The following is a 110,980-nucleotide window of genomic DNA, read 5'->3' on the forward strand; positions in this document are numbered from 1 at the left end:
CTTGATGTCGGCAGGCTTCACGCCGATCTGCTCGAGCTGCGCGGCGAGAGTCTTGGGCCGCTTCCAGGTCACGGCTTTGGGATCGGCCGGCACAAGCCCATTGGGCATTGCGGCCACGGCGTCGGGAATGCCGGTGTCCCACAGGAACCAGCCTTGGCTATGCCTGAAGAGGTAGCAGGTATCGACGAAGTCCATGGACTTGCCTTCGTTCACCCCGGGCGACCAGCGCCCGATATCGCCGGCGACGCCCTCTCCACAATTCATGATGTAAAGTCGTTCGACACCGGGCTTCTGCGCGGATGCAGACCCGGCGGACAGCGCGAATGCCGCGATGGCGAGACCGAGCGTGATCTTGCGTATCATCCTTAGTCCCTCCTGGCGGCGCCTTCTGCGGTGACCGAGGATCAACCCCGATCCCGCCGAAGAATTCCACTTTCAGGCACTATGGGCCGCGGCCGCAGATCTCTCTCACCTGCGATGCCGACGTATCAGGCGATTGACAGGCCGGTCTCGTTTCGCTGTAATCGGCGCCATGGGGATTTGAGCGATCTCCCCACGAGGCGACATGCCCAAGTATCGCGTCCCGTTACGTCTATGCGAGGACGCATCATGCCTACGTTCACAACCATATCATCCGACAAACTGGCGCGCCTGATCGGCACAGCCAATGCTCCTGCCCTGATCGACGTCCGAACAGCGGAGGATTTTGCCGCCGACCGGCGGCTCATCCCGGGCTCCATCAAGCTCAGCCACGAGACCGTGGCGGAATGGGGCGGCGACTTCGCCGGTCGCCGCGCCGTCATCGCGTGCTTCCGTGGCGAGAAACTCGCGCAGGGCACCGCGGCCTGGCTCCGCCAGCTCGGCGCCGAGGCCGAAACACTGGAAGGCGGCTTCGAAGCCTGGAAGGCGGCCAAGCTGCCCCTGGTCGACGCGAGCAAGCTGCCGCCGCGGGATGCCAAGGGGCGCACGGTTTGGGTGACGCGGGCGCGGCCGAAGGTCGACCGCATCGCGTGCCCCTGGCTGATCCGCCGCTTCGTCGATCCCGCTGCGGTGTTCCTGTTTGTCGCGCCCTCCGAGGTGGTCGCCGTCGGCGAGCGTTTCCGCGCCGCTCCCTTCGATATCGAGAACGTGTTCTGGAGCCACCGCGGCGAGCTCTGCACCTTCGACGTCATGATCGAGGAGTTCGGCATCGCCACGCCGGCGCTGCTCCGGCTCGCAACGCTGGTCCGCGGCGCCGACACCGCGCGGCCTGATCTCGCCCCGGAGGCGGCCGGCCTGCTCGCGTCTTCGCTTGGGCTGTCGCGGATGTACGATGACGACCTCGAACAGCTCGAGGCCGGCATGCTGCTCTACGATGCCTTCTACCGCTGGTGCCGCGATGCCACGGGCGAGACCCACAACTGGCCGACCAACAAGGCAAAGGCGTGATGGATATCCGCAGCGCCCCAGCAGGAGCCGGGTTCCCAATGGCTTCTTGCTCGTCGAACGGCGCGACGATTGGAACGGCGCTTGTTTGCCCCGGTTGCCCTGACGACACCGGGACCGGCTTCTGCGGGATGAGAGCATGACTGATCTGTCCATCGATGCGCGACTGCTTGCGCCTGACAATGATCGGCACAGCGCCAATTTCACGATCGTTGCCATCGCAGCGGTGATTCTCGTGGCCGGAGCCGCGGCCTTGTCGGCCGCGGTGTCCTGGCGGCAGGGATTGTTGCTCCTGCTTGGTGGCGCCCTGGGGCTGACGCTCTATCATGCGCTGTTTGGATTCACCTCGGCCTGGCGTGTGTTCATCGTCGCGCGCAGAGGCGCCGGGCTGCGCGCGCAAATGGTCATGCTGGCGCTGGCGACGACGCTGTTTTTTCCGGTATTGGCGCAAGGCAGGCTGTTCGGCCAAGCCGTTCACGGCGAACTCGGCGCCGTCGGAATTGGTATGTTGACCGGAGCCTTCCTGTTCGGACTTGGCATGCAGCTCGGCGGCGGCTGCGCCTCGGGAACGCTATACACCGCCGGCGGCGGCAATACCCGGATGCTGGTGACGCTCGCGGCCTTCATCGCGGGATCGACACTCGGCGCATTGCATCTGCCGTGGTGGAGCGCACTGCCGAATATCGGGGCAGTTTCGTTGATTGAACGGCTCGGATGGGTTCCGGCACTCCTGCTCTGCTGGCTGGTGATGGCCGCCATTTACGTCGCGACGATCAGGGCCGAAATCCGGCGGCACGGCGAACTCGAGCCCGGAGCGCGGACCAAGCTGCGCGGCGCGCGACGGTTCATGCAGGGGCCTTGGCCGCTTCTCGCGGGCGCGATCCTGCTCGCGATCGGCAATTTCGCCACGCTCTACCTGGCAGGGCGGCCGTGGGGCATCACCTCCGCTTTCGCGCTCTGGGGATCGAAAATCCTGATGGCCCTGGGCGTCGACGTCGCATCATGGTCCTATTGGCAGGGTGCCCGCGCGGCCTCGCTCCATCAAAGCATTTTCGCTGACATCACCTCGGTCATGGATTTCGGCATCATCCTGGGAGCCTTGCTGGCAGCGGGTCTCGCCGGCAAGTTCAATCCGACCTTGCGCATTTCCGCACAATCGCTGGTCGCTGCCGTTATCGGCGGCCTGCTGCTCGGCTATGGCGCGCGCCTCGCCTATGGCTGCAACATCGGCGCCTATTTCAGCGGGATCGCTTCGGGCAGTCTGCACGGCTGGTGCTGGCTCGTCGCGGCCTTCGTCGGCAACATTCTGGGAACATACCTTCGACCGCTGTTCGGCCTGGCCGTCGAAAAATAGATTTCATCATCGCTGCGTCGGAGCGAGTTCTATCGCATCATCATCCGCGCAATCGCTTCCCCGATCACCACGGTCGTGAAGTGGGTGTTGGCGCGGCAATCGGAGGGCATGATCGAAGCGTCGGCGACGCGCAGGCCCGAGATGCCCTTCACCGTGCCGTCAGGATTGACCACGCCGTCGGGATCGTTGAGGCCGCTCATGCGGCAGCTGCCGGCGGCATGCTGGATATCGCCCGTTTCGCGCCGAAGCAGCGCATCGAGCTCGTGATCCGGCAGGTCAGCTGCCTGCGGCAATGTGAGGTTGGTGTCGGCAAGTCTGATCCAGTCCGCGATGCCCGCAAGGGCCGGCTGCGAGGCAATCACCGCGAGCCGCTTCACCGCATCCATCATCCGCAGCATGTCGCGGGGATCGGCGAGCATGTTCTCCTCGACGATGGGATCTATCGACGGATCGGTCGAAGCCAGCGTGAGCGTGCCACGCGAATAGGCGTTGAACAGGCCGGCGCCGATCGCCCCGGGCATGCCGATGCCGCGATGATTGAACGCGATCAGGATCATGTCGCGCTTGCCGCCATTGGCGAGGCCGGAAGAATAGGTCACGCAGCAATTGGTGTGGCGCGTGTCGGGATCGGTCGGCCGCAGATTTTCGTGGAGCTGGATCGTGGCGCGAAACAGCGGGTGGTCGAAGAAATGGCGGCCGACCGGCAAATCGCGCTCGACCGCAATCCCCATCGCCTGCAGCTCATCCGCAGGCCCAATGCCCGAGCGCAGCAGAATCGCCGGACTGTGGATCGCGCCGGCGCAGAGTACGATCTGGCGTGCGCTGATCTCGTGGGTGCCCTGCCCCTCGCTGTGAACGCGGACGCCGGTCGCCCTTCCCTCGCTGATCAGCACGCGGTCGACCAGCGTCCGGCCCCGGATCTCCAGATTGGCGCGGCCGCGCGCGGGCTCGAGGTAGCCCTCGTTCGTGGTGATGCGGCGGCTGTCGCGGCTGTTGATGGGATAGCAGGCGACGCCCTCACCGTCGGGTCCATTGAGGTCGGCGCACCAGGCATAGCCGCTCGCGAGTGCCGCATCCCGCAGGGCGCGATCGATCGGGCCCCATTTTTCCGGCGGCGCGCGATAGACCGGCAAAGGTCCGCCGCGTCCGTGACCTGCGACGTCGCCGAATTCCAGATCATCCTCGATCACCGAGAACAGCGGCATCACATCCCGAGCCGACCAGCCGGTGCAGCCATGGGCCGCCCATTCGTCGAAGGCATCGGCGACGCCGCGGATCGCGATCTGGCCGTTCATCATCGATGAGCCGCCAAGTCCCTTGCCGCGCCAGTAGAAGCGTGGCTCCTGCCCTGCGACGCGGCGCGTCAAGAGATCAGGCCACTGCCATTTCTCCTGGTACTCGCGCTGATGGATGATCGGGATCGGGTTCGGCGTCCTGACTTCCCAGGGCGCTTCATCGGCGCGCCAGTCGAGCCCGGCTTCAAGCAGCAGGATGCGCCGTGCAGGATCCTCGGACAGCCGTGCCGCAACCGCGGCACCGGCAGAGCCGCCGCCGACAACAATGACCTCGTACATCGCGTGAGTTCTCAACAATCCGGAACACCGGCAGGGCGGACGGTATCAGACCGCGCGGAGCCGTGGAACGTGAATCGGCGAGCGGCGCCGCCGCAGCTCGTCATTGGCGAGTTAGCACCGGCCGAAGGCCGACCCGCAGCGAAGCAATCCAGACTGTGGGCGCGGAAAGATTCTGGATTGCTTCGCTGCCTCGCAATGACCATGTGGCGACAGATGTGCAGCACACTCTCACTGCCATCGCCCGGCTCGACCGGGCGATCCAGCGTTTCAGAGACGGCATGATCGAATGGAGAAGCCGCGGCGTACTGGATGCCCCCGTCGAGCCGAGGCATGACAGCTGTGTTATGGCAGCGGCACAGAACGACTACCCGATCACCTTGCCGAACTTGTTCGACTTCGGGAAGCCCTTTGGCGGCAGCCGGCCGGCGTCGGCACGGGTGCCCTGCCACTCTGCAAGCTCCTTCATGGTCGCGGAGAATTCGCGCCCCGCCGAGTCCTTCCAGGTCAGGCCTGCCTTGGCGTCGAAGACAGCGATGTCGGACAGTCCGCCGTCCTTGTACTTCTGCAGGCGAACGCCGCGGCCACGCGCCATCTCCGGCACCTGGTCGAGCGGGAAGATCAGCATTTTGCGGTTCTCGCCGATGACCGCGACGGTGTCGCCGATCACCTCGGTGACGGCGCGCGCCTCGTTCGGCATGTCGACGTTCAGAACCTGCTTGCCCTTCTTGGTGGTGCCGACGCAGTCGTCCTCGTTGACGACGAAGCCCTGGCCCTCATGGCTCGCAACAAGGAATTTGCGGCCGCCCTTGTTGACGAACAGCGCAACGGGAGCCGCCTCCTGCTCGAGGTCGATGAACAGGCGGATCGGCTCGCCGTGGCCGCGGCCACCGGGCAGCCTGGCGACATCGAGCGAGTAGAACTTGCCGTTGGTCGCGAACAGCAGCAGCTTCGAGGTGGTCTCCGCGAAGAACGCGATGCCGAGCTTGTCGTCCTGCTTGAAGGCGAGGCCCGAGAGGTCCTCGACATGGCCCTTCATGGTGCGGATCCAGCCCTTGTCGGAGACGACGACCGTCACCGGCTCGCGTTCGACGAGGGCTTCCTCCATGGCGGCGAGGTCGTGCTCGGGCGCATCGGCAAAGGTGGTGCGGCGCTTGCCGAGCGGCGTCTTCGGTCCGAACATGTCGCGGACCTTGCCGACCTGCTCGCCGACCTTCTTCCACTGCTCGGCTTCGGACGCGAGCAGGCCTTCGATGCCTTTCAGCTCCTTGCGGAGATCCCTGTCCTCGTTGCGGATCTCCATTTCCTCGAGCCTGCGCAGATTGCGCAAGCGCATGTTGAGGATGGCTTCCGCCTGGATCTCGGTCAGCTTGAACGCCTTGATAAGGGCCGGCTTCGGCTCGTCCTCGGTGCGGATGATCTTGATCACCTTGTCGAGGTTCAGATAGGCGACCAGATGGCCGCCAAGGACCTCGAGGCGATGCTCGATCTGGCCTTTGCGGAAGTTGGAGCGGCGCAGGAGCACGTCGCGCAAATGGTCGAGCCATTCGCGCAGGCATTCCGCCAGCCCGACGACCTTGGGGATGCGGCCCTTGATCAGCACGTTGAGGTTAAGCGGAATCTTGTTCTCGAGCTCGGTCAGCCGGAACAGCGATTCCATCATCAGCGCTGGATCGACGTTCTTCGACTTCGGCTCGATCACGATGCGGACGTCTTCGGCCGACTCGTCCCTGATGTCGCCGACCAATGGCAGCTTCTTCTGGTCGAGCAGCTCAGCGATCTTCTCGATCAGCCGCGACTTCTGCACCAAGAAAGGAATCTCGGTGACCACGACCACCCAGGTGCCACGGGCACCCTCCTCCTGCTGCCACCTCGCGCGAACGCGGAACGAGCCGCGGCCGGTCGTGTAGGCCTCAGCAATGGCCTGCTTGGAATCGACGCAGATGCCGCCGGTGGGGAAGTCCGGGCCCTTGACCCATTTCATCAGCGCCTTGGACTTGGCGTCGGGTTTCTCGATCAGATGCAGCGCGGCGTCGCAGAGTTCGGCGGCGTTGTGCGGCGGAATCGAGGTGGCCATGCCGACCGCGATGCCTTGCGCGCCGTTGGCGAGCAGGTTCGGGAAGCCGCCGGGCAGCACGACCGGCTCTTTCGACTGGCCGTCGTAATTGGCGCGAAACTCGACGCCGTCCTCGTCGATGCCCTCGAGCAGAAGCCGCGCGACGTCGGTCATGCGCGCTTCGGTGTAGCGGTAGGCGGCGGGATTATCGCCGTCGATATTGCCGAAATTGCCCTGGCCGTCGACCAGCGGATAGCGCGAGGAAAAATCCTGTGCGAGGCGCACCATGGCGTCGTAGATCGCCTGGTCGCCATGCGGATGGAACGAGCCCATCACGTCGCCGACGATCTTGGCGGATTTTTTGAAAGCCGTGCCTGGGTCAAGCCTGAGCAGGCGCATGCCATAGAGGATGCGCCGGTGGACCGGCTTGAGGCCGTCGCGCGCGTCGGGCAGTGCGCGGTGCATGATGGTGGAGAGCGCATAAGCGAGATAGCGCTCTTCCAGCGCGTCACGCAGCGGCACCTCGTGAATTTCGGCCGGTTCTTCCGGCGGAACGATTCGTTTTCCCATGCCGCCCGGTTAAACCGTGGAAGCGAATCGGGCAAGGATCGATTGGTTCCCTGTGAGCTTCTACTGCCCGGCCCAACCGGCGGTCACGGTCGGCTGGACCTTGGCTTGCGCCGTCACCGGCGTGTTGGTCAGGCAATGGCGGGCCGCCTCGATTTCGGCCTCCGTGGCGCCCTTGGACCTCGCCCATGCCTCTGCCGCAGCAGCCGAATATTTCGCCACATAGTACCGGACAACGGCGCAGGATGCCCGGCGAAACACGCCGGATTGCGGCTCCCCGGCCATTGCATCAGGCGCAAAAGCAAGCAGCGCCGCTGTCAGCGCGAAACCCCTGATCAACATTTGGGCTGTCCCCGTTGTGGAACCAGCCCGGCAAACGCAGTCAGGGCCATTTCGTTCCGTTGGGAACCCGACATTTTTGAGCGGTGCAGCAGAAGAGCTCATGGCGCGGGAAACGCTGCCTTGGCCTGCTGCCGCGTCAAGGCGTTAATGAACCCGGCGCGCGCATCGGAATGGGCCTGCCCGCGCGGCTCCAGCACATGGCGTAGCAGAAACAGGCCGGTCAGGCGAAACCCATCCTGGAGATCCTCGTCGGTGAGCTCGTTGTGCACCTCGCCGTGGCGCAGGAACGGCGGCAGCCGCAGCAGCCGGTCGCGCCACGGCTCGCCCGCGCCGCGCGACACCGCGCCGCCGGATTTTGGCGAGACATAGATCAAATCGGTGGTCTCCCCGGTGACCGCGCAATTCTCCAGTGCGAGCCCGAAGCCGAGCTCGGAGAGCATGGCCAGCTCGAAATGGATCAGGTGAACGGCCGCGCTGCCGATATCGTCGAAATCGTCGAGCGAATGCTCCAGCAGCGCAAAGATGTCCTGGTGCGGATCGCGCTCGGGAAGCAGCCGCGCAATCGAAGCCAGATGGGTGATGCCATAAACGCCGTGGGACGATCCCAGCAGCGTCGCTGCGCGCAGCTTCAATCCCTCGATCGCGTAGGTGCCGAGATGCTCGTCGAGCCGCGCCCGCCACACTGCGCTGACGCTATTGCCCGGCTGCAGCAGGGGCCGCAGCCGCGAGCTGGCACCGCCGCGCACCAGACCGAGATGCCGGCCATGCTGGCGCGTCAAGAGCTCGACAATGGCGCTGCTCTCGCCATGCCGCCGCACGCCCAGCACGATGCCTTCGTCGGTCCATTCCATGGGGCGGATTGTAGCGGATTCCGCCCTGCGACGTCACGCGTTGAACCAGCCCTGTGCATCGCCGGTGAAGGAGAAATACAGCCCGAACGTCGTCAGCACACAGGAGACGACCTCGATGGCGCTGTCGAGCTCGAGGCCCCGCTCGCCCAGGATCTGCGCGAGCGAGATCACGGACAGCACAAGTGCTGCCGCCAGCACCCAGCGCGGCCAATTCTTGCGCCAATGCGCAGCCAGCCAGACGAAATAGACCAGCAGCAGGATCATCCCGCCGGCGAGCAGCGTCGCCGTCATGATCATCTGCTCGGTCATCTCGACGCTGGGCGTGCGGTCCTGCACCGCCACCGAGAGCGCATCCAGCATCAGCGAGGCATAGAGCAGCGCTTCGAAACGCTGGACGTTGCGGGGCACCATCATCGGCGACTGATCTTTTCTTGGCTATTCCCTGGGAAATTCCAGGCCCATCTCGCGGTAGCGATCGGGATCGTCGCCCCAGTTCTCTCGCACCTTCACGAACAGGAACAGATGCACCGGCACGTCCAGGATCTGCATCAGCTCCTTCCGCGAGTCCGCACCGATCGACTTGATGGTGGCGCCGCCCTTGCCGAGCACGATCTTGCGCTGACTTTCCCGCTCCACGAAAATCGTCTGCTCGATGCGCACCGACTTGTCCTTGCGCTCCTCCCACTTGTCGGTCTCGACCGTGGACTGGTAGGGCAATTCCTGGTGCAGCTTCTGATAGATCTTTTCGCGCGTGATTTCGGCCGCCAGCTGCCGCATCGGCGCATCCGACATCTGGTCCTCGGGATAGAGGTATGGCCCCGCCGGCACCATCTCGGCGAGCGTCGTGCGGATATCGTCGACACCGTCGCCCGAAATCGCGGCGATCATGAAGGTTCGCGCGAACTTCATACGCTCGTTGGCGGCCTGTGCCAGCGCCAGCAGCTTCTCGCGCTGGACCAGATCGACCTTGTTGATGACCAGGATCTTGTCGTGATCGACGCTCGCGGCCTTGGTCAGGATCGCCTCGGCCTCTTCGTCAATCCCGGTCTTGGCGTCCAGCAACACGCAGACGAGATCGGCGTCATGCGCCCCGCTCCAGGCGGTCGAGACCATTGCGCGGTCGAGCCGGCGCTTGGGCAGGAAGATGCCGGGGGTGTCGACCAGAATGATCTGGGCGTTGTTCTCGATCACGATGCCGCGGATCAGCGCGCGCGTGGTCTGCACCTTGCGCGAGACGATCGTGACCTTGGCCCCGACCAACGCATTGACCAGCGTGGACTTGCCGACATTCGGCGCGCCGATCAGCGCGACAAATCCGCAGCGTGTGGCAGGGGGCACCTCGCCGCTTGTTTCAGCCGTCATTGCCGCCGCCAACACCTTCACGTTCAATCATCACGGATGCCGCCACCTTCTCCCGCCGCCCGCTTGCTGCCGCCAATCCCTTCGGCCGGCGCGAGCCCCGGCAGTTCCACCGCGACACGGAATTGCGGATCGTGATGCGGGCCGGTGCGCTCGACCTCGCGATAGACGGGCGTCGGCAATCCCTTCCCCTGCGCCCATTCCTGGAGCACGGTCTTGGGATCGCGTAAGGGCCGCCGCGGCTTGTGCATGCGCTCGGTCCAGTTGCGCTTGACGAACTCGTCCGCCGCAGCATGACCGCCGTCGAGGAAGATCGCACCGATCACGGCTTCGCAGATGTCGCCCAGAATGGATCTGCGCAGGCGGGCATCAGCGCTGGAGCCGACCGAGCCGAGCTTGATGTCGTCGAGCAGACCAAGCGACTTGGCGACGTCGGCGCAGCTTTCCTTGCGCACGAGCTCGGCAAGCCGCTTGGACAACTCGCCCTCATCGGCGTTCGGGAAGGCATGGTAGAGCATGTCGGAGACGACGAGCCCGAGCACGTGGTCGCCGAGGAATTCCAGCCGCTGATAGCTGTCGCCGCGCTTGCGACCCGACTTCAGCGCCGAGACGTGCGTGATCGCCTGCATCAGCAGGTTCGGGTCAGCGAAGCTGTGGCCGATGCGCGCCTCGAGTGCCGCGTTGGCGTCGGCCGCCGCTTTCGCCTTGCTGCTGCGTGTCCGCTTTTTCTTCGCAGGAGCCTTCGTTTCTGCAGCTTTGACTCCGGGAGCCCTGGTTTCGGAAGCCCTGCTCGCAAGCGTCTTGGTTGCAGCTTCGCCCTCGGGAGCGGCTTGCGCGTCGATCGATGGGGTCGCGATGTCCTTGGCTTCGTCTTTCATCGGACGATTTTGAAGAACCGGTTCCAGCGCACCGACCATGGCCAGCGCCAGAACATCCAGGCCTGCTCGCCCTCGCCGATGGAGAAGAAGATCATCTGCGCGCGGCCGATCAGGTTTTCCGCCGGCACGTAGCCGACCTGACCGAGGAAGCGGCTGTCGGTGGAATTGTCGCGGTTGTCGCCCATCATGAAGAAATGGCCTGATGGCACGGTGTAGACGTTGGTGTTGTCCATGTAGCCGTTGTCGGCGCAGTCGAGCGTCTCGTAGGAGACGCCGTTCGGCAGTGTTTCCTTCCAGCGCTTCACGCGCGAGATGCCGCCGCCTTCGGAGCCGCACGGATCCTCGCCGACGAATTCGCTCATGCGCTGGCGTTCGACCGGGGTGTCGTTGATGTAGAGCAGACCGTCCTTCATCTGGATGCGGTCGCCGGGAAGGCCGATCACGCGCTTGATGTAGTCCGTGGTGTCGTCCTTCGGCAGGCGGAACACGACGATGTCACCGCGCTTCGGATCCGAGCCCCAGATTCGTCCCGAGAACAGCGGCGGCGAGAACGGGATCGAGTAGTGGCTGTAGCCGTAGGAATATTTCGACACGAACAGATAGTCGCCGACCAGCAGCGTCGCCTTCATCGACCCGGACGGGATGTTGAACGGCTGGAACAGGAAGGTGCGGATCACCAGCGCGATCAGGAGCGCATGGATCACGACCCGGATCGTTTCGCCGACGCCGCTCTCAGTTTTCGTTCCTGACGTCACGCTCATTGCTCTCTCGATTCCGGCCGGCGATCACAGAACGCCCCCCTCCCGCGAACGCCCACCGGTTCGCGGCCCAGGGAGATTGTCCTGATTCTGATAATGAGGGCCAATTCTGGCGTAAAGCCGAATTCGCCCAGCGTGATTTGCATTGGCGGACTTTTAGACGGTTGTCGCGGGCCACGCAATCAAGGATCGCATCAAAAACAAATAACACATTGAAATTCAACACGAATTATAAATCGACCGACAACCCCTCAGGACTTGGCCAGCGGGACGGCGGAAATGATCACGAAGGCCTGTGCCAACGGCCAATCATCGGTGATCGACAGATCGATCTGAGCCTCGAAGCCATCAGGCGTCAGGGCCTGGAGCCTGGCCAGCGCCCCCCCGGTCAGCCGCATGGAAGGTCGTCCCCCCGGCAGATTGACCACCCCCATGTCGCGCCACCAGACGCCCTGCCGGATGCCGGTGCCGAGCGCCTTGGAGCAGGCCTCCTTGGCGGCAAAGCGCTTGGCATAGGTCGCCACCACCATCTTCTCGTTCTTGGCCCGCCGCTCCGCCTTGGCCCGCTCGGCCGCCGTGAAGATGCGGTCGAGGAAACGCTCGCCATGACGCTCGATCACCTTGGCCACCCGCGTGATATCGATGAGGTCGGAGCCGATGCCGATGATCATGCCCGGCTCCGGCCGCGATCCATCGCTGCGCGCATTTTGCGCACCGTCTCGGCAAGCCCGACGAACAGGGCTTCGCCGATCATGTAGTAGCCGATGTTGAGCTCCTTGATCTCGGGCAGCGAGGCGATCTTCTCCGCCGTCGCGTAGTCGAGCCCGTGACCGGCGTGGACCTCCAATCCCGCATCCTTCGCGGCCTTCGCGCCCGCCACGATCCGCTGCCACTCGGCTTCGGCCTTGTCGGCACGGCCGTCGACCACGGCGTCACACCAGGCGCCGGTATGGATCTCGATGACGGGCGCGCGCAACTGCGCCGCCATCGCGATCTGCGCGGGGTCCGCCGCGATGAACAGCGAGACGCGGATGCCGGCATCGGTGAGCCGCGCGATATAGGGCGCGAGCGCATTGTGCTGACCGACCACGTCGAGCCCGCCCTCGGTCGTCACCTCCTGGCGCCGTTCAGGCACCAGGCACACCGCATGCGGTTTGGTCGCGAGCGAGATGCGCATCATGTCATCCGTCGCCGCCATCTCGAAATTCAGCGGCTTGGAAATCTCGGCCTTCAGCCGCGCCATGTCCTCGTCACGAATGTGCCGGCGGTCCTCGCGCAAATGCGCGGTGATGCCGTCGGCGCCGGCCTCGATCGCAAGCAGCGCAGCACGGACAGGATCGGGGTGGCCGCCGCCGCGTGCATTACGGACGGTCGCGACATGGTCGATATTGACGCCGAGGCGGAGCGGGGATGCAGGCATTTCAGGACTCACGAGATCGGAGAAACAGGCAAACGCAACGGGCGCCTATCCATTAACACGTTCGACCTTGGCGACGACCGCTTTTGCGCGAAGCTGCGCCAGGATCGCGCTCAGATGCTTGAGATCGTAGACTTCGAGATCAATCGTCGTCTCCGTGAAGTCGGGTGAGCGGCGCTGCATGCTGATGTTGTCGATGTTGCCGTCATGCTCGGCGATCACGGTCGCGATCTGCGCCAGCGCGCCGGGCTCGTTGACGTTCTCGACCTTGATGCGCGCCGGGAAACGCTGCGGCGCGGAGTCCTCGATATCCCAGCGGACGTCGAGCCAACGCTCCGGCTCCTCCTCGAAATCCTTCAAGGCCGGCGACTGGATCGGATAGATCGTAATCCCCTCACCCGGCGTGACGATGCCGACGATGCGGTCGCCTGGCACGGCGCCGCCGTTCGGCGCGAACTTCACCGGCAGATCGGAGTTGTTGCCGCCGATCGGGATCGCAACCGGGCTACGCGACCGCTCGAGCACCTTCTCCTTGAGCTTGGCGGCGAACCCCTTCTTGATGCCATAACGCGCGACGCGCTCCTCCTTGTAGTCGGGATACATCGCGCGCGCGACGTGGGAGGCCTTGATCTCGCCGCGGCCGACGGCCGCCATGACGTCCTCGATCGATGTGCGCGCAAGCCGCGGAAGCGCGCCCTTGAGCTTGTCGTCGGCGTATTCGATCTTGGCGCGCTCGAACAGGCGCTCGACGATACGTCGGCCAAGGCCGGCATATTGATCGCGCACCGCGGTGCGCGTTGCGCGCCGGATTGCGGCGCGCGCCTTGCCGGTGACCGCCAGCGTTTCCCAGGCCGAGGGCGGCGCCGACTGCGCTTCCGAGGTCAGCACCTCGACCTCGTCTCCATTCTGAAGCTCCGAGGACAGCGGGGCGAACTGGCCGTTGATCTTGCAGCCCACCGCGCTGTTGCCGACGTCGGTATGCACGGCATAGGCGAAGTCGATCACATTGGCATGGCGCGGCAGCGCGATGAGCTTGCCCTTCGGGGTGAAGCAGAACACCTGGTCGTGGAACAGCTCGAGCTTGGTGTGCTCGAGGAATTCCTCGGGGTTGGCGCTCTCCGAGAGAATGCCGATAGTGTGGCGCAGCCAGGCGAATGCGTTCGATTCGCGCTTGAGGAATTCGGTCGGGGAGCCCACACCTTCCTTGTAGAAGACGTGCGCTGCGATGCCGCGTTCGGCGATCTGGTCCATCGCCTCGGTGCGGATCTGGAGCTCGACGCGCTGGTTGCCGGGACCGATCACCGTGGTGTGGATCGATCGATAATCGTTCTGCTTCGGCGTCGAAATATAATCCTTGAAGCGTCCGGGCACGACCGGCCAGGTGGTGTGGACGATGCCGAGCGCGCGATAGCAGGCCTCGATGTCGTTGACGACGACGCGGAAGCCGAAAATGTCGGACAATTGCTCGAAGCCCACCGACTTGCGCTCCATCTTGGTCCAGATGGAGAACGGCTTCTTGCGGCGGCCATAGACCCGTGCGCCGAGACCCCGGTGGCGCAGATTGTTGGAGAGCTGGTCCTCGATCTCGCCGATCAGGTTGCGGTTGCGCTCGGCGAGCGCATCGAGCCGCTGCATCACCACCGAATAGGCGTCCGGATCAAGGGTGCGGAAGGACAAATCCTCCAGTTCCTCGCGCATTTCCTGCATGCCCATGCGACCGGCCAGCGGCGCATAGATGTCGAGCGTCTCCTCGGCGATGCGCCGCCGCGATTCGGTGGGCACGAAATCGAGCGTGCGCATGTTGTGCAGGCGGTCGGCGAGCTTGACCAGGAGCACGCGGACGTCGTCGGCAATCGCCAGCAGCAATTTGCGCAGGTTCTCGGCCTGCTTGGCTTCGCGCGACACCAGCTCTAACCGTTTCAACTTGGTCAGGCCTTCCACCAGCGCGCCGATCTCGGGACCAAAGAGCTGGTCGATCTCGGCACGCGTCGCCTCGGTGTCCTCGATGGTGTCGTGCAGCAGCGCGGCGACGATCGTCGCATCGTCGAGCTTCAGGTCGGTGAGAATCGCCGCCACTTCCAGCGGGTGCGAGAAATACGGATCGCCGGAGGCGCGGGTCTGCGAACCGTGCGCCTTCATGGCGTAGACATAGGCGCGGTTCAGCAGGTCTTCGTTGGTGTTCGGATTGTAGGACCGGACGCGCTCGACGAGGTCGTACTGACGCATCATCCGCGCGCGCGGCTTCGCTGGCCGTGCCACCGGCGCAGTCGGGGCCACGGCAACCGATTCGGTCGCGGCCTGCATCTGCGTGGATCTGCGGCGTCGATACACCATGCCGTCCTACCTTCAAACGGACCACGAAACAGCCCGTTGCATACATCCTAAGCTGCGATCGCAGGCACGGCCGATCAATTCGGTGACAGGCGCGCGGCGCGAACCGGCAACGTTATGGTAACCACGAAAACGTCAACAAAAGCAAAGGCCCGAACGCGGGTTCGGGCCTTTGATAAGATCACAAGAAGTCGACGATCGCGAGTAAGACGATTACTCGTCCTCCTCGGGCTGCTCTTCCGGCGGCGCGAGGCCCTCGAGGCCCTTCAGGAGCTCCTCTTCGGTCATGCGCTCCACGGCAACTTCGGTATCGTCCGCATCGACGCTGGCGCCGGCGGAGCCGATCAGCGGAACCGTATCCGGCTCGGGCTCGTCGACCTCGACGAACTTCTGGAGGGAGTGCACCAGTTCCTCCCGGAGATCCTCCGGCGAGATGGTCTGGTCGGCAATTTCACGCAACGATACAACAGGGTTCTTGTCGTTATCGCGGTCAACCGTTAGCTGTGAACCGGACGAAATCATGCGGGCGCGGTGGGCGGCCAGCAGGACCAGGTCAAAGCGGTTGTCGACCTTGTCGATACAATCTTCTACGGTGACGCGAGCCATAGACTGTCGCTCCGTTGTGGGTGGGACGAAATATGTGGATGATTGGCGCTAGTTATAGGGGCCGGGCAGGTTTCGCAAGGCCAAATTGTGATTTGGCCTCGCCAAACGGCTCTGCTACCCCCACATTAGGGCTAGGACTGGTGGCTTCCCGGGCCGCTGTCGAGGGCGGCGCCGGTGTACAAGAGTCCGCCATAACTATACCTTGATTGCCCTGACTTCTCCGGATTTGCGGCTTCGACGGGTTTCGGCAGGGCTTTGAACTGCGCGGCTTGCTGCCGCTGCGCCAACAATAACGACATGATCACGAACACTACGCGAGCAAACTGAATGTCACCTTCCTCTACCGACAAGATCGCGCTCTTCATCGACGGGGCCAATCTTTACGCGACAGCGAAGACTCTCGGCTTCGACATCGATTACAAGCGCCTTCTGAAGGAATTTCAGAGCCGCGGAACGCTGCTGCGGGCGTTCTACTACACAGCCATCATCGAGGATCAGGAATATTCCTCGATCCGTCCCCTGATCGACTGGCTCGACTACAACGGCTACACCGTCGTCACCAAGGCGACCAAGGAGTTCATCGACGCGTCCGGCCGCCGCAAGGTCAAGGGCAACATGGACATCGAGCTCGCCGTCGACGCGATGGAGCTCGCCGAGCACATTGACCAGATGGTGCTGTTCTCGGGCGACGGTGACTTCCGCTCCCTGGTCGAGGCCGTGCAGCGCCGCGGCGTGCGGGTCACGGTGATCTCCACCATCGCCAGCCAGCCGCCCATGATCGCCGACGAGCTGCGCCGCCAGGCCGACGTCTTTACCGACCTCGTGGAGTTGCAGTCCAAGCTTGGCCGCGATCCGTCCGAGCGTCCCGCCCCGCGCGACCGCGGCGAGCGCGAGGCGCGCCATCACGCCCCCCAGTTCCTCCAGCGCGCGACCACGATGGCGCCGAGGGGCGATGACGACTTCGAGGAGTGAGGCGGCCCGGTCAAGCCTCCAGGCCCCTAGCCTCGTCCCCGACCGTGATTGTCCGCTCTGCCCGCGCCTGGTCGCCTTTCGCGAGGCGAACCGCGCGCGCGAGCCGTTGTGGCACAATGCCCCGGTCCCACCTTTCGGCGACATCAGGGCGCGCCTGCTGATCGTCGGCCTCGCGCCGGGGATGCAGGGCGCCAACCGCACGGGCCGGCCGTTCACTGGCGATTATGCCGGCGACCTGCTCTACGCCACGCTGCTCGAATACGGCTTCGCCAAGGGCACTTATCAGGCCCGGCCCGACGACGGCCTCAAACTGGTCGACTGCCGGATCGCCAATGCCGTGCATTGCGTTCCGCCGCAGAACAAGCCGCTGCCGGTGGAGATCAACACCTGCCGGCAGTTTCTCGTCGCCAATCTCGACACGATGCCGAAGCTGCGCGCGATCATCGCGCTCGGGCGGATTGCGCACGACAGCGTGCTCAAGCCGCTGAAGCTGAAGGCCTCGCAGGCGCCCTTCGGCCACGGCGCGGTGCACCAGGCGGGCCCGTTCAAGCTCTACGACAGCTATCACTGCTCCCGCTACAACACCAACACGGGCGTGCTGACGCCGGACATGTTCCGCAGCGTGTTCGCTAGGGTGAAGGCCGACCTCGACTAGGCTTTGGCGGGATTGGCTTTCAGCCAATCCAGCACGTCGCCGGCGTTCCGGTCGGGCGGGAACACCGGATAGAACACGTGAGTGATCTTTGCGTCGTCCACGATCAGGGCGAGGCGCTTGATCAGTGTCAGGCCCGCAACCTCCATGGTCGGCAGATTGAGCGCGCGCGTGAAGGCCAGCTTCTCGTCCGAGAGCACCGGGAACGGCAGATGCAGCCGCGACGCCATCTCGGTCTGGTATTCGTTGCTCTGGGTCGAGAGACCAAACACCTGCGACGCACCGGCGGCCTTCAGCTCGGCGAACAGGTCGCGAAACGCGCAGGTCTGCGGCGTGCAACCGCGCGCACCCGGGATCATGTCCCAATCGTCGACCAGAGAGATCTTGCCGGGCTCGCCGGTGCGGGGATAAGCGAACACCACGGTACGACCCGGGAGCACCGACAGATCGACCGAGGTGTCATCGGTTGCGAGCAGGCTGATCGCGGGCACCATCAACCCCTTCAGATGCGCCGCACCGCCATCGTCGGTGGGGGCTGGAATCTGGCTCCAGTCCACCTCGAGCAGGTTCTTCTGGTTCATCTCGCTATCCCCTCGCCCGCATCAGGCGGCCCTTCTCCCGGCTCCAGTCGCGCTTCTTCTCGCTCTCGCGCTTGTCGTGCAGCTTCTTGCCCTTTGCAACCGCGAGCTGCAGCTTGGCCCGCCCCCGCTCGTTGAAATAGAGCTTGAGCGGGATCAACGTCATGCCCTCGCGGTCGACCGCGCCCATCAGCTTGTTGATCTGGCGGCGGTGCAGCAGCAGCTTTCGCGGGCGCTTGGGCTCGTGGTTGAAGCGGTTGCCCTGGAGATATTCGGGAATGGTGGCGTTGATCAGCCAGATCTCGCCATCCTTCGAATCCGCATAGGACTCCGCAATCGTGCTCTTGCCGTTGCGGATCGACTTCACCTCGGTGCCGGTCAGCGCAATGCCCGCCTCGACCGTATCCTCGATCGCGTAGTTGAAGCGGGCCTTGCGATTTTCCGCCATGACCTTGATAGGACGTTCGTTCTTATCAGCCATGGACAACAAACCTGAGAAAGATACGCCGCGACGCTAACGAATTGGATGAAGCGCGCGCGTCACTTCTTGAGGAGATCGCGGATCTCGGTGAGCAGAACGACCTCCTCCGACGGCTTCGGCGGCTCGGCGGGCTTGGTCTCTTCCTTGCGCTTCAACGTATTCATGGCGCGAATGACCAGGAAAAGCACGAAGGCGATGATGATGAAGTTGATCGTCAGCGTCAGGAAGTTGCCGTAAGCGAGCACGGCGCCTTGCTTTTTCGCATCCGCTAAGTTGGTGGCGGTGACCGCCTTCGACAAGGGGACGTAGTAGTTCGAAAAGTCGAGGCCGCCGGTCGCGGCGCCGATGACCGGCATGATGATGTCACCGACCAGCGAGGTGACGATCGCGCCGAAGGCCGCGCCGATGATCACGCCGACTGCGAGGTCGACGACGTTGCCTTTCATGGCAAACTCACGGAACTCCGTGAGCATCTTCCTGCCCTTCTCGTCGACGCTCATGAACGACTCCCCCGGTTGGCTGGAATCAGTTGATCAGGCCGGCGTGCACCATGGCGCTGCGCACCGCAGCGCGGGTCGGCTCGGAGACCGGAACCATCGGCAACCGGAGCGTCTCGTCGAACTTGCCGAGCAGCGACATCGCGTACTTGACGGGCGCCGGATTGCTCTCGACGAAGAGGTTGTTATGCAGCGGCATCAGCTTGTCGTGGATCGCGAGCGCAGCCTTGGCGTCGCCCTTGGCCCAGGCGGCATGGAACTCGGCGCACAGGCGCGGCGCAACGTTCGAGGTCACCGAGATGCAGCCATGGCCACCATGCGCCATGTAGCCGATGATGGTGGCATCCTCGCCGGAGAGCTGGTTGAAGTCCTCGCCGAGTGCCGCGCGCTGCTGCGATACGCGCACCATGCTGGCGGTGGCGTCCTTGACGCCGGCAATGTTCTTCAGCTCCCATAGCCGCTTCATGGTGTCGACCGACATGTCGATCACCGAGCGCGGCGGGATGTTGTAGATGATGATCGGAATCCCGATCGCATCGTTGATCGCCTTGAAGTGCTGGTACATGCCTTCCTGGGTCGGCTTGTTGTAGTAGGGCGTCACCACGAGGACGGCATTGGCGCCCGCCTTTTCGGCATGCTGGGCAAGCTCAACCGCTTCCTTGGTCGAATTGGAGCCGGCGCCGGCGATGACGGGCACGCGGCCCTTGGCCTCCTCGATGCACCATTCGACGACCTTCTTGTGCTCATCGTGGGAGAGCGTCGGGCTCTCGCCGGTGGTGCCGACCGGGACCAGGCCGTTGGTGCCTTCGGAGATCTGCCAGTTGACCAGGGAGCGGAACGCAGCCTCGTCCAGCGAGCCATTTTTGAACGGCGTGACCAAGGCAGTGAACGACCCCCGGAATTTCGTCTTGGCTGCCATGGACTTCCTCCGTACGCGGCGAGAATTAGAGCAAGCCTCTTTCATATCGGGTCTCCCCCGCCGGTAAAAGGGCCGCATCCGCGTGACGCACCGTTTAAGCCGCGATTTTGCCGCGGTGGTGGTACAAACCGGGCGACGGTAAGCGGCTGTTGGTATTTTGTCCGCATATTCAATCAAATACAGCCAGATCTTGTACAGCCCAGATGTACAGATGGGGCTTGAGCCAATTGACTGATTCGGGGCGACGAACCGCCGTGACCTCCTTTCCTCGTGCTGCATGGCGATCTGCCGGTCTGGCCATGTGCCTGATGGCCGGCCTGTCGATCGGGTGTGTCGCCCTGGCGAAGTCCAGTCAGGCGATCGAGGACGCCGCGAAGGAACCGGCCAAGCAACCGGCCAAGCAACCGGCTAAGCAACCCGCGAAGCCGGCGGCCAAAGGAACCGCGAAACCGGCGGCCAAGCAGGCCGCGAAGGATACGACCAAGGGATCGGCCAAAGAGACAGCCAAGGGCGCAAGCACGCCAGCAGCTTCCGCTGCCGCGAAGAAGCCTGCCAGCAAGGACGCGAAGGACAAGCCGAAACCCGCCCCTACCGCTGCGGCGCCGAAATCACGACCGGCCGCGAACGCGCCGGCGGTGACAGCCACCGTCAGACCTTCCGCGCCGGGCCCAGCCTCCGCCAGACCTGTCGCGACGCCCGTGCTGGCGCCTGCGACCCGCCAACACGCCGCGCCCCGCAAGCCGGTTACGCCAGCCGCGGTCGCTGCGACCTCATCGACGTCGCAAGCCGACAAGGAGACGCTGGAGAACGTCATCGAGCTGGTGCGCAAGCGCAAGCCGGGCGAAGCCAGCAGTTACGCAGATTCGATTTCCGATCCGGTCGCGCGAAAGCTAGCGGAATGGATCATCCTGCGCAGCGAGGACAATGGTGCCAGCGTTGAGCGCTACCGCGCCTTCCTCTCCGCCAATCCGAGCTGGCCGTCGCAGACCTTCCTGCGCCGTCGGCTCGAAGCCGCGATGTGGGATGACAAGCGCGACGATTCCGTCGGCTGGTCGTGGTTTGAGAACGAATCCCCCGTTTCGGCCAAAGGCCGCTTCGTGCTTGCCAAGGCCATGCTGGCGCGCGGTGACCGAGCCAATGCCGAACGGCTGGTGCGCGAGGCCTGGCGCAGCGATCCGATGTCGGAGGAGACCGAGAACAACGCGCTCGATCAGTTCGGCGCCCTGCTGACGCCGGGCGACCAGAAGGCGCGGATGGACACGCTGCTCTACGGAAGTGAGCACGAGGCGGCGCTGCGCGCGGCAAAACGGCTTGGCGCCGGCTATGTCGCCCTCGCCAAGGCCCGTATCGCCTCCTTCAAGAAGGCGCCGAACACGCGCGCGCTGCTCGAAGAGGTGCCGCGTGAGCTGCACAGCGATCCCGGCTTCATCTTCAGCAAAATCCAGCTGCTGCGCCGGGAGGAGAAGTTTGCCGAAGCGGCTCAACTGATGCTGTCGGCGCCGAAGGATCCGAACCGGCTCTACAATCTCGATGAATGGTGGATCGAGCGGCGCCTCCTGGCTCGCAAGATGATCGACACCGAGGACTTCCGCAGCGCCTACCTGATTGCGCGCGACGGGGCCCTGCCCTCGCGCGATATCTACAAGACCGAGCAGGAATTCACGGCGGGCTGGATCGCACTTCGCTTCCTCAACGATCCCGCAGCGGCCAGCCAGCACTTTGCCCGCATCGGCGTCGGCAGCGTCAATCCGACCACGCTGGCGCGTGCCGGTTACTGGCAGGGGCGCGCGGCGGAGGCCGCCGGACGTCAGCAGGAGGCGCGCAACGCCTATGCCCGCGCCGCCGAGCAATCGACCAGCTATTACGGCCAGCTGGCACGCGCCAAGCTCGGCCTGCCGCAGATCGAGCTCAACAGCCAGCCTCGCAGCCGCGGCGCCGGGCGGCTCGAGATCGTGCGGGCCGCGCAATTGCTCTACGAACTCGATGAACGCGAGCTGACAGTGCCGCTGCTCGCCGACATGGGCGAGAACGGCGATCCCGAGGCTCTGGCCGGCCTCGGCGAGCTGGCCCAGCGCTATGGCGACGCGCGCGGCATGCTGCTGGTCGGGAAAGCCGCACTCAATCGCGGCCTGCCGTTCGATTTCTATGCCTACCCCGTCAACGGCATTCCGCAGTTTTCACAGATCGGCCCCGAGGTCGAACGCAGCATCGTCTACGCGATCGCGCGGCAGGAGAGCGCGTTCAACCCCGCCGTGGTCTCACCTGCCCAGGCCTACGGTTTGATGCAGGTGACGCCGGACGCGGCGCGCTATGTCTGCAAGCGGCACGGCGCGACTTACGACCTGTCGCGGCTGAAGAACGATTCCTCGTACAATGCCACGCTCGGTGCGGCCGAACTCGGCGGCCTGCTTGAGGACTATCGCGGCTCTTACATCATGACGTTTGCCGCCTACAACGCCGGGCGCGGCAGCGTGAAGAAGTGGATCGACCGCTACGGTGATCCGCGTGACGCCAAGGTCGACGCGGTCGACTGGGTCGAGCTGATTCCCTTCTCTGAAACCCGCAACTACGTGCAGCGGATCATGGAGAATCTCCAGGTCTACCGCGCCCGCTTCGGCGGCGGCACGCGGTTGCAGATCGAGGCCGATTTGCACCGTGGCGCCGGCAGCGTGGAATAGCGGCGCTCCACGACAGCGTCGCTCCCGTCCGAGGGCGTATCAGCTTACGCGAAAGCCGCAACGCCGGTCCCGATTTCACCACGTCCTGCCCGGAGCGGCCCGGCCACGAGGGGCGCGGACGGGGCCGGCTGAACCCGGCTGGGACCAATATGGGTTGACCATGCACATTGCGGGCAAGCCGAGCGCAGCCTCTTTACACGCTTCCCAAGAAGCATAGCTGCAGTAGATCGTGCTGCTGCCGCCCCACTCCCATCTTTGCAGGCATACAGGGTAATTGGGATCGTACCGTTGGGCCGATGCTGGCCCGATAGCAAGGATTGTAGCGCCAGCGACGAGGCTTGCACGAATCGCGTCCATCGTGGCCCGCCTCCGAAATATCCGACTGTTCACGATTGAATACTCCCGCACCGCTTCCTCCGAGAAGCGCAGCCAATTCTTCCAGGACAGCATACGTCGGATCACCAACAAAGAAAAACCCCGGCAGTTTCCTGCCGGGGCTCTCCAATCAATCGGATGATTGATCTTAGAAGTTGCGCTGAGCGCGGAGCATCATGGTCAGCGAGTTCTGATCCTTCAGCTCGTAGGTCGCAGCCGGCTTCGCGAAGGCGGCAACTGCAGTGGCCGGGCCAGTGACGGCGCCCGAGTACTTCTGGTCGAGCATCGTGTAGCTCAGGTCAGCCGTGAACGCCAGGTTCTTGACCGGAGTCCAGACGGTGTTGACACCGATCACGCCGATGTTGAAGTCCGGGTTGCAGGTCGAACCAGCCACGGCAATCGTGGCGAAGTTCGCGCAGATCAGGCCCTTGCTCGTGTTGCCGTAGCCCATATGAGCATAGCCACCGTAGATGGCGCTCGCCCAGTTCGGGGTCCAGTTGTGGGTGTAACCACCGCGGAAGCCCCAAGCCTTGGTCGTCTCGATGCCAGTGCCGGCGCCGAAGACGCCGTCGGTAATGCCAGCGAAACCAACGCTCTGGTAAGCGCCGATGCCGCTGCCGCTGTACATCGAGAAGTTCTGCGGCCACGAGATGTTGCCGAAGACGTAGTGAGCCGCACCGTCGGCGTAGACGGCCTGCATGTTGATCGAGTCACCCGCACCGGTCGGGATGTTCTTGATCGACAAGGCGCCCTGCACAGCCCAGCCCCACTTATCGGCGGGGTGATCGCTGGTCTCAAACGTACCGTAGTACGCACTGTGGATCTCATGTGCGACAGCCGCGATTTGGAACAGGCCCCAAGCCTGGTCAACACGAACCTGACCGACGATGTCGGGAGAACGGTTCGCACCCCAATCGTACGTGCCGTAGTTGCCCTGGATGAGGGCAGTACCAGCCGCTGCGGCCGTTGCAAAGCCGGTCGCATTCCACAGGTTCGATTGACCGCCGCCATTGCCCGTCGTCTGATCCTGGATCGACACTGCGGCGGTGATGCCCTGGCCGAAGTCAGCCGTGTAGGTGGCCTGGTTCACACCGGTGACGAAGTTCGAGCCGCCCGGAATGGTATCGGGACCACCAGCCGGATAGCCTGTCCACGGCGCATCGAAGATCGAGACGGTGCGACCGAAGGTGAAGCCAGCGAACTGGATGAAGGCGTGGTAGAGGCCGAGACCAGCAGTGCCGCCCGCGGCGGCTGACGGGTTGCTCGCGGAGACCGTTTGGGAGTCAACGCTGAACACCATGTCGGCGAAGGTGCGGACCACGCCGTACTCGGTTGCGGTGCGGGTATCGACCGTGAGGTCCATACGAGCGCGGCTGTAATAGTAGTTCGTCAGACGGTTGTTCGAGCCGCCGTTGAAGGTGCCCGAGCTAAACCGGAAGCCATAGTCGTTAGCGCCGCCGAGGATCATGTCCGCGCGGACGTAACCACCCAGCTTGATGCAGGTGTCGGTGCCGGGGATGTAGTAGAAACCCGCACCGTACAGCGAGCAGATCTTCACGTATTCGACGGCCTTTGCCTTCAACGGAAGGTCGGCTGCCTGGGCTCCGCCAACGGCGAGCAGACCCGCCACTGAGCCGAGCAAAAGGCTCTTAAAGTTCATGTTAAACCTCCAAGTTGCTCTTCAGGGAAGGTCACTGACCCGGACGGCCAATTCCCCAACCCCCTCTAAATCACCGCCCTGGCCACCTTCGCGTCTTCGGACACACCCGCAGGAACACGAGGGACTTAAGCGAAAGACCTAAACGGGACGACCTCGGGATGCCCCCCTCCGTCGCCGGATCACAACAACTGAACGTCGTTGCACACACAACAAAAGATCGCTCCGGAACGGGCCTATCAAGCGTGTTTTTCGACGGGTGTTGCACAATTAACACGCAGATGTGATCGCGCGGCATCGCTAATCAATTGTTTTTACTTGTCTTTTTTGACAAGTTCGTTTGCGGTCGAAATTCGCGTTTGGTCGTGCCCGGGCCAGCTTACGCACAGCTCCAGGTCTGAGCACCCGAATCGGGGAATGCGGGGACTGGAGCGGGATGTGTAATCCCGTAAGGCTCGGCGAGCCGGAAACAGCTGCCCCCGGCGCCACCGCGTGCGTGTGTCACGGACACTCTATATGTCTGGGAACCCCCCGAAGGTCAGGGAATCCCGCATCGGCGGAAATCGTTGGGAATATTCGAGCGAAAACACACGCTTCCAAATTGACCGGCCCAAGCAATTAGATGCATAAGGCTCGCACCGGAGAGGTGGCCGAGTGGCTGAAGGCAACGCTTTGCTAAAGCGTCATACGGTCTCAAGCTGTATCGAGGGTTCGAATCCCTCCCTCTCCGCCACCCAGCTGCGGGCCGCCTGCGAGGCGATGCTGCAACGAGGATTTGGGACCGTGGCTGGCTTGAACCGCAGGAGAGGCGCTCGCAGCCCAAGCCCGCCAGTCGAAGTCGAGTTTCCCGGGGGTCGGGGCGCTGAACCGCTCAGTGCGCGGACGCCCACGCCCTCGCCTCTCGCTGCGCGGTCGCGATCTCGGCCTCCGACATCTGCCCCGCCACTTCCTGGCGCAGCGCAACGGCGTCCCGGCGGCCCTTCAGGGCAGCAAGATTGAACCATTTGTGCGCGGCGACGAGGTCGATCAGACCCGAGCGGCCGCTCGCCCAATAGAGTCCGCGCTCGAACAGAACGTCTGACAGCGCGGTCCCATCGATCGGCGTCGCCGTATCGAGATCGAAAGTACCCTGAAACATAACGCATCCCCTTTTCTTATGCCGCCTCTAATCCCCGGAGCGCGGCTCCCGTCCAACTCTGATGTGCAAAATCCCTTCTGGGATCGTGCGCTGTTCAACTCATCCCCAAGGGCCTCTTGCCCGATGCCGTTTGCCGGCTTGTTGAAGGCGATGATGGCGGGCAAATTTGAATGGCAGTTTAAGTATCGCGATGAAGCAGACGTAAACGGGAAGCCGCGCCGCGCGCGCGAGAATTTCAAGAAGTCCCTGATTTGCAGGTACTTCTGCGTTTCCTCAGGATGCGTTTACCCTGTGATTTTCGGACATCGATAACCATCGCGCACAGTGCCACGCCTCGTGCGGTCACATGTCCTGGGAGGTGGCGCGCGCGACAATCATGCCGGCGCGCCTAGCCTCGACAGCCCGGCCACGCACAGCGGCGGCGCAGTCAGATCAACAATGTCGGGAAAGGGATTGCCGGCAATACCCCGGCCTCAGGGAACGAGGGCGTCGGCGAACACGTCAGGACCAGATTCCAAATGAGCCCGAAGGCCGCGTGTGGAATTGCGGAGCCCTTGTTCAGGGAGACCGCACCGAACGAAGAAAACTCGTTTCTTCTGCCGGACCGGACTTTGGCGGGCAGGCCCGCGAAGCTGACGATCCGACCGTTGACCTGATGTCTCGCCGACACCCTCTGTCGTCGACCAGAACCTCTGGGAGGCGCTGATGACGTGCCGGCTGCTAGGAGCCGGCAACTTCAGAAGTCGAAGTTACTTCTTCTTCGCGACCTTGCGGGTCTTCTTCGCAGTCTTCTTCACTGCGCTCTTCGCCTTCTTCGCCTTCTTCGCCTTCTTCGCTTTCTTGGCCATGTTGCCCTCCGATGTGTGAGATGGCTTTAATCGCTGCGCGCATTCGGGGATCGAATGTGCGCTCACCCCAAATACACCAACACGACGAAAAAAACATCTTCTCACTTAAGGAAGTGTTGACGACGCAGCGCGCGTGCGCCAGCCGCGCTTGATTTGCCAGTCGGCAGCCACTCGCGTCCACGATTGCAAATGCTTCTCTCGGCATCGACGTCGGCAAGCGCCGCGACTGCCGGAATATCCTATGCAGCAAGCATTATTCTGCTCACGCACATCTCGCGCGATCAGCGCGACGATGAACGCTGCGAAGCACGCGATCGCGCAGCGGAGGCGAGTCGCGGACTCTGAGTCGCGAATTTTGGCAACGAAATTATTTTCATGCTTAACGGCGGGAGCGCTCGTCGGAGCGTGTGCAAGTCGCCGTTTTGCGCGAATCGCGCGGTGGCGATTCGGCGGCGCTGCGCGCCTTTGAGCAGCTGATGATTGCCGCAGATGACGCGCGCGAGCGTCGCATCACGGGGTCAAGCGAGGTGACGATGCGCGTCCGTCACCTCGTCCGAACGCGTGACGTCAGATGCCGAGCTTGGACCTGAGCAGGTCGTTGACGCTCTGCGGGTTGGCCTTGCCGCCTGACGACTTCATCACCTGGCCCACGAACCAGCCAAGCGACTGCGGCTTGTCCTTCACCTGCGCAGCCTTGTCGGGATTGGCCGCGATGATGTCGTCGACAACCTTTTCGATCGCCGAAAGATCCGTGACCTGCTTCATGCCGCGGCTTTCGACCAGCGCGCGCGGGTCGCCGCCCTCCTGCCAGACGATCTCGAACAGATCCTTGGCGATCTTGCCCGAGATCGTGCCCTCGCCGATCAGGTCGATGATCGCCGCCAGCTGCTCGGACGTCACAGGAGAGTCGGTAATATCACGGCCCTCCTTGTTGAGACGGCCGAACAGTTCGTTGATCACCCAATTCGTCGCCATCTTGCCGTCGCGGGCGCGGTTGGCGAGCCTGTCGAGCACCGTCTCGTAGAACACGGCGCTCTCGCGCTCGGCCACCAGCACGCCCGCATCATAACCCGAGAGGCCGAAGTCGGCGACAAAACGCGCCTTCTTCTGGTCCGGCAGCTCGGGAAGCGCTGCCTTCAGCTCGTCCACGAAGCTCTGCGAGAACTCCAGCGGCAGCAGATCCGGATCGGGGAAGTAGCGGTAGTCATGCGCCTCTTCCTTCGACCGCAGTGAGCGCGTCTCGCCCTTGTTGGGGTCGTAGAGCCGTGTTTCCTGATCGATCTTGCCGCCGTCCTCCAAAATCTCGATCTGGCGGCGCGCCTCGTACTCGATGGCCTGGCCGATGAAGGTGATGGAGTTCAGGTTCTTGATCTCGCAGCGGGTGCCGAGCGGCGCGCCCGGCTTGCGCACGGAGACGTTGACGTCGGCGCGCAAGGATCCCTTCTCCATGTCGCCGTCGCAGGTGCCGAGATAGCGCATGATCGAGCGCAGCTTGGTCACATAGGCCTTGGCCTGCTCGGCGTCGCGGATATCGGGCTTGGAAACGATCTCCATCAGCGCCACGCCGCAGCGGTTGAGATCGATCAGGGATTGCGACGGCAGCTTGTCGTGCTGCATCTTTGCCGGATCCTGCTCCAGATGCAGCCGCTCGATGCCGATGGAGACGCTGCGGCCACCGTCGAGCTCGACCAGCACGTCGCCCTCGCCCACGATCGGCGACTTGTACTGGCTGATCTGGTAGCCCTGCGGCAGGTCCGGATAGAAATAGTTCTTCCTGTCGAACACCGAACGCAGATTGATCTTTGCGTTGAGACCGAGCCCGGTCCGGACAGCCTGCCTGACGCATTCCTCGTTGATCACAGGCAGCATGCCCGGCATGGCCGCATCGACCAGCGACACTTGGGTGTTTGGATCACCACCGAACGCAGTCGAGGCGCCCGAGAACAATTTTGATTTGGATGTCACCTGGGCGTGGATCTCCATGCCGATGACCGTCTCCCAGTCGCCGGTGGCGCCCTTGAGAAGCTTGTGCGTAGCCGTGCTCATGTCCTGCTCCCGAGCAGCGTGGCAGCGATCCGCTCCCACTCCGCTGCCAATGAATCCTTTGCCGCGACCTGGCCGGCCTGGCGATACCAGTACCCGGCATTGCCGAGATCGCCTTCGATGCGGTGCAGATACGCGTGCACCCAGGCCGCCTCGCGGCTGCTCTCGTCCTGGACGATCCTGTGCGCCTGGTCCCAGTCGCCCTTCGCAGCCCACCAGAGACCCGCGAGCGGCGCGCTCAACTCCGGCGCGGGTGCCGCACCATCGAGGCTTGCGATGAAGCCGGCGACATTCACCACCACCTCGCGGGCGTGAAGCGGCCGGCCGCCTGCTCGATCACTTCGCCGAGCGAGAACAACGTCTCCTCCTCGAATGGACGGCCGATCAGTTGCAGGCCGAGAGGCAGGCCCTGGCCGTCCTTGCCTGATGGCACGGCAATGCCCGGCAGGCCCGCCATATTCACGGTGACCGTGAAGATGTCGTTGAGATACATCTCGACGGGATCGGCCCCGCCTTTCTCACCGATGCCGAAGGCCGCCGACGGCGTCGCCGGGGTGAGGATCGCGTCCACACCCCTCTCGAAGCAATCCTCAAAATCCCTCTTGATCAGCGTGCGCACCTTCTGGGCGCGCAGATAATAGGCGTCGTAGTAGCCGGCCGAGAGCACATAGGTGCCGATCATGACGCGGCGGCGCACCTCGGCGCCAAAACCTTTGGCGCGGGTGTTCTCGTACAGCTCGGTGATGGTCTTGCCGTGCTCGCGCAGGCCATAGCGGACGCCGTCGTAACGCGCGAGGTTGGAGGAGGCCTCCGCCGGCGCCACGATGTAATAGGCCGGCAGCGCGTATTTGGTGTGCGGCAGCGATACCTCGACCAGCTCGGCGCCGGCCGCCTTCAGCCACGCCGCGCCCTCACTCCAGAGCTTCTCGATCTCGCCCGGCATGCCGTCGAGACGATACTCCTTGGGAATGCCGATCTTCATGCCCTTCACGGATTTGCCGATCGCGGCTTCATAATCAGGCACGGCAATATCGACCGAAGTCGTGTCCTTCGGATCGTGGCCGGCCATCGAGCGCAGCAGCATCGCGCTGTCGCGCACGCTGCGCGCAATTGGACCGGCCTGGTCGAGCGAAGAGGCAAACGCGACGATGCCCCAGCGCGAGCAGCGGCCATAAGTCGGCTTGATGCCCACGGTTGCGGTGAACGCCGCCGGCTGGCGGATCGAGCCGCCGGTGTCGGTCGCGGTCGCGCCCATGCACAGCAGCGCAGCCACCGCCGAGGCCGAGCCGCCGGACGAGCCACCCGGCACCAGGGTGGTGTTGGAGCCCTCGCGCCGCCAGGGATTGCCGACGGGACCGAAGCACGAGGTCTCGTTCGCCGAGCCCATCGCGAACTCGTCATTGTTGAGCTTGCCGAGCATGACGGCGCCGTCGCGCCAGAGCTGCGAGGTGACGGTCGACTCATAGGTCGGCACGAAATTGCCGAGGATCTTCGAGCACGCCGTGGTGCGCACCCCCTTGGTCGCGAACAGATCCTTGATGCCGAGCGGGATGCCGGCGAGCGGACCGGCGTCGCCCTTGACGATCCTGCCGTCCGCCTCGCGCGCCATGGCCCGCGCCTGGTCCGGCGTCTCCATCACGAAGGCATTGAGCACGCGCGCTTTCTCGATCGCGCTCAGATGCGCGTCGGTCAGCTCCAGCGACGTGAAAGTCTTGTCGGCGAGACCCTTACGGGCCTCGGCGAGCGTCAGCGATGTCAAATCGGTCATTTATTGATCGGGCTACAGAAGAAAGGAGACAGGGTCTTGTCGTTGGCCGGGTCGTCTTTTTTGGCGGCCGCATCCGCGGCGGCCTGCATTTCGTCGAGCACGGCATTGACGGCGACGTTGGGATCGGCAGCCTTACCCTGCCGTTCCATCTTGTCGAGGTAGTTCATGTAGGCCTGATAGGCCTTCTCATCGTCGCAAAGCATGCACATCGCACGGCGTCCTAAGAGTCTTTAGTTGACGCGTTTCTTGACGCGAACCGGATTCCACTTCGCTCGAAAACGCTATGCTACTCGACGACCTTCGGCACCAGGAAGAAGTGACCTTCGGTCTCAGGCGCGTTGGCAACGATATCGTCGGCGATCTCGCCGTCGTTCACCACGTCTTGCCGCTTCTTCATCTGCATCGGGGTGACCGAGGTCATGGGCTCCACGCCCTCGACATTGACCTCCGAAAGCTGCTCGACGAAAGCGAGCATGGCGTTGAGCTCGCCTTGCAGATGCGGAACCTCGTCCTCGGAAACCGCAATGCGCGCCAGATGCGCGATGCGGCGGACGGTAGCGGCGTCGACGGACATTATATAAGGCCTCTCACGGCAAAACCTATGTGCCGTATAGCAGAGGCCGGTTTTCCGCCGCAACCGGGGCTGGAACCTACCCAGCCAGCGCTTTCAGGCGAGCCAGCGCCGATCTGGCGAAATCCCGGGTCAATTCGGCCGCGGGGACCTCACGGCCAAGGGCCACAGCCTGGCCGGCCCAGAGATTGGTGAAATCCACCCTGCCCTGCTTTTCGGCAGCCGCCTTCAGCGGTCCCAGCGCGGTCGCCGCATGGGGAAACGGCGGCGCATCCGGCGAGATCGGCCCGAGCTCGCGCATCAGGCGATTCTGGACACCGCGCGCCGGACGTCCGGTCATGACATTGGTGATGACGGTGGAATCGTCGCCCGCCTCAGCGAGCGCCTTGCGGCCGCCTGCGCTCACCTTGGACTCCGGACAGCGCAGATACGCACTGCCGATCTGCACGCCAGAGGCACCAAGTGCGAAGGCCGCGGCAATGCCGCGCCCATCGGCGATGCCTCCGCAAGCGATCACCGGCACCTTCACGGCATCGACGACCTGCGGCACCAGCGCGAAGGTCCCGGGCTGTTCGGAGATCTTGTCGGTCAGGAACATGCCGCGATGGCCTCCGGCTTCGGCGCCCTGCGCAATGACCGCATCGACGCCGCGCTGTTCGAGCCAGACCGCTTCCTTCACCGTCGTGGCGGATGAGATGACGAGACAGCCCGCCGCCTTGACGCGCTTGAGCAGCGTCGGCTCTGGCAGGCCGAAATGAAAGCTGACGATTTCAGGCTTCAGCTCCTCGACCACCTCGCAGAACGCGGCATCGAACGGCGCGCGGTTCGCGGCGTTGATCGGCGCCGCCGGATCGAGGCCATGCTCGGCGTAATAACCAGCGAGCCGTTGCTTCCAGCGCGCTTCGGCCCCGGCCGTCAGATCGACCGGCGTGTGACAGAAGAAGTTCATGTTCACCGGCGCCTTCACACGCTGGCGGATGATGTTGACCTGCTCGCGCGCCTTCTCCGGCGACAGCATCGCGCTCGGCAACGAGCCAAGTCCGCCGCCCTGAGCCACGGCGATCACCAGTTCGGCATCCATCACACCGGCCATCGGCGCCAGCACGATCGGAAATTCGGTCTTGAAGAGGTCGATCAGTCGACGGTCAGGCCACATGGTGTGTCTCTCTTGGTTGTCTGTTCTTACCCTCTCCCTCCAGGGAGGGTGAAGAGTCCTGTGCCGCTGCGATCGAATTGCGTTGGCCGGCCAGCAACTGCTCGGCCTCAGCAGCAATCCGTCCGACGATCTCGGCCGCTGGGGGAATATCGTGGATCAGGCCGACCGCTTCTCCGGCAAAGACGGCCGCGATTTCGAAATCGCCCGCCATTTTTGCCGCGGCATAGTCCTTGGCAATCTCGTCCGCGCGTTGCAGCAGCTCGATCTCACGGCCGGTCCAGGTCTTGATATGGCTGTTGACCAGCGCGCGCGCGGTAAACGGCGCCGGCCAGAACAGTTTTCGCGACCAGTCGGGGACGACCCCGCGCACGGTCCCATTGCCGTCAGCCGTGCGAATGCGCTGCTTCGCGCCCTCTGCGCCATTGGCCTCGACGCTCGCATAGAAGCGCGTGCCGATCAGCACGCCGGACGCACCCAGCATCATCATCGCCGCAAGACCACGGCCGTCGGCGATCCCGCCAGCCGCCACGACCGGCACACGTCCGGCCGCGAGGTCGACGATATCAGGCACGATACCGACCGTGGTGCGCGATGCGCCATGGCCACCCGCCTCCGTCCCCTGTGCGATCAAAATCTCTGCGCCGGCATCGAGCGCCTGCTTTGCCATCGCCTCGGTTTGCACCTGGCAGATCAATCGCGCGCCGCTCGCCTTGATGCGCGGCGCGAACGGCGCAGGATCGCCGAACGACAGCATGACTGCCTGCGGGCGCGCATCGAGCGCGATGTCGAGAAGGTCCGGCTGCTTGGCCAGGCTCCAGGTAATGAATCCGATCCCGAACGGTGCAAATCCCCTAAGCTCCGCCGTCTCGGCCTGTAGCCGCCCCCGATCGCCGTAGCCACCGCCCAGAATGCCGAACCCTCCCGCCTCGCTGACGGCGCGGGTTAGCCGGCTGCCGGCAACCGTGTCCATGGGCGCCGAAAGGATCGGATGCCTTATCCCGAGAAGCTCCGTCAGCGGCGTAGTGATCGACATGAGGTCTCCCGCACTGGACAGGAAGATTAAGCCCAACTAGCATTCTCGAAAAATGAATTGTAGCGAACGCTGTCATCGCAAAAGCGAAACGATGCCATGGAACTGAGCGACATCCAGACCTTCGCCGCTGTCGCCCGCACCGGCGGCATCACCCGCGCCGCCGAAGAGCTCAACACGGTGCAATCCAATGTCACCCAGCGCATCAAGGCCCTGGAGGCCGAGATCGGCACGCCGCTGTTCGAACGCCATAGCCGCGGCATGGCGCTGACAGGCGCCGGCAAGCGCCTCCTCCCTTATGCGCAACGAATGGCCGCCTTGTCGCGAGAAGCCGTCCTCGCCGCCCGCGACGACGGCGAGCCGAAGGGGCCACTTTCGATCGGCTCGATGGAGACGACGGCCGCCGTGCGGCTGCCGCCGCTGCTTGCCGATTTCCACCGTCGCTTTCCGGCCGTGCGCCTCAGCCTTCGCACGTCGCCGACCGCCGCTCTTGTCGCGAGTGTGCTCGAAGGCACGCTCGACGGTGCGTTCGTCGCTGGGCCTATCGCGCACGATGATCTTACCGCCACCAGCGCGTTCCGCGAGGAGCTGGTGCTGGTCAGCGCGCGGCGCTGGGGCTCGCTCGCCGAGCTGCGCGCCGGCACGCCTGAGTCAGGCCCGACGGCGCTGGTGTTCCGCACCGGCTGCACCTACCGTCAGCGCCTCGAGCAGATCTTCGTCGAGTTCGGCTGGCCGTCAGCAGCGCGCTTCGAGCTCGGCACGCTCGACGGCATGATTGGCTGCGTCGCCGCCGACATGGGCGTCACGCTGCTGCCCCGTGCGGTCATCGAGCGCAGCGCGATGAACGGCAGCGTAACGATGCATACGCTGAGCCCGTCACATGGGCGCGTCGAGACGCTGTTCGTCCAGCGCCGCGCCGGTCATCAAACCAGTGCGCTTCAAGGCTTCCTGTCCTGCCTGGCCAAGGACGACGACATCATCGCGGCCTGATCCGCCACCGCCGCAGCGCGACAACGGCCCAGATCGCCTCGACCAGGCCGAACGGCCAAGCCCCTTGCAGGAATCCGTAGGCCGATCCCAGCGCACAGGACATTGCGAATAGCAGCACGAACCAATGGCTGCGGTCTTCGAAGGCATAAGTGATCAGCATCGCCATCACGGCAAACAGCCCGAATAGTGTCAGTGCATCCATCGTTGTGGGTTCACTCCACGGCGTGACGCATGATATGCGCTAGTGCCATGCCCGCTCTTATCCTGCCCCTCGTCGATGCTGCAACCCACTGGCCCGAACACGGCGGGTTGATCGGGCTCGACCTCGGTACCAAGACCATCGGCGTTGCCGTATCCAATCCGGACCGGCGGCTCGCGACCGGCGTCGAGACCATCCAGCGCAAGCAGTTCAAGCAGGATGCGGCCCGCCTGCTCGCCATCGCCACCGAACGCAAGGTGGTCGGCTTCGTGCTCGGCCTGCCCATCAACATGGACGGCAGCGAGGGCGCGCGCGCGCAATCGACCCGGGCCTTCGCCCGCAATCTGGCCAATCTGACCACGCTCCCGATCGGCCTCTGGGACGAGCGCCTCTCGACCGCCGCCGTCGAGCGCGAGCTGATCGGCATGGATGTCAGCCGCGCCAAGCGCGCCGAGGTGATCGACGAGCACGCCGCCATCTTCATCCTGCAAGGCGCGCTGGACCGGCTCGCCCATCTGCGCGCCAGCCGGGGGACGGGCTGATCCATGGCCGCCGTGATCGCGGCGCTGCTGCCGGTCTTCATCCTCATCGTGCTCGGCGTCGTGCTCCGGCACAGCCTGATGCGGCTCGATACGCAATGGCACGGGCTGGAGCGGCTGACCTATTTTGTCTTGTTTCCCATGCTGCTGATCCAGACGCTGGTGAAGGCTGATCTCTCAAGAGTGCCGGTCGCCGGCGTCGGCGGTGCGCTGCTGCTGTCGGCGCTGGCGATGTCGCTGCTCTGCCTCGCGCTCCGCCCTGCCCTGGCCCGCCTCGACATTGACGGCCCTGCCTTCACCTCGATCTTCCAGGGCGCGACGCGCTGGCAGACCTACGTGGCGCTATCCGTCTCCGCTAACTTATACGGCGACGTCGGGCTGGCGCTGGCCTCGGTCGCGATGATCGCGATCATCCCGCTGGTCAACGTGTTCAGCGTCGCCGTACTGGCGCATTACGCTTCGCCCAAGAAGCAATCCGCGCGGGCGATCGTGATGACCGTGATCCGCAATCCCCTGATCTGGGCCTGCGCCATCGGCCTGGTCATCAACGTCGTGCATTTGCCGCTACCAAAGATCTGGCACGAGGTCGCCGACGCGCTCGGCCGCTCCTCGCTCGCCATCGGCCTGCTCGTCACCGGCGCCGGTCTCCAGCTCAAGGGCCTGCTGCGCCCCAGCCTCGGCGCAACGCTCGGCGTGGCGCTCAAGCTGGTCGTGATGCCGCTGCTCGCACTAACGCTCGCCAACTGCTTTGGGCTCACGGGCACCAACCTCGCGATCATCGCGATCTGCGGGGCGGTGCCGACGTCCCCGAGTGCCTATGTGCTGGCCCGCCAGATGGGCGGCGACGCGCCGCTGCTGGCGCAGATCATCACGCTGCAGACCATCCTGGCGGCGATCACGATGCCGATCGCGATCGCGCTGGTGGCGTAGAACTCCAAGTTGAGAGCGCCACCGCTCCTCTCACCTGTCATTGCGAGGAGCTCCTGCGACGAAGCAATCCAGACTGCCGCGACGGAAGGACTCTGGATTGCTTCGCTGCGCTCGCAACGACGGAGTCCGAGACAGCTATTGCCCCAGCCACATCGTCAGCACCACCGCGGTCATGTTGTTCAGCGCATGCAGCACGATGGTGAGCCAGAGCGAGTTGGCGCGGTGGCGCATGTAGCCGAACCAGAGGCCGATCGAGAAGACTTCGGCGAGGAAGTACAGATCGTATTGCAGATGCACCGCCGTCCACACCAGCGACGACAGGATGATCGCACCGGGCACGCGCAGGAAGCTTGCCGACCAGCCGCGGAACAGGAAGCCGCGCGCGAGCACCTCCTCCGACATCGGCGCCGCCACGCTGAAGGCGAACAGGAGCAACAGCGCCGCGCCGTTGTCGCGGCCCGATTTGAGGAGATCGGTCATGAAGCCCGGCGTGGCCTCCCGGCCCAGGGATCGCGACACCACCTCCCATCCCATCACGACCAGGATGAGCCCGGCTGTGCCAAGCAACAGCTGCCGCCAGGACGGCCAGCGCAGCGCGAGGTAGTCAACGAAAGATGCCCGCTTGATCCGGATGGCAAGCCACACCGCTGCGAGTGTCGCAGGCAGGCCCATCGTGACCGACAGCGCCAGCGCCTGCGGCTCGCGGCCGACCGACTGGATCGAGGCCATGTCGAGCGGCAGCCCGCGCATCATTATCAACAGCAGGATCGCCGCGAGCTGGCCGACGAACATGGCCACGAAGATGAGCAAGCCCCACAGCGCCGTGCCCCAGAACTGCCAGACCCGCAGCGGTGCGGCCGCCTCTGTCAGCGGCGGATGATCGGGATTGAGGGAATCCATCGGGAGGCTTTCTGTTGGCAGGCTCACGGCAGCGCCCGCTCGAGCAGCGCACGCACGTCGCCGCTCCCGAGATCGACCGCGCCGTACATGCTGGCGTGATTGGCGGCGAGACGCGTTGCTGCGAACAGTTCAGCGTTGCTCGGCGACACATCTTTGAGCGCGGCGGCCGCGGCCAGCAGAGCCAGCTTCTCGACCGCGAGCCGCGCAACGCTCTCGCCGTCGGCGCGGCGGAAGGTATTGGCGATGAATGTAACAGCATCGCCTGCCCCGCGCAGCCCTTTCGTCTCGGCTGCCAGCGATTGCAGCACCGCCATTGCAGCCTCCGGCTCGCGCGCGAGCGCGCGCAGCACGTCGAGGCACATCACGTTGCCCGAGCCTTCCCAGATCGCGTTGACCGGCGCCTCCCGATAGTGGCGCGCCAGAATGCCGTCCTCGACATAGCCGTTGCCGCCGAGGCACTCCATCGCTTCATAGAGGAATGACGGCGCGCTCTTGCAGGTCCAATATTTGATCGCGGGCGTCAGCAACCGCATATAGGCAGCCTCCGCCGCATCGTGCGCCGTGCGGTCGAAGGCGCGGCAGAGCCGCATCACCAGCGCCGTGCTCGCCTCGACATGCAGTGCCATGTCCGACAGCACGGCCTGCATCAAGGGCTGATCGGCCAGATGCTTCTGGAACACGCTGCGGTGACGGGCGTGATGCAGCGCATGCGCAAGCCCCGAGCGCATCAGGCCGCTAGAGGCAATCGCGCAATCCTGCCGCGTCAGCTGCACCATCTGGATGATGGTACGGATGCCCTTGCCTTCCTCGCCGACGCGTTCCGCATGGGCGCCGACGAACTCGACCTCGGACGACGCGTTGGAGCGATTGCCGAGCTTGTCCTTGAGCCGCTGAAACTGGATCGCGTTGACCGATCCGTCAGGCGCAAAGCGCGGCATGAAGAAACAGGTCAGCCCGCTGTCTGCCTGCGCCAGCACCAGGAACGCATCGCACATCGGCGCCGACATGAACCATTTGTGGCCGGTGATGCGATAAGCGGTGCCGTCGCGCACAGCGCGCGTCATGTTGGCGCGCACGTCGGTGCCGCCCTGCTTCTCGGTCATACCCATGCCGAGCGTCATGCCGCGCTTCTCCCACCACGGCGAAAAGCTCGGGTCGTAGCTCCTGGTCGACAGCACCGGCATCACGCGCGCGAGCAGATCCGGCTGCACCGCAAGCGCAGCGACGGAGGCGCGCGTCATCGTGATCGGGCAGAGATGGCCGGTTTCGACTTGCGAGGCCATGTAGAACTTGGCCGCGCGGACGACTTCGGCCGCACCGCCGGCAGGCTTGCCATCCGCAGTCCATGTCGAATTATGCACGCCGGCATGCGCGCTGTGCGCCATCAGCTCGTGATAGGCTGGGTGAAACTCGACCTGGTCGCGGCGATTGCCCTTGGCGTCGAAGCTGCGCAGCTTCGGCGTGTTCTCGTTCGCCGCGCGCCCGCGATCGGCCATCGCAGCCGAGCCCCAGTGCTTGCCGAACTCGGACAGCTCCCGCTCCGCCCCCGCTCCGCCGTTCGCCTTCACGGCGTCGACCAATGACTGGTCCACAGCAAATAAATTCACATCCTCGAAAGGTGGCGACTGGTTGAAAACCTCGTGGGTCGCGAAGCTGGGCTGGGTCATCTGGTTTCCTTGGCGGATTCAGTTCCGCCGCGGCTGGATCGGGAAATCATAGGCTGCCCCGCCCGCAGCAGGCAGGGAAAAATGCCACCACTCCTTTGAATAGTTCACAAAGCCTTGCTTCGCCATGGCAGCCACCAGCCGCTTGCGCCAGGCCCGCTGATCCGGTGTGATCGACGGTGCTGCGGTATGCCCTTTCATATCAGTGCAGTCATAGCCGGTGCCCATGTCGACGCTGCCCTCCGGCAGCCGCGCCGCCACCGGCGCCGTACAATCGGCGTAGGATTTTGCGGGATCGATCCTGGCGGAATTGTCGGCGTTCAAATCGACCAAAGTGAGGTCGAGCGCAGCGCCGGTCGAGTGCTGCGAGCGGCTCGCGATATAGCCGAGGCGAAACAGCTCCGTCTTGGCGATGCGCGGATTGTAGCGCCGATCGGCCGCGGTCTCGCGGCCGTTCTGCGACCATCTCACCATGTCGAGCGAGGCGCGCGCCGGCCGGTAACAATCGAACATCTTGAGTGAGAGATTTTGCGCCGCCAGTTCCTGCTGCGCCGCCTTCAGCCGTAATCCGACCTCTCGCTTCACCACGCATTCGCCGGCGCCGTAGCCTGCGAGCGGACGGCCGACGAAGTTGTTCGCGGTGGCGTAGCGGATGTCCTGGATGATGCTGGGATCGACATCGCGCAGATAGACGAAGCCGCCGGGGAGCGTTTGGGCGTGGGCGGCTGAGACAGCGCTGATTGCCACGACCGCAGCGGCTAGTGCTTTCACGTGATATCTCCCGATCGTCATGGCCGGTTTATCCCGGCCATCCACGCTCTTTTTGCGTCAAATGCGATAGAAGACCGTGGATGCCCGGGACATCAAGCGCGAAGACGCGCTTCGCGCTTCTGCCCGGGCATGACGCGGAGGCCACACCACAGCGCCCAAACCGACAGATCAGGGGATAACTCCCGGCCTCGGCTTTGGCCCTTGCTCCCCCCGCCATCCGCGCCTATAGCTCTCGGTTTAATGACATCGAAATCGACCTTTGTCCTCGGCCACCGGCATTTGCTGGGCATCGAGGGCCTTTCCGCGGCCGACATTACCGGCCTCCTCGACCTGTCGGAAGAATATGTCGAGCTCAACCGCCAGGTTGACAAGAAGCGCACCGTCCTGCGTGGACGGACGCAGGTGAACCTCTTCTTCGAGGCCTCGACCCGGACACAGTCCTCGTTCGAGCTTGCGGGCAAGCGCCTCGGCGCCGACGTCATGAACATGTCGGTGTCCTCCTCGTCCATCAAGAAGGGCGAGACACTGGTCGACACCGCGATGACGCTCAATGCCATGCACCCCGACATCCTCGTGGTGCGCCATCACGCCTCGGGCGCGGTGGAACTGCTGGCCCGCAAGGTCGACGGTTCCGTGATCAATGCCGGCGACGGCGCGCATGAGCATCCGACCCAGGCGCTGCTCGACGCGCTCACCATCCGCCGCAACAAGGGCCGGATCGAGGGTCTCGTGGTCGCGATCTGCGGCGACGTACTGCATTCTCGCGTCGCCCGCTCCAACATCATCCTGCTCAACACCATGGGGGCCCGCGTTCGTGTCGTCGGCCCCTCCACGCTGTTGCCGCCCGGCATCGAGCGGATGGGCGTCGAGGTCGCGCGCGACATGCGCGAGGGCCTCAACGGCGCCGACATCGTCATGATGCTGCGGCTCCAGCGCGAGCGCATGAACGGCTCCTTCGTGCCCTCGACCTCCGAATATTTCCACTATTTCGGGCTCGATCAGAAGAAGCTCGGCTACGCCAAGCCCGACGCGCTCGTGATGCATCCCGGCCCGATGAACCGCGGCGTCGAGATCGACACCGCGGTGGCCGACGGCGCGCAGTCCCTGATCCGCGAACAGGTCGAGATGGGCGTGGCCGTGCGCATGGCCGTGCTCGAAGCGCTCGCCCGCAACCTGCCGAACGCGTGATGCCCATGCTGACCGACCGCCGCCCGATCCTGCTCGCCAACGCCCGCGTCGTCGATCCCTCCCGGGATTTCGACGGTCCCGGCGACGTCCTGATTGCCGACGGCATCATCCGCGAGACCCGCCGCGGCATCGGTGCGGCCGGCGTCCCCGAGGGCACCGACGTCGTCAACTGCTCCGGCAAGATCGTGGCTCCCGGCCTGATCGACATGCGCGCCTTCGTCGGCGAGCCCGGCTTCAGCCACCGCGAGACCTTTGCCTCCGCGAGCCAGGCGGCTGCGACCGGCGGCATCACCACCATCATCTGCCAGCCCGACACGTTGCCGGTGATCGATAATTCCGCGACCGTCGACTTCGTGATGCGCCGCGCCCGCGACACCGCGATCGTCAACATCCAGCCGATGGCGGCGCTGACCAAGGGCATGCGCGGCGAGGAGATGACCGAGTTCGGCCTGCTCAAGGCCGCCGGCGCAGTGGCCTTCAGCGACGGCGACCGCAGCGTCACCAATTCGCAGGTGATGCGCCGCGCGCTGACCTACGCCCGCGATTTCGACGCGCTGATCGTGCACCACACCGAGGACCCCGACCTCGTCGGCGAGGGCGTAATGAACGAAGGCGAGTTCGCCTCGCGGCTCGGCCTGATGGGCATCCCGAAGGCCGCCGAGGCCGTGATGCTGGAGCGCGACATGCGCCTCGTCGCGCTCACCGGCGGCCGCTATCACGCAGCCGCGCTGTCATGCATCGAGTCACTGGAGATCCTGAAGCGCGCCCGCGACGACGGCCTCGCCGTCAGCGCCTCGGTCTCGATCAACCATCTCGCGCTGAACGAGAACGACATCGGCCCCTATCGGTCGTTCCTGAAGCTCTCGCCGCCCCTGCGCACCGAAGACGACCGCCGCGCGCTGGTGGAGGCGACGGCCTCCGGCCTCGTCGACGTCATCATGTCCGACCACAATCCGCAGGACGTCGAGGTCAAGCGCCTGCCGTTCGCGGAAGCCGCGCCGGGCGCCATCGGCCTGGAGACCATGCTGCCGGCGGGCCTGCGGCTGGTTCATAATGACGAGCTCGACCTCAAGACGCTGATCCGGGCGATGTCGACCCGGCCGGCAGAACTGCTCGGCTTGCCCGGCGGAACCCTGCGCGTCGGCAGCCCGGCCGACGTCGTCGTGATCGACCTTGATGTTCCCTGGGTGGTCGATCCCGCCGACCTGAAATCGCCTTGCAAGAACACCCCGTTCGACGAAGCGCGCTTTACAGGGCGCGCTATCAGGACCATCGTCGGCGGACGAACCGTGTTCGAGCATGTCTGAGGTGCGGAGATACAGACATGGCGCTTGATGCATTCCTGCCGGTGGCCTTGGTCATCGGGTATCTGCTGGGCTCGATTCCGTTCGGGCTGGTGCTGACCCGGCTCGCCGGCACGCAGGACCTGCGTTCGATCGGCTCCGGCAATATCGGCGCCACCAACGTGCTGCGCACGGGCCGCAAGGGCCTGGCGGCGGCGACCCTCTTGCTCGACGCGCTCAAGGGCACCGCGGCCGTGGTGATCTCGGGCTATCTCGCCGGGCCCAACGCCGCGATGCTGGCCGGCCTCGGCGCGTTCCTCGGCCATCTCTTCCCGGTCTGGCTCAAGTTCAAAGGGGGCAAGGGCGTCGCGGTCTATATCGGCATCCTGCTGGGCCTGTTCTGGCCCGGCGCCCTCGTGTTCTGCCTGCTCTGGCTGGCGACCGCCTTCACCACCCGCTACTCCTCGCTTTCGGCGCTGGTGGCGGCTTTCATCACGCCGCTCTTCCTGTGGTGGTTCGGCCACCTCGCCCTCGCCTCGCTGTTTGCGGTGCTGACCCTGCTGCTGTTCTACATGCATCGCGAGAACATCAAGCGCCTGCAATCAGGAAAAGAAGGCCGCATCGGCGAGAAGGCCTGAAGCCGGAAAAAGTACGGATACCGCCGCGGGGTCTCCGCATTATATGCCAAATTCTGTTCGCAACTTCCGTCCGACTCCCGGGCGGGAGTGGCGAACCGGTTCCATGCCTGTCATCCTGACAGAGCAAATGGCGTTACGCGGTTGCTCAGAATGAGCGAGAAGATGGACGGCACGCATGACGACGGTGGCTCGCAGGGCACTGCGGCAAGCCGCTTGCTCTTGATGACCAACATCTGGTCGGATGCGCCCTCGCCGCCTCCCGCGCCCAAGCCTATTCCCGTTCCGCCGCGGCCTGAGCCCATCGCGCAGGCACCTGACACGCCCGTTGTTGTTGCTGCGCCGGCGCGCGCCGGGAAATGGCCGCCGCGAAAGCTGTCGCTGGCGCTCCAGGGCGGCGGCACGTTTGCCGCCTTCACCTGGGGTGTCCTCGAGCGGCTGCTGGAAGAGCCCTCCATCGAACTCGACACCATCAGCGGCGCCAGCGCCGGCGCGATCAACGCGCTGCTGCTCGCCTGCGGCCTCGCTGAGGGCGGCCGCGAAGCGGCGCGCAACCGGCTGAACCGGTTCTGGATCCGGTTGATGCACGAGGCCTCGTTCCGCTCGCTGATGCTGATCGGCGGCTTCTCGCCGGCGGGAAGCTCGGTCGCCTTCGGGCCGACGCTGCGCTCGGGCCATTTCGATCCGTTCGATCTCGATCCACTGCGCCAGGCGTTGTCGCGCGACATCAATTTTGCGGCGCTCCGCGATGCGAAATGTCCAAAGCTCCTGATAGCAGCGACGCGGATCCGCGACGGCGAGCTGCAGATTTTCGGCAATGACACCGTGACCGCCGACGTCGCTCTCGCCTCGACCTGCCCGCCGCTGGTTCACTGCGCCGTCGAGATCGACGGTGAGGCCTATTGGGACGGCGGCTATGGCGGCAATCCGCCGCTGATCAAGCTCGCGCAGGAATCGACGACCCCCGACCTGCTGCTCGTCCAGGTCACGCCCACGCGCGACAGCTACGTGCCGATCACGCTCGCCGCGATCGATCGTCGCCTGGACCAGATCGCGGCGAACGCCGCGCTCAACGCCGAGATGGCGGCGATCACATGGGCGCGATCACACGCAGCGCCAACGCTGCGGCTCACGAGGATTGCAGCAGAAGACTCGGTCGAAGGCCTCGCGCAGCGATCATCCACCGATCTCGGCCGCGGCTTCATCCGCGCGCTGCACCGAAGCGGCCGCGAAGCTGCCCAGCGCTGGCTCGGCACAACCGGCGCCGGGGCCGAAGCCGCGCTGTCCGCAGCCGAGCTCGCGCTAGCCTGATTTCGCCAGCGCATTCTCCAGAAACCACGCCGCCGCCAACGCGCCGGGATCGTTGCCGAAGCGCGCGATCACCTGCACGCCGACAGGCAGGCCACCGACCTTCATCACCGGGACGTTGACGCAAGGATTGCCCATCAGCGTCCACAGCCTGTTGTAGCGGGGCGAACCGGTCGAGGCGAGCTCCTTGGCCGGCGCCGTACCGGGCGCGGAATAAGTGAGCAGCACGTCGAAACCTTCGAACAGCTCGCCAAGCTCGCGACGGCCGCGGCGAGCGATGCGGCGTGCATCGTCAATATTCCCTAGGCGTCAGTCCAACGGTCTCGTCGAGGCTGGCGCGCAGCATCGGTGCGATCTCGTCGTGATGCCGGTCAAACTCCCAGGCGAGCGCGCGATGCGCCTCGAAATCCTGGATGATCGGGTGGATGCGCCAGGCCTCCTTAACCGCCGCAGGCAGATCGATCGACCGCACGCTGGCGCCGGCCTTCTCGGCGGCCTTGATCGCGACCAGCAAGCCCTCTTCCGCCGCCGGCTCGACGGGCTCGGCAAATTCCTGCCTGACAACGCCGATGCGCGGGGCCTTCGCCGGAGCGATGCCCGCGAATTCGGTGCGGCCGGTCATTCCGAGCAGCCCACGCGCGAGATCTTCCGCGCGCGATCCGAACAGGCCGACCGTATCGAGCGCCCACGAATAACACTTCACACCGACCGTCGGCAGCATGCGGAACGACGGCTTGATCGCGGCAGCGCCGCAATAGGCGGCGGGCCGGATCACCGAGCCGCCGGTCTGGGTGCCGAGCGCCAGCGGGATCATGCCGGCGCCGACAGCCGCGGCCGACCCCGACGACGAGCCCCCGGGCGTATGGCCCAAATTGTGCGGGTTCAGCGTCGGCGTCGGATCGCGCGAGGCGAAGGCCGTCGTCGTGGTCTTGCCGATGATGGTGGCGCCTGCCCGCTTCAGCATCATCACCACTGGCGCGTCGCTACGCGGCTGCCAGCCGCGATAGATCTCCGAGCCCATCTCGGTCGGCATATTGGCGGTGTCGATGATGTCCTTGATGCCGACCGCGATCCCGCGCAGCGGACCGGACGCTTGCGCTTTCGCCGACTTGTCGTGCCGGACAAAGGCACGAACATCCCCGTCTTTGGCCTCGATCGCCGCGTGCGATTGCGCAATGGCGTCATCGGGCGAAAGCTCCTCCGCTTCAATGCGGCGCTGGAGATCGGCGAGTGAGATCATGGCAAAATCCTTCTTATTGGCATCGCTTTTAGCATTGCGACAAGGCCACGCAAGCGCACGCCGCTGTTGCCCACGCCCTCAGGTTGTTCCATGCTGCGCCCACAAGGAGACGCCGTGGACGCCATCAATCCCCGTGTGGAACTAACCGAGGCTGACAGGATCGACCGCCTGCGGCTGATCCGCTCCGACAATGTGGGACCACGCACGTTCCGTTCGCTGGTCGATCACTTTGGCAGCGCGCGCGCTGCGTTGGAGCGGCTGCCCGATCTGGCACGGCGTGGCGGTGCGTCGCGTTCGGGACGCATCTGTACCGTGGGCGAGGCGGAGGCCGAGCTCGCCGCGAGCCGCGCATTCGGCATCGCCTGGCTCGCGCCCGGCGAGGACGGTTATCCGGATCGGCTGGCGACGCTCGACGATGCGCCACCGCTGCTCGCGGTGCGCGGCGACGTCGCGACCTCGATGCGGCCCATGATCGCGATCGTCGGCTCTCGCAATGCGTCGGGCGCGGGCTTGAAGTTCGCCGGCCAGCTCGCCCGAGAACTCGGCGAAGCCGGCTTCGTCATCATCTCGGGACTCGCCCGCGGCGTCGACCAGGCCGCGCATCGCACGAGCGTCGATCGCGGCACGATCGCGGTGCTCGCCGGCGGACATGATTGCATCTATCCGCCCGAGCATGGCGATCTGGTCACTGCGATCCTCGATCATCAGGGGGCGGCAATCTCCGAGATGCCGCTCGGCCACGAGCCGCGCGCCCGTGATTTCCCTCGGCGCAACCGGCTGATCTCCGGCGCTGCGCTTGGCGTGGTCGTGGTGGAGGCCGCGCACCGCTCGGGCTCGCTGATCACCGCGCGCATGGCCGCCGAACAGGGCCGTGAGGTGTTCGCCGTCCCCGGCTCGCCGCTCGATCCGCGCGCAGCCGGCACCAACGATCTGATCAAGCAGGGCGCAACGCTGGTCACCGAAGCGTCCGACATCGTCAACGCGGTTGCGCCGATCATGGAGCGGCCGCTGATGCATCCGGTAGGCGAGCCCGACGGCGAGCCGTTCGAGAGCGATCCGCAAAGCCATGATCGGGACCAGATCACCGGGCTGCTCGGCCCGACTCCGATCTCGATCGACGATCTCGTGCGAATGTCCGGCGCTTCGCCTGCGATCGTGCGCACGGTGCTGCTGGAGCTCGAGCTTGCCGGCCGGCTCGAACGCCACGGCGGCGGATTGCTGTCGCTGCTTTAGGGGCTGCTGCGCTCGTCGAAGCGCGCGCGCGCCGCCGCGATCTGCTCCTGATGGGTCTTCGCCCACTCGCCGAGTGCCATCACCGGCTGCTGCAGCCCGCGGCCGAGATCGGTCAGCTCGTAATCGACGCGTGGCGGAATGGTCGGAAAGATCGTGCGCGTGACGAGACCGTCGCGCTCCAGCCCGCGCAAGGTCAGGGTCAGCATCCGCTGCGAGATGCCGTTGATCATGCGCTTCAGCTCATTGAAGCGCTTGGGGCCGTCGCTGAGCATCATGATGACCAACACGCTCCATTTGTCGCCGACACGCGCGAGGATCGAAGCGACGCTGCGGCAATCGGCATGATCCTGATCAGGCAGCTCGGGACGTGGCGGCAAGGCAGGCAAACGGCTGTGTGTCGGTCTCAAGGATGTGCCCATGGCTCAAAAAAGTGCGTTCTTGCGGAGAATTTGGCAGTCACTCATGTAGTGCGGGTTACAAACCTATACCATGGGTGAACTCTAATGAAACTCCTCCATATCGACTCCAGCGTGCTCGGCCCCCACTCCGTGTCCAGGCAGGTTTCCGCGGCCATCGTTGACCGGCTGCGGCAGGCAACGCCATCGCTGGACCTGATCTATCGCGACCTGACGCAAACTCCGCTCGCCCATCTCTCCGGATCGCATCTTGCAGCCGCCCAGGGTGCGCCCGCGCCGGCTGAACTCGGCCCCGACCTTGCGGCGAGCGCAGCGGTGCTGAACGAGTTCCTCGACGCCGACATCGTCGTGATCGGCGCGCCCATGTACAATTTCACGATTCCGAGCCAGCTCAAGGCCTGGATCGATCGCGTTCTGGTGGCCGGGAAAACCTTCAAATACGGCGCTGCCGGGCCCGAGGGACTCGCCGGCGGCAAGCGCGTGATCGTTGCGGTCTCGCGCGGCGGCCATTACGGCGCCGAGACGCCGTACGCTGCCGGCGAGCATCTCGAAACCTATTTGCGCTGGGTGTTCGGCTTCATGGGTATCACCGGTCTCGAATTCATCTCCGCCGATGGCATTCAGATCGGTCCGGAGCATCGCGAGAAGGCGCTCGCCGGCGCGCTTCAGGCGGCAACGAGCCTGCGTGCGGCCTGAGGCCACGACATCATCAGCCGCCAAAGGCCCTGCGGCGGCTGATGGACCTGCGGATGATCCGCGAAGCTAATACCAGGCGCCCTGCACGCCCAGGATCACGGCGACAAGTGACATGAGCAGGCCGATGCCGCAGAAGATGGCAACCCCGATGAACTCGGACAGATCGGAATGCTTGGCGGAAACTGCAGAACGCTCAGCGAAAATACGCGGTGCTGAAATCGGAGAAAGAATGGGTGCGGCTGCTTTCGGCATAATGGATTCCTTTTAAAACGAGTCTTTTGCCCCCTGCCGTAGAAAGGTCTTTGCAACGCGCCCGAAGGTTCAACGCGACGTGCAAGGTTCAGGAAATACAGCTCGCAGGCGTGGGAACCGACCAGCGCAACCGTACTTAGCGCGCCGGCCGATTCAATTTTCATATCGTTTGATCAACCGCGATAGATCGGCGCGCCGCTGGGCGAGGCCACCGCGCCGCCATCGACGAAGATCTCCTGTCCCTGAATATGCGCGGCATCGTCAGACGCGAGGAACAGCACCGTCTTCGAAATGTGATCGGGTTCACCGATACGACCGAGCGGCGTCGTCAGCGAGATCCGCTTCTCGAATGCCCTCTCCGCTTCGGGCGTTGCAACCGCGGCGCCCCAAATCGGCGTGCGAATCGCACCCGGAGCCACGACATTCACGCGGATGCCGCGCGGCGACAGTTCCGAGGCCATGATTCGCGCCATCGCCCGCACACCGGCCTTCGCTGCACCATAGGCCGAGTAGCCGGGATTGCCGAGCACCGAGATCACCGAGCCGTTGAGAATGATCGCGGCGTTGTCGTTGATGTAAGGCAGCGCCGATTGCACCGTGAAGAACACGCCGGTGAGATTGGTGCTGATCACTTTCTCGAACATTTCGAGCGTCGCCGAGCCGAGCGGCGTGGCGCCGGGGATCCCGGCATTGGCGAACAGGACGTCGAGCTTGCCGAACTTTTCAGTGCCCTGCTTGATCGCAGCCTCGGTGGCGGCGATGTCGGTGGCGTCAGCGGCGAGCGCGATTGCATTCGGCCCGAGTTCCTTCGCGGCCGCCTGCAGCGTCTCCTTGTTGCGACCGGTGATGATCACCTTCGCGCCCTCGGCCACGAACAGCTTGGCGGTTGCCAGTCCAATGCCGCTGTTGCCGCCGGTGATCAGTGCCGTCTTGCCTTGAAGTCTCATGCTCGCCTCTCTGGTTGCATAATGAAACTAGATTGCCATCTAGGCCATATGGTTTTATGATGCAACTACACATCCGCGTGACCGGTGCCGAGATCGGGCAAACGCGACAGGACCAAGACGATGGTGAAACGGACGAGCTTTGAGGGCGATGCCTGCCCGATCGCACGATCGCTTGAGGCGATCGGCGATTGGTGGTCGCTGCTGATCATCCGCGAGGCGCTGTTCGGCCTGCGCCGCTTCGGCGAGTTTCAGAGCAAGCTCGGCATGGCCAAGAACATCCTGTCGGCGCGGCTGCGCTCCATGGTCGATCACGGCATCCTGGAAACGGCCCCCGCCTCCGACGGCAGCGCCTATTCTGAATATCTGCTGACGCCGAAGGGCCGCGGCACCTTCCCGATCCTGGTCGCACTCCGGCAATGGAGCGAGGAGTTCGACGATCATCCCGAGCAGATCGCGACGATCCTGATTGATCGCGCAAAAGGCCGCCCGGTGAAGAAGCTCGAACTGCGCGCCGAGGACGGCCGATTGCTCAGCCCCGACGACACCCTGCTCAAGCCGCGGCCCGCACCGCGACGACGGTCGGCGGGATGAACGCATGCCGCCATATCGTCAATGCGAGCGCAGCGAAGCAATTCAGATTGCGACCCGCCGACAGAGTCTGGATTGCTTTGCTGCGCTCGCATTGACGGAGGTTGGAGCGGCGCGCTCCTCTCTCTCCTCGTCACCTGTGAGGTGCTCGCCCCTTCGGCGAGCCTCGAAGGGCGGCGGCCCGCGCGCGCCTCACGACAGCTTGCGCTTGCTTCGCAGGCGTAAATGCTCGTCGGCCTCGAGCTTGGTCATCCCGAGAAGGTAATGCAGCATATCGAGTTCGTGGCGCTCGGTGAGCTTGCGCAAGGCACCGACCTGCTCGGAAATGAAGGTGACGGCTTCATCGACGCCGCCCTCCCCCGGTTCCTCGTTGCGCCAGCCTTTTTGCGCACCTGATGCGGGGCGCGCCCGTCTCTTCCCTGGCTTTGCCACCTGCGCCACCTGAATCCATGCCCGGAACGAACACTACGCCGACACCCGGCACAACTCCAAGGTGGTATTTCACAACTTTCCCGATATGAAACTTTTTCCATTGCGGGGGCGTTCAAGACCCCTCGATTTGACAGGACCCGCCTCACCACCCATGTTCGGGTCGAAACGGCCGACCCGAATCTTGTCGATTTCGGCCCCATGCTTCCCCGTAAGTTACTGGAACTACATGAATATCGTCATTGTGGAGTCGCCGGCGAAAGCCAAGACGATCAACAAATATTTGGGCTCGTCCTACGAGGTACTGGCCTCTTTCGGCCATGTCCGCGACCTCCCCGCAAAGAACGGTTCCGTCGATCCCGACGCCAATTTCAAGATGATCTGGGAGGTCGACCCCAAGGCGGCCGGCCGGCTCAACGATATCGCCAAATCCCTGAAGAGCGCCGACCGCCTGATTCTGGCGACCGACCCTGATCGCGAGGGCGAGGCCATCTCCTGGCACGTGCTGGAGGTGATGAAAGAGAAGCGCGCGCTGAAGGATCAGAAGATCGAGCGCGTGGTGTTCAACGCCATCACCAAGCAGGCGGTCACTGACGCGATGAAGCATCCGCGCCAGATCGACGGTGCGCTGGTCGACGCTTACATGGCGCGCCGCGCGCTGGACTATCTGGTCGGCTTCACCCTCTCCCCCGTGCTGTGGCGCAAGCTGCCGGGCGCCCGGTCGGCCGGCCGCGTGCAGTCGGTGGCGCTGCGCCTCGTCTGCGACCGCGAACTCGAGATCGAGAAGTTCGTGCCGCGCGAATATTGGTCGCTGATCGCGACCCTGCTGACGCCGCGCGGCGATGCCTTCGAGGCGCGCCTGGTCGGTGCCGACGGCAAGAAGATCCAGCGGCTCGACATCGGAACCGGTGCCGAAGCGGAAGACTTCAAGAAAGCGCTGGAGCTCGCGACCTACGCGGTGACGGCGGTCGACGCCAAGCCGGCGCGCCGCAATCCGCAGGCGCCCTTCACCACCTCGACCTTGCAGCAGGAGGCCAGCCGCAAATACGGCTTTGCGCCGGCGCACACGATGCGCATCGCCCAACGCCTTTATGAAGGCATCGACATCGGCGGCGAGACCACCGGACTCATTACTTATATGCGTACGGACGGCGTGCAGATTGCCCCGGAGGCGATCACGCAGGCACGCAAGGTGATCGGCGAGGATTACGGCAATGCCTACGTGCCGGATGCGCCGCGCCAATACCAGGCCAAGGCCAAGAACGCCCAGGAAGCGCACGAAGCGATCCGCCCGACCGACCTCTCCCGACGTCCGGACAGAATGAGCCGCAAGCTCGATGCCGACCAGGCCAAGCTGTATGAATTGATCTGGAAGCGCACCATCGCGAGCCAGATGGAATCGGCCGAGCTCGAGCGCACCACCGTCGACATCACGGCGAAGGCAGGCGGGCGCACGCTGGAGCTGCGCGCCACCGGCCAGGTCATCAAGTTCGACGGTTTCCTGACGCTCTATCAGGAAGGTCGCGACGACGAGGAGGACGAGGACTCCCGCCGCCTGCCCGCGATGAGCCAGGGCGAGGCGATCAAGCGGCAGTCGCTCGCCGTCACCCAGCATTTCACCGAACCGCCGCCGCGCTTCTCCGAGGCCTCGTTGGTCAAGCGCATGGAAGAGCTCGGCATCGGCCGGCCCTCGACCTATGCCTCGATCCTCCAGGTGCTGAAGGACCGCGGCTACGTCAAGCTGGAGAAGAAGCGTCTGCATGGCGAGGACAAGGGCCGCGTCGTGGTCGCGTTCCTGGAAAGCTTCTTCAACCGCTACGTCGAGTACGATTTTACGGCCAATCTGGAAGAGCAGCTCGACCGCATCTCCAACAACGAGATCTCCTGGCAGCAGGTTCTGAAGGATTTCTGGACCGGCTTCATCGGGGCCGTCGACGAGATCAAGGATCTGCGCGTCGCGCAGGTGCTCGACGTGCTCGACGACATGCTGGGGCAGCACATCTATCCGCCGCGCGCGGATGGCGGCGACATCAGGCAGTGCCCGAACTGCGGTACCGGCCGGCTCAACCTGAAGGCCGGCAAGTTCGGCGCCTTCGTCGGCTGCTCGAACTATCCGGAATGCCGCTACACGCGTCAGCTCGCCGCCGACGGCGAGACCACCGCCGACCGTTCGCTCGGCCAGGATCCCGAGACCGGCCGCGATGTCTGGGTCAAGGCCGGTCGCTTCGGCCCTTACATCCAGCTCGGTGAGCAGAAGGATTATGAGGAGGGCGAGAAGCCGAAGCGCGCAGGTATCCCGAAGGGCACCTCGCCCGGCGATGTCGATCTCGAGCTTGCGCTCAAGCTGTTGTCGCTGCCGCGCGAGATCGGCAAGCATCCCGAGACAGGCCAGCCCATCACGGCAGGCCTCGGCCGCTTCGGGCCGTTCGTGAAGCATGAGAAGACCTATGCCAGCCTCGAGGCCGGCGACGAAGTCTTCGACATCGGCCTCAACCGCGCCGTCACGCTGATCGCGGAAAAGGTCGCCAAGGGCCCGAGCCGCCGCTTTGGGTCTGATCCCGGCAAGGCGCTCGGCGATCACCCCTCGCTCGGCACCGTCACCGTGAAGAGCGGCCGTTACGGCGCCTATGTCACGGCGGGCGGCGTCAACGCGACCATCCCCGCCGAGTTCGAAAAGGACACGGTGACGCTGGCGCAGGCGATCGCACTGATCGACGAGCGCGCGGCCAAGGGCGGCGGCAACGCGAAAGCGAAGAAGGCGCCGAAGCCGGCCAAGGCCAAGAAGGCTGTCGCAAAGACTGCCGACGACCCCGCACCGAAGACAAAACCGGCCGCGAAGAAAGCGGCCAAGACCAAAAAAACTGAATCCACCAGCAAGGCGCGCGCAGGCGTGGCGTCGACGGCCAAGACTTCAGCAGTCAAGACGTCGCCGACCAAGGCAGGCGCTACCAGAGCTCCGGCCAAGAAGAGTGCCGGCACCAATTAGAGGTTAAGTGAAACGCAAGAATGACCGTGGCTTTCCCGACCGGCAAGCCATCGTCGCCTTCATCAAGGCACATCCAGGAAAGGTCGGAACCCGCGACATCGCGCGCGAGTTCGGCCTGAAGAACGCCGATCGCATCGAGCTCAAGCGCCTGCTGCGCGAGCTCGCCGACGACGGCACCATCAAGAGAAAGCGCCATACGGTCTCGGAGCCGGACGCACTGCCGTCGACGCTGGTCGCCGACATCATCGGCCGCGACGCTGACGGCGAGCTGATCGCCTCCCCCACCGAATGGGACGAGGTCGAGGGCGGCGAACCACCAAAAATCCTCATCGTCATGCCGCGCCGGCCGAAGCCCGGCACGACGGCCGGCGTTGGCGACCGTGCGCTGCTGCGGGTCGAACCGACCAGCGAGAGCGAAGGCCCGGCCTATCGCGGCCACATCATCAAGGTCTTCGACAAGACCAGGAGCCGTATCCTCGGCGTATTCCGCAGCCTGCCCGAAGGCGGCGGGCGACTGGTCCCGGTCGACAAGAAGTCTGCCGACCGCGAGCTGAACATCGCCGCAGCCGATACCAAGGGCGCGCAGGACGGCGATCTCGTCAGCGTCGACATCGTCCGCACCCGCAGCTTTGGGCTGGCGTCCGGCCGCGTCAAGGAGAGGCTCGGTTCGGTCAAGTCCGAGAAAGCGATCAGCCTGATCGCGATCTACGCCCACGATATCCCCCTGCAATTCTCCTCTGCCGCCGAGCGCGAGGCGGAGGCCGCGGAGCCCGCGAACCTGAAGGGCCGCGAGGACTGGCGCGACGTTCCGCTCGTCACCATCGATCCGCCTGACGCCAAGGATCACGACGACGCGGTGCATGCGCAAGCGGATCCCGATCCGAACAACAAGGGCGGCTTCATCGTCGACGTCGCCATCGCGGATGTCAGCTTTTACGTCCGGCCCGGCACGGCGCTCGACCGCGCAGCGCTCGACCGCGGCAACTCGGTTTATTTCCCCGACCGCGTCGTGCCGATGCTGCCGGAGCGCATCTCCAACAATCTCTGCTCGCTGGTGCCGGGCGAGCCGCGCGGCGCGCTCGCCGTGCGGATGATCATTGCGCCCGACGGACGCAAGCGCTCGCACAGCTTTCACCGCATCCTGATGCGCTCGGCCGCCAAGCTGAGCTACGCACAGGCACAGGCCGCGATCGATGGACGGCCCGACGACACCACGGGTCCCCTTGTCGATCCGATCCTCAAGCCGCTTTATGCGGCTTACGCCTGCGTCAAGCGCGCGCGCGACGAGCGCGATCCGCTCAATCTCGATCTGCCCGAGCGCAAGATCCTGCTGAGGAGCGACGGCACCGTCGACCGCGTCGTCGTGCCCGACAGGCTCGATGCGCACAGGCTGATCGAGGAGTTCATGATCCTCGCCAACGTCGCGGCCGCCGAGATGCTGGAGAAGAAATCGCTCCCGCTGATCTACCGCGTGCATGACGAGCCGACGCTGGAAAAAGTCCACGCGCTCGCGGAATTCCTGCAAACGCTGGACGTCCCCTTCGCAAAGGGCGGCGCGCTGCGCCCGGCTCTGTTCAATCGCGTGCTGGCGCAGCTCGAGGGCCACGACCACTTCCCGCTGGTGAGCGAGGTGGTGCTGCGCGCCCAGGCGCAGGCGGAATACTCGTCGGAGAATTACGGGCATTTCGGCCTGAATTTGCGCCGCTACGCGCATTTCACCTCGCCGATCCGGCGCTATGCCGACCTCGTCGTGCACCGCGCGCTGGTCCGCGCGCTCGGGCTTGGCGAAGGCGCCCTGCCCGACAGCGAGACGGCGGAAACCCTCGCCGAAGTCGCCGCGCACATCTCGCTGACCGAGCGGCGCGCGATGAAGGCGGAGCGCGAGACCGTCGATCGCCTGATCGCGCATCACCTCGCCGACCGCATCGGCGCGAGCTTCGAGGGCCGCGTCTCCGGCGTCACCCGCGCGGGGCTCTTCGTCAAACTCGCTGAAACCGGCGCCGACGGATTGATCCCGATCCGGTCCCTCGGCACGGAATATTTCAACTATGACGAGGGCCGCCACGCGCTGGTCGGCACGCGCAGCCGGACCATGTACCAGCTCGGCGATGTCGTCGAGGTCCGACTGATCGAAGCGGCACCGATCGCAGGCGCGCTGCGCTTCGAGCTGCTGTCGTCGTCCAGCGAGACGAGCCCGCGCGATCGCAGGCAAGCAGGCCCGCAACGCCGCCCCTCGCTCAAGGCGCATCCCGGCCGCAGCCCGGATAGAAAACGCAAGCCGCCAAAGCCCGGCAATGCGAAGAAGGGCAAGGACAAGAACAAGGGCAGGAACAAGAACAAGGGCAAAGGCAAGAAGGGCAAGGCATGGTGACCATGAGCACGGCCCCGAAGATCTGGACACGCGAGACCGGCCTCGTCGAGAAGCGTGACGTCTGGACGGCCATGAAACGCGGTTTTCGCGGCCGCTGCCCGCGTTGCGGCCAAGGCAAGCTGTTCCGCGCCTTCCTGAAGACGGCGGACAATTGCTCGTGCTGCGGACTCGACTTCACGCCGCACCGCGCCGACGATTTGCCCGCCTATCTCGTGATCGTCATCGTCGGCCACATCACCGTGCCGACGATCCTCTGGATCGAGACCAATTACACGACGCCGGCCTGGCTGACATACGTCGCCTATCTGCCATTCACCTTGTTTGCGTCGCTTGGGCTGTTGCAGCCGGTGAAAGGAGCCGTGGTCGGCTTGCAATGGGCTCTGCGCATGCACGGGTTTGACGAGAACCCGCCGGATGGTATTCCGCCCGTGTAAGCACAAAAAGCAAGAACAGTTTGGGTGAGGATATGAGCGATACGGCGCAGACCGCCGAAAAGGCAAAGGTCCACGAGGAAAAGGAAGCCGATCACCATCCCTATTTCCGCCCGAAGGATGCGGCGACGCTGATCCTGGTCGACCGCAGCGGCACTGTTCCGAAGGTGCTGGTCGGCAAGCGCCACGACAAGGTGGTGTTCATGCCCGGAAAATTCGTCTTCCCGGGCGGCCGCGTCGACAAGGACGATTATCGCGTGCCCTGTGCGGCCCCCATCACCGCCGAGCTGGAAGCCAATCTCGCCAAGGGCAGCCCCAGGACGCCGGCCTCGCGCGCAAAATCGCTGGCAGTTGCCGCCATCCGCGAAGCCTGCGAGGAGACTGGTCTCTGTCTTGGACGCAAGAGCGAGGGGAAAGCAAAACTCGAAGGCCCCTGGAAACCGTTCGCGGATGCGGGCCTGCTGCCCGATCCATCCAGCCTGTTCCTGATCGCCCGCGCGATCACCCCGCCCGGCCGCGTCAAGCGCTTCGATACGCGCTTCTTCACCGCGGATGCCTCCGCGATCACCCATCACGTCGAGGGCGTGATCCACGCGGATGCGGAACTGGTCGAACTGGTCTGGGTCGAGCTCGGCTCAAAGCCACTCGCGGATCTGCATCCCATGACACGGAATGTGCTCAACGAGCTCCACACGCGCCTTGCCACCGGCCCCTTGCGCCACGACGCACCGGTGCCGTTCTTCCATTTCTACGGCGGCAAGATGCAGAAGGATATTTTGAGCTAGTTAGTCGTCGTCCGCCTCGCTGTCAGCGCGCCCCTCCGGAATGACGCAATTGTGCTGAGGGGCCAGCGAAAAACGAAAAATTCTTCCCGCCGCCGCCGATGGCGGAGTTCCCGCGCATGCCTATGTCTTTCCCCAACGACAGCGGAACGGGATTTTGGGCGCGATGGCACAACGGCAACTCAGGCTCGGCGCGTTCATGCGCCCGATCAGCATCCACACCGGCGCATGGCGCTACCCCGGGGCCTGGCCGGACGCCAATTTCAATTTCGGCCACATCAAGACGCTGATCCAGAAGCTCGAGGCCGGCAAGTTCGACGCCTTCTTCATGGCCGATCACCTCGCCGTGCTGAACATGCCGATCAACGCGCTCAAGCGCAGCCACACCGTCACCTCGTTCGAGCCATTCACGCTGCTCTCGGCGCTGTCGGCCGTCACCGAGCGCATCGGCCTGATCGCGACGGGCTCGACCACGTTCGACGAGCCCTATCACGTCGCCCGCCGCTTCGCTTCCCTCGACCATCTCAGCGGTGGACGTGCGGGCTGGAATATCGTCACCACATCGAACCCGGACGCAGCGCTGAATTTCGGCCTCGACGATCACATGGAGCACGCCGAGCGCTACAAGCGCGCCCGCGAGTTCTATGACGTCGTCACCGGCCTCTGGGACTCCTTCGCCGACGATGCCTTCGTGCGCGACGTGGAATCGGGCCTGTTCTTCGATCCCGCGAAGATGCATGTGCTCGACCATCACGGCAAATATCTGAAGGTCCGCGGCCCGCTCAACATCGCCCGCCCGGTGCAGGGCTGGCCCGTGATCGTGCAGGCCGGCGCCTCCGAGGATGGCAGGCAGCTCGCCGCCGAAACGGCGGAAGCCGTGTTCACCGGCGGCGGCAGCCTCGCCGACGGACAAAAGCTCTATGGCGACATCAAGGGGCGCATGGAAAAGATCGGCCGCGATCCCGAGCATCTGAAGATCCTGCCCGGCGCCTTCGTCGTGGTCGGCGATAGCGTCGACGAGGCCAGGGAGAAGCGTGCCCTGCTCGACAGCCGCGTGCATTACGACAGCGCCATCGCCTCGCTCTCGGTGATACTCGGCACCGACGCCTCCGGCTTCGACCCGGATGGACAGCTGCCTGACATCCCCGAGACCAACGCCAGCAGAAGCGGCCGGCAGCGCATGGTCGACCTCGCCAGGCGCGACAAGCTCACCGTGCGCCAGCTCGCCCAGCGCGTCGGCGGCTATGGCGGGCTCTCCTTCGTCGGCACGGCCAAAACCATCGCCGACCAGATGGAGGAATGGCTGGTCGGGCGCGGCTCCGACGGATTCAACATCATGTTCCCGTTCCTGCCCGCGGGCCTCGACGATTTCGTCGACAAGGTGGTCCCGGAGCTGCAGCGCCGCGGGATTTTCCGGAAAGAGTATGAAGGGGCCACTCTGCGGGAGAATCTGGGCCTTCCCCGGCCGAAAAACCGATTCTTCGAGGGGTGAAAGGCCCGATTTGGGTGGTTTTCGGGGTGTAAAACCTTGACATCAGGCGGTTTCTGGCTAGGTTGCCGGCCAACGCGGGCCGTTTGGCCGGCTCCAGATTCCCTTCATTTCTGAGGTTCAGAACATGGCCAAAGCGGTCACCATCAAGGTCAAGCTCGTGTCCTCGGCCGACACCGGCTTCTACTACGTCGCCAAGAAGAATTCGCGCACCATGACCGACAAGCTGGTCAAGAAGAAGTACGACCCGGTCGCGCGCAAGCACGTCGAATTCAAGGAAGCCAAGATCAAGTAGGATCGGCGAAAACGTCGAAGAGTTTTGCGGGGTCCTCGGGGCCCCGTTTTCGTTTCCGCCCTGGTGTGCCGCGCGCGGTGCCCCCTGGGCGATGCGCAGCATCGTCCGCTGAGCCGGCCCCGGTTCCGAACGTCAATCCAGCGGAACGTTCAGGCTGGTGCCTTTGGTGATGATGCCGCCGCGATTGCCGATCTCGATCGAACCGTAGCGCTCCCTGAAGCAATCGGGCAGCGGCCGGTCGCCTTCCATGCTGAGCCAAAGGCGCAACAGATGACGCTTCCGGCTTGCATCGGGCCAATCGCGGAAACCCGTCCGATCATGCAGCAAGGCATGATTGTAGACGAACTGCATATCCCCCGGCTGAAGCCGCATGCCAAAATGCAGATCGGGATCATTTGCCAGCGCGTCAAAGAGATCGAGCGCCTCGACGTGAGCCGGCGTCAGTCTCGGCGCATCGGGGAAGCGCTGCGCACTATCGATATACTGACGCTGATAGAACCCGGTCAGGAACCCCGCATGCCAATTCAGCACCGGGATTTGCAGATATGGCTTTTCGTTCTCCGGCACCTCGCCGCGCCGGTCCGTCGCGATTGGATCAAACAACAGGGCGGCAAGGTCGGGACGCCTGTCGAACATCTCGTTGTAGATTGTGGATGTACTGACGAGAAGGGAATCGCCGCCCTCCATCGCCTCGCGAATGCATAACAATCCGACGACGTCGGACGAATCCGTGTGGAACGTTTGCCTTTCCGACGTCTGATAGATCCGCGTGTTCGGATCCCTCGCATCCGCACCTGTGTCGCGCACGTGACCGAGAATGTGCCCTGCCGCATTCTGGGACCGTGCCGATCCGAGATGGGCGCCCACCCCGCAAAAGATCGTCGCGGCAAACTCCTGGCTGTATTTTGCGACCGGAAGGCCGCGTATGACTTCAAAGCCCAGGCCAACCAGCAGCGTCTTCTTGAGATCGTCCAGATGCGCGCCGAAACGAGGGAGCGGAAAACTGTCCTTCGTGATGTCGGCGATCTTCTTGCTCCGACCGAGATATGATTCAGCCGCGGTCTCGAGCTCCGCGATATCGCCGGCATCAAGCGAGATCAACCATCGATCGGGATTGGCCTTCATCTCGGCGCCGAGCCATGCGGACGCGACCTCAACCCGCCCTGGAGGACGATTGACCCGACTGGGCGCTGAGACCGCATTCATGTTGCTGGCTCCCGAAGCTCGGCCGTAAACGAATTCATCGGACGCCAACGATATGGTTCGGATCGCTCGTTGGCAACGCTGGCGGGCGAAATGCGCGCAACGATGGTTGCGCCGCGGAGTGCACCTCATTGCACGTCCTTTGTTCCGCGAGCGCGCCGAAGTATGATTGCCGTGGTGGGAGGACTCTCTGTGTCCGCAGTTCCAAGGCAGGATCTGCAAATCGTCGGAGTCACATCATGCGCGCCCGTCCCTTTCTGCTCGTCATATGGGTCATAATGTCCGCGCCCACGCCAGCTGGAGCTCAACGCTTCGGTGGCAATGATCCGGTTTGCCTTCAGCAGTGGAAAAGGGGCGGCGTCAGCTGGATTTCGTGCCGATATAGTTCGTGGGAACAGTGCAAAGCGGAGACTGTGGGTCTTCCCGCCATGTGCCTGCTGAACCCCTATGCGCAACGGCCGCCTCGTCCGGACCGCGGTCCGCGTCCCCGATAGGTGCGATTGGAGCGGCTGCTGTCCACTCGCAGCTACGCCGTTCGCAGCACCGGCGCCGGTGGCTGTGCGGGCCGCATCAGTGCGAACGCGACCTGCATGATGCCGCCGGCCAAACCCAGCGCCACGCCGATGCGCCAGGCCATGCTGTACGAGCCGAGGGCGTCGTAGATCAGCCCTCCTCCGTACGCGCCGAGGAAGCTGCCGATCTGGTGGCTCATGAAGGCAAGGCCCTGGATCATGGCTTGCCAGCGCAAGCCGAACATCTCGGCGACGGCGCCGGCGACCAGCGGGCCGACGCCCATCCAGAGAAAGCCCATGATGGCGCCGAACAGCAGCGTCGAGAACGATGACGCCGGCAGCATGAAATACCAGGCGAGCGCGAGCGAGCGCAGGATGTAGATGCCCCCGAGCAGGGCCAGCTTGTTCCAGCGCTGGCCGGCCCAGCCGAAGAACAGCGAGCCCAGCACGTTGAAGCCGCCGATCATGCCGAGCGTCTGCGCGCTGAGCATCGGATCGAGCCCGCAGATCGCCAGATATGACGGCAGATGCGTGGTCAGGAACACGAGCTGCATGCCGCAGACGAGATAGGCGCAGGTCATCACCACGAAAGAAACATTGCCGAAGGCGGCCCTCGCGACGGACGCGGCCGTGGCGTCGCCGATGTCGTCGGCGGCGGGCTTGGGCAGCGGGATGGCGTCGACGCGGCCGGCGTACCAGGCGGCGGGGATCATCAGCACCGACATGACGACGAAGCCGGCGAGCCCAATGCGCCAGCCAAAGCCCTCGTTGAGCATCTGCCCGATCGGCGCCGACAACAGCGCACCGAGCGAGCCCGCGCCGGAGACGATGCCGAGCACCGTCGAGCGCACCGCCGCGGGCACCGCGCGCGCCGCCACCGACATCGCGATTGCGGCCGCGGTGCAGGCAAGCGAGGTGCCGATCAGCACGCCTGCGCCGATCATGATGCTGACGAGACCGCCCGCGGTCGCCATCAGGATGAGGCCGGCGATATACATCAGCGCGCCCACGATCATGATCGGGCGGAAGCCGAAGCGCACCGTCATCGCGCCGGCCGGCGGCTGGAGAAAGCCCCAGGCGAGGTTTTGCACGGCCAGCGCCAGCGTGAAGTCCGACACCGAAAGGTGGATGTCGTGCGTCAGCGGCTGCATGAAGATGCCGAGCGACTGGCGCAGCCCCATGCTCAGCGTCAGCATGATGGAGGCGCCGATCAGGATCGGCAAGGCCGGACGCAGGACCTGCAACAGGGGCATTTTTGTCTCCCTCGAGGGCGCAGGACGCGCGCCGACGTCTGCAATATCGGTTGACTTCGGTTACACAGACCTGTGTAATTAGTCTATAGGTGGCGGGCGCTGTCAAGCGAAGAGGATATTTGTCGACGCATGGCTCCCCCGCCCGCACCACAGTCGATGAAAGAGCGGATCCTTCAGACCGCCGACAGGCTGTTCTATCTGCAGGGCATTCGCGCGATCGGCGTCGACACCATCGCGGCCGAGATCGGCATCTCCAAGCGCACGCTCTACAACCACTTCCCCTCCAAGGACGCGCTGATCGCGGCCTATCTGGAGCGCCGCTTCGTAAGCGCCCGCCCCTCCGACAAGCCGCCGGCCGAGCAGATCCTCGGTACCTTCGATTCGCTCGAGCGGCGTTTCGCGGCGAAGGATTTTCGCGGCTGCCCGTTCGTCAATGCGGTCGCCGAGCTAGGTCCGACAGACCGCGCCGTGAAAAAGATCGCCATCGCCTTCAAGGAAAGCCGCCGCGTGTGGTTTCGCGAGCGGCTGACCGAGCTCGGTGTTTCGGATGCGGACGCACTCGCCACGCAACTCGTGCTGCTGGTCGACGGCTCGATCGCGCAGGATCTGGTGCGTGACGATCCCGCCATGGCGCGCGCGGCGAAAGAAGCGGCGAAGGTGCTGCTGCGGAACGCGGGCGTGGATGTGAGCGATGAGGCAGCGAAACCGGTCAAGGGCAAGCGTTCGCCGCAATAATCACCGTCGTCGTATTGCTCGGTGTCATCACCCGCGAAAGCGGGTGATCCAGTATTCCAGAGACGGTGAGGCTCCGGCCGAGACGCCGCGGCGTACTGGATTCCCCGCTTTCGCGGGGAATGACAGCGGAGTTCGGGGGACGGTTATGGCCCCAAGGTTACACGTTGGGTCCAGCGCGCGAACGGTCACGCCGCCTGCGCCACCACGCGATTGCGTCCGTCATGCTTGGCGCGGTAGAGCGCGGTATCGGCGCGCTTGAGGACGTCGGCGACCGCTTCGCCCTTCTGCTCCAGCGTGGTCAGCCCGATCGAGATCGTGACCTCGACGCGCTTGGTGCCCTTGTTGACGGCAAAGGGCTCACCCGCGATCGAACGCCGCAGCCGCTCGGCGACCATGCCGGCGACGTGGAGATCGGTCTCCGGCATCACGATGACGAACTCCTCGCCGCCATAACGGCAGGCCAGATCGATGCCGCGGATCGACTTGCGCACGCGCACCGCGAACTCGCGCAGCACGTCATCGCCGCCGTCATGGCCGAAATTGTCGTTGATCGACTTGAAATAGTCGATGTCCAGGATCATCAGCGCGAGCGGCTTGCCGCGGGCGGATGCCTGCTCGGCCAGCGTCGCCAGATGGCTCTCCATGTAGCGCCGATTGTGCAGGCCGGTGAGCGCGTCGGTGATCGCCATCTCGATCGAGTTCTGCACGTTGTCGCGCAAATGATCGGTGTAGCGGCGGCGGCGGATCTGGGTGCGGGCGCGCGCCAGCAGCTCGGTCTTGTCGATCGGGCGCAGCAGGTAATCGTTGACCCCGATCTCGAGTCCGCGCAGCAGCCGCGTGGAGTTTTCCGCCTCCGCAACCGCCAGGATCGGCACGTGGCGCGTGCGCTCCAGCGAGCGGGCCTGGCTGCAGAGCCGCAGGCCGTCGAAATTGTTCAGGTCGAGCGAAACGATCAGCAGATCGTAATTGCCCTCGGCGGCATGGAACAGGGCTTCTGTCGGATTCGGCTCGACGTCGATGGTGTGCTCGGCGGCGAGGATCGTCCCCAGCCGCTCGTAGGACGACGGGCGGTCGTCCACCAGCAGGATGCGGCCACCCTTGCCTGCATCGGCGATGGCGCTGCGCTCGGGCGCCTGCATGCCGATCTCGAGCGAGGTGATGGCGCGCATGCGCAGCTCATCGGTCATCATCTTCAACCGCGTCAGCGAGCGCACGCGCGCGATCAGCACGACGTCGGAGACGGGCTTGGTCAGAAAGTCGTCGGCGCCGGCTTCCAGGCCGCGATTGCGGTCGGACGGGCTGTCGAGAGCGGTGACCATCACGACGGGAATGTGGTGGGTGGCCGGGTCGGTCTTGAGGCGACGGCAGACTTCGAAGCCGTCCATGTCAGGCATCATCACGTCGAGCAGGATGATGTCGCATTCGGCGCGGCGGGCCAGCGCCAGTGCCTCGGTGCCGTTCGAGGCGGTCATCACGTCGAAATATTCGGCGGAGAGACGGGCCTCGAGCAGTTTGACGTTGGCTGGAACGTCATCGACGACAAGGATACGCGCGGACACTGTGAACTCACTTCCTATCCGATAAAACGCCGGACCGTCTCGATGAATTTGCCGACCGAGATCGGCTTGGACAAATAGGCTTCGCAGCCGCCCTCGCGGATGCGTTCTTCGTCGCCTTTCATCGCGAACGCCGTGACCGCGACGACGGGAATGGCGCGCAGCTCCGGATCGTCCTTGATCCAGCGCGTCACCTCGAGCCCCGATACCTGCGGCAATTGGATATCCATCAGCACCAGATCGGGCCGCATCTTGCGCACGAGGTCGAGCGCCTCGTAGCCGTTGCTGGTGCCCGATGTCTGGTAGCCGTGGGCCTCCAGCAGGTCGCGGAAGAGCTTCATGTTGAGCTCGTTGTCTTCCACGATCAGGACGGTCTTAGCCATCCCGCCCTCCTGTTTGGTCCCAAAGACCGATGCATGTGACGCCTCAGGCGCCGCTTTCCGGCGCTTCGAAAACTGGATTCAAACTAGCCTCGAATTCGCTTGAGTTTCGTTAAACCCGAGGGGCCACTTTCTGCGATGTGGTTTCCAGTTGCTTGTCTGGCCCAGCAAGACTCAAGCGCCGAGACTCAGTCCCGAGACTCAGCCTAGAGACTCGGGCATAGTCCAAAGTAGACACCGAAAGTTAACGGAAAGGCAAACTGGGCCCGTGAAAAAGCCTGTTCACAACCCCCGCGAAGTAGCTGAAATCGTTGCGATTCAGGCGCTGTCCTTTGTTGCGGGCGACCCTGAGCGGCTGGGCCTGTTCCTGGCCGAGACGGGGGTCGGCCCGGAGACGCTCCGGAACGCCGCCTCGGACCCGAATTTCCTGCTCAGCGTGCTCGATTTCGTGCTGCGCGATGACGACACCGTGAAGGCCTTTGCCAAGGCTTCGGAACTGCATCCGACCAACGTTGCCGCAGCACGCCAGGTGCTGGGCGATGCGCTCGGTGATCCCAATTGGGAGCGCGACGTGCCGTGACCCTCCCCGACCCGGCCGGGCCTCGGTGCTTCTGCCGGGATTGCCTGGCCGATCTGGATATGGGCGGGCGGCGCTGTTCCGCCTGCGGCTCCCCTCGCCTCGTCCGGCACCGTACGCTCGCGAGCCTGACGATCGCCCATATCGATTGCGACGCCTTCTATGCGACGGTGGAGAAGCGCGACAATCCTGACCTCGCCGACAAGCCCGTCATCATCGGCGGCGGAAAACGCGGCGTCGTCTCGGCCGCCTGCTATATCGCGCGCACCTATGGCGTGCGCTCGGCCATGCCGATGTTCAAGGCGTTGGAAGCCTGTCCGCATGCGACCGTGATCCCGCCTGACATGGCCAAGTATGTCCGCGTCGGCCGCGAGGTGCGGCAGGCGATGCAGGCGCTGACGCCGCTGGTCGAGCCACTCTCGATCGACGAGGCCTTTCTCGATCTCTCCGGCACCGAGCGGGTGCACGGCATGATCCCGGCAAAGGTGCTGGCGCGGTTCGCCCGCAAGGTCGAGCGCGACGTCGGCATCAGCGTCTCGGTCGGCCTGTCCTGCAACAAGTTTTTGGCCAAGATCGCCTCCGACCTCGACAAGCCGCGCGGCTTTGCCGCGCTCGATCAGGACGAAGCACGCATCATGCTGGCGGAAAAGCCTGTTGGCTTCATCTTTGGCGTCGGGCCGGCGACGCAGGAACGCCTTCTGCAGCGAGGCTTCCGCATCATCGCCGATCTTCAGAAGGCCGACGAGATCGAGCTGATGCGGCAGTTTCCGAGTGACGGCCGCAGGCTTTGGCGGCTCGCGCGCGGTATTGATGATCGGCGCGTCGAGCCTGACCGCGGCGCCAAGACCATTTCGAGCGAGACGACGTTCGAGACCGACATCCGCGATTTCGCGTCGCTGGAAAAGATCCTGTGGCGGCTCTGCGAGAAGACGTCGTCGCGGCTCAAGAGCAGCGAGTTGGCCGGCTCGACCGTCACGCTGAAACTGAAAACCGCCGATTTCCGCCAGCGCACCCGCTCGCAGTCGATCGCAGCACCGACGCAGCTCGCCGCAAAGATCTTTTCGATCTGCCGCGAGATGCTGGCGAAGGAGATCGACGGCACCGCGTTCCGCCTCATGGGCGCCGGGGTCAGCGCGCTGCGCGACGGCTCCCCTGCCGACGACACCGACATGCTCGACCGCCGCGCCGCCCACGCCGAGCGCGCGGTGGACAGCCTGCGCAAGAAGTTCGGCAGCGCCGCCGTCATCCGCGGCATCGCCTATGAGGGACCGGAGAAGGCGCAGGAGTGATGGCGTCCTGCGCAAATCAGTCGCACTCAAAGATTTGCGCACCAGGATAGACGCGCCTGGCGTACCGAACGACCAGCTGCCGATCCTGCGTCTCCGGGAAGGGAGTCCGTATCTGACTAGACCCGACGATGAGGTGCCACAAGCCGTTGAGCTTTTGGATGACGACGTTCATTTGAGCTCCGCGTGATGACCCGAGTGGACTCAAATTGTAAGAATCTCCCGCCGTCGCTCAATTGTACCACCGTAAGGTCGGCGCATGAGAAGGATTAGAGGGGATATACCAAGGTATGTTGGTCGTGGATTCAACAGCCGCTCGCGCGGCGAGAGGGCTGGCATATGGTGACAGGCGAGCGCGATCTCGGTGCACTGCTGAAGAGCATGAAGCCGGAGATGCTGGACGGCATCTTCGTGTTTTGCCCGATTGCGCCGAGCGCGAGCATTCCCGCGATCATCAGCCCGATGCTGACGTTCCGCGAACGCGAAGGAACGACGCTTGTCATCCCACGTGAGCAAGCCGAAGCGACCGGATTGCGTTACGCTTTCCCCTCGCGCCTGATTACGTTGACAGTCCACTCCACACTCGACGCCGTCGGATTCCTGGCAGCCATCACCGCGCGCCTCGCCGCAGCCGGCATCAGCGTCAACGCTGTGTCGGCCTTTCATCACGACCACCTCTTCGTGCCTTGCGACAGGGCCGATGAAGCAATGGCTCTACTGCAAAACATGAGCGGGCCGAGCTCAATCGAAGCTGTGACCTCGTAAGCAGCTGGCTGCCTGATGTCTGGTCGACCCCTGACAGCGGCGGGAAATGGACGTCTGCCAAGGTCGCTGAAGGGCCATCAGAGGACTATCTGCCAAGTTGAAGTGGTACCCGGCGCACGATGAGGGCTGCAAGGGGGGCAGATTGACCGAATTGCAATCATTTTTGAGGCACGACGCTTTCAATCGCACTCTTTGCGGCACTGAGGTTACTGATCACCTTTGTACTTTGCGCTGCAGCCGTCGTTCCTCTGCCACCCCAGATAGGAACCCCAGATGAGCCGCCCGCACAGTAGTTCCCGGTGAGTATAGTATTTACGTCTTGCAGGTTCTTGATCGACTCCGGAATGACGGCTGCAATTCCAGACATAACTTGATTTGCGCGCGCCAAATCTTTCTCCAGGGCAAGCGATTTCTGTTGACATGCATCAGCATAACTCCTCGCCTTCTGCAGCTCTTGCTCGGTGGCGGGCTTACCTTCATTTGCGTGCTGCAATTCAACTTGCAGAGTGTTCACCTGGCTCTGCAGAGATCGCGCATCGAATGCCATGTACTGCAATATGGCGCCGACCAACACGAGGGCAAAGCAGAAACACATGAAAACGTAAATAGGCGTACCTCTCGCATTAGCTCGTAGCAGGAGATAGGTCAAAAACGCTAAGAGAAAACCTAGGCCGATGGCACCGGCGCTCAATATCGCTGGAATGTTCATTAAAAGTAATCCTTCGCAAGGAGTCGCTGAAATGGCTCGCGCGAGACAGCAGAGGCTTGGCAACGAGTTCCGCGCGAAGCGCAGTTTGCAACTCGTAACATACTTTGTCACCATAGGTTGTATCGTGCTGCAAAGTTTGGCAAGCGGGAATGTGCCCCTTCCGATAGTCTGGTTGATCGCGTCGGCTTTGGATCAAACCTGGAAAAAATGGTTTGCCGTTCCGCCGAATGCGCGGGCAGCAAACGGTTCGAGAGCCTCCCCGTTCGGATCCTGAAAGGCCCTCGAGCAGCCACGGCGGCGGTTCGCCGGGGCTCAGGCGGACGGGCGAGGCGGAGCGAAAGCCCCGGGGGATGAGCGGAACGCCTTTCTGAAGCGAGCCTCTAACGCAGATCAAGCAATCGCGTTGGAGCGGCAGCTTCGCGAACATCGCTAGGAACGAGGCAAAATAGGAGGGGTTGGCTCCATGACCTGTGTGTCCCCTCCTAAAACTAGGCCCCCGACAATGGGGGCCATTCTTTTGGGGCAGCATTGACCGGGCGCAGTCGTTGCGCCGCTCACACTCGGTCACAGTCACTCAATTGGCAGGCCGATTTTCGGGTCGTCGGCTCCGCTAACCCAAAGGCGCTGGTGACGCCGCGCCTATGGATTTAGATCATCTTTTTGAGGACCGGAGCACAGATCGTTTCGATCGACCAGGTCGAGCTTACGCAAAGCTTGGCTCTAAAGGCCAGTGCGAGAATGTGCTCCTGTTCCCGGATGAACTCGATGCGGCGCCGCTTTGGTTGTCGGCTGTGACTGTTTTCGCCTTCTGGCACCTGCTGGTGGTCAGCTGACTGAATTCCATTAGGAACACACCTCTACGGGCTCCGTTGGTGGGCCAATCGACGTGATGGATGCGTTCCGTTCGCAATGTTCTGAGCGGTTGGCAGCCGCTTGGGCGCGACATTGGATGTTGAGGAGAGCACATGGCGAGATCGCCGCCCGGGATCAGTCCCAAATCACTGCTGCACCCCGGCTTCATCTCCGCCGGAGGAACCCTGTTGATTGCCGCGTTGGTCACCGACCTGATGTATTGGGAAACGTCAAACTGGCAGTGGGCCAACTCGTCGGCTTGGCTGATTACGGCTGGCCTGGTTCTGGCTTTAGTCGCCACGATTGCCCTGATTGTCGATTTTGTCGCAGGCCGAGCGGGACGGATCGATTGGATCGCCTTCCTGCTCGTCGCAGCGGCCGCGCTTCTCTCGTTCTTGAACGTTTTCATTCACAGCCGTGACGCCTGGACCTCGGTCGTGCCTCAGGGAATTTCGCTTTCCGCAATCGTGACAATTCTGCTGCTGATGGCCGCCGCCACCGGTTGGAAGGTGACCACGGTTCGCGCTCCCGCGATCGGAGAGAGACCGTGATTCATGCGCTTCGTGGCTTGCCAGCCATCTGCACTCTGTTCGCGCTGACCGCCTGCAGCGACCAAGGCGGCGATCCCATGCGGCAATACGGAGCAGATCCTTACCTCCCGGAGCCTCAGAACTATCTGCTGCCCCCCATGAGCGTCCCGAAGGAGATTGGCTGGAAACCAGGGGAGACGCCGACGACCACTGATGGGTTGAAAGTCCAGTCGATGGCGACGGGGCTGATGCATCCTCGTATCGTCTATGCTCTGCCGAACGGCGATATCTTGGTCGTGGAGGGTAACAGTCCCGGCACTACACCTTTCCGGCCCAAGGACTTCATCCAAGGCAAAGTAAAAGCGCGGGCCGGCACGGCCGGCAAAGGTGGCAACCGCATCACCCTGCTTCGCGATGCCAACGGAGATGGAATCTCGGAGCAGCAAACTGTTCTCGTCGACCACCTCCACTCACCCTACGGGGTGGCTTATGTGGACGGCACACTCTACGTGGCCAACACGGACGCGATCATGGCGTTCAAGTACACGCTCGGGCAGACCGAGATCACTGAGCCAGGGAGGAAGCTTGCGGACCTTCCAGCCGGACCGATCGACCATCACTGGACCAAATCGATGGTAGCAAGTCCGGATGGATCCAAGCTTTATGTTGGCGTCGGGTCCAACAGCAACATCACCGAAAACGGGCTTGACGCCGAAGAGGGGCGAGCAGCGATTTACGAGGTGGATCGCTCGTCGGGTGCCAAGCGCATTTTCGCGTCGGGCACGCGAAATCCGACCAATCTCGCCGTTGATCCCGACACCGGACGGCTGTTCGCGGTCGTGAACGAGCGGGACGAGATCGGCCCGGACCTGGTCCCCGACTATCTCACCATGGTGCAGGAGGGCGCTTTCTATGGCTGGCCTTACAGCTATTGGGGCCAGCACGTTGACATACGTGTCCATCCGCAAAGGCCGGACCTCGTGGCCAAGGCGATCAAGCCCGACTACAGCCTAAGCTCGCACGTGGCCGCGCTTGGTCTCGCGTTCAGCAAAGGCGAGAAACTGTCACCCAAATTCAGTGACGGCATCTTTGTCGGCGAGCACGGCAGTTGGGACCGCAGCCCTGTCAATGGCTATCAGGTTATTTTCGTGCCGCTGGTGAACGGTCGGCCCGAGGGCAAGCCTGTCCCGGTCGTAACCGGATTTCTCGGCAACGACAACGCGACGGTGCGGGGCCGGCCCGTGGGCGTCGCAATTGACCGCACGGGTGCGCTACTGGTCGCCGACGATACAGGCAACGCGGTGTGGCGCGTCAGTGCGAACCAGACGGAGCATTAGGACACCCGGTAGCACTCGCCGCATAGCTAATCCCAAAGAGCCGACGATTGGACGCACATCGGCCTGCTCTTTGGAACCGCTGCGAACCCGGGCATTTGTCGGCGTGGTACAACGAGGGTCTCACCATGAGAGTTCGGGTTGGACTGGTCGCACTTTTCGTCGCCGCATTTAGTACCCTCGCCTATGCACAAAGCAGTGGTGGCGCCGGGGCTGGGGGTGGTTCGGCAACGGGGGCTGGCTCGATCAGCACGGCTGCCGGGTCGATGTCTGCTCCCGGATCAGTCAATGGGACCGGGGGGTCGCCAGGACCAAACACGAGCAACGCCCTCAGTCATGGAACGACAGGAAGTCGGCTCGGCACCTCCCCGAACGAGCAGACAAAATCTGGCTCGTCACCGGCGGCTGGTGGTTTTGTCAACGACAGTACAATGAACAAAGCTGTTCAGGATTTGGGGAATACAAAAACCGGCATCGTGCCTGACCACTGATAAAGCTGCGGCCGGTTCGGCCGGCAACCTCTCCGATGCGAAGTCCTCGCGACATGGCCCTTCCTTTCGTGCGAAAGCGCCTCGCGACCGTAGCGCTGATTTCCCGGAGACAGGATATCGCGCAGCGGTGGATCGCGTGCCTGCCTCGATTGGCCGTTGCCGTGTTCGGATGGCTACGATGGCATAGTACCACTGTTTTGCCCGACGCGTCAAAGTAAATTCTAAAAATACGAAATGACGCAGCGTTCCGGGATTGCGTTTCTACTGTGCATGGGGTTGTTTTCGCGTTTTGCCAAAAGCACGGGCGGACGCGGCCCAGCAAGGGCGGCGCGTCGCCGGCGTCGCGTTCAGCGTAGTCAATCCGCGACCGCGATCGCCTCGATCTCGATCAGCCATTCCGGCGCGGCGAGTGCGGTGACGCCGACCAGCGTCGAGGCCGGCGGCTCCATGCCTTCGAAGAACACCGAGCGGGCCTTGCCGATGATGGGGCGCAGCTCCGGCTTGTAGCCGACGACGAAGGTCGTGATCTTCACGATGTTGGCGTAGGTGGCACCGGCCGCCTTCAAGGCGTGACCGAGATTCTGCATCACCTGCGTGGTCTGCGCGGCGATGTCGCCCTCGCCGACGATCCGCCCCTCCTCGTCCACCGACACCTGGCCGGAGATGTAGATCGTGCGTGCGCCGGAGGCGGTGACGACGTGGGAATAGGCGGGATTGTGATGCAGGCCGCTGGGGCGGAGATGATCGAGCTTGGGCATGGGCTGGCTCCCGGAGTTTGTGGTCGGGAGGGAGCGTAGCCGGAGACTGTGCTTGGGGCTAGCCTCGCCCCTCAATTGCAGGGCTTGCTGTCCTTGACGTCGAACTTGCCCATCGCGCCGGAGATCACGAAGTCGTTGTAGTCGAGCACGAGCTGACGGGAGACGCCGTTCTCGTAGAGCTCGAACGACATCGCATAAACAGGCGTCTGCTCGCCTTCCTTCTGCGGGACGTCGCGATCGAAATAGCTGACCGTCACCGGCCAGCGCGTCAGCGACTTCATGTGCTCGTCCGCCGTCGCCGGATCGGGCGAAGCGGTACGGTCGGCGGGGATCGGCTGACCGATCACGGTCAGCGTGTTGTAGACCTTCTGGCCATCGTCGGAGCCGTCATAGACTGAGAGCTCGAGAAGCGATTTGCCGTCCTTGGCGGCGGCAATGATGCGCTGGATCTGTTCGGTCGGAAACACGATCTTGCCGTCGAGCGTGAAGTTCTTCGGCGCCGGCAATTTCAGCTTGACGTCGATGTGGTCGCCGTTGCGCACCGCAGAGCCGTCGACCAGGCCCGCCTCGGTCTCGTTCATCCGCGTTTCGATCTTGAAGCGGTAGCTCTTTCCGGCGGCGTCCTCCCAGGAATTGGAGCGGAGATCGCTGAGCGTGATCTTGCCCTCGCCGCTGTCGAGCTCGGAGACCTGGCGGAATTCGGACGTGTAGCCTTCGCAGCTGTTGCCGGCGAAATTGTAGAGGATGCGGCCGCGCGCGCTGCTGATGGAATTGGAACGCGATTTGACGAGGTTCAGATCGTAGAGCGCCTGGTGCGCGAGAAATGGAGCGCTCGAGGCATGCGCGCCGGTACCGGCGCCGAGAGCGGCCACCGCGAGCGCCATGACACCGAGGGAAGTCCGGAAAAGGTGCACCATGTCTGTTCCCTGAGGACGCGCAGATTCGACACTTTAATGACCGTTCCATTGCGTCGCAACTGCGGCGGTTTCACGTAAAGTTGCGCCTCACAGAACCTCCTGAGCCGGCTTGCATGTGTCGGCTCGATCGGCGAAACATGCCGCGCCCGGCCGTCACGAAGGCGCCGGAGAGGATGAGTTTTCCAGACATTGAGGTCGAGACATGGCGGGCACGGTCGAGCAGAAGCTGGCGGAACAAGGCATCAAGCTGCACGAGGCTCCCACCCCCGTGGCCAATTACGTCCCGTTCGTGCGCACCGGCAATCTGCTGTTCGTGTCCGGCCAGGTTTGCTTCGATCCCGCCGGCAAGCTGATCGCCAAGGGCAAGCTGGGCGCCGGCGTTTCGGTCGAGGACGGCGCCGCGGCCGCGCGCGGTTGCGCGATCAACCTGCTGGCACAGGTGAAGGCGGCGCTCGGTGATCTCGACAAGGTCACGCGCGTGGTGCGCCTCGGCGGCTTCATCAACTCGGCGCCCGACTTCCTGGACGGGCCGAAGGTGCTCAATGGCGCCTCCGACCTGATGGTCGCCGCCTTCGGTGACAAGGGCCGTCACGCCCGCACCACTGTCGGCGTCGCCTCGCTGCCGGCGGATGCGGCGGTCGAGGTCGACGGCATCTTCGAGGTCGCCTGAGGCCGGCATCGTGCGAGCCCCGGATTGGCTGACAGCGCGGCCGGTCGCCCATCGCGGCCTGCATGACATTTCCCGCGGCATCGTCGAGAACATGCCGGGCGCGGTGCAGGCGGCGATCGCGGGCAATTTTTCGATCGAGGTCGACATCCAGCTCTCGGCTGACGGCGAGGCCATGGTGCACCACGACCATGCGCTCGGCCGTCTCACCGAGGCAAGCGGCCCGGTGGCCGCGAAGACCGCGGCCGAGCTGAAGGCGATCACGTTCAAGGATACGTCAGAGCGGATGATGTCGCTCAGCGACCTCTGCGCCATGGTCGCCGGCCGCGTGCCGCTGGTGATCGAGGTGAAGAGCCACTTCGACGGCGACCGCAAGCTGGTGACGCGGATGGCCGAGGTGCTGGCAACCTATCGGGGGCGCGCCGTCGGGATGTCTTTTGATCCCGACCAGGTGCTGGCGCTCCGTGAACTCCTGCCCACCCGCCCGCGCGGCATCGTCGCGCAGCGCAGTTACGAGGACGAGTACTGGGCCTCCCTGACCCCGAAGCAGCGCGACAGCATGCTGTACCTGCGCCACGGTTTCCAGACCCAGCCCCATTTCGTGGCTTTCAAGGTCGATCATCTCCCGGCACCGGCCCCCTGGATCGCCCGTAACGTCTTCGGTTGCGCCCTGCTCGGCTGGACCGTGCGCACACCCGAGCAGCGGGTGCGGGTCGGACAATCTGCCGATCAGATGATCTTTGAAGGTTTCGTGCCGTAAGCTTGATGTTCCCGACCCTTGAAGTCGCTGCTGCAATGCACGATCTTGGGCGCAATGGCATCATCCGAAATCACCCTGGAGGCGGTACCGTCCATTGGCGAAATCTCGCCGGAGGATTGGGACGCCTGCGCCAATCCTGGCAGGGCCTGCAACGGGCATGGCTTGGCAACCTCATCCGGGTTTCCAGGCGATTCCCGTGGCCTCTTAAAGCCTGCCTACAACCCGTTCGTCTCGCACGCCTTTCTCTCGGCCGCCGAGAAATCGGGTTCAGCCACAATCCGCACCGGCTGGGGACCGCGGCACCTCGTGGCCAAGATCGATGGCCGGATCGCCGGCGTCGTGCCCTGCTATCTGAAATCGCACAGCCAGGGCGAATACGTTTTCGACCGCGGCTGGGCGGACGCCTATGAGCGCGCCGGCGGGCGTTACTATCCAAAGCTGCAGGTCTCGGTTCCGTTCACGCCCGCCACAGGACCGAGGCTGCTGATCCGCGACGGCGTTGACCACGAGCGCATCGCGGACGCGCTCGCGAGCGGGCTGGTGGCGCTGTGCGGCGTCAGCAAGGCCTCCTCCGTTCACGTTACCTTCGCGCGCGAGGCGGAGTGGAAGCTGCTTGCCCGGCACGGTTTCCTCCAGCGCACCGACCAGCAGTTCCACTGGCGCAACGAGGGCTTTGCCAGCTTCGACGATTTCCTCGCGACGCTGAACTCACGACATCGCAAATCGATCAAGCGCGAGCGGCGCGACGCGCTCGCGGCAGGGATCACGATCCACTGGCTCACCGGAAAAGACATCACCGAGGACGCCTGGGACGCCTTCTTCGCGTTCTACATGGAGACCGGCTCGCGCAAATGGGGCCGCCCCTATCTCACCCGAGGATTCTTCTCGCTGATCGGCGAGACCATGAGCCGGGACGTGCTGCTGGTGATGGCGCGCCGCAACGACCGCTGGATCGCAGGCGCCATCAACTTCATCGGCTCGGATACGCTGTTCGGCCGCAACTGGGGCGCGGTCGAGCATCATCCCTTCCTGCATTTCGAAGTCTGCTACTATCAGGCGATTGATTTCGCCATTAAACACGGTCTCACGAATGTCGAAGCCGGGGCGCAAGGCGAGCACAAGATTGCACGCGGCTACCTGCCGCGGACGACACACTCGGCCCATTTCATCGCCGATCCCGGGCTGCGCCGCGCCATCGACGACTATCTCAAGCGTGAGCGGGCCTATGTTGCGGAAGCCGGACGGGAGCTTGCCGAGCTTGGTCCCTTCCGGAAAGGCATCGACGAGCCGTCTTGACGCGTGCGCGGGGCTGGTGACAGTAAGCGCAAAATTCGCAGCGCAAAGTTCTTGGGAGCCGCCGCCATGACCGCCTACGATCCGAACAACATCTTCGCCAAGATCCTGCGCGGCGAGTTTCCCTGCCACAAGGTCTATGAGGACGAGCACGTCTTCGCCTTCCTCGACATCATGCCGCGCGTATCAGGGCACACGCTGGTGATTCCGAAGGCCCCTGCCCGCAACATCCTCGACATCAAGCCCGACGACTACGCGCATGTTGCGCGCGGCGCGCACCTGATCGCGGCGGCTGCGATGAAGGCCTTCAAGGCCGACGGCATCACCGTGCAACAATTCAACGAGGCCGCCGGCGGACAGGTGGTGTTTCATCTCCACATGCACGTGATGCCTCGCCACGACGGCGTCGCGATGCTGCCGCCCGCGAGCCGGAAGGAAGACGTCAAGGTGCTGGAAGAGAACGCGACCAAGTTGATCGCTGCGCTGAAGAGCTGATCCTCACTCCGTCTGAAAATCGCCCGGCTGCGGCGCGGCGAGCGGCGTGAACTCGCAACGGTCTGGCTTGATGTCGATCAGCGGCGTGTTGTCGAGACAGTCGAGACCGCGCACGAGGATGGCATTGCCCTCGATGCCGACGAGCTTCACGATCGAGGTGCCGATCGGATTGGGCCGGACCGGCGAGCGCAGCGAAAACGTGCCGCGGGTTTTCTCGTTGTTCTTCGGGCTTTGCAACACGATGTCGCGGCGCGACTTGTCGAGCCAATAGAGCACTTCGAGATTGCTATAGAAGTCGACTCCCTTGATCGCCGGCACGAACGGCTCGAAGATCTCGAGCCGGCAGATCGGGCCATCCGTACGGCCCTGTCGCGGCGTCTCGAGCCGCGAGGTCCATGGCGTGCGAATGCGACCAATAAAGACGAGGCCGGCGTCTTCCGTCGATGGCAGCTCGATGGCGATCTCGCCCTCGCGGAGTTCGTTTTCGCGAACCATACTCTTAAGTTCCTTGGCTGTTCGGAGGCGTTTTAGCCTAACCAGCACTTGCCGGCCAGCATGAAGACTGCACCGTTTCTATCCGCGCGCGCCCCGGTTCTTCAGCACAAAGCAAGCGCCGCCTGCTTTCCGGATGCGGTTGCAGAGATCATCCGCCTCGGGGCGCGTATCAGCGCCGATACGCACCTGGTAGAAGGCGTGCGAGCCGCGGCTGCGAACCACCGAGCTCAACAGGCTCGGATCGCGCTCGCCGATCACCGCGCCGAGGCGCGTGACGGCGCGGGAGTACATCGCCAGCGCCTTGTTGCGGTCGAAGCCGGCGGCGAGCTGCACGCCCCAGATCTTGGCAGCGGCAAGCTCGACATGCTGCTCGAGCTCGGCGACGAACGGGTTCGGCGCGCGCTTCAAGAGCGCCATCAGGTCGCGGCAGCTCGTCGGCGGCGAGCTCGGTGGCCCCTTGCCGGTGCTGCCAGCCTTGGCCCAGGCGTCGACGGTCGCGCCAGTGATGGCGTAGACGTAGTTGCGGGTCTGCTCCGGCATGCCACCGGTGCCGGCGAGCCATTCCTGCACGCGCCGCGGGCCGGCGTTGTAGGCGGCCGCAGCGAGACCGAGATTACCGAACTGATTGCGCAGCTCGTTGAGAAACTCGGCCGACTTCGGCAGCGCCTGGACCGGATTAAAGGGATTGAGCAGCCCCCGCTCGCTCGCAGTGCCCGGCATGAACTGCGCGATCCCCTGCGCATGCTCGCCGCTGCGCGTCACCGGGCCCACGGCATCGGCCTGGAATCGGCTCTCCTGCCAGATCACCCGGGCGAAGAATTCCAGCGGCAGGTTGGCGTCACGCGCGGCGGCCTCCACGATCAGGCAGATCGACTCCCGTGTGTCGCTCTCGCGCAGAGGCTCGCCTGCTGCCGGTTTCGCCGGTGCCTCGGGGCCAAGCTGCGTCGGAGGGACCTGAGCATCCTCGGCGTGCACGGGCGTGACGACGACCGCCGCCGCGAGCACCCACCAGATCAGCTTCTGAGCCCCGACCAACGCCATGTCGCTCCCAATATCGGCCCTTGATCTCGGGGCTAAAGGCAACTAGCAACGGGCGGAATTGGCAATGCTGAGCCCGGCCAGAATGCGGACAATCTATTTTGATCTCGACGGCACGCTGACCGATCCAAAGCCCGGGATCACCGGTTCGATCCAGTATGCCCTCAAAAAACTTGGCAAGGCGGTCCCGAGCCAGGACGAGTTGACCTGGTGCATCGGGCCGCCGCTGCATGCGAGCCTGAAGGCGCTGACCGGAACCGACGCACTGGCTGATCAGGCGCTCCTGCTCTACCGCGAACGGTTTTCCGATGTTGGGCTGTACGAGAACGCACTCTATCCGGGCATCCACGACACGCTCGCGGCGCTCGCCGCAACCAGCGCGCGCATCTTCGTGGCGACCAGCAAGCCTGCGGTCTACGCCACCCGCATCGTCGAACATTTCGGGCTGAAGCCGTATTTCGAGCGCGTGTTCGGCTCCGAACTCGACGGCACCCGCGTCGACAAGCGCGACCTGCTGCGTTACGCGCTCGCCGAGACCGAAGTCGATCCGCGACAAGCGATCATGATCGGCGACCGCAGCCACGACGTGGTCGGCGCCCGGACCAACGGCATGACGGCGATCGGCGTGCTCTACGGCTATGGCAACGAGGCCGAGCTGCGGGACGCCGGCGCTCATCATGTCTGCGCCGCGCATCCGGAACTGCTCGGCCACTGTGTGGGCTAGGCTCTGACGGTCTCCACCGCCGCCAGCATTCCGGTCTTGGCGTGGCAGTTCAGATATTCGAAGAACTGCTCGTCTGCCGCGGCCACCGTGACCTCGTGATACAGCCGCAGTCTCGCTGCCGGCCCCAGCGTCGACAGATATTTCATCGCAGCACCGAAGATCTTGACGTGGGTCGGATGCGATTCCGCCCAGCGCTCCAGCGCAGCCAGGCTCCTCCACCAGCTCTGGCCGTAGGATTTTTCGCTCGCCTTGCCGTCGGCCGAGAGCACCTGCATGTAGCGATTGGCATAGCAGCCGATGGAAGGGCCATCGTCGCGCAAGAAGTCCATGCCCTCGCGCAGCACCGGCTCGACGTCCTCGAGATAGAGCATCCGCTCGGACGCCTCGGTATCGCTCCAGTCCTGACCCGAGCGGATCAGACAGAGATTGTCGTGCGCCTTCACACGCAACCGCGCGCCATCATGGACCAGTTCGGGATTGCCGCCCGGCGACATCGGATCGGTTTGCGACAGCGGAATGCGATCGCGCATGCCGCCCCAATAGGCGTGCTCCTGCACCTCGCCGCTCATGCCCTCGGCAATCACCGCGACACCTTCGGGCCTGCCTAGCGAGGAAAACAGCGTCTCGTGCCGCGCCACAGCGGGACGCAGCACCTCGATGAAGGTGCCGATGCCCTCGCGAGGGTTTCCGGTCCACACCTCGCGCGCCGGTGCAAACCAGGCGTCGAAGCGCGCGATGTCGTCCCAATAGGCCACCGAGACGGTGTTGGCGTGGCCGGCCTGATCCACATAGTGCGCGCGGTCCCAATGCGAGGGACTGCTCTCGCCGGCGAACAGCCTGTCGATTTCAGCGAGCGCTTCCGTCGCAGCCGCCGGCGCCGCCCCACGATACTGGACGCCGAAATAGGCCATCACGACGCGGCCCACACCGGGCTTGTAGCGTGCCACGAACGAAGGATAAGGCGGCTGGTAATCATCCGGCACGCGCTTGTGTCGCGTGCGCGGGGTTTCGAGATGCGCGGGAATTGCGGATTCCATGATCGTACCCTCCCTTCGATCGCAGCGATCAGCTCGCTGCCGCGCCAATATCCGCCGGCTCGACAGTGTCGACCGGCAGCGCGAACTGCTCGACCCGCTTGTAGGGCTTCTTGTTGAGCAGCAACCGCGTCACGTCGGGCCGCGAATAATGTCCGGCGGGATCCGCGGCGTTCTTGGCCACACCGATCGCGCCGAGATCGATCTCGGCGATCAAGAGACCCTCCTGATCCGGCGCGAGCTTGTCGCCGATCTGGCTGCCATCCGGCCCGTAGATGGCGGCAAAACCGCCGCCCACATGCAGCAGCGCGTTCTTGTCCGGCCGGTCGCAAAGCTCGTCGATCATCGCTTGCGACACCGTCGCGCAAGGCGCCAGCACGAAGCAGGAGCCTTCCACCGCATAGACGCGGGAGGCGGCATTGTTCACCTCGGCACCGAGGGCTGGCGCGAAGGGATCGTACAGCGAGAAGCTCGGCCAGGCCGCGACATGCACCTGCTCGTTCTGGGCGTACATCGCGTATTTCGACAGCGGCTGCAGATGCTCCCAGCAACACAGCGCGCCGATGCGGCCGATGTCGGGTCGCCCATGGACTGCAAGATCGCTACCGTCGCCCTCGCCATAGACGGTGCGCTCGGCATGGGTCGGTCGCAATTTGCGGCGCTTCGCAATGGTCTCGCCGTCGGGCCCGATCAGCCATTGCGCCAGATAGAGGCTGCCGCCGTCGCGTTCGGAGAGGCCGATCACGGCGGTGAGCTTGGCCTTGCGGACGGCGTCACGCAGCCGTTCGGCCTGGGGGCTGTCATAGGACAGCGAGTTGTCGAAATAGCGCTGCACGAAACCGCGTCCGATCGCCCAGGCCGGTGAGTCCATCCAGATATGCCAGGGGTAACCGGGGATGAAGGCCTCCGGAAATGCGATCAGCTTGGCACCCTTCTCGGCGGCCTCCCTGATCAAAGCGATGGACTTGTCGATCGAGGCGTCGAGGTCGAGCCAGGCGGGCGCCGCCTGCACCACCGCGACCTTGTATTTCGGATGTTCGATGCCCATTGCCGCCTCCATTGCCGGTTGATCCGAGACCACGTCCGATGCAGTCTATTGGACCAAGCCGGGCAGCCGCGCGCTCGACCACGGCGGAACAAAAACTCGACTGGAATGGATAGCGCCCCGGTACGGAACTTGCCTGCGGTCAGGCTGGATCTGCGCCACGTGGTTCTGCTCGATGCGAAAGGGAGGCCGGCCGATGACAATCCAGTTCACGACAGACGGCAGCCCCGGCTACCGACGCCTTGCCCTCTGGCAGGACATCGTCTGCGACGTCTTCGTCGGGCTCGACTGCAAATCCGACCTCGGCAGTGCCTTTCAGGGCTCGGTCACGCAGGCTTCGCTGGGGAAAGCCGTTTGCTCCGAGGTCTGCTCCGAACGCCAGCACGTCTTCCGCACCCCCTCGCGGATCGCGCGCTCCGATCAGGACTATATCCTGGTCGCGCTCGGCAATCGCGGCGACGGCGGCGTGGTGCAGGACGGCCGCGAGACCGTGATCCATCCCGGCGAGTTCGCGCTCTACGACACCACGCGCCCCTATGAGCTGAAGTTCAGGGACACATTCTCGCAGACCATCTTCAAGGTGCCCCGCGAGATGTTGCACCGGAGGCTGGGCGGCACCGAGACGCTCACAGCGATCACCTTCGGGACCGACGCGCCGCTGGAGCGGCTCGCCTATGACTTCATCGTCAGGCTTTGCCAGAGCGCGGACCGGCTGGCGCCCAACAGCGCCGCGGCCCTGTCGGAGCAGGCCGTCGACTTGCTGGCGATGGCGTTGAGCGAACGACTCGGCGGGACGTCGCTGCCGACCTCGACCCATCGCTCCGCCCTGCTGTACCGGCTAAAAGCCCACATCCGCAGTCACCTCGCCGATCCCGATCTCTCGCTTACAGAAACCGCCGCCGCGCTCGGAATCTCCTCACGCTACGTCAACGATCTCCTCGCCGACGAGGGCACCTCGTTCCAGCGCCATGTGCTTGCCGAGCGTCTCGCCCAATGCAAACGCGACCTCGCCTCGCCCATGCTCGCCCATCGCCACATCAGCGAGATCGCGTTTGCCTGGGGCTTTAACGACCTCTCGCATTTCGGCCGCGTCTTCCGCGAGCATTTCGGGATGTCGCCGCGCGACTTCAGGCAGAGCCGGTTGCGGCACTGACCGCCATTCCACTCAGCCATCATCACGAGCCTTCGTCCTAGGCGAAGGCACGGCTCGCCAATTCCAGATTGTCAGGTGCTGCGACCTGGATCAGGCTGAGAGGTATGAGGACTCGTGGGACGATAGGTGGCTCAGAGCTGCTGCTCACTGTGATCGCGATCCGGCTCGCCGCGCTGGTCCTGGTGGGCTGGAGCCTGACGCTCCTGCCGCGGCACGCCAGCGAGCCCGTCTGCATCCCTTCGTCTGCCGCAAGGATCGAAACGCAAGCTGCTGCGGTGACGGTCGGTTCGCGGGTCGCAGATGCGGCCTTCGATGACATGCGATTGCACGACTAGGCGATTCCGAAGCAAGGCGGGTATGTCAGCGCGCGATAGGACAGCGCGCCTGCTTGCATTACCATTCGCCTCCAAGGCGGCGCCAATCAATCAGCAGCCGTGAGGGAGAGCAGTTCGATGGAATACCGACGCTTGGGCCGGTCCGGCCTCATGGTACCCGCTTTGAGCCTTGGCACGGGCACGTTCGGCGGCGTCGGCCGTCTCGCGGCATGGGGGACGACCGACGCCACGGAAGCGCGGCGCCTGCTGGACATTTGCCTCGAAGCCGGCGTGTCGATGTTCGACACAGCCGACGTCTATTCGCTCGGTGAATCCGAACGCGTCCTCGGCGAAGCCATCAAAGGCCGCCGCGACAAGGTGCTGGTCTCGACCAAGGCCACCTTCCGTTTCGGCGACGGCCCCAACGACGTCGGCTCGTCGCGGCAGCATCTGCTTGCCGCCATCGACAGCTCGCTCAGCCGGCTCGGCACCGACCATATCGACCTGTTCCAGCTCCATGGCTTCGATGCCTTCACCCCGCCGGAAGAGGTGCTCAGTACGCTCGATGTGCTCGTGCGTGCCGGGAAGATCCGCTACGTCGGCGTCTCGAATTTTTCGGGCTGGCACTTGATGAAGTCGCTCGGCGTTGCCGACAGGCACGGCTTTCCGCGTTACGTCGCCAACCAGACTTATTATTCGCTGGTCGGGCGCGACTATGAGTGGGAGCTGATGCCGCTTGGTCTCGACCAGGGGCTCGGCGCCGTGGTCTGGTCGCCGCTCGGATGGGGCCGCCTGACGGGAAAGATCCGCCGCGGCCAGCCAAGGCCTGACGTGAGCCGCCTGCCGCAGACTGCCGATTTCGGGCCGCCCGTGCCCGACGAACAGGTCTATCGCGTCGTCGATGCAATCGACGAGGTCGCCAAGGAGACCGGCAAGACCGTGGCGCAAATTGCATTGAACTGGCTGCTGCAGCGTCCGACCGTTTCGACGCTGATCATCGGCGCGCGCAACGAAGCGCAGCTGCGCGAAAATCTCGGTGCGATCGGTTGGTCGCTGACGAAGGACCAGATCGACAGGCTCGATGCGGCGAGCAAGGTGACGCTGCCCTATCCGTATTGGCACCAGCGCGGGACCTTCTCCGACCGCAATCCGCCGCCGGTGTAAGCTCGCGCTGGTGAGCTGCGAAGAGCGTGCTGATCCATGCCCGGAGCGCCGGGAGGCCTGCTTCCGGCACAGGAACCGCCCGCGTCCTGCCGGGTTGCGATCAGCAGCGCAATTTCCTAATCGAGGGGACGCTCACGGCTCGACTCAAGCACGCCTACACGATGTCGTCTATCCCGATCGAGCATGCCGACGGCCTGCCGCAACCACAGCGCAATCAGGCGATCCTGACCATTGCGCTCGGCATCCTCATGGCCGTGGTCGACAGCGCCATCGCCAATGTCGCCCTGCCGACCATCGCAATCGACCTGAATGCGAGCCCGGCCTTCTCGATCTGGATCGTCAACGGCTATCAGCTTGCGATCACGATCTCACTGTTGCCACTGGCTTCACTCGGCGAGATCGTCGGCTATCGCCGCGTCTACCTGGTCGGGCTCGTGTTGTTCACGCTGGCATCGGCCCTCTGCGCGCTGGCGCATACGCTGCCGCTGCTGACGATCGCGCGCATCATCCAGGGGTTCGGCGCGGCCGGAATCATGAGCGTCAACTCGGCGCTGGTCCGTTTCACCTATCCGCGCAGCCTGCTTGGACGCGGCATCGGGCTCAACGCGCTGGTCGTCGCCTTCTCCGCGGCCGTCGGCCCGACACTCGCCGCCGGCATCCTCGCGGTCGGAAGCTGGCCCTGGCTGTTCGCCATCAATGTCCCGCTCGGCGCGGTCACGCTCCTGGTCGGCCTGCGCAGCCTGCCGCATACGAGGCCGGCAAGCCATTCCTTCGACTGGCAGAGCGCGGGACTTTCGGCGATCACCTTCGGCGTCGGCATCGCCGCGATCGACAGCGTCGGTCACGGCGAGGCGACGATGACCTGCCTCGTCCAATTCGCCATCGCGATCACGGCCGGCGCGTTGCTGATCTATCGCGAAACGCACATGAAGTCGCCGCTGCTGCCGGTCGACCTGTTGCGCATCCCGGTGTTCGGGCTCTCGATTGCGACCTCGATCGCCTCGTTTTGCGGGCAAATGCTGGCCTTCGTCGCGATCCCCTTCTATCTCCAGAGCCGCTTCGGTTATTCGGCGGTGCATATGGGCTTGCTGATCACGCCATGGCCGATCGCGGTGGCATTCGCAGCCCCTCTGGCCGGCCGCCTGGTCGAGCATTATCCGGCAGGCCTGCTCGGCGGCATCGGGCTGACGCTGTTTGGCGGTGGCCTCGCCGCGCTCGCTATCCTGCCTGTGAACCCGACGCCGCTTGACGTGGTCTGGCGGATGGCGCTGGCGGGCTTCGGCTTCGGCCTGTTCCAGACGCCAAACAACCGCACCATGATCGCCGCCGCGCCGCGCGAGCGCTCCGGCGGCGCCAGCGGCATGCTGGGCACAGCCCGTCTGCTTGGCCAGACCACGGGAGCTGCGCTGGTGGCCTTGTTCCTCGGGCGCTATCCGGTCGAGGGAACCCGGATTGCTCTTCTGACCGGTGTGGGATTTGCCCTCTGCGGCGCGATGCTGAGCATGCTGCGGCTCTCGCCAGCGGGGGCTCGCGGGGCCGAACAGGTTCGCGTTCAGGACGACCAGCGCTTGAGGGGCGAGTAGCGCCCCCACGATTATGATACGGGCAAACAAAAACGGCCGGCTCTTCAGCCGGCCTTTTTGTTTCATGGTGCGCCGATCAAACCTTGACCAGCGGCCCCTTCGAGGTCGGCCCCTTGGAGCCGCCGGGGCCGCCCGGCTTGTTGGGCTTGCCGGGTGGGCGCTTGCGGGCGCCGGGCAGCTTCTCCTGCTTCGGCGTGACCGGGCCCTCGACGAACTCGAAGCCGATCTTCTCCTTGGTCTCGTCGGCCTCGTCCTTGACCAGAACGACGCGGACATGACCACCGCCCTTGAGCTTGCCGAACAGCACCTCGTCAGCCAGCGGCTTCTTGATGTGCTCCTGGATCACCCGAGCCATCGGCCGCGCGCCCATCTGCTCGTCATAGCCATGCTGGATCAGCCAGGTCTTGGCCGGCTCGGAGAGTTCGATGGTGACGTCACGGTCGCCGAGTTGCGCCTCGAGCTGAAGCACGAACTTCTCAACCACGGTGCCGATCACCTCGACGCTCAGATGGCCGAACGAGACGATGGCGTCGAGGCGGTTGCGGAATTCCGGCGCGAACTGCCGGTTGATCGCCTCGTGGTCGTCGCCTTCCCGCTTCGAGCGCGTGAAGCCGAACGCCTGCTTGGCGAGATCCGAAGCGCCGGCGTTCGTGGTCATGATCAGGATCACGTTACGGAAGTTGACCTGCTTGCCGTTGTGGTCGGTGAGCCGGCCGTGGTCCATGATCTGGAGCAGCACGTTGTAGAGATCGGGATGCGCTTTCTCGATTTCGTCGAGCAGGACCACGCAATGCGGATGCTGGTCGACGCCGTCGGTCAACAGGCCGCCCTGGTCGAAGCCGACATAGCCGGGAGGCGCGCCGATCAGGCGCGACACGGTGTGGCGCTCCATGTACTCGGACATGTCGAAGCGCAGGAGTTCGACGCCCAGCGTCGCCGCCAGCTGCTTCGCAACCTCAGTCTTGCCGACGCCGGTCGGACCCGAGAACAGGTAGCAGCCGATCGGCTTCTCCGGTTCGCGCAGGCCCGCACGGGCGAGCTTGATCGAAGCGGCGAGCGACTCGATCGCCTTGTCCTGGCCGAACACGGTGCGCTTCAGGGTCTGCTCGAGATGCTTGAGCACCTCGGCATCATCCTTCGACACGCTCTTCGGCGGAATCCGCGCCATCGAAGCAATCGTGGTCTCGATCTCCTTGATGCCGATCGTCTTCTTGCGCTTGTTCTCGGCGACCAGCATCTGCGCCGCACCGGACTCGTCGATCACGTCGATCGCCTTGTCGGGCAGCTTGCGGTCGTGAATGTAGCGCGAAGACAGCTGCACCGCCGCCTCGATCGCCTCATTGGTGTACTTCAGCCGGTGGTAGTCCTCGAAATAAGGCTTGAGGCCCTTGAGGATCGCGATCGCGTCCTCGACGGTCGGCTCGTTGATGTCGATCTTCTGGAAGCGCCGCACCAGCGCGCGGTCCTTCTCGAAGTGCTGGCGATATTCCTTGTAGGTCGTCGAGCCCATGCAGCGGATCGTGCCCGAAGCGAGCGCGGGCTTGAGCAGGTTCGACGCATCCATCGCACCACCCGACGTTGCGCCCGCACCGATCACGGTGTGGATCTCGTCGATGAACAGGATGGCGTTGGGATGGGCCTCGAGTTCCTTCAGCACCTGCTTGAGACGCTCCTCGAAGTCGCCGCGATAGCGCGTACCCGCGAGCAGCGTGCCCATGTCGAGCGAGAACACGGTCGCAGCCGCCAGAACCTCCGGCACCTCGCTGTCGACGATGCGCTTGGCCAGGCCCTCCGCGATCGCGGTCTTGCCAACGCCGGCCTCGCCCACGAACAGCGGGTTGTTCTTTTGGCGGCGACACAGAACCTGGATCGCGCGGTTGATTTCGGAATTGCGTCCGATCACCGGATCGATCTTGCCGTCACGCGCCTTCTTGTTGAGATTGACGCAATAAGTCTCGAGCGCCTCGCCCTTCTTCTTGCCGTCATCGCTGCCCTTGGTCTCGGTCTCCTCGTCGACGCCGCGAACGGGCCGCGCTTCGGAGACGCCCGGCCGCTTGGCAATGCCGTGGCTGATGTAGTTGACGGCGTCATACCGCGTCATGTCCTGCTCCTGCAGGAAATAGGCGGCATGGCTCTCGCGCTCGGCGAAGATTGCGATCAGCACGTTCGCACCGGTCACCTCTTCGCGACCGGAAGACTGCACATGGATCACCGCACGCTGGATCACGCGCTGGAAACCGGCGGTCGGCTTGGCGTCGTCGGCGCCATCCGTCACCAGATTTTCGAATTCGGTTTCAAGATAGTTGACGAGGCTCGTTCGCAGCTTGTCGAGATCGACGCTGCAGGCCCGCATGACGGCGGCCGCATCGGAGTCGTCAATCAGCGAAAGCAGGAGATGCTCAAGCGTCGCATATTGGTGATGACGCTCATTGGCGATCGCCAGTGCACGATGCAGGGATTGTTCAAGGCTTTGGGAAAAAGTCGGCATTAGCGTCCTCTATGGCCCCCACCATCATGATCGCCATCGCCGGGTCAGGCAACAACAACCTTTGTCACATATAGTTATACAAGACCGCGGCAAAAGACCGGTTCCGCGACTCGATGAGCATTGAGCGCCTCACCGCATTCTCGATGCAAAACCCGTTCCGGTTTGGGCAAAACTACCCATTTGGGCAGGATTGGCGGCGGCGGCCGACGTCTGCGGATCATGCGGCGGTATGCGCTGACATCACACAGCGCGCGAACAGCACCAATCTCACGAACTGCTAAGTCGGACGCGGAGTTACTTCTTTTCCATCACGCATTGCAGCGGGTGCTGGTGCTTGCGGGCGAAATCCATCACCTGCGTCACCTTCGTCTCGGCAATCTCGTAGGTGAATACGCCGCACTCGCCGATGCCGTGATGGTGGACATGCAGCATGATCTTGGTCGCAGCTTCGGCGTCCTTCTGGAAAAACTTCTCCAGCACGTGGACGACGAATTCCATCGGCGTGTAGTCGTCGTTGAGGATCAGCACACGATAGAGGTTCGGCCGCTTGGTTTTGGGTTTGACCTTGGTGATGACGGACGTGTTCGGACCCGCCGGACCACCCGAACGGTTCTCGTCGTTGCTCATCCGGAGAGCGTGGGCGGCAGTCGCCGCGGACAGGTCAAATCTGGAAGTCAGTTGCGGCATGGCTCAGGCGTTCAATTCCCCACGGAAGCGTAGAAGGTAGGCCTCGCCCTTTCGGAGCTTGGGACAGGCGCGCCACCTTGTTGGATCGCCGCTTCCAACCGGTCCGGTCAGGCCCGGATCAATTGTGGGGAATATGGGCCTGCCCCCGGCTCCCTGCAAGCGTGCAACCATCCTGCCGATATGGCCAAGGCAACCCGATTCCCGGTCCAACAATCCTATCGAAGGTTAGTCAATCCGAACCGGTTTGACAAAAATTTCCGGCTGGGCCGTTTAGAAACAACCGATCAGGAACCTGCCGTCGGCGGTTGCGGCGGACATCTCCGGGTTTCTACGGTCCTATGAACTTTGTCGACCCAGTCCCAGGAGACGCCTTTGTACCAGCAAAGCTTGCATGTCGATCGCGGACCTTGGCCACCGACGGCTTTCGAGCACTGACGAAATGGTCTCAGCAAAACAAAAAAAGCCCGGCTGTTCAGCCGGGCTTTTTGATTCCAGGAGTTCAGAAAATTACTGAGCGGCCGGGGTGAACTTCGACATGACCGTCTCGACCGGCTTGAACGCCTGCTTGGCGAGGTCGCCGTAGAGGCCGGCGATCTTCTGCGATTCCGCGACGAAGGTCTCGTAAGCGGAACGGGCGAAATCGGTCTGCGCTTCCATCGCCTTGTCCAGCGACTTCACGCCGGACAGTTTCTCGACGAAGGACTTCGTGTCTTCGAACGACTTCTTGGTGTAGTCGCCATAGGCGCTGGCGATCGCCTGAAGGCCATGCTGCACAGAGGTGGCGGAGGCAACGCACGTCTCGAAATGCTCTTTCCCGTAGTTCTGAAAGTCTTCAACCTTGAACATCTTGGAATCCTTTTCCCTGGGTCGCGTCCGGAAGCCCGGCTCCCTGACTCTGCCCACAAATAGTGCAACGCACAAAAAAGTCAATAATCTTGTGCGACGCACAAAAATCGATCCAATTTGCAGAAATCCCCCGGGTTTCCCGCAAGGGTTCTTTAAGCTTTTGGAAACCGCAGGCCCCTACCCTGATTCCCTGGACGTGTTCACCATCCGCAGACGGTCAGAAGCCGTTTGAGAACATCACCTTAGCCAGAACAGCGGCTCAGGCCCAAACGTCCCCCGCAGTGAGCACCAGCGGAGGGGCAGCCTAAGCAGGTAGTGATCCCGGGTCCGCAGGGCACAATTTCGCCTCACGAGCCGGTGATCAAGTCACAAACGGGGACGGGGTTCCATGCTTCGTAACAACTGGTCTTCTTCGCGCTTGGCGCGGGTTGGCGTTTTCGGACTTCTCACGGTCACCACGGCCGTCATCTTCACGACCGACGCCGCCGACGCACGGCACTACCGGCGTCACTCCGCGCATCACCGCGTGCATCGCGAGGCCTCCGAGAGCTACAGCCCGCAATTCGCGTCGATCATCGTCGACGGCAATTCCGGGGCAGTGCTCCAGTCGACCAGCCCCGACGGACTTCGCCATCCCGCCTCGCTCACCAAGATCATGACGCTGTATCTGCTGTTCGAGCGTCTCGAGTCCGGCAAGATGAAGCTCGATACCGAGATGCCGGTATCGCAGCACGCCGCCGACCAGGATCCGACCAAGCTCAACCTGCGGGCCGGCCAGACCATCCGCGTCGAGGACGCGATCAAGGGTCTCGTCACCCGCTCGGCCAATGACGCTGCCGTTGTGATCGCTGAGGCCATCGCCGGTGACGAGGACGATTTCGCCGCGATGATGACGCGCAAGGCGCATGCGCTCGGCATGTCGAGGACGATCTACCGCAACGCCAACGGCCTTCCCAACGACGAGCAGGTTACCACCGCGCGCGACCAGGCCACCCTCGGCCGCGCCATCCAGGAACGCTTCCCGCGCTACTATCGCTATTTCTCGACCACTTCGTTCACCTGGCGCGGCGAGCAGATCCGCAACCACAATCACCTGCTCGGCAGCGTCGAAGGCGTCGACGGCATCAAGACCGGTTACACGCGCGCCTCGGGCTTCAACCTCGTCACCTCGATTCGCCGCGGCAACCGTCATCTGATCGGCGTGGTGCTTGGCGGACGTAGCGGCGGCTCGCGCGACGCCATCATGCGCAACTTGCTCGCGGAGAACCTCGATAAGGCCGCGACCACCCACACTGTTGCCGCGGTGACCGAGCGCAATGGCGCAGAGCCCAGCATCGACGTCGCGGATGCATCTGATTCCCCGCCCCGCCCCGCCCAACAAGTTCAGGTCGCTGCCGCTCCTGCCCCCGAGGCGCCCGCGCCACGTCCCGCCTCGCGCCTGTCGACGCTTGCAGCTGCGACCGCGGCAATGCCGCCGGCTCAGCCCAAGCCTGAAGCCAGGCCCATGGAGTCCAAGATCGAGCCCGCGCCGCTCACCAATGGTGTGATCGCGAGCCAGCCGCTCTCGCTGATCCCGGGTTCCTCCGAGCCGATGAAGCCGGTGCGGGTCAAGACGGTTCAGGTCAAGGCCGGCGCTGTGAAGGTTGCGTCCGCCGCGCCGACGCAGGTCGCGCCACAGGTCACCAACACGATTTCGCCCCGCAGCGACGTCGCGGAGACATCCGGCGCCGTGGTCGCCAGGGCCGACACCATCAACAAGCCGGAGCCCAACCATGCCGAGCTGCCGCAGCAGCCGGCGGGCTTCGGCACCGGTAACGGTATCCTCGGCGTGCTGCCAGCGGCTAGCACCGCTGCCCCGGCGGCCGCCCCCGTCGCCAAGCTTGCCTCCGCCGATCCGGCACCGCAGCCGATCCAGATGGGCGCAACGACCAAGCCGGCCGTCTCCCACACCGGTTGGATCGTTCAGGTCGGTGCGCTCGAGAGCGAGAGCGAAGCCCAGCAGCGGATTGAAGCGGCTCGCAACTCGGCCCGCGGCCTGCTCAGCAAGGCTGATCCGTTCACCGAGCCAGTCGTCGCCAGGGACAACCGCAAGCTCTATCGCGCCCGCTTCGCAGGGCTCGAGCGCGACCAGGCCGAAGCGGTGTGCCGGGCGCTGAAGCACGCCGACATCTCCTGCATGACCGTTCGCAACTGAGCTCACTTACTCTTTCAAGCAAAATGCCCGCGCCTTGCGCGGGCATTTTTATTTTTGGGACGCGTTGGCGCTGGAAGCTGTTCCGCGACAACCTCTCGTCAAGAATTTACGGTTAAAACTTTGCTCAAGAGATCGACCACGCCGGCAATGGCGGGCATCGGGGCGACGGCAAACAGAGCAAGCAGAGCTCACGCGGTACGGGCGTTTGTGGCGTGGTGCCGGAGTTAGCCGTTATGCGTACGAAGCAGAGTATCCTTGGCCTCGTTTACCCGGGCAGCGAGGTACGTCGAGCCCCCCTGGTCGGGATGCAGTTTCTTCATGAGGGACTTGTGCGCTCGGCTGATGTCGTCGCGCCCCGCCCCCGGCTGCAGGCCAAGGATCTGATAGGCCTCCTCCGCCGTCATTTTGCCGCTCGCCGCCGTGCGGCGCTGCCCCCCTGCCGCGTCGCCTTGCGCGTTCTGACGCCAAGCGGGAAACCTGCGGTCCAGATAGCTTTCAAGTAAGGCCACGCTCTCGGCGTCGAACGCCGGGACCATCGCCAGCAGGCTTGCCAGATCGAACTCGTCGAGATTACGCCCGGCGTGAGGCCCGGCGACGATCTGTCCCGCAAGCTGGCCGGAATCGTGATCGAGCCGCATATCCAGGAATTGCGAGCGCACGCGTGAACCCTGGCCGGACGAGCGCGCCGCACCACCGCCGAACAGTCCACCGATATTGCCAAAGCCGGCATTCGCAAGCGGTGTCCAGCCGAGCAATCCAGCGCCGAATATTCCAAGCGGGATCGCCACCGCCAGTTCGCCCCTCAAGCCTATGAAGGCCGCCGCGGCGAGCGCGACCACGCCTCCGCCGAACTTGATGGCCCGCGCCAGCACCGCCGGATTGGCCGATCGGAACATCTGGAGCAACAGATAGAGCGTGATAACGGCGACAAGGCCGGCGATGAGAGTCATGGCGGGACTATAGTCGCCCTCTGGTCAAAAAGCATGGCGTCCTTCGCGCCCGCGATTGGCACGCGAATTGAGTGAAGCGCGGCCGGGCTTGACCTGCTATTTCATTTGCCCGATCAGCTGCGCCGCACCGCTTGCTGTCTTCGCCAACTTCAGCAGCGCCTCGCGGCCGCCGGCCGCATAGGCCGCAGCAGCCCGCAGCAGTTCGCGCAGCTGCGCCGCCGCGCCAGGATCGAACCGGCACCAGGCTCCACCCGTCAGCCGCGCGATCTCGCGAAACGCCTGCTCGGCGCCCGCATCATGGCCTTCCTGAAACAGGAAGACCGGCACTTTCAACATACCGAGCTCGCCGGCCTTGGCGCACAACGCATCGACTTTCTCCTCCATGGCATCGCCGACGAAGACCACGGCGCGCACGCCTGATGCAACAGCCTCGCGCCGCGCATCGGTCAGCACCCTGCCGATCTGGGTGTCGCCGCCGCGGCAATCGATCTTGCTCATCAGCGTCGCAAGCTTGCTGCTCTCGGAAATCCACCCGGTGGCGCGACATTCGTTGAAACCGCGATAGTAGACAAGCCGGATGTCGAGGCTGCCGAGCGCTGCAGCCTCGCGAAACATGTCCGCCTGAAGTGCGCAGGCCATGTCCCAGGTCGGCTGCCGGCTCATCGTCGCATCCAGTGCGAAGATCAGCCGGCCCTTCGCGCCGGGCGCATGCGGCGACAGCGCGCGCGCCTTGGCGACGAAGGCGGCGACGTCCTCCGACGTCGAGGTTTTTGCCTGCGGCAATGCGCCGTTGCTTTCGGCTTTGGCCGACAAGGCGTCGCTACTGCGCGGTTTGATGGAGTCGCCGGACATCTGAGGCCGCACTTCGTCTCACACGACCAATGTGGATAGCGTGCCCGGCCCGGTCAATGAGCAAAGCCTCCGCGGGCGGGAGCCGGCGGAGGCTTTCGGGACTCGTTTCGAACGATCAACCCTTTCCGATCAGCTCTTGGCCGGTGCCATCAGAGCGACCGGACCGGGCTCCAGGACCTTGGGCGGAGCCGAACGGGTGTCGACCGGCGCGATCACGCTGTCGGTGTCGCTGAGGAACTTATCGAGCATGCCCTGGATCGAGTTCTTGGCGTCATCCGGACCGGTGTCGCGCATGTCGTTATGCTGGAAGTCGGTCTTCACGACCTGAATTCCGTCCTTCTCACATTCCTCTTCGGTCGGGATCACGCCCGGATCGGTCTTGAACTGCGGATCATGAGAACGGAACGACAGGATCTTGAATTTGCCCCCGGTCACGAAAGGCACGCGGAGATTGTCCAGCGTCACGACCTTCTTGACCTCGTCCGGATACTGCTTGGCGAAATACATCGTGATGTCGCCGCCCATGGAATGACCGACCATCGTCACTTTGGCGTAGTCGGCATTGGGCTGAACCTTCTTCATTTCCTGCATCGCCAGATGGATATTGGCGACGCCGCGCAGGATCTGCGGCAGGCGGCCGACGTAAAGCTCGCCGGGCTTGGTCACCATCGGCGGATCGGTCGGCAAATCGTGCTGCGGGCTGACGACGAGATAGCCGCGCGCCGCAAAGATGTTGGCGAGGAATCCGTATTCGGTATTCTTGACGGTGTTGCCGTGATTGATGACCGCAACCGGCAAGGTGATCATGCCGGCGTTGGCCTGCATTTCCTTATCGCGACGGATCGCGATGTCGACAGGCACGGGACGGTTATCGCGCGAAGCGTCGTAGAAGGTGATGGTCTCGTGCTTGATGGCCCACTTGCTCGCCGTGAAATAGGCAACGCCGAAGAGGGCTCCGACAGAAACCAGAACGGCAATTCCACGCTTCATTTTCGTCCTCAGCCTCAGGCTCTTGCGGCCTGATCCCTGTTGAAATCGTGTTGTTCGAGGAACTCTTCGGCTCCCTTCGCGCCTATTCCCTAATATATGTCACAGGCGCGTGACAGAAAGGCTAAATATTGTGGTCCGGCAGCCCTTTCATTGTGCGACGCACACGTTTGGTAGGCACCCTGCTCTGCAACCGCTACAAAGGGGTGCAGATGACCATCCGACGCGACCCCTCACGATAGGGTTCAATTTCACGGTGAATGCGCAGTGAAAACGCCTTGGGCCGTGGCGGGTTCCCGCGGGAACTCGCCGTCGTGGTCCACTGGAAGTAGCAGCGTACCGCCTAGGCCTCGAGGATGTCGTGAACCTCGAGCGGTTTGTCGATCTGGCTGAACCACTCGGCGCGATTTGCCGCACGCCGGCGGCCGCGCTCATCAAGCGGCAGCTTGAGCTGGCGGAGCAGGCTCGTGACCTCCTCACGAGCCGTGAGATGGCCGAGATTGGGCCGCATCCCAAGCGTCGCCTCGTCGATCTCGTCCAGAGCGGTCAGCCCGCGCGGGAAGAACTCGCGATAAACGACGCGCTCGGCGAAACCGTCGACGTAGCGGAAGCCGAGCCGCAGCGACAAATCCTTCAGCCCGTCGGCGACGAGCTGCTTGTTACGCGAGCCGAGCATCGACAGTCGGTTGCGCACCACGATCCAGTCCGTGGTCGAGCCATCGAGCTGGCGGCGCTTGCGCCTGACGTCGCGCACCATCTCCGCGTAGTGGCTTTCTCCTGTTACCGCGTAAGTGGTGGGATCGACGGTGCCGAGGACGTCGAAGTCGAGGAAGCTGTCGTTGATCGGCGTGACCAGCGTGTCGGCCATCGAATGGGCCAGCCGCATCAGATAGCTGTCGGTGCCGGGCGTATCGATGACGATGAAATCGAAGCTGCTCTCGACCGTCGAGACCGCCTCCATAAACTGCTGGAACTCGGAATTCTCGTTCTCGGCGATCTGCATGGTCTCGCCGAGCCTGATACAGCGATGCACCGGCAGCTCGAGCTCGAGCTTGGTGCGGCGCGCCCAGCCGGCGCGGTTGTTGATGTAGCGGGTGAAGCTTTGCTGGCGGCAGTCGAGGTCAATGGTGGCGACTCTCTGGCCGGCCTTCAGGAGAGCAACTGCGATGTGCAGGGCGGTGGTCGATTTGCCGGAGCCGCCCTTTTCATTGCCGAGCACGACGACATGCGCCGAGCCGGTTTGGCTTTGGCTAGCCTGCACAAGCATGGCGATCCTCAACACCCCTGAACGATATCTTCGAGTTGGCCGCGTCCGCGGTCAAGTGAAATGCGTGACAGGATGACGAAATCACGGTGCGCCGAATGGTCATCGTGAATCGCGTGCGGTGTCGCGTTTGCGATCCATCCCGCGATGACGCGACATCGGCGCAGCAGACGATGCTGTGCCTGATGCCGATGCATGGCGTCCAGGCCCCGCGCTTGTTAAGGTTAGCCCGCTGCGCGGTCAGCGGCGCCCACCCCCAACCCTTCCCGAGTTCTGATGTCACGAAGCCCCTTGATCACCCGCACGGTGCCCGCCCTGCGACGCGCTGTCGATCATCTTCGCGAGCGAAAGGTCACCATTGCGCTGGTGCCGACCATGGGGGCACTCCATGACGGGCATGTGTCGCTGGTGCGCCTGGCCAAACGGCGCGCTGATCGCGTCGTGGTGTCGATCTTCGTCAACCCGACGCAGTTCGCTCCATCAGAGGATTTCGGTGCCTATCCGCGGACCTGGAAGGCCGACATCGCCAAGCTCGCGGCGGAGAATGTCGACATCGTCTGGCATCCCGGCGTCGAAGCGATGTATCCGGACGGCTTTGCGACGCGCATCGTCCCGGAGGGACCGGCGCGGGCCGGCCTGGAGGACCGCTTCCGGCCGCACTTCTTCGGCGGCGTCGCAACCGTTGTCGGCAAGCTGTTCACGCAATGCCGGCCTGATGTCGCGATCTTCGGCGAGAAGGACTTTCAGCAATTGCGCGTGGTGACGCAGATGGCGCGGGATCTCGACCTCGGCGTCAAGGTGATCGGCTCCCGCACCATACGCGAGCGGGACGGGCTGGCGATGTCCTCGCGCAACGTCTACCTCTCCCCCCAGGAGCGGCAGACGGCCACCACTCTCTACCGCGTGATGAAGGACAGCGCTCGCCGGATCCAGGCCGGCGAAACCATCACGAGGACGATGACGCGCGGCGCCGGGACGATCAACGCGGCAGGCTTCGCGCTCGACTATTTCGAGCTCCGCCATGCCGAAACGCTGGCGCCGGTCACCTCGCGCAGCGACGGGCCGCTGCGGATCCTGGTCGCAGCCAAGCTCGGCAGAACGCGGCTGATCGACAATATCGCGGTCTGAAGCGCGATGAAGTCATCGCGCTTCAGTGTGTTGTTCGAGCATGATCGCTCCGGAAAACCGCACAGTTTTCCGGATCATGCTCAGAGCAATCCGAGATCGCGTAGCTCGCGCCGCATCGGCTCCGGCATCGCCGCGATGGTGCCGGCGGCGGACTTGCCGAGATCCGGCGGCACGGAATCGTCGGTGAGATAGCGCCAGCCCTGGAACGGCCGCATCGGCCGCGGCGACACCGAGACGATCTTCGGCTGCATCACGATCCGGCAGCGCCCAATGCCGTCCTTGTCGCGGAACGGCTCGATGCCGATGATCTTTTCGCGTGCGGCGATCTCGCCCTTGATGACCCAATAGAGCGATCCGCCCGCCAGAATCTCGGCGTCCCGCTTGGGCACCATGCGGGTGATGTGGATGTGGTGTTGCGGCAGGCCTTTTTTCCTGGCCGTCTGCATCCGTTCGGCGACCCACCCCTTCAATTCTTTGACGGAGTCGCAGCCGACGGCAAGCTTGATCAGATGGAGTGGCATGAGCCAGCATTAGCGGGCCGGCGATGGGTTTTCAAAGCCGAACTAGTTGTTATCCGCAGCTGCGGGAGCCGGGCTCGGCGGCGGCGCCAGCGGAACCGGTGCCGCGGCCGGCGCGCGCGCGGCCTTTGGCGGGGGCGGCCTCTTCGCAGCCGGTGGCGCAGGCGCTGTCGCCTGTGCCGCGCGTGGCGCAGCTACCGGAGTTGCGGCCGGGTTGGCGGGCGGCGCCTGGCGCGCGGCCGGCTCCGGATTCATGATACTCACCGGCGGAATCGACGACGCGCTCGGGAACTCCGCATTGGTCGGCTTGCCCGTGGGCATCGACGGCGCGAGCCCGGCAATCGCACCCGTCGTCGGCGGCACCGCCGCCGGCGACGTCCAGGTCGGCGCGTAGCGCGCAACCAGGGTGTCGTAGAGATGGGAATCCATGTTGGCGGCGACCTGCTGCTGATCCGTCAGCGACCGGAACGCCGGGCAATCGAACCGCGTGCAGCCATCGCGCGCCACCAGCACCTGCGCAACGAGACCGTAGCGATCGTGCTCCAACGATCTCCTGAGAACCTTGACCTCGAGCGTCGGGCTCTTGTCTGCGGTCGCAGCATCGCCGAGCGCAGTCAGCCGGTCGATCCGAGCGGCAGTATAGGCGACAGCCGCAGCCGCCGCATCCGGCGCACCGAACAACGCCTTCTCGCAACCGATCGCCACGGCATCGCCGGCGAGGTCGTCGAGGCAGGCGAGCGCCGGAAGGGCTGCGGTCACCGTGGCTTGCGTGCGGGCTTCCGCCGTCGCGCTTTCGTGCCCCAATGGCCCATAGATTCGCATGGTGGCGGCCACCGCAATGATGCCGATCGAGAGCAGCGTGATGATGCTCAGCGCGCCGTTGGCGACCGATCTCTCGGCACGCAGCAGCGTGATCAGCAGGACCAGTCCGAAGAAGCCGGTTGCCGCCAGCGTCATCCACAGGGGAGCGTCCGGCGAGCGCCAGATTTGGTCGAGCGACGAGGCCCCTACCCAGTCCATGCGCGATGTCCCCTCACGCGAGCAAAGAGCTGATGGTCAAGCGAGCACCGCGAACCGGCTACTGCCCCCGCCACCTTGTCGAGGTGAAGCGGGCCTTTTGACGGCGGCGGAGCAAATTCGGCTGTGATGTCAGTGCGAGGTGCCGTCAGCGCGTTACGACAGCGCGAGCTGGCTTTCCTTGGCGACCCGTTCGAAGGCTTCGGTTGAGCTCTTGATCCGGTATTGGCAGTCGTCGCCTTCCGTCGGGAGCAGGCGGATGATCTCGTAGGAGCCGCTGGCAGCCGGGCGCGCGACGTTGCTGGCCGTGAACAATACGCGCGTTCCAATCGGGAATTTGTGCTTCAACACCCTCTCCATCACTCAAACAACGCCTGCCTCGCCCGTGGTCCCACTGCGAGGCCGGCTGGAAACCCAGCGCTGTATAGCACGCATGCGGCGTTTTTGACCAGTCTCATGCGAGGCTGGGAACTGCACAAATTTTGAAGTCTTTTCAGGACGATAAAGGGAACACTTGCCGGCCCGGACTACCGCTGGAACCAGGCCTCAGGCGCCATGGGGAAGATGGCCGTCGGGACTCGCCTGATCCACAGCCTTGGGTAGCTCCTGGGCCAGGATCTCGCTAAGCTGGTCGACCGGAATGTTGTAACGGGCAGCGAGCTGGCGGACCGTATCGTTGCCGAGCACGGAGCGGAGCTGGTCGGCCGAGATCGGCAGATTCTGGCCATTTCCCAGCCAGGACTTTACCTGGTCGCCGAAGCCCGCCTGCTGGAGCTTTGCGACGATCGCACCCAAGCCGCCCTGGTTGTTGCTCCCGAGCACCTCGCTCAGCACGGCCGGAAGGACGGTCGCCCCGAGTTGACCGAGCGCGCTACGCAGTGCCGGGTTGTTCTCCAGCGAATCCAGAATTCCCATGGCCGTGCCCTCTTCGTTGGTCGCTGCGATTGAGCGCCGCAAGCCAGCATGCCGTCAAGCGGCGCCAAATCACATTTTAGGCGAGCCTGATCTTGTCGGAAAACCGGGTGCCCGCTTGTCCGGATCATGCTCCTGATTCAGGCAGTCTCGAACTTTTCGATGACAAGCGTTTCGGCGAGGCCATCACGGGTCCATTCCTGAAATGCCGGCATCCCCATCATCGTGTCCATATAGGCGCTGGTCTCCTGCGTGACCTCGATGGCGTAGGTCCGGAAGCGATGCACGACCGGGGCGTACATCGCATCAGCCGCGCCGAAGCGGCCAAACAGGAACGGCCCGCCGGCGCCGTAGCGGGTCCGGCATTCGCGCCAGATCTGCTGCACGCGTGCGACGTTGGCCTTGGCGTCCGCCGACAGCGTCACGGCGCGCACGGGACGGTGCAGGTTCATGCCGCATTCGTTGCGCAGAGCCATGAAGCCGGAATGCATCTCGGCGCACACCGAGCGGGCAAATGCGCGGGCCGCGGCGTCGTCGGGCCACAGCTTCTTCTCGGGGTAGCGCTCGGCGATGTATTCGATGATGGCAAGCGAATCCCACACCGTGATGTCGCCGTCGACAAGCACCGGCACCTTGCCGGCGCGGCTGAACGACAGGATCCGCTCCTTGTCGGCGGGATTGTCGGTATAGAGCGGGATCACGGTCTCCACGAACGGGATGTCGTTGGCGCGCAATGCGAGCCAGGGCCGCATCGACCATGACGAGTAGTTCTTGTTGCCGATCGCGAGCTCGAGCGCTGCCATGCCGCTGGTCCTTCCGTAGGTCTTGTCGATGCGGCTGCTTTTAACGCCATCGCCTGCCGCCAATCAATCGTTGCCGCACGCGTGCATGCATGGCAATCGTGTCGGCCGCGAGGAGACAGACATGAGCAGGCATTGGGTCGACATCACCGCCGTCGGCTTCTTCATCGTCGAATGGCTGGTCTATGCCGCCACGCTCGAGCATTCCGCCTACGGCCGCGACAGCCTGTCGGCACGGATGAACCGCTACCGCGAGGTCTGGGTTCGCCGCCTGCTCGACCGCGAGGCGCGCATGGTCGACATGCAGATCATGGCTTCGCTGCAGAACGGCACCGCCTTCTTCGCCTCCACCAGCCTGTTCGCGCTCGGCGGCGCGCTGGCGTTGCTGCATGCGACCAACGACGCCATCGCCATTCTCGCCAAGCTGCCGATCGACCTCAGCTACTCGCCCGCCCTCTGGGAGCTGAAATGCGTCGGCCTGGTGCTGATCTGCGTCTACGCTTTCTTCAAATTCGCCTGGGCCTATCGGCTCTTCAACTATGTCGCGATCCTGTTCGGCGGCATGCCGCTGGCTTCCATGCGCGACACCCCCGAGGCCGAGGCCCATGTCATCCGCACCTCGCGTGTGTTCGAATCCGCCGGCCGCCACTTCAACCGCGGCCAGCGCGCCTTCTTCTTCGCGCTCGGCTATCTCGGCTGGTTCGTGAGCCCCTGGGTGCTGTTCGCGACCACCGCCGCCGTTGTGATCGTGACATGGCGCCGGCAATTCGCCTCGCATGCATGGGCGGCGATGGCGCCGGACGTGGCGGTGGATGATGAGGGGCTGAAGCGCGGTCGTTGAGAAATCTCGTGTCCCGGACGCGCTGCCGCCTGCAGCGCAGCTGCGAAGGCAGGCCGACCCGCGCTGCATCTTGCCCGTCGACCCCCGCGGCCCGGCTACGACCTGAAATCCTGCGGCGTGAATGAAAGGTCCATGATCTTCCATTCCTCGTACTTGTCGGGCGGCAGCATCTGGTAAGGCTGACAGGCCTGCACCGCGCTCATCGCTGATTTCACGATGGCAACGCCCTTCGCGGACGGCGGCGCCTCGATCAGGATCGGCTCGCGCGCAAGCGTGCCGTCGGTGGCCAACACTACGCGCAGCCTGATGCGCACGGCATCGGTCGGCGCGACCTCCGCGGGCAGTTTCGAACAGCTCCGCAGGTGGCGGCGAAGCTCGGCGACGACCTCTGGCGGCAGCCTGGCTGCGATCGAATCCTTGGCACCGCCGCCATCATCCTTGGGGACGTCTATGGGCGTGGGCGGCAATGCAGGCGGCAGGCCCAGCACCACGTGGTATTTGACCGTGACATCCGGTTCCGGGGGCTTGTAGGCCGGAGATGCCGCCTGGGGTTGCGGCGTCGCGGCCGGCGGCTTCTGTTGCGCTTGGGATTGCTGAGGTTGTGGCTGCGCGTTGGCCTCTTGCTGCTTCGCCTCCGGCGGCTGATGCTGCTGCTTCTGTGGCGGTGCCGCCTTCTCCGTTTCGTTCTCCGTTGCCTTCTCTTGGGCGGGCGCCGGCTTGGGCGCGGCGTCCTTCTTGTCCTTGTCGGTGAAATCCAGCTTCGGCAGTTTGAATTCGGGGAGCGGGTCCGGCGGCTTCGCTGCCTGCTCCTTTGCCTTCTCTTCCGCCTTGGCTTCCTCCTGCTTCACCTGCTCCGGCGTGACGATGTCGATCGCAACCGTCTCGGGCGGCGCAGAATGAAACGGATGGACTTCGCTGATCACGATGATCAGCGCGACCAGCGTCAAATGCGCAATCGCCGACGCCGCAATGTCCGTCCGTATGATCTTCCGCGGTTCCATCGGCCTATCGTGGGTTGCCGCTTTGCTCCTAGCACACCCAAGTTCCCCCTCAATCCCATTTCGGGGCGAAGGCGAAATCGGTCAGGCGGCCGTCCGGGCTCGCCAGCGCCGCGATCCGGGCCATCTCGTCATCCGAGAGCTCGAAATCGAAGATCTCGATGTTTTCCGACAGGCGCTCGACGCGCGACGTTCTGGGAATTGCGGACACATTCTGTTGCACCAGCCAGCGCAGGCAGATCTGCGCCGGCGTCTTGCGATGGGCGCGACCGATGGCGGCGAGCGTCTGGTCGGCCTTGATGCGGCCCTTCGCGATCGGGCTGTAGGCAACGAGCGCCATCCCGTGCCGGTCGCAGGCCGCTCTCACCTTCGCCTGATCGAGGTAGGGGTGATATTCGACCTGGTTGCAGACGAGCGGCTCGTTCGACAGGGAGACCGCCTGCTCGATCAGCGCCACCGTGAAATTGGATACGCCGATGTGGCGCGCGAGGCCCATGCGCTTGGCATGCGCCAGCGCACCCATTGTCTCCGCCAGCGGCACATGCGGATTGGGCCAGTGCAGCAGCACGAGGTCGACGGCGGGAAGCCTCAAGCGCACCAGGCTCTCCTTGATCGAGCGCTCGAGGTCGTGGGGCGCAAAATGATTGGTCCAGACCTTGGTGGTGACGAAGACGTCGTCGCGGCGCACGCCGGAGGCCCGCAGCCCGTCGCCGACCGCGCGCTCATTGTCATAGACCTGGGCGGTGTCGATGTGGCGGTAGCCGAGCCGGAGCGCCTGCTCCACCACACGGGCGCAGGTCCGTCCGCTCAACTCCCAGGTCCCAAGCCCGATCGCCGGAATTCTTGCGCCATTGGCCTCGACGAACAGCATGAGGAATCCTCTCTGTTGCGGCAGTCCCTGACGTCATTATGGGCCCGGCCCGCCGGAGTGCAACGGACGCCGCGTCTGATCGTCGGCGCGATGCAACGGCAGGTTGGATCAGACCTTGGCGAGCGCCTGGAACACCGTATCGGGCGCATGCGCGATCACGGCGAGCAACGCACGGGCGGGACCGCGCGGGGCCCGCTTGCCCTGCTCCCAATTGCGGATGGTCTCGACCGGCACGCCAAGCTTGGCGGCGAATTCCATCTGGGTCAGACAGGCACGCCGGCGCAAGTCGCGCACCCCGGGCGAGCCGACCTCCGCTCGGGCGGTCCCGGCCGCGGCCTCGGCCGGAGACGGCCGGACCGGAAACTCCTGCCCGTCCCGCAACTCAACGACCCGTCCATCCGCCTTCAGCCGCAACCGCATGCTCATTCCCCCAAGCGCGGTCGATCATGCGGCAGCACGCTTAAGGTCGGATTAAAAATGGTTTCGTGCCCCCGCCCCCCGGCCCGTCATTGCGAACGCAGCGAAGCAATCCAGAGTCCCTCCACGGCGGCAGTCTGGATTGCTTCAGCGCAAGAGTTCCTCGCAATGACGAGGAGAGCTGCCCCCAAGAGCTCTACCTACTTCAACCCGAACCACAGCGTCGCGATGCCGAGGAAGGAGAAGAAGCCGACCACGTCGGTCACGGTCGTGACGAACGTGCCCGACGCTACCGCCGGATCGGCCCTGACACGTTCGAGCGCCATCGGAATCAGGATGCCGCCGAGCGCGCCGGCGATGAGGTTGCAGATCATCGCGAGCCCGATGACGATGCCGAGACCCGGGATCTTGAACCAGGCCACCGCGGCGATGCCGGTAATCACGGCAAAGCCGACGCCGTTGACGAGACCGACCATCGTCTCGCGGATCACCACGCGCCAGGCGTTGGAGGAGCCGAGCTCGCGGGTCGCAAGCGCCCTCACCGCAACCGTCATGGTCTGGGTCGCGGCATTGCCGCCCTGGCTCGCGACGATCGGCGCCAGCACCGCGAGCGCCACCATCTGTTCGAGCTGGCCCTCGAACAGGCCGAGCACGGATGACGCCAGGAAGGCGGTGGCGAGATTGACCAGCAGCCAGTTGAAACGGCCACGCGCAATGGTGAGAAACGTGTCCGACAATTCTTCGTCGCTGGTGACGCCGCCGAGCGCCTTGAGGTCCTCGTCCGCCTCTTCCTCGATAACGTCGACGACGTCGTCGACGGTGATGACGCCGACGAGGCGGTCCTGGGTATCGAGCACGGGTGCCGCGACGAGGTTGTACTTGCCGAACATGCGCGCCACCTCCTCCTGGTCCTCCAGGACGGAGACGCGGCGGCGATCCTCGTCGGTCAGCTCGGTCAGCGGCACCGGACGTCGCGCGCGCAACAGCACGTCGAGCGGAACCGCGCCCTGCCAGTGCTGGTCCTTGTCGACGACGTAGATCTCGTAGAAGCGCTCGGGCAGATCGGGCGTATCGCGCATGTAGTCGATCGCCTGCCCGACGGTGAAGTCCTGCGGCACCGCGATGAACTCGGTCTGCATGCGCCGGCCCGCGGAGTTTTCCGGATAGAGCAGGCTGCGCTCGAGCGCGACGCGCTCCTGGAGCGGCAGCTTCTCGAGAATCTCCTCCTGCTCCTCCTCATCGAGGGTTTCGAGCAGCTCGACCGCGTCGTCGGATTCCAGCTCGCGGACGCCCTCGGCCACCGTCTCGGGCGGCAGCTCGTCGAGGATCTCATCGCGGACGGTCTCGTCGACCTCGTTCAGTGCGGAAAAGTCGAAGTCGGTTCCGGTCAACTCGACCAGGCGGACACGATCGTCGGGCGCGAGCGCCGCAATGAGATCGCCGAGATCGGCCTCGTGCAGATCGGCAACGCAGGCGCGCAAGGCGGCGCTGTCTGCGGCCTCGATCGCATGGGCGATTTCCTCGACGAATTCCTGCCTGATTTCGCCGTCTTCATTGCGCATCGGGACGTGGTCGAGTACCGATGTGTCGGCGGAAGCGGCGTCATCCATCCGTTCATCCATGGTGCGCCTCGCCGTTTGACAGGTTGATGGTTTGGGCTGACAGTCAGGCAATACCCGCAAGGCAATCTGGAGCGCAATGGCAAAGATAAAGCGGCCAAAATGGACCTCGATCACATGGGGCCTGGCTCTCGCCGCCCTCAGCGCGATCGGCTCGGTGAAGGCTGCGGACTGCCCGCGGGAGGATGCGCTCGGCACCTCGCGGATCCTGAGCGTCGATGCCAAGACCACGCCGCGCGTCGGCCTGAAGAGCTTTCCGCAGACACTGCCGCTCGCCGATCATGAGGTGGTGCTGACATTCGACGACGGCCCCCGTCCGAAGACGACCTCGAAGGTGCTGGAGGCGCTGGCGCAGGAATGCGTGCGCGCAACCTTCTTCCTGGTGGGCCGGAGCGCCGCCGAACATCCTGAGATGGTCAGGCGCATCGCCCGAGAGGGCCACACCATCGGCCATCACACCTGGTCGCATCCGTACATGGCGCGGATCCCGGCCGATGCGGCGAGGTACGAGATCGACCACGGCATCGCGTCCGACGAGATGGCGCTGCACGGGGTCTCGACCTCGACGCCGTCGACGCCGTTCTTCCGCTTCCCCTATTTCGAATCCACGCCGGCCCAGCTCGACCTGCTCCAGGAGCGCGGCATCGTCGTGTTCGGCGCCGATCTCTGGGCGAGCGACTGGAACGACATGACGCCGGAACAGGAATTGAAGCTCATAACCGAGCGGATCACCGCCGCCGGCAAGGGCATCATACTGTTCCACGACGCCCAAGCGCGCACAGCGGCCATGATGCCGGCTTTCCTGCGGTTTTTGCGGGAGAACGGCTTCCACATCGTCCATATCGTGCCGGCGGACACATCACAAAAGGACGCCCAGGCGCGTTGATGCCGGAATGTCACGCGGGCGCAAAATGGGGTGATTTGAGCCCTATTAACACTCTGTTCATGCTACGCCATGCAATGATCGAGGGGCGGGAAAGGTCTTTGCGCCTGAACCGTTTCCGGGCAATTCCGAGCTACGGATATTGCAGCCGACGCAGATGAGGCACACGGAGTTCATGATCGGAAGTAGCGTTGTTTTTCGGACGCGATCGTGGGCCGTCCTGCTGACCGTCCTGCTCCCTGGGTTTGTGACCACGGCAGCCTTCGCGGCCGACTGCCCGGGACATCCTGATGCCCTCGGCACTTCCCGCACCCTCGTCGTCGATCCGCGCGAGCATCCGCGCGTCGGAACCATGCAGTACCGCGAGACCTTGCCGCTGAAGGACCACGAGGTCGTCCTCACCTTCGACGACGGTCCGCTGCCGAAATATTCCAACCAGGTGCTGCAGATTCTCGCCGACGAGTGCATCAAGGCGACCTTCTTCATCATTGGCCAGCAGGCCAAGGCGAACCCGGAAGGCGTGCGCAAGCTGGTCGCGGCGGGCCACACCGTCGGCACGCACAGCATGACCCATCCGCTGACGATGAACCGGATGCCGATCGAGAAGGCCGAGGCCGAGATCAACGGCGGCATCGAGTGGACCACAGCGGCGATGACGGATCCATCCAAGCTGGCGCCGTTCTTCCGCATCCCCGGCCTGATGCGCGCCGACGGCGTTGAAAATCTGCTGATCTCCCGTGGCATTCAGGTGTGGAGCGCCGACTTCCCGGCCGACGACTGGCGCCACATCTCGCCGGATCGCGTCTACCAGCTCGCGATCCAGCGGCTGGAGGCCAAGGGCAAGGGCATCCTGCTGCTGCATGACATCCAGGCGCGCACGGTGACAGCGCTGCCGAAGATCATCCGCGACCTCAAGGCACGCGGCTATCGTATCGTGCATGTCGTGCCCGCGACCGCCGACCGGCCGGCGACGCCGACCACGCCGGTGGAGTGGCTGCTGCATCCGCCGACAGAGACGACGCCGATCGCGCGCTGGCCTGCCGTGCCGAATTTCGTGTTCACGCAGACCGCGACGCTGCCGGCGCCCGGTCTTGCCGACCTCAACGCGCAGACGGCGCACCAGCCGCTGCTGCTGCCGCGCAAGACCATGGCGCAGTCGGATGTCGCGGCCACCCTGCCCGCACCCGGTCGCGATCTGTTCGCGATCCCGGAGGGCTCGGTCGAGGTGCTGCTGTCGGCGACCTTGTCGCGGCGCGCCGCGACGAGACTCGCGATGGCGGCCGAGGCGCCGCCTGCCCGCAAGGGCAAGGCTGGAAAGGTGAGGACTGGGCAAAGCGCCCATACTGCGCATGCCGCACCGAAGCACGCTGCTCAAGCCAAGACCGCGGCGCCCCGCCCGACCCGCGTCGCCACCAGTGTGAAAAAACGCGCCTGAGTAAAGCCGTTACTGCCGCATGATGGCGGCGACGCAGAGCAGCACGATCAGCGCCAGGAAGAACAGGTCCATATAAGACTTGAGCTCGCCGTCGCGGCGTAGCCGCGCGACATCGACGACGAGCTGCTTGCGCCCGGCGGTTCCGCCGGCGCCGTCGTTGATCGGCGCTTGCAGGCGACGCGCCTCGGCTTCAAGTTTCTCGATCTTCTGGAAGAAGTAGAAGGCACGCAGCGTCGAGGCCGCGCGCATGCCGGTGTAAACAAGCACGAGGATCGCCAGGCCCGCCCGGTGCTCGTATTTCTCCACGTAGTTCAGGCTGAAATAGACCATCGCCAGAAACAGGAAATTGGTCAGGAAGCGGTAGACGAAGCTTAGAAAGACCATGCTGGCTCCAGCCGCGAGAGGTCGCGCAAGTCCCGTCTACGCCAACTTTGTTTCAACAACGACATCGTCGCCCGCGCGCCGCCGCCTTTTAGCCGCACTCCGTCATAATGCAAGCGAGAGCGCGAAACTGCCCGGCGTTGTGCGAGCCACCACGCCGCGTGGAGATTTGAGTGAAGCTACGGTAGACTGGCTGCCACCGCCAGAGGTGTGCGGACTGGGATCTGCCGATGCCGAAAAAGGGAATCACGGGCCACGACGACTGGGTCCTGACCGAGGCGCTCGCGACGGCACTGGTCGCGCTGGAGCAGCTGGAGGAGAAGCACCAGCCGAGCGCGCATATGGACGACATCCGCAAGCTGCTGTCGAACGGCAAGGAGCCGGCGGCCGTGAGCCTGCACCTCGCGCAGGCCAAATGCCGCCTGTTCCCCGATCTCGACCCGCTCGAAATCTACCGGGAATACGGGATCGGCGAGGAATATGGCTAGGCACCGGCGTGCTTTGCGCGACAATCGCAAGAACCGCTTCCTGCCCGCACTCCCCCTGGCTACCGCGGTTCCGACGGCAATATCGCCCGCGGTTCGAGCAGACCGGACGATGAGCATAGGGATCAACGCCATCAGCTCAGTCGACGACCTCGGGCACCGAACCGATGCCCGGGCTAAGCCGGGTTCTGGTGAAACTTGTCGGGTGCAGGCTTCTAATTCCGGCGAGATGTTCCAAATCGCCGCTCCGCGGTTGAGGCCGGATGACCAGGCTCTCGGCCGGCAGACGCTCAGCCGGCCGAGGCGCTGCGGGTTTCGCGCCACTTGCCTCAACCTGAGGCAACGGCGCAGTCATTGACCAGATGCTCTTGAGCATCGTTCTGTTCACCGACCACGCGATGAGACCTTTCTCCTTCAGGCGGCCGACGGTAAAGAGCTTGCGGATCAACAGGTCTCGTTCAAGCGACTGAGGCAATTTGAACTGCAGCCCGGCGAGCTGGCCTCTTTGTTGCACGATCATCGCGTCGATCCAGCCCACTTGCATGATGTGTACGCGCAGTTCCTTGCTGCGAGGACAGTCGACGCTGGAATGGAGCAGGACGCCAGCGCCGGAAAGGGAGATGTTGCTCATGCGCCCGGAAAGCAGCTCACCGGTCTCAGTCTGGATCAAGACCGATTCGTCGACATCGAAGCGTTCCTCGGAGCGTCCCATCCGCGCCTGTAGCGAGGTCATGCAGACGAAGAACAGCACGACGATGTTCACAACCGACCAGAAGGCAACCATCGGCAAGGCGGCCGGATGGTCGATGATGCGCCATTCCGGGATGGTGTTCAGAACGAGGCCGACGACTGTCAGCCCCATCAGGGCCGCCGAAGGCCAGAATATCTCGGCAGCATAGCTTGCGCACCGCGCGGCGGCTCCCTTGGGCGTCACCCTGAACGCATGTCCCTTCGGCTTGACGAGAGTCCCGAGCACCGTGGGTAGAATCTTGAAGCTCTGGATGGTCGCCGACACCTGAGCAGCGAGTGGAAAATGCGCGTGCGGCGCGAACCACGAGATACCCCCGTTGAGCGCCAGGATCGCGGGAAACAAGTAATAGAAGACCGATTCGGGGGTGACGTCGACGACAGGCGCGAGGCCGGTCCACATGAATACGATCGGAACCAGCACGACCATCAGCGCCCTCAAGCCCAATGAGAGCCAATGCGTCGGAAAGAAGAGGAGCCGATGCATCAAGCTCAGTCCGGGGCCGAGCGGGCCGGCGGCGAGATAGAGAGTCTGGATCGCGCCACGCGCCCAGCGTTGCCGTTGCACAAAAAAGGCGCCAAGGCTTTCCGGCGCCAATCCAATTGCCAGCGGTTCGCAGAGATAACGGGTGACGTAGCCTTGGCGCAGCAGGACCAGCGTCAGCAGGATGTCTTCAGTAATGGACTGGGTCGGCAAGGAATCGCCCACCGCGCGGAGTGCGGCACGACGCGTGACCGAGTTGGACCCGCAACAAAAGGCACCATCCCAGCCGTCCCGCGCGGGCATGATGGAATCGAAGAAGAAGCGTTGTTCGTCCGGCAGTCCCCTGTGCAGGCCTAGATTCGCCTGCATCGGGTCCTCATTATAGAAGGCGTGCGGGATCTGAACGATTCCGATCTTCGGATCGGCGAAGAAGCCCATTGTGCGCATCAGGAAATTGCGCTGCGGCACGAAGTCCGCGTCGAAGATCGCGAAGAACTCGCCACCGGTCATCGTCAACGCATGATTGATGTTGCCGGCTTTCGCATTCAAATTGTCGGAACGGGTGAGATACCCGGCACCCTTGTGCTCGCAGAGTTGCTTGAGCCAGGGCCTGCGACCATCATCCAGGACCCAGACCTGGAAATTCGGATAGTCCAGACAGAGTGCGCCGGTGATCGTCTTTTCCAGCACCTCGAACGGCTCGTCATAGGTTGGAATGAAGACGTCGACCGAGGGCAACCCATCATCCCGCAGGCCGCGAAGCCGACGTTCGTGCTGATCTGCCTCGCTGCGGCGATCGGTCCTGCGAAGAAAGGTCAGATAGAGAATGAACTGATCCGTGAAGGTCAGGAGCTCAACGAAGAGACAGAACCAGATCCAGCCGACCTGATACCAGGTCCCGCTTGCCGGCAGCACGGTGGTGAAGATCCGCCATTCGAGATAGCGGGCAACGACGAGCCAAACCGCGGCAAAAACGGCGACACGCGCCCAAAGGCGCGCGACTGCAAACGTCGGCGCCAACAGGTACATCGCCGCGAAGACGCCCAGCATCGGCGCGAACAGCTGGGCGAGAGACAGAGTCACGAGCTGCACGGAATCTCTCGCTCACAGGGATGACTGGTCGAGGTCCAGCCGCGCGGTCAGCCATATCAGCTTCGAGCTGACCAATCGAAGCAGCCCGTCGGCTCTGCGCTCGAAGCGCACTTCGGCCAACCGTCCGATGTCGCAGGAGCCGTTGTGGTCAGCCGCCGTCTCGTTTGGTGGCAACGAGATCTCAACAGTAATATTGCCCGGATCAGGCCGCGGCACCCGAGCCGCGAGCAGGCGATCATCCGCGTACGCCGCCGAGCCGCGAACTTGCCGGATCTGGCCGGTCTTCCACTCTCGACTCCCGATCAGGCGGACAGTCGCCGCATCTCCGGGCTTGATCTTCTCGAAATCGCGCTCGGGCAGTTCAACAACGATGAAGCGGCGTTCGCAATCTGCAAAATCAAAGACCGATTGCCCTTCCGTGACCATCGAGCCCGGGCTGGCCGCGACCGACCAGACCACGTGAGCTGCAGGCAGCGACAGATCGTAGTGATCAAGGCGATCAAGGCGAGCGCGCTCCGCTGCGATTTCTGCGGCCAGCTGCGCGGAACGTGAGCTGTTTTGCAACAGGTCCGTCTCAAGCTCCTGGCGACGGAGAACAAGCCGCTCGCGCTGCTGTTGAGAATAGGGTACGTCATTGGCATCGCCACGAAGATAAATGCCCTTCTCGGCCGCCGCCAACTCGGTCTTGAAGCGCTGCAGGCGTTCATCGGCCATCTGGCACCGCGTTACGGTTGCCTCCTCAGAAGCTTGCGCCTCGGCAGAACGCATCTGTGAACTGATGCCGAGCTTAACGAGCTTCTCCATCCGGCCCGCGACTTCGTTCCGCTGCCGCGCCTCGGCGAGACAGCCGCCTCTTTCAGCCTCCGTTTCCCCGATCTCGTGGCTCAGGCGCGCTATCGCCCCCAAACGATAATCCTCGCTGCGCTCGCGGAGCTTGCGATCGAGCTCGGCGATTTCCCCAAGTTGCCGACGTACGAGCTCGGCGCGTTTGGTGGACATGGCGAGCTGCTGATCGAGGTCAATGAGGTGCCGGCGATCCGGCGAACGTGCCTCGACCAGCGACACGACCCGGCTGCGCTGAAAATATTCACCTTTGCGTGGAAGATCAGAGGCGAGCTGACCTGCGATCGGTGCAGTCACTCGCATGAGCTCGGCGTTGACAAAGGCGGAGGGAGCGATTCTGTAGGTCACATACGGCAACAGGGCCCATCCGCTCAGAGCGATGATGCCGAGCGCGAGGGATCGTCGGACAATTCGGCTACGAATGAAGCGTTCGACATGCAATCGTACCACGGCTGGATCTCCAATGGGCTTTGGTCGCTGCACTCGCCTCAGCGAAGGCAATCAATCGCCGCGGCCCGCCTGGCATTGTCATGAAGTCTGCATCTGAGGCGCTGAGCAGATCCGGCAACGTTGCTGCCAGCCGAAATCGGGTTCGTCGCAATCGCAGACTCGTTTGCAACCAAGAGAAGTGTATTTAGGTTTCACCACATTAGGTTAACTTGTGTCAAAACCGGAAGATTACGGCCCCGACCAAAAATCGGGATGTGAACCTATTCCGGCTTGACGTCGGCGCGACATTGGCAGCGATCTTCTCCGCTTGGAGACGCGCGAAGCCGGACGTGCTGAGCCACCCCATTCCGGCGAACGCAGGGGATGTGCGTTGTCGGTGCAGTCGCGGATGCAAACGTCCCGCCGCGATCAAGCAGCAGCCGCACGCAGTCCGTGCGATTGCGCCAAGCCACGTGTGGTGCCGTTCGCCGCCAGGACCTGTCGCCGCGGGCGTCGCTCAAGTCGGGATGTGCATCGAGCAATCGGCCGAGCTCATCGGCACGGTCCTTCGCCACGGTGTCCGGATGGCCTTGACCGCCCGTTCCACCGCGATCGGACGATCGCGGCTCAGCAGGAAATCGCAAGCAGGAGACGATCGCCTCGCTGCCGTCGGCCGTGCCGGCGAAGACTCGTTTGCGGGTAACCTCGTCGACATGGGTCTATGCGCGCCAGCTCGCAAAGCCGGAGTTGCGCGCGCCTGCGGGCTCGGCCTCAGCGAGCTGTAGGTGAATGAGAGCCCGCCGATTACGACGCTCGCCTACGCAACTGCCCTCTCACGAGCAAGTCATGTTCTTGCTCAGCGAGGAGCTGGCACAATGAAGACACGACCAACCAAGGGAGTTAGCGCTGGAACGAGACCCGCAAGATCAAGAACCGAAGGATTGCGCCGGAAAGGCAATACATGCCCATTCAGTAACAATGCGGGAACAGAAAGCCGCGAAATCTCTGCTCTAACAAAGACTTATTACTTGGTGCGCTCGGAGGGACTCGAACCCCCACGATTTTACTCACTGCCACCTCAAGGCAGCGCGTCTACCAGTTCCGCCACGAGCGCTGGGAATGCCGGCTGAAGGCTTGAGGCCTGCCGCATCAACGGCGCCGATCTAACAAATCCATCAGTGGGGTACAAGCCTGCCGAGGCCCTGAATTCCACAAGCTTGGCAGGAAATTTTTGGCCCTGGCCAACGGGCTGCCGGGTCCCCGGGCCTGCCGGTCCCCGGACCGCTACCGCGCGGCCAGGCCGCTACCGCGTGCCCGGCGTCCGGGGCAGCATCTGCTTGACCTCGACGGCGATCCGGTTGCGATCGACCAGGACGACTCCGGATGCCACGGGCAGATTGTTGGCGAGAACCTTGACCTCGTCGGCCTCGGTTGCGTCCAGCTCGATGATGGCGCCGCGGGAAAGACGTAATACTTGATGGATCGGCATGGTGGTCGTCCCGAGGACAACCGTGAGATCCACGGTGACTTTATCGAGTGTGGGCACTGTCAGGACCGCCGCAAACTGGGACTAAGAAGAAACCGAGACTAAGAGACTTGGGATCAAGAGACTTGGCATTTGCGCCTGTGATCATCACCCCGTTATGGTTAGCCAATGGTTAATTCGCCGCAAAACCCTCGCCAGAACCAGCGTCAAGAGCTCGATTTGACGTCGTTTTCCGCCGCCGGCGGCGAGCCTGTCGAATGGCT

The 110,980-nt window shown here is 64.1% G+C and carries 109 protein-coding genes, 2 tRNA genes and 2 pseudogenes (2 of these 113 running past the window's edge); 45 read left to right on the plus strand and 68 right to left on the minus strand.

From position 1 onward, the window contains the following. Positions 1 to 363: the beginning of an N-acyl homoserine lactonase family protein gene (locus tag ACVW16_RS03025; RefSeq protein WP_456738609.1), read on the minus strand. The gene continues 462 nt to the left of window position 1, outside the view; 363 of the gene's 825 nt are visible here — the first part of the coding sequence; its start codon is at positions 361 to 363; its stop codon lies beyond the left edge, outside the window. A 246-nt stretch (positions 364 to 609) separates the two neighbouring features. Here ACVW16_RS03025 and ACVW16_RS03030 point away from each other — a divergent pair, with 246 nt between their 5' ends. Together ACVW16_RS03030 and ACVW16_RS03035 are read left to right on the plus strand one after the other, a co-directional pair. Further along, positions 610 to 1,428, plus strand: coding sequence for a chromate resistance protein ChrB domain-containing protein (locus ACVW16_RS03030; RefSeq protein WP_456735349.1), 819 nt, complete (start codon positions 610 to 612; stop codon positions 1,426 to 1,428). Between the two features lie 136 nt (positions 1,429 to 1,564). After that, positions 1,565 to 2,779: a YeeE/YedE family protein gene (locus ACVW16_RS03035; RefSeq protein WP_456703911.1), complete on the plus strand. Its 1,215-nt coding sequence runs from the start codon at positions 1,565 to 1,567 to the stop codon at positions 2,777 to 2,779. 29 nt (positions 2,780 to 2,808) lie between these two features. Here the strand turns inward: ACVW16_RS03035 and ACVW16_RS03040 are convergent, their stop codons facing one another. The 12 genes and pseudogenes from ACVW16_RS03040 to rpoZ form a co-directional block, all read right to left on the minus strand. Beyond that, positions 2,809 to 4,353, minus strand: coding sequence for a GMC family oxidoreductase (locus ACVW16_RS03040; protein WP_456735350.1), 1,545 nt, complete (start codon positions 4,351 to 4,353; stop codon positions 2,809 to 2,811). 364 nt (positions 4,354 to 4,717) lie between these two features. Next, positions 4,718 to 6,976 carry a DNA topoisomerase IV subunit A gene (gene parC, locus ACVW16_RS03045; protein ID WP_456735351.1) on the minus strand — a complete coding sequence of 753 codons (2,259 nt, stop codon included), beginning with the start codon at positions 6,974 to 6,976 and terminating at the stop codon, positions 4,718 to 4,720. A 60-nt stretch (positions 6,977 to 7,036) separates the two neighbouring features. After that, entirely contained in the window at positions 7,037 to 7,315 is a 279-nt protein-coding gene (locus ACVW16_RS03050) for a hypothetical protein (protein WP_456703914.1), read from the minus strand. A 98-nt stretch (positions 7,316 to 7,413) separates the two neighbouring features. Next, positions 7,414 to 8,166, minus strand: coding sequence for a DNA repair protein RecO (gene recO / locus ACVW16_RS03055; protein WP_456735353.1), 753 nt, complete (start codon positions 8,164 to 8,166; stop codon positions 7,414 to 7,416). Between the two features lie 33 nt (positions 8,167 to 8,199). Then, positions 8,200 to 8,580, minus strand: coding sequence for a hypothetical protein (locus tag ACVW16_RS03060; RefSeq protein WP_456703916.1), 381 nt, complete (start codon positions 8,578 to 8,580; stop codon positions 8,200 to 8,202). Between the two features lie 21 nt (positions 8,581 to 8,601). After that, on the minus strand, positions 8,602 to 9,528 hold the full coding sequence (gene era / locus ACVW16_RS03065; RefSeq protein ID WP_456735354.1) for a GTPase Era: 927 nt from the start codon (positions 9,526 to 9,528) through the stop codon (positions 8,602 to 8,604). Further along, positions 9,518 to 10,403 (minus strand): annotated as a pseudogene (gene rnc / locus ACVW16_RS03070) (ribonuclease III). The gene era and the pseudogene rnc overlap by 11 nt, the downstream one beginning before the upstream one ends. Further along, positions 10,400 to 11,164 (minus strand): signal peptidase I, encoded by a 765-nt coding sequence (gene lepB, locus ACVW16_RS03075; protein ID WP_456735356.1) that lies wholly within the window; start codon positions 11,162 to 11,164, stop codon positions 10,400 to 10,402. The pseudogene rnc and the gene lepB overlap by 4 nt, the downstream one beginning before the upstream one ends. A gap of 248 nt (positions 11,165 to 11,412) precedes the next feature. Further along, positions 11,413 to 11,832: a holo-ACP synthase gene (gene acpS / locus ACVW16_RS03080; protein ID WP_456703920.1), complete on the minus strand. Its 420-nt coding sequence runs from the start codon at positions 11,830 to 11,832 to the stop codon at positions 11,413 to 11,415. Continuing rightward, the gene (locus ACVW16_RS03085; RefSeq protein WP_456703921.1) at positions 11,829 to 12,581 is read right to left on the minus strand and encodes a pyridoxine 5'-phosphate synthase; all 753 of its coding nucleotides are present in this window, start codon (positions 12,579 to 12,581) and stop codon (positions 11,829 to 11,831) included. Before ACVW16_RS03085 ends, acpS begins: the two co-directional genes overlap by 4 nt. A 45-nt stretch (positions 12,582 to 12,626) precedes the next feature. Beyond that, positions 12,627 to 14,912: a RelA/SpoT family protein gene (locus ACVW16_RS03090; protein ID WP_092228662.1), complete on the minus strand. Its 2,286-nt coding sequence runs from the start codon at positions 14,910 to 14,912 to the stop codon at positions 12,627 to 12,629. Positions 14,913 to 15,122: 210 nt separating this feature from the next. Continuing rightward, positions 15,123 to 15,515 (minus strand): DNA-directed RNA polymerase subunit omega, encoded by a 393-nt coding sequence (gene rpoZ / locus ACVW16_RS03095; RefSeq protein WP_027522935.1) that lies wholly within the window; start codon positions 15,513 to 15,515, stop codon positions 15,123 to 15,125. A 327-nt stretch (positions 15,516 to 15,842) separates the two neighbouring features. Here rpoZ and ACVW16_RS03100 point away from each other — a divergent pair, with 327 nt between their 5' ends. Next, positions 15,843 to 16,487, plus strand: coding sequence for a LabA-like NYN domain-containing protein (locus ACVW16_RS03100; protein WP_045008001.1), 645 nt, complete (start codon positions 15,843 to 15,845; stop codon positions 16,485 to 16,487). Continuing rightward, entirely contained in the window at positions 16,468 to 17,142 is a 675-nt protein-coding gene (locus tag ACVW16_RS03105) for a uracil-DNA glycosylase (protein WP_456703922.1), read from the plus strand. Before ACVW16_RS03100 ends, ACVW16_RS03105 begins: the two co-directional genes overlap by 20 nt. Here the strand turns inward: ACVW16_RS03105 and ACVW16_RS03110 are convergent. Genes ACVW16_RS03110 through dapA form a run of 4 tightly spaced genes read right to left on the minus strand, consistent with a single transcriptional unit; the run spans position 17,139 to position 19,614 of the window. Next, positions 17,139 to 17,720: a peroxiredoxin gene (locus tag ACVW16_RS03110; protein WP_456735357.1), complete on the minus strand. Its 582-nt coding sequence runs from the start codon at positions 17,718 to 17,720 to the stop codon at positions 17,139 to 17,141. The genes ACVW16_RS03105 and ACVW16_RS03110 overlap by 4 nt on opposite strands. Before the next feature lie 4 nt (positions 17,721 to 17,724). Next, a complete protein-coding gene (gene smpB / locus ACVW16_RS03115) occupies positions 17,725 to 18,198 on the minus strand; it encodes an SsrA-binding protein SmpB (RefSeq protein ID WP_254194047.1) in 474 nt (157 codons plus the stop codon). A gap of 59 nt (positions 18,199 to 18,257) precedes the next feature. Continuing rightward, positions 18,258 to 18,671, minus strand: coding sequence for a large conductance mechanosensitive channel protein MscL (gene mscL / locus ACVW16_RS03120; protein ID WP_456705305.1), 414 nt, complete (start codon positions 18,669 to 18,671; stop codon positions 18,258 to 18,260). A 52-nt stretch (positions 18,672 to 18,723) separates the two neighbouring features. Then, positions 18,724 to 19,614, minus strand: a complete 891-nt coding sequence (gene dapA / locus ACVW16_RS03125) for a 4-hydroxy-tetrahydrodipicolinate synthase (protein ID WP_456735358.1) — start codon at positions 19,612 to 19,614, stop codon at positions 18,724 to 18,726. Between the two features lie 308 nt (positions 19,615 to 19,922). On the opposite strand from dapA, the gene ACVW16_RS03130 reads away from it, so the two are divergent. Then, entirely contained in the window at positions 19,923 to 22,292 is a 2,370-nt protein-coding gene (locus ACVW16_RS03130) for a transglycosylase SLT domain-containing protein (RefSeq protein ID WP_456738178.1), read from the plus strand. Positions 22,293 to 22,367: 75 nt separating this feature from the next. Here ACVW16_RS03130 and ACVW16_RS03135 read toward each other — a convergent pair whose 3' ends face one another. Both ACVW16_RS03135 and ACVW16_RS03140 read right to left on the minus strand, forming a co-directional pair. Then, the gene (locus tag ACVW16_RS03135) at positions 22,368 to 22,742 is read right to left on the minus strand and encodes a DUF3551 domain-containing protein (protein WP_456703924.1); all 375 of its coding nucleotides are present in this window, start codon (positions 22,740 to 22,742) and stop codon (positions 22,368 to 22,370) included. A 73-nt stretch (positions 22,743 to 22,815) separates the two neighbouring features. Then, positions 22,816 to 24,327, minus strand: a complete 1,512-nt coding sequence (locus tag ACVW16_RS03140; protein ID WP_456735359.1) for a porin — start codon at positions 24,325 to 24,327, stop codon at positions 22,816 to 22,818. Between the two features lie 637 nt (positions 24,328 to 24,964). On the opposite strand from ACVW16_RS03140, the gene ACVW16_RS03145 reads away from it, so the two are divergent. Further along, positions 24,965 to 25,057: transfer RNA gene (locus tag ACVW16_RS03145), tRNA-Ser, on the plus strand. 138 nt (positions 25,058 to 25,195) lie between these two features. On the opposite strand, the gene ACVW16_RS03150 is transcribed toward ACVW16_RS03145, so the two are convergent. The 8 genes from ACVW16_RS03150 to ACVW16_RS03185 all read right to left on the minus strand — a co-directional run bounded on the left by ACVW16_RS03150 (position 25,196) and on the right by ACVW16_RS03185 (position 32,881). Then, on the minus strand, positions 25,196 to 25,462 hold the full coding sequence (locus ACVW16_RS03150; protein ID WP_456703926.1) for a hypothetical protein: 267 nt from the start codon (positions 25,460 to 25,462) through the stop codon (positions 25,196 to 25,198). 1,415 nt (positions 25,463 to 26,877) lie between these two features. Then, on the minus strand, positions 26,878 to 28,356 hold the full coding sequence (gene gatB, locus ACVW16_RS03155) for an Asp-tRNA(Asn)/Glu-tRNA(Gln) amidotransferase subunit GatB (RefSeq protein ID WP_456802229.1): 1,479 nt from the start codon (positions 28,354 to 28,356) through the stop codon (positions 26,878 to 26,880). Beyond that, complete coding sequence (locus tag ACVW16_RS03160) at positions 28,353 to 28,655, minus strand: hypothetical protein (protein WP_456735360.1); 303 nt, start codon at positions 28,653 to 28,655, stop codon at positions 28,353 to 28,355. The genes gatB and ACVW16_RS03160 overlap by 4 nt, the downstream gene beginning before the upstream one ends. Beyond that, positions 28,646 to 30,121 carry an Asp-tRNA(Asn)/Glu-tRNA(Gln) amidotransferase subunit GatA gene (gatA, locus tag ACVW16_RS03165; RefSeq protein WP_456735361.1) on the minus strand — a complete coding sequence of 492 codons (1,476 nt, stop codon included), beginning with the start codon at positions 30,119 to 30,121 and terminating at the stop codon, positions 28,646 to 28,648. Before gatA ends, ACVW16_RS03160 begins: the two co-directional genes overlap by 10 nt. After that, positions 30,118 to 30,330 carry a hypothetical protein gene (locus ACVW16_RS03170; protein WP_456735362.1) on the minus strand — a complete coding sequence of 71 codons (213 nt, stop codon included), beginning with the start codon at positions 30,328 to 30,330 and terminating at the stop codon, positions 30,118 to 30,120. The genes gatA and ACVW16_RS03170 overlap by 4 nt, the downstream gene beginning before the upstream one ends. A gap of 77 nt (positions 30,331 to 30,407) precedes the next feature. Beyond that, entirely contained in the window at positions 30,408 to 30,695 is a 288-nt protein-coding gene (gatC, locus tag ACVW16_RS03175; RefSeq protein WP_456703931.1) for an Asp-tRNA(Asn)/Glu-tRNA(Gln) amidotransferase subunit GatC, read from the minus strand. A 76-nt stretch (positions 30,696 to 30,771) separates the two neighbouring features. Continuing rightward, complete coding sequence (locus ACVW16_RS03180) at positions 30,772 to 31,848, minus strand: NAD(P)H-dependent flavin oxidoreductase (RefSeq protein WP_456703932.1); 1,077 nt, start codon at positions 31,846 to 31,848, stop codon at positions 30,772 to 30,774. Beyond that, positions 31,838 to 32,881, minus strand: a complete 1,044-nt coding sequence (locus ACVW16_RS03185) for an NAD(P)H-dependent flavin oxidoreductase (RefSeq protein WP_456735363.1) — start codon at positions 32,879 to 32,881, stop codon at positions 31,838 to 31,840. Before ACVW16_RS03185 ends, ACVW16_RS03180 begins: the two co-directional genes overlap by 11 nt. A 96-nt stretch (positions 32,882 to 32,977) precedes the next feature. Between ACVW16_RS03185 and ACVW16_RS03190 the strand changes: the two genes are divergently transcribed. Then, complete coding sequence (locus ACVW16_RS03190; RefSeq protein WP_456703934.1) at positions 32,978 to 33,868, plus strand: LysR substrate-binding domain-containing protein; 891 nt, start codon at positions 32,978 to 32,980, stop codon at positions 33,866 to 33,868. Here the strand turns inward: ACVW16_RS03190 and ACVW16_RS03195 are convergent. Further along, complete coding sequence (locus ACVW16_RS03195) at positions 33,855 to 34,070, minus strand: hypothetical protein (protein ID WP_456703935.1); 216 nt, start codon at positions 34,068 to 34,070, stop codon at positions 33,855 to 33,857. The two genes, ACVW16_RS03190 and ACVW16_RS03195, sit on opposite strands and share 14 nt — an antisense overlap. Positions 34,071 to 34,117: 47 nt before the next feature. On the opposite strand from ACVW16_RS03195, the gene ruvX reads away from it, so the two are divergent. After that, on the plus strand, positions 34,118 to 34,609 hold the full coding sequence (gene ruvX / locus ACVW16_RS03200; protein ID WP_456735364.1) for a Holliday junction resolvase RuvX: 492 nt from the start codon (positions 34,118 to 34,120) through the stop codon (positions 34,607 to 34,609). Between the two features lie 3 nt (positions 34,610 to 34,612). Continuing rightward, on the plus strand, positions 34,613 to 35,536 hold the full coding sequence (locus tag ACVW16_RS03205) for an AEC family transporter (protein WP_456703937.1): 924 nt from the start codon (positions 34,613 to 34,615) through the stop codon (positions 35,534 to 35,536). A gap of 135 nt (positions 35,537 to 35,671) precedes the next feature. Here the strand turns inward: ACVW16_RS03205 and ACVW16_RS03210 are convergent, their stop codons facing one another. Genes ACVW16_RS03210 through ACVW16_RS03220 form a run of 3 tightly spaced genes read right to left on the minus strand, consistent with a single transcriptional unit; the run spans position 35,672 to position 38,892 of the window. Beyond that, positions 35,672 to 36,436, minus strand: a complete 765-nt coding sequence (locus ACVW16_RS03210; protein ID WP_456703938.1) for a CPBP family intramembrane glutamic endopeptidase — start codon at positions 36,434 to 36,436, stop codon at positions 35,672 to 35,674. 23 nt (positions 36,437 to 36,459) lie between these two features. Next, the gene (locus tag ACVW16_RS03215; protein WP_456703939.1) at positions 36,460 to 38,103 is read right to left on the minus strand and encodes an acyl-CoA dehydrogenase family protein; all 1,644 of its coding nucleotides are present in this window, start codon (positions 38,101 to 38,103) and stop codon (positions 36,460 to 36,462) included. Positions 38,104 to 38,121: 18 nt separating this feature from the next. Then, on the minus strand, positions 38,122 to 38,892 hold the full coding sequence (locus ACVW16_RS03220) for a M15 family metallopeptidase (RefSeq protein ID WP_456703940.1): 771 nt from the start codon (positions 38,890 to 38,892) through the stop codon (positions 38,122 to 38,124). A 219-nt stretch (positions 38,893 to 39,111) separates the two neighbouring features. On the opposite strand from ACVW16_RS03220, the gene ACVW16_RS03225 reads away from it, so the two are divergent. The 4 genes from ACVW16_RS03225 to ACVW16_RS03240 all read left to right on the plus strand — a co-directional run bounded on the left by ACVW16_RS03225 (position 39,112) and on the right by ACVW16_RS03240 (position 43,288). After that, positions 39,112 to 40,059: an aspartate carbamoyltransferase catalytic subunit gene (locus ACVW16_RS03225; protein WP_092291136.1), complete on the plus strand. Its 948-nt coding sequence runs from the start codon at positions 39,112 to 39,114 to the stop codon at positions 40,057 to 40,059. 5 nt (positions 40,060 to 40,064) lie between these two features. Beyond that, complete coding sequence (locus tag ACVW16_RS03230; protein ID WP_456705307.1) at positions 40,065 to 41,366, plus strand: dihydroorotase; 1,302 nt, start codon at positions 40,065 to 40,067, stop codon at positions 41,364 to 41,366. A 17-nt stretch (positions 41,367 to 41,383) separates the two neighbouring features. After that, a complete protein-coding gene (gene plsY / locus ACVW16_RS03235; RefSeq protein WP_456735365.1) occupies positions 41,384 to 41,980 on the plus strand; it encodes a glycerol-3-phosphate 1-O-acyltransferase PlsY in 597 nt (198 codons plus the stop codon). Positions 41,981 to 42,130: 150 nt separating this feature from the next. Continuing rightward, positions 42,131 to 43,288 carry a patatin-like phospholipase family protein gene (locus ACVW16_RS03240; RefSeq protein ID WP_456703942.1) on the plus strand — a complete coding sequence of 386 codons (1,158 nt, stop codon included), beginning with the start codon at positions 42,131 to 42,133 and terminating at the stop codon, positions 43,286 to 43,288. On the opposite strand, the pseudogene ACVW16_RS03245 reads toward ACVW16_RS03240, so the two are convergent. Next, positions 43,280 to 44,525: pseudogene (locus tag ACVW16_RS03245) on the minus strand (amidase). The gene ACVW16_RS03240 and the pseudogene ACVW16_RS03245 sit on opposite strands and share 9 nt — an antisense overlap. Positions 44,526 to 44,615: 90 nt before the next feature. On the opposite strand from ACVW16_RS03245, the gene dprA reads away from it, so the two are divergent. Beyond that, positions 44,616 to 45,758: a DNA-processing protein DprA gene (gene dprA / locus ACVW16_RS03250; RefSeq protein WP_456735367.1), complete on the plus strand. Its 1,143-nt coding sequence runs from the start codon at positions 44,616 to 44,618 to the stop codon at positions 45,756 to 45,758. Here the strand turns inward: dprA and ACVW16_RS03255 are convergent. Then, entirely contained in the window at positions 45,755 to 46,177 is a 423-nt protein-coding gene (locus tag ACVW16_RS03255) for a winged helix-turn-helix transcriptional regulator (protein ID WP_456703945.1), read from the minus strand. The genes dprA and ACVW16_RS03255 overlap by 4 nt on opposite strands. Positions 46,178 to 46,261: 84 nt before the next feature. Here ACVW16_RS03255 and ACVW16_RS03260 point away from each other — a divergent pair, with 84 nt between their 5' ends. Beyond that, positions 46,262 to 46,870: an FMN-dependent NADH-azoreductase gene (locus ACVW16_RS03260; RefSeq protein ID WP_456703946.1), complete on the plus strand. Its 609-nt coding sequence runs from the start codon at positions 46,262 to 46,264 to the stop codon at positions 46,868 to 46,870. Between the two features lie 66 nt (positions 46,871 to 46,936). Here the strand turns inward: ACVW16_RS03260 and ACVW16_RS03265 are convergent, their stop codons facing one another. After that, positions 46,937 to 47,122: a hypothetical protein gene (locus tag ACVW16_RS03265; protein WP_456703947.1), complete on the minus strand. Its 186-nt coding sequence runs from the start codon at positions 47,120 to 47,122 to the stop codon at positions 46,937 to 46,939. Positions 47,123 to 47,295: 173 nt separating this feature from the next. Then, complete coding sequence (locus tag ACVW16_RS03270; RefSeq protein ID WP_456703948.1) at positions 47,296 to 48,069, minus strand: glucose 1-dehydrogenase; 774 nt, start codon at positions 48,067 to 48,069, stop codon at positions 47,296 to 47,298. Positions 48,070 to 48,189: 120 nt separating this feature from the next. Between ACVW16_RS03270 and ACVW16_RS03275 the strand changes: the two genes are divergently transcribed. Next, positions 48,190 to 48,660, plus strand: a complete 471-nt coding sequence (locus ACVW16_RS03275) for a winged helix-turn-helix transcriptional regulator (protein ID WP_456703949.1) — start codon at positions 48,190 to 48,192, stop codon at positions 48,658 to 48,660. 189 nt (positions 48,661 to 48,849) lie between these two features. Here ACVW16_RS03275 and ACVW16_RS03280 read toward each other — a convergent pair whose 3' ends face one another. After that, complete coding sequence (locus ACVW16_RS03280; RefSeq protein WP_456735368.1) at positions 48,850 to 49,098, minus strand: hypothetical protein; 249 nt, start codon at positions 49,096 to 49,098, stop codon at positions 48,850 to 48,852. A 217-nt stretch (positions 49,099 to 49,315) separates the two neighbouring features. Here ACVW16_RS03280 and topA point away from each other — a divergent pair, with 217 nt between their 5' ends. From topA to rpmG, 6 genes are all read left to right on the plus strand, one after another. Further along, on the plus strand, positions 49,316 to 52,072 hold the full coding sequence (gene topA / locus ACVW16_RS03285; protein WP_456735369.1) for a type I DNA topoisomerase: 2,757 nt from the start codon (positions 49,316 to 49,318) through the stop codon (positions 52,070 to 52,072). A 7-nt stretch (positions 52,073 to 52,079) separates the two neighbouring features. Continuing rightward, positions 52,080 to 54,443, plus strand: a complete 2,364-nt coding sequence (rnr, locus tag ACVW16_RS03290) for a ribonuclease R (RefSeq protein ID WP_456735370.1) — start codon at positions 52,080 to 52,082, stop codon at positions 54,441 to 54,443. Next, the gene (locus tag ACVW16_RS03295) at positions 54,437 to 54,877 is read left to right on the plus strand and encodes a DUF983 domain-containing protein (protein ID WP_456703953.1); all 441 of its coding nucleotides are present in this window, start codon (positions 54,437 to 54,439) and stop codon (positions 54,875 to 54,877) included. The genes rnr and ACVW16_RS03295 overlap by 7 nt, the downstream gene beginning before the upstream one ends. A 32-nt stretch (positions 54,878 to 54,909) precedes the next feature. Further along, positions 54,910 to 55,659 (plus strand): NUDIX hydrolase, encoded by a 750-nt coding sequence (locus ACVW16_RS03300; RefSeq protein ID WP_456703954.1) that lies wholly within the window; start codon positions 54,910 to 54,912, stop codon positions 55,657 to 55,659. Between the two features lie 163 nt (positions 55,660 to 55,822). Further along, positions 55,823 to 57,148 (plus strand): LLM class flavin-dependent oxidoreductase, encoded by a 1,326-nt coding sequence (locus ACVW16_RS03305; RefSeq protein ID WP_456735371.1) that lies wholly within the window; start codon positions 55,823 to 55,825, stop codon positions 57,146 to 57,148. Between the two features lie 124 nt (positions 57,149 to 57,272). After that, positions 57,273 to 57,440: a 50S ribosomal protein L33 gene (rpmG, locus tag ACVW16_RS03310; RefSeq protein WP_057756569.1), complete on the plus strand. Its 168-nt coding sequence runs from the start codon at positions 57,273 to 57,275 to the stop codon at positions 57,438 to 57,440. 132 nt (positions 57,441 to 57,572) lie between these two features. On the opposite strand, the gene ACVW16_RS03315 is transcribed toward rpmG, so the two are convergent. After that, on the minus strand, positions 57,573 to 58,646 hold the full coding sequence (locus ACVW16_RS03315) for a TauD/TfdA family dioxygenase (protein WP_456735372.1): 1,074 nt from the start codon (positions 58,644 to 58,646) through the stop codon (positions 57,573 to 57,575). A gap of 236 nt (positions 58,647 to 58,882) precedes the next feature. Here ACVW16_RS03315 and ACVW16_RS03320 point away from each other — a divergent pair, with 236 nt between their 5' ends. Further along, positions 58,883 to 59,137: a DUF3551 domain-containing protein gene (locus ACVW16_RS03320; protein ID WP_456703957.1), complete on the plus strand. Its 255-nt coding sequence runs from the start codon at positions 58,883 to 58,885 to the stop codon at positions 59,135 to 59,137. Between the two features lie 32 nt (positions 59,138 to 59,169). On the opposite strand, the gene ACVW16_RS03325 is transcribed toward ACVW16_RS03320, so the two are convergent. Beyond that, positions 59,170 to 60,408, minus strand: a complete 1,239-nt coding sequence (locus ACVW16_RS03325; protein WP_456735373.1) for an MFS transporter — start codon at positions 60,406 to 60,408, stop codon at positions 59,170 to 59,172. A gap of 129 nt (positions 60,409 to 60,537) precedes the next feature. Here ACVW16_RS03325 and ACVW16_RS03330 point away from each other — a divergent pair, with 129 nt between their 5' ends. Next, entirely contained in the window at positions 60,538 to 61,143 is a 606-nt protein-coding gene (locus ACVW16_RS03330; RefSeq protein WP_456703959.1) for a TetR/AcrR family transcriptional regulator, read from the plus strand. A gap of 185 nt (positions 61,144 to 61,328) precedes the next feature. Here the strand turns inward: ACVW16_RS03330 and ACVW16_RS03335 are convergent, their stop codons facing one another. Further along, positions 61,329 to 62,702 (minus strand): PleD family two-component system response regulator, encoded by a 1,374-nt coding sequence (locus ACVW16_RS03335; protein WP_456703960.1) that lies wholly within the window; start codon positions 62,700 to 62,702, stop codon positions 61,329 to 61,331. A 14-nt stretch (positions 62,703 to 62,716) separates the two neighbouring features. Beyond that, positions 62,717 to 63,082, minus strand: a complete 366-nt coding sequence (locus tag ACVW16_RS03340) for a response regulator (RefSeq protein ID WP_008566616.1) — start codon at positions 63,080 to 63,082, stop codon at positions 62,717 to 62,719. A gap of 265 nt (positions 63,083 to 63,347) precedes the next feature. Here ACVW16_RS03340 and ACVW16_RS03345 point away from each other — a divergent pair, with 265 nt between their 5' ends. The 3 genes from ACVW16_RS03345 to ACVW16_RS03355 all read left to right on the plus strand — a co-directional run bounded on the left by ACVW16_RS03345 (position 63,348) and on the right by ACVW16_RS03355 (position 65,707). Further along, the gene (locus ACVW16_RS03345) at positions 63,348 to 63,659 is read left to right on the plus strand and encodes a DUF3572 domain-containing protein (RefSeq protein ID WP_092236002.1); all 312 of its coding nucleotides are present in this window, start codon (positions 63,348 to 63,350) and stop codon (positions 63,657 to 63,659) included. Continuing rightward, positions 63,656 to 64,945 (plus strand): DNA polymerase IV, encoded by a 1,290-nt coding sequence (locus tag ACVW16_RS03350; protein WP_456735374.1) that lies wholly within the window; start codon positions 63,656 to 63,658, stop codon positions 64,943 to 64,945. The genes ACVW16_RS03345 and ACVW16_RS03350 overlap by 4 nt, the downstream gene beginning before the upstream one ends. A gap of 339 nt (positions 64,946 to 65,284) precedes the next feature. Then, positions 65,285 to 65,707, plus strand: a complete 423-nt coding sequence (locus ACVW16_RS03355; protein WP_456738179.1) for an ACT domain-containing protein — start codon at positions 65,285 to 65,287, stop codon at positions 65,705 to 65,707. A 157-nt stretch (positions 65,708 to 65,864) separates the two neighbouring features. Here ACVW16_RS03355 and ACVW16_RS03360 read toward each other — a convergent pair whose 3' ends face one another. Continuing rightward, positions 65,865 to 66,416, minus strand: coding sequence for a hypothetical protein (locus tag ACVW16_RS03360; protein WP_456735375.1), 552 nt, complete (start codon positions 66,414 to 66,416; stop codon positions 65,865 to 65,867). A gap of 965 nt (positions 66,417 to 67,381) precedes the next feature. On the opposite strand from ACVW16_RS03360, the gene ACVW16_RS03365 reads away from it, so the two are divergent. Next, positions 67,382 to 67,819: a DUF2231 domain-containing protein gene (locus ACVW16_RS03365; RefSeq protein WP_456735376.1), complete on the plus strand. Its 438-nt coding sequence runs from the start codon at positions 67,382 to 67,384 to the stop codon at positions 67,817 to 67,819. Then, a complete protein-coding gene (locus tag ACVW16_RS03370) occupies positions 67,816 to 69,135 on the plus strand; it encodes a PQQ-dependent sugar dehydrogenase (protein ID WP_456703965.1) in 1,320 nt (439 codons plus the stop codon). Before ACVW16_RS03365 ends, ACVW16_RS03370 begins: the two co-directional genes overlap by 4 nt. A gap of 844 nt (positions 69,136 to 69,979) precedes the next feature. Here ACVW16_RS03370 and ACVW16_RS03375 read toward each other — a convergent pair. Beyond that, positions 69,980 to 70,381: a RidA family protein gene (locus ACVW16_RS03375; RefSeq protein WP_456703966.1), complete on the minus strand. Its 402-nt coding sequence runs from the start codon at positions 70,379 to 70,381 to the stop codon at positions 69,980 to 69,982. Positions 70,382 to 70,452: 71 nt separating this feature from the next. Then, on the minus strand, positions 70,453 to 71,298 hold the full coding sequence (locus ACVW16_RS03380) for a cell envelope integrity EipB family protein (protein WP_456703967.1): 846 nt from the start codon (positions 71,296 to 71,298) through the stop codon (positions 70,453 to 70,455). 202 nt (positions 71,299 to 71,500) lie between these two features. Here ACVW16_RS03380 and ACVW16_RS03385 point away from each other — a divergent pair, with 202 nt between their 5' ends. The 4 genes from ACVW16_RS03385 to ACVW16_RS03400 all read left to right on the plus strand — a co-directional run bounded on the left by ACVW16_RS03385 (position 71,501) and on the right by ACVW16_RS03400 (position 74,513). Next, on the plus strand, positions 71,501 to 71,968 hold the full coding sequence (locus ACVW16_RS03385; RefSeq protein ID WP_092236013.1) for a RidA family protein: 468 nt from the start codon (positions 71,501 to 71,503) through the stop codon (positions 71,966 to 71,968). 10 nt (positions 71,969 to 71,978) lie between these two features. Further along, on the plus strand, positions 71,979 to 72,725 hold the full coding sequence (locus ACVW16_RS03390) for a glycerophosphodiester phosphodiesterase (protein WP_456735377.1): 747 nt from the start codon (positions 71,979 to 71,981) through the stop codon (positions 72,723 to 72,725). Positions 72,726 to 72,779: 54 nt separating this feature from the next. Continuing rightward, positions 72,780 to 74,021: a GNAT family N-acetyltransferase gene (locus tag ACVW16_RS03395; RefSeq protein ID WP_456735378.1), complete on the plus strand. Its 1,242-nt coding sequence runs from the start codon at positions 72,780 to 72,782 to the stop codon at positions 74,019 to 74,021. A 66-nt stretch (positions 74,022 to 74,087) separates the two neighbouring features. Further along, positions 74,088 to 74,513, plus strand: a complete 426-nt coding sequence (locus ACVW16_RS03400; protein WP_456703970.1) for an HIT domain-containing protein — start codon at positions 74,088 to 74,090, stop codon at positions 74,511 to 74,513. Positions 74,514 to 74,516: 3 nt separating this feature from the next. On the opposite strand, the gene tsaA is transcribed toward ACVW16_RS03400, so the two are convergent. Both tsaA and ACVW16_RS03410 read right to left on the minus strand, forming a co-directional pair. Further along, on the minus strand, positions 74,517 to 75,008 hold the full coding sequence (gene tsaA / locus ACVW16_RS03405; protein WP_456735379.1) for a tRNA (N6-threonylcarbamoyladenosine(37)-N6)-methyltransferase TrmO: 492 nt from the start codon (positions 75,006 to 75,008) through the stop codon (positions 74,517 to 74,519). 78 nt (positions 75,009 to 75,086) lie between these two features. Continuing rightward, on the minus strand, positions 75,087 to 76,049 hold the full coding sequence (locus ACVW16_RS03410) for a transglycosylase SLT domain-containing protein (protein ID WP_456735380.1): 963 nt from the start codon (positions 76,047 to 76,049) through the stop codon (positions 75,087 to 75,089). An 82-nt stretch (positions 76,050 to 76,131) separates the two neighbouring features. Here ACVW16_RS03410 and ACVW16_RS03415 point away from each other — a divergent pair, with 82 nt between their 5' ends. After that, complete coding sequence (locus ACVW16_RS03415; protein ID WP_456735381.1) at positions 76,132 to 76,770, plus strand: HAD family hydrolase; 639 nt, start codon at positions 76,132 to 76,134, stop codon at positions 76,768 to 76,770. On the opposite strand, the gene ACVW16_RS03420 is transcribed toward ACVW16_RS03415, so the two are convergent. Next, a complete protein-coding gene (locus ACVW16_RS03420) occupies positions 76,767 to 77,807 on the minus strand; it encodes a phenylacetaldoxime dehydratase family protein (RefSeq protein WP_456735382.1) in 1,041 nt (346 codons plus the stop codon). The two genes, ACVW16_RS03415 and ACVW16_RS03420, sit on opposite strands and share 4 nt — an antisense overlap. Before the next feature lie 28 nt (positions 77,808 to 77,835). After that, positions 77,836 to 78,852: a carbon-nitrogen hydrolase family protein gene (locus ACVW16_RS03425; RefSeq protein WP_456735383.1), complete on the minus strand. Its 1,017-nt coding sequence runs from the start codon at positions 78,850 to 78,852 to the stop codon at positions 77,836 to 77,838. A gap of 193 nt (positions 78,853 to 79,045) precedes the next feature. Between ACVW16_RS03425 and ACVW16_RS03430 the strand changes: the two genes are divergently transcribed. The 4 genes from ACVW16_RS03430 to ACVW16_RS03445 all read left to right on the plus strand — a co-directional run bounded on the left by ACVW16_RS03430 (position 79,046) and on the right by ACVW16_RS03445 (position 83,063). After that, positions 79,046 to 80,002, plus strand: a complete 957-nt coding sequence (locus ACVW16_RS03430) for an AraC-like ligand-binding domain-containing protein (protein WP_456735384.1) — start codon at positions 79,046 to 79,048, stop codon at positions 80,000 to 80,002. A 104-nt stretch (positions 80,003 to 80,106) separates the two neighbouring features. After that, the gene (locus ACVW16_RS03435; protein WP_456735385.1) at positions 80,107 to 80,337 is read left to right on the plus strand and encodes a hypothetical protein; all 231 of its coding nucleotides are present in this window, start codon (positions 80,107 to 80,109) and stop codon (positions 80,335 to 80,337) included. A gap of 117 nt (positions 80,338 to 80,454) precedes the next feature. Beyond that, a complete protein-coding gene (locus ACVW16_RS03440; protein ID WP_456703978.1) occupies positions 80,455 to 81,480 on the plus strand; it encodes an aldo/keto reductase in 1,026 nt (341 codons plus the stop codon). Positions 81,481 to 81,641: 161 nt separating this feature from the next. Next, positions 81,642 to 83,063 carry an MFS transporter gene (locus ACVW16_RS03445; protein WP_456703979.1) on the plus strand — a complete coding sequence of 474 codons (1,422 nt, stop codon included), beginning with the start codon at positions 81,642 to 81,644 and terminating at the stop codon, positions 83,061 to 83,063. Between the two features lie 76 nt (positions 83,064 to 83,139). On the opposite strand, the gene clpA is transcribed toward ACVW16_RS03445, so the two are convergent. The 3 genes from clpA to ACVW16_RS03460 form a co-directional block, all read right to left on the minus strand. Continuing rightward, on the minus strand, positions 83,140 to 85,551 hold the full coding sequence (clpA, locus tag ACVW16_RS03450; protein ID WP_456703980.1) for an ATP-dependent Clp protease ATP-binding subunit ClpA: 2,412 nt from the start codon (positions 85,549 to 85,551) through the stop codon (positions 83,140 to 83,142). Between the two features lie 294 nt (positions 85,552 to 85,845). Then, entirely contained in the window at positions 85,846 to 86,178 is a 333-nt protein-coding gene (gene clpS / locus ACVW16_RS03455; protein WP_177243545.1) for an ATP-dependent Clp protease adapter ClpS, read from the minus strand. A 567-nt stretch (positions 86,179 to 86,745) separates the two neighbouring features. Further along, positions 86,746 to 87,084 carry a phasin family protein gene (locus tag ACVW16_RS03460; protein WP_456735386.1) on the minus strand — a complete coding sequence of 113 codons (339 nt, stop codon included), beginning with the start codon at positions 87,082 to 87,084 and terminating at the stop codon, positions 86,746 to 86,748. A gap of 388 nt (positions 87,085 to 87,472) precedes the next feature. Between ACVW16_RS03460 and ACVW16_RS03465 the strand changes: the two genes are divergently transcribed. After that, on the plus strand, positions 87,473 to 89,278 hold the full coding sequence (locus tag ACVW16_RS03465; protein WP_456735387.1) for a serine hydrolase: 1,806 nt from the start codon (positions 87,473 to 87,475) through the stop codon (positions 89,276 to 89,278). Between the two features lie 224 nt (positions 89,279 to 89,502). Here ACVW16_RS03465 and ACVW16_RS03470 read toward each other — a convergent pair whose 3' ends face one another. From ACVW16_RS03470 to ACVW16_RS03485, 4 genes are all read right to left on the minus strand, one after another. Further along, positions 89,503 to 90,228, minus strand: a complete 726-nt coding sequence (locus ACVW16_RS03470) for a DnaJ domain-containing protein (RefSeq protein WP_456703983.1) — start codon at positions 90,226 to 90,228, stop codon at positions 89,503 to 89,505. Between the two features lie 96 nt (positions 90,229 to 90,324). Beyond that, positions 90,325 to 91,080, minus strand: a complete 756-nt coding sequence (locus tag ACVW16_RS03475; protein WP_456703984.1) for a VWA domain-containing protein — start codon at positions 91,078 to 91,080, stop codon at positions 90,325 to 90,327. 129 nt (positions 91,081 to 91,209) lie between these two features. After that, positions 91,210 to 92,070, minus strand: a complete 861-nt coding sequence (locus tag ACVW16_RS03480; RefSeq protein ID WP_456703985.1) for an alpha/beta fold hydrolase — start codon at positions 92,068 to 92,070, stop codon at positions 91,210 to 91,212. 340 nt (positions 92,071 to 92,410) lie between these two features. After that, complete coding sequence (locus ACVW16_RS03485; protein WP_456703986.1) at positions 92,411 to 93,334, minus strand: division plane positioning ATPase MipZ; 924 nt, start codon at positions 93,332 to 93,334, stop codon at positions 92,411 to 92,413. Positions 93,335 to 93,607: 273 nt separating this feature from the next. On the opposite strand from ACVW16_RS03485, the gene panC reads away from it, so the two are divergent. Further along, a complete protein-coding gene (gene panC / locus ACVW16_RS03490) occupies positions 93,608 to 94,459 on the plus strand; it encodes a pantoate--beta-alanine ligase (protein WP_456703987.1) in 852 nt (283 codons plus the stop codon). A gap of 80 nt (positions 94,460 to 94,539) precedes the next feature. Here panC and ACVW16_RS03495 read toward each other — a convergent pair whose 3' ends face one another. From ACVW16_RS03495 to ACVW16_RS03515, 5 genes are all read right to left on the minus strand, one after another. Next, positions 94,540 to 94,980: a DUF1489 family protein gene (locus ACVW16_RS03495; protein ID WP_456703988.1), complete on the minus strand. Its 441-nt coding sequence runs from the start codon at positions 94,978 to 94,980 to the stop codon at positions 94,540 to 94,542. Positions 94,981 to 95,022: 42 nt separating this feature from the next. Continuing rightward, positions 95,023 to 95,997 carry a hypothetical protein gene (locus ACVW16_RS03500; RefSeq protein ID WP_456735388.1) on the minus strand — a complete coding sequence of 325 codons (975 nt, stop codon included), beginning with the start codon at positions 95,995 to 95,997 and terminating at the stop codon, positions 95,023 to 95,025. Positions 95,998 to 96,150: 153 nt separating this feature from the next. Beyond that, positions 96,151 to 96,354, minus strand: coding sequence for a hypothetical protein (locus tag ACVW16_RS03505; RefSeq protein ID WP_195804664.1), 204 nt, complete (start codon positions 96,352 to 96,354; stop codon positions 96,151 to 96,153). Between the two features lie 186 nt (positions 96,355 to 96,540). Beyond that, entirely contained in the window at positions 96,541 to 96,939 is a 399-nt protein-coding gene (locus ACVW16_RS03510; RefSeq protein WP_456738180.1) for a YidB family protein, read from the minus strand. Positions 96,940 to 97,046: 107 nt separating this feature from the next. After that, on the minus strand, positions 97,047 to 97,709 hold the full coding sequence (locus ACVW16_RS03515; protein ID WP_456703990.1) for a glutathione S-transferase family protein: 663 nt from the start codon (positions 97,707 to 97,709) through the stop codon (positions 97,047 to 97,049). Positions 97,710 to 97,830: 121 nt separating this feature from the next. Here ACVW16_RS03515 and ACVW16_RS03520 point away from each other — a divergent pair, with 121 nt between their 5' ends. Next, entirely contained in the window at positions 97,831 to 98,547 is a 717-nt protein-coding gene (locus tag ACVW16_RS03520) for a DUF599 domain-containing protein (RefSeq protein ID WP_456735389.1), read from the plus strand. A gap of 95 nt (positions 98,548 to 98,642) precedes the next feature. On the opposite strand, the gene ACVW16_RS03525 is transcribed toward ACVW16_RS03520, so the two are convergent. The 4 genes from ACVW16_RS03525 to mgtE form a co-directional block, all read right to left on the minus strand. Then, a complete protein-coding gene (locus ACVW16_RS03525; RefSeq protein ID WP_456735390.1) occupies positions 98,643 to 99,548 on the minus strand; it encodes a hypothetical protein in 906 nt (301 codons plus the stop codon). Between the two features lie 49 nt (positions 99,549 to 99,597). Further along, complete coding sequence (locus tag ACVW16_RS03530; RefSeq protein ID WP_456735391.1) at positions 99,598 to 100,416, minus strand: aldo/keto reductase; 819 nt, start codon at positions 100,414 to 100,416, stop codon at positions 99,598 to 99,600. Between the two features lie 108 nt (positions 100,417 to 100,524). Further along, the gene (locus ACVW16_RS03535; protein ID WP_456703994.1) at positions 100,525 to 100,842 is read right to left on the minus strand and encodes a helix-turn-helix domain-containing protein; all 318 of its coding nucleotides are present in this window, start codon (positions 100,840 to 100,842) and stop codon (positions 100,525 to 100,527) included. Between the two features lie 191 nt (positions 100,843 to 101,033). After that, on the minus strand, positions 101,034 to 102,455 hold the full coding sequence (mgtE, locus tag ACVW16_RS03540) for a magnesium transporter (RefSeq protein ID WP_456703995.1): 1,422 nt from the start codon (positions 102,453 to 102,455) through the stop codon (positions 101,034 to 101,036). 76 nt (positions 102,456 to 102,531) lie between these two features. On the opposite strand from mgtE, the gene ACVW16_RS03545 reads away from it, so the two are divergent. After that, positions 102,532 to 103,338, plus strand: coding sequence for a polysaccharide deacetylase family protein (locus tag ACVW16_RS03545; RefSeq protein WP_456735392.1), 807 nt, complete (start codon positions 102,532 to 102,534; stop codon positions 103,336 to 103,338). Positions 103,339 to 103,510: 172 nt separating this feature from the next. Next, the gene (locus ACVW16_RS03550; RefSeq protein WP_456735393.1) at positions 103,511 to 104,770 is read left to right on the plus strand and encodes a polysaccharide deacetylase family protein; all 1,260 of its coding nucleotides are present in this window, start codon (positions 103,511 to 103,513) and stop codon (positions 104,768 to 104,770) included. Between the two features lie 9 nt (positions 104,771 to 104,779). Here the strand turns inward: ACVW16_RS03550 and ACVW16_RS03555 are convergent, their stop codons facing one another. After that, on the minus strand, positions 104,780 to 105,154 hold the full coding sequence (locus ACVW16_RS03555; protein ID WP_456703998.1) for a hypothetical protein: 375 nt from the start codon (positions 105,152 to 105,154) through the stop codon (positions 104,780 to 104,782). Positions 105,155 to 105,381: 227 nt separating this feature from the next. Between ACVW16_RS03555 and ACVW16_RS03560 the strand changes: the two genes are divergently transcribed. Beyond that, the gene (locus ACVW16_RS03560) at positions 105,382 to 105,639 is read left to right on the plus strand and encodes a hypothetical protein (RefSeq protein WP_177243547.1); all 258 of its coding nucleotides are present in this window, start codon (positions 105,382 to 105,384) and stop codon (positions 105,637 to 105,639) included. 136 nt (positions 105,640 to 105,775) lie between these two features. Here the strand turns inward: ACVW16_RS03560 and ACVW16_RS03565 are convergent, their stop codons facing one another. The 4 genes from ACVW16_RS03565 to ACVW16_RS03580 form a co-directional block, all read right to left on the minus strand. Then, a complete protein-coding gene (locus tag ACVW16_RS03565) occupies positions 105,776 to 107,782 on the minus strand; it encodes a glycosyltransferase (RefSeq protein WP_456735394.1) in 2,007 nt (668 codons plus the stop codon). 189 nt (positions 107,783 to 107,971) lie between these two features. Further along, positions 107,972 to 109,252 carry an HlyD family efflux transporter periplasmic adaptor subunit gene (locus ACVW16_RS03570; protein WP_456704001.1) on the minus strand — a complete coding sequence of 427 codons (1,281 nt, stop codon included), beginning with the start codon at positions 109,250 to 109,252 and terminating at the stop codon, positions 107,972 to 107,974. Between the two features lie 1,008 nt (positions 109,253 to 110,260). Then, a tRNA-Leu gene (locus ACVW16_RS03575) sits at positions 110,261 to 110,345 on the minus strand. Between the two features lie 189 nt (positions 110,346 to 110,534). Next, positions 110,535 to 110,777, minus strand: coding sequence for a FliM/FliN family flagellar motor switch protein (locus ACVW16_RS03580; protein WP_456704002.1), 243 nt, complete (start codon positions 110,775 to 110,777; stop codon positions 110,535 to 110,537). Positions 110,778 to 110,885: 108 nt separating this feature from the next. Between ACVW16_RS03580 and lipB the strand changes: the two genes are divergently transcribed. Then, a protein-coding gene (gene lipB / locus ACVW16_RS03585) for a lipoyl(octanoyl) transferase LipB (RefSeq protein WP_456735395.1) crosses the window boundary here: on the plus strand, positions 110,886 to 110,980 show its start. It continues 655 nt past the right edge of the window; 95 of the gene's 750 nt are visible here — the first part of the coding sequence; it begins with the start codon at positions 110,886 to 110,888; its stop codon lies off the right edge, out of view.

This window comes from Bradyrhizobium sp. USDA 4474 (assembly GCF_054057515.1).

Coding starts and splice junctions, on each gene's coding strand:
- ACVW16_RS03030 (WP_456735349.1), top strand. CDS start 610: ATGCCTACGTTCACAACCATATCATCCGACAAACTGGCGCGCCTGATC.
- ACVW16_RS03035 (WP_456703911.1), top strand. CDS start 1,565: ATGACTGATCTGTCCATCGATGCGCGACTGCTTGCGCCTGACAATGAT.
- ACVW16_RS03040 (WP_456735350.1), bottom strand. CDS start 4,353: ATGTACGAGGTCATTGTTGTCGGCGGCGGCTCTGCCGGTGCCGCGGTT.
- parC (WP_456735351.1), bottom strand. CDS start 6,976: ATGGGAAAACGAATCGTTCCGCCGGAAGAACCGGCCGAAATTCACGAG.
- ACVW16_RS03050 (WP_456703914.1), bottom strand. CDS start 7,315: ATGTTGATCAGGGGTTTCGCGCTGACAGCGGCGCTGCTTGCTTTTGCG.
- recO (WP_456735353.1), bottom strand. CDS start 8,166: ATGGAATGGACCGACGAAGGCATCGTGCTGGGCGTGCGGCGGCATGGC.
- ACVW16_RS03060 (WP_456703916.1), bottom strand. CDS start 8,580: ATGATGGTGCCCCGCAACGTCCAGCGTTTCGAAGCGCTGCTCTATGCC.
- era (WP_456735354.1), bottom strand. CDS start 9,528: ATGACGGCTGAAACAAGCGGCGAGGTGCCCCCTGCCACACGCTGCGGA.
- lepB (WP_456735356.1), bottom strand. CDS start 11,164: ATGAGCGTGACGTCAGGAACGAAAACTGAGAGCGGCGTCGGCGAAACG.
- acpS (WP_456703920.1), bottom strand. CDS start 11,832: ATGATCATCGGCATCGGCTCCGACCTCATCGATATCACGCGGGTGGCC.
- ACVW16_RS03085 (WP_456703921.1), bottom strand. CDS start 12,581: ATGCCTGCATCCCCGCTCCGCCTCGGCGTCAATATCGACCATGTCGCG.
- ACVW16_RS03090 (WP_092228662.1), bottom strand. CDS start 14,912: ATGGTGTATCGACGCCGCAGATCCACGCAGATGCAGGCCGCGACCGAA.
- rpoZ (WP_027522935.1), bottom strand. CDS start 15,515: ATGGCTCGCGTCACCGTAGAAGATTGTATCGACAAGGTCGACAACCGC.
- ACVW16_RS03100 (WP_045008001.1), top strand. CDS start 15,843: ATGTCACCTTCCTCTACCGACAAGATCGCGCTCTTCATCGACGGGGCC.
- ACVW16_RS03105 (WP_456703922.1), top strand. CDS start 16,468: ATGACGACTTCGAGGAGTGAGGCGGCCCGGTCAAGCCTCCAGGCCCCT.
- ACVW16_RS03110 (WP_456735357.1), bottom strand. CDS start 17,720: ATGAACCAGAAGAACCTGCTCGAGGTGGACTGGAGCCAGATTCCAGCC.
- smpB (WP_254194047.1), bottom strand. CDS start 18,198: ATGGCTGATAAGAACGAACGTCCTATCAAGGTCATGGCGGAAAATCGC.
- mscL (WP_456705305.1), bottom strand. CDS start 18,671: ATGCTCACGGAGTTCCGTGAGTTTGCCATGAAAGGCAACGTCGTCGAC.
- dapA (WP_456735358.1), bottom strand. CDS start 19,614: ATGGCAGCCAAGACGAAATTCCGGGGGTCGTTCACTGCCTTGGTCACG.
- ACVW16_RS03130 (WP_456738178.1), top strand. CDS start 19,923: ATGGCCGGCCTGTCGATCGGGTGTGTCGCCCTGGCGAAGTCCAGTCAG.
- ACVW16_RS03135 (WP_456703924.1), bottom strand. CDS start 22,742: ATGCTGTCCTGGAAGAATTGGCTGCGCTTCTCGGAGGAAGCGGTGCGG.
- ACVW16_RS03140 (WP_456735359.1), bottom strand. CDS start 24,327: ATGAACTTTAAGAGCCTTTTGCTCGGCTCAGTGGCGGGTCTGCTCGCC.
- ACVW16_RS03150 (WP_456703926.1), bottom strand. CDS start 25,462: ATGTTTCAGGGTACTTTCGATCTCGATACGGCGACGCCGATCGATGGG.
- gatB (WP_456802229.1), bottom strand. CDS start 28,356: ATGAGCACGGCTACGCACAAGCTTCTCAAGGGCGCCACCGGCGACTGG.
- gatA (WP_456735361.1), bottom strand. CDS start 30,121: ATGACCGATTTGACATCGCTGACGCTCGCCGAGGCCCGTAAGGGTCTC.
- ACVW16_RS03170 (WP_456735362.1), bottom strand. CDS start 30,330: ATGTGCATGCTTTGCGACGATGAGAAGGCCTATCAGGCCTACATGAAC.
- gatC (WP_456703931.1), bottom strand. CDS start 30,695: ATGTCCGTCGACGCCGCTACCGTCCGCCGCATCGCGCATCTGGCGCGC.
- ACVW16_RS03180 (WP_456703932.1), bottom strand. CDS start 31,848: ATGTGGCCTGACCGTCGACTGATCGACCTCTTCAAGACCGAATTTCCG.
- ACVW16_RS03185 (WP_456735363.1), bottom strand. CDS start 32,881: ATGTCGATCACTACGCCGCTGACGGAGCTTCTCGGGATAAGGCATCCG.
- ACVW16_RS03190 (WP_456703934.1), top strand. CDS start 32,978: ATGGAACTGAGCGACATCCAGACCTTCGCCGCTGTCGCCCGCACCGGC.
- ACVW16_RS03195 (WP_456703935.1), bottom strand. CDS start 34,070: ATGGATGCACTGACACTATTCGGGCTGTTTGCCGTGATGGCGATGCTG.
- ruvX (WP_456735364.1), top strand. CDS start 34,118: ATGCCCGCTCTTATCCTGCCCCTCGTCGATGCTGCAACCCACTGGCCC.
- ACVW16_RS03205 (WP_456703937.1), top strand. CDS start 34,613: ATGGCCGCCGTGATCGCGGCGCTGCTGCCGGTCTTCATCCTCATCGTG.
- ACVW16_RS03210 (WP_456703938.1), bottom strand. CDS start 36,436: ATGGATTCCCTCAATCCCGATCATCCGCCGCTGACAGAGGCGGCCGCA.
- ACVW16_RS03215 (WP_456703939.1), bottom strand. CDS start 38,103: ATGACCCAGCCCAGCTTCGCGACCCACGAGGTTTTCAACCAGTCGCCA.
- ACVW16_RS03220 (WP_456703940.1), bottom strand. CDS start 38,892: ATGACGATCGGGAGATATCACGTGAAAGCACTAGCCGCTGCGGTCGTG.
- ACVW16_RS03225 (WP_092291136.1), top strand. CDS start 39,112: ATGACATCGAAATCGACCTTTGTCCTCGGCCACCGGCATTTGCTGGGC.
- ACVW16_RS03230 (WP_456705307.1), top strand. CDS start 40,065: ATGCTGACCGACCGCCGCCCGATCCTGCTCGCCAACGCCCGCGTCGTC.
- plsY (WP_456735365.1), top strand. CDS start 41,384: ATGGCGCTTGATGCATTCCTGCCGGTGGCCTTGGTCATCGGGTATCTG.
- ACVW16_RS03240 (WP_456703942.1), top strand. CDS start 42,131: ATGAGCGAGAAGATGGACGGCACGCATGACGACGGTGGCTCGCAGGGC.
- dprA (WP_456735367.1), top strand. CDS start 44,616: ATGCTGCGCCCACAAGGAGACGCCGTGGACGCCATCAATCCCCGTGTG.
- ACVW16_RS03255 (WP_456703945.1), bottom strand. CDS start 46,177: ATGGGCACATCCTTGAGACCGACACACAGCCGTTTGCCTGCCTTGCCG.
- ACVW16_RS03260 (WP_456703946.1), top strand. CDS start 46,262: ATGAAACTCCTCCATATCGACTCCAGCGTGCTCGGCCCCCACTCCGTG.
- ACVW16_RS03265 (WP_456703947.1), bottom strand. CDS start 47,122: ATGCCGAAAGCAGCCGCACCCATTCTTTCTCCGATTTCAGCACCGCGT.
- ACVW16_RS03270 (WP_456703948.1), bottom strand. CDS start 48,069: ATGAGACTTCAAGGCAAGACGGCACTGATCACCGGCGGCAACAGCGGC.
- ACVW16_RS03275 (WP_456703949.1), top strand. CDS start 48,190: ATGGTGAAACGGACGAGCTTTGAGGGCGATGCCTGCCCGATCGCACGA.
- topA (WP_456735369.1), top strand. CDS start 49,316: ATGAATATCGTCATTGTGGAGTCGCCGGCGAAAGCCAAGACGATCAAC.
- ACVW16_RS03295 (WP_456703953.1), top strand. CDS start 54,437: ATGGTGACCATGAGCACGGCCCCGAAGATCTGGACACGCGAGACCGGC.
- ACVW16_RS03300 (WP_456703954.1), top strand. CDS start 54,910: ATGAGCGATACGGCGCAGACCGCCGAAAAGGCAAAGGTCCACGAGGAA.
- ACVW16_RS03305 (WP_456735371.1), top strand. CDS start 55,823: ATGGCACAACGGCAACTCAGGCTCGGCGCGTTCATGCGCCCGATCAGC.
- rpmG (WP_057756569.1), top strand. CDS start 57,273: ATGGCCAAAGCGGTCACCATCAAGGTCAAGCTCGTGTCCTCGGCCGAC.
- ACVW16_RS03315 (WP_456735372.1), bottom strand. CDS start 58,646: ATGAATGCGGTCTCAGCGCCCAGTCGGGTCAATCGTCCTCCAGGGCGG.
- ACVW16_RS03320 (WP_456703957.1), top strand. CDS start 58,883: ATGCGCGCCCGTCCCTTTCTGCTCGTCATATGGGTCATAATGTCCGCG.
- ACVW16_RS03325 (WP_456735373.1), bottom strand. CDS start 60,408: ATGCCCCTGTTGCAGGTCCTGCGTCCGGCCTTGCCGATCCTGATCGGC.
- ACVW16_RS03330 (WP_456703959.1), top strand. CDS start 60,538: ATGGCTCCCCCGCCCGCACCACAGTCGATGAAAGAGCGGATCCTTCAG.
- ACVW16_RS03340 (WP_008566616.1), bottom strand. CDS start 63,082: ATGGCTAAGACCGTCCTGATCGTGGAAGACAACGAGCTCAACATGAAG.
- ACVW16_RS03360 (WP_456735375.1), bottom strand. CDS start 66,416: ATGAACATTCCAGCGATATTGAGCGCCGGTGCCATCGGCCTAGGTTTT.
- ACVW16_RS03365 (WP_456735376.1), top strand. CDS start 67,382: ATGGCGAGATCGCCGCCCGGGATCAGTCCCAAATCACTGCTGCACCCC.
- ACVW16_RS03375 (WP_456703966.1), bottom strand. CDS start 70,381: ATGCCCAAGCTCGATCATCTCCGCCCCAGCGGCCTGCATCACAATCCC.
- ACVW16_RS03380 (WP_456703967.1), bottom strand. CDS start 71,298: ATGGTGCACCTTTTCCGGACTTCCCTCGGTGTCATGGCGCTCGCGGTG.
- ACVW16_RS03385 (WP_092236013.1), top strand. CDS start 71,501: ATGGCGGGCACGGTCGAGCAGAAGCTGGCGGAACAAGGCATCAAGCTG.
- ACVW16_RS03395 (WP_456735378.1), top strand. CDS start 72,780: ATGGCATCATCCGAAATCACCCTGGAGGCGGTACCGTCCATTGGCGAA.
- ACVW16_RS03400 (WP_456703970.1), top strand. CDS start 74,088: ATGACCGCCTACGATCCGAACAACATCTTCGCCAAGATCCTGCGCGGC.
- tsaA (WP_456735379.1), bottom strand. CDS start 75,008: ATGGTTCGCGAAAACGAACTCCGCGAGGGCGAGATCGCCATCGAGCTG.
- ACVW16_RS03410 (WP_456735380.1), bottom strand. CDS start 76,049: ATGGCGTTGGTCGGGGCTCAGAAGCTGATCTGGTGGGTGCTCGCGGCG.
- ACVW16_RS03415 (WP_456735381.1), top strand. CDS start 76,132: ATGCGGACAATCTATTTTGATCTCGACGGCACGCTGACCGATCCAAAG.
- ACVW16_RS03420 (WP_456735382.1), bottom strand. CDS start 77,807: ATGGAATCCGCAATTCCCGCGCATCTCGAAACCCCGCGCACGCGACAC.
- ACVW16_RS03425 (WP_456735383.1), bottom strand. CDS start 78,852: ATGGGCATCGAACATCCGAAATACAAGGTCGCGGTGGTGCAGGCGGCG.
- ACVW16_RS03430 (WP_456735384.1), top strand. CDS start 79,046: ATGACAATCCAGTTCACGACAGACGGCAGCCCCGGCTACCGACGCCTT.
- ACVW16_RS03435 (WP_456735385.1), top strand. CDS start 80,107: ATGAGGACTCGTGGGACGATAGGTGGCTCAGAGCTGCTGCTCACTGTG.
- ACVW16_RS03440 (WP_456703978.1), top strand. CDS start 80,455: ATGGAATACCGACGCTTGGGCCGGTCCGGCCTCATGGTACCCGCTTTG.
- ACVW16_RS03445 (WP_456703979.1), top strand. CDS start 81,642: ATGTCGTCTATCCCGATCGAGCATGCCGACGGCCTGCCGCAACCACAG.
- clpA (WP_456703980.1), bottom strand. CDS start 85,551: ATGCCGACTTTTTCCCAAAGCCTTGAACAATCCCTGCATCGTGCACTG.
- clpS (WP_177243545.1), bottom strand. CDS start 86,178: ATGAGCAACGACGAGAACCGTTCGGGTGGTCCGGCGGGTCCGAACACG.
- ACVW16_RS03460 (WP_456735386.1), bottom strand. CDS start 87,084: ATGTTCAAGGTTGAAGACTTTCAGAACTACGGGAAAGAGCATTTCGAG.
- ACVW16_RS03465 (WP_456735387.1), top strand. CDS start 87,473: ATGCTTCGTAACAACTGGTCTTCTTCGCGCTTGGCGCGGGTTGGCGTT.
- ACVW16_RS03470 (WP_456703983.1), bottom strand. CDS start 90,228: ATGACTCTCATCGCCGGCCTTGTCGCCGTTATCACGCTCTATCTGTTG.
- ACVW16_RS03475 (WP_456703984.1), bottom strand. CDS start 91,080: ATGTCCGGCGACTCCATCAAACCGCGCAGTAGCGACGCCTTGTCGGCC.
- ACVW16_RS03480 (WP_456703985.1), bottom strand. CDS start 92,070: ATGAAGCGTGGAATTGCCGTTCTGGTTTCTGTCGGAGCCCTCTTCGGC.
- ACVW16_RS03485 (WP_456703986.1), bottom strand. CDS start 93,334: ATGCTTGTGCAGGCTAGCCAAAGCCAAACCGGCTCGGCGCATGTCGTC.
- panC (WP_456703987.1), top strand. CDS start 93,608: ATGTCACGAAGCCCCTTGATCACCCGCACGGTGCCCGCCCTGCGACGC.
- ACVW16_RS03495 (WP_456703988.1), bottom strand. CDS start 94,980: ATGCCACTCCATCTGATCAAGCTTGCCGTCGGCTGCGACTCCGTCAAA.
- ACVW16_RS03500 (WP_456735388.1), bottom strand. CDS start 95,997: ATGGACTGGGTAGGGGCCTCGTCGCTCGACCAAATCTGGCGCTCGCCG.
- ACVW16_RS03505 (WP_195804664.1), bottom strand. CDS start 96,354: ATGGAGAGGGTGTTGAAGCACAAATTCCCGATTGGAACGCGCGTATTG.
- ACVW16_RS03515 (WP_456703990.1), bottom strand. CDS start 97,709: ATGGCAGCGCTCGAGCTCGCGATCGGCAACAAGAACTACTCGTCATGG.
- ACVW16_RS03520 (WP_456735389.1), top strand. CDS start 97,831: ATGAGCAGGCATTGGGTCGACATCACCGCCGTCGGCTTCTTCATCGTC.
- ACVW16_RS03525 (WP_456735390.1), bottom strand. CDS start 99,548: ATGGAACCGCGGAAGATCATACGGACGGACATTGCGGCGTCGGCGATT.
- ACVW16_RS03530 (WP_456735391.1), bottom strand. CDS start 100,416: ATGCTGTTCGTCGAGGCCAATGGCGCAAGAATTCCGGCGATCGGGCTT.
- ACVW16_RS03535 (WP_456703994.1), bottom strand. CDS start 100,842: ATGAGCATGCGGTTGCGGCTGAAGGCGGATGGACGGGTCGTTGAGTTG.
- mgtE (WP_456703995.1), bottom strand. CDS start 102,455: ATGGATGAACGGATGGATGACGCCGCTTCCGCCGACACATCGGTACTC.
- ACVW16_RS03545 (WP_456735392.1), top strand. CDS start 102,532: ATGGCAAAGATAAAGCGGCCAAAATGGACCTCGATCACATGGGGCCTG.
- ACVW16_RS03550 (WP_456735393.1), top strand. CDS start 103,511: ATGATCGGAAGTAGCGTTGTTTTTCGGACGCGATCGTGGGCCGTCCTG.
- ACVW16_RS03555 (WP_456703998.1), bottom strand. CDS start 105,154: ATGGTCTTTCTAAGCTTCGTCTACCGCTTCCTGACCAATTTCCTGTTT.
- ACVW16_RS03560 (WP_177243547.1), top strand. CDS start 105,382: ATGCCGAAAAAGGGAATCACGGGCCACGACGACTGGGTCCTGACCGAG.